The organism is Sodalis sp. RH15 (assembly GCF_047324255.1).
GTDB classification, from domain to species: Bacteria; Pseudomonadota; Gammaproteobacteria; order Enterobacterales; family Enterobacteriaceae; genus Acerihabitans; species Acerihabitans ligni.
On the sequence record NZ_CP178738.1, the window covers coordinates 2,874,969 to 2,989,925 of the forward strand.

At 57.4% G+C, this 114,957-nt stretch carries 99 protein-coding genes, 1 tRNA gene and 1 pseudogene; 57 read left to right on the forward strand and 44 right to left on the reverse strand.

What is annotated here, in order from left to right:
* The first annotated feature begins 174 nt into the window (after positions 1-174).
* Together ACL2XO_RS13240 and ACL2XO_RS13245 are read left to right on the forward strand one after the other, a co-directional pair.
* The gene (locus ACL2XO_RS13240) at positions 175-867 is read left to right on the forward strand and encodes an N-acetylmannosamine-6-phosphate 2-epimerase (protein ID WP_413724250.1); all 693 of its coding nucleotides are present in this window, start codon (positions 175-177) and stop codon (positions 865-867) included.
* On the forward strand, positions 864-1,739 hold the full coding sequence (locus tag ACL2XO_RS13245; RefSeq protein ID WP_413742912.1) for an ROK family protein: 876 nt from the start codon (positions 864-866) through the stop codon (positions 1,737-1,739). Before ACL2XO_RS13240 ends, ACL2XO_RS13245 begins: the two co-directional genes overlap by 4 nt.
* A 187-nt stretch (positions 1,740-1,926) precedes the next feature.
* On the opposite strand, the gene ACL2XO_RS13250 is transcribed toward ACL2XO_RS13245, so the two are convergent.
* The gene (locus ACL2XO_RS13250) at positions 1,927-2,697 is read right to left on the reverse strand and encodes a GntR family transcriptional regulator (RefSeq protein ID WP_413742913.1); all 771 of its coding nucleotides are present in this window, start codon (positions 2,695-2,697) and stop codon (positions 1,927-1,929) included.
* Positions 2,698-3,179: 482 nt separating this feature from the next.
* On the opposite strand from ACL2XO_RS13250, the gene ACL2XO_RS13255 reads away from it, so the two are divergent.
* From ACL2XO_RS13255 to ACL2XO_RS13265, 3 genes are all read left to right on the forward strand, one after another.
* Positions 3,180-3,689 (forward strand): PAAR domain-containing protein, encoded by a 510-nt coding sequence (locus tag ACL2XO_RS13255; protein WP_413742914.1) that lies wholly within the window; start codon positions 3,180-3,182, stop codon positions 3,687-3,689.
* An 84-nt stretch (positions 3,690-3,773) separates the two neighbouring features.
* Positions 3,774-4,901 carry a hypothetical protein gene (locus ACL2XO_RS13260; protein WP_413742915.1) on the forward strand — a complete coding sequence of 376 codons (1,128 nt, stop codon included), beginning with the start codon at positions 3,774-3,776 and terminating at the stop codon, positions 4,899-4,901.
* Positions 4,902-4,903: 2 nt separating this feature from the next.
* A complete protein-coding gene (locus ACL2XO_RS13265) occupies positions 4,904-5,317 on the forward strand; it encodes a hypothetical protein (RefSeq protein ID WP_413742916.1) in 414 nt (137 codons plus the stop codon).
* A 754-nt stretch (positions 5,318-6,071) separates the two neighbouring features.
* Here the strand turns inward: ACL2XO_RS13265 and ACL2XO_RS13270 are convergent.
* On the reverse strand, positions 6,072-6,407 hold the full coding sequence (locus tag ACL2XO_RS13270) for a DUF5375 family protein (RefSeq protein ID WP_413742917.1): 336 nt from the start codon (positions 6,405-6,407) through the stop codon (positions 6,072-6,074).
* On the reverse strand, positions 6,382-6,564 hold the full coding sequence (locus tag ACL2XO_RS13275) for an ash family protein (protein WP_413742918.1): 183 nt from the start codon (positions 6,562-6,564) through the stop codon (positions 6,382-6,384). Before ACL2XO_RS13275 ends, ACL2XO_RS13270 begins: the two co-directional genes overlap by 26 nt.
* A gap of 526 nt (positions 6,565-7,090) precedes the next feature.
* On the opposite strand from ACL2XO_RS13275, the gene ACL2XO_RS13280 reads away from it, so the two are divergent.
* Together ACL2XO_RS13280 and msrA are read left to right on the forward strand one after the other, a co-directional pair.
* Entirely contained in the window at positions 7,091-8,866 is a 1,776-nt protein-coding gene (locus ACL2XO_RS13280) for a cytochrome c biogenesis protein DipZ (protein WP_413742919.1), read from the forward strand.
* A gap of 17 nt (positions 8,867-8,883) precedes the next feature.
* Positions 8,884-9,636, forward strand: coding sequence for a peptide-methionine (S)-S-oxide reductase MsrA (gene msrA / locus ACL2XO_RS13285; RefSeq protein ID WP_413742920.1), 753 nt, complete (start codon positions 8,884-8,886; stop codon positions 9,634-9,636).
* A gap of 403 nt (positions 9,637-10,039) precedes the next feature.
* Here msrA and ACL2XO_RS13290 read toward each other — a convergent pair.
* Positions 10,040-11,226 (reverse strand): annotated as a pseudogene (locus ACL2XO_RS13290) (IS3 family transposase).
* Between the two features lie 373 nt (positions 11,227-11,599).
* Between ACL2XO_RS13290 and ACL2XO_RS13295 the strand changes: the two are divergent.
* From ACL2XO_RS13295 to ACL2XO_RS13305, 3 genes are read left to right on the forward strand one after another with little or no spacing between them, the layout of a single operon-like run.
* Positions 11,600-12,565, forward strand: coding sequence for a retron St85 family RNA-directed DNA polymerase (locus ACL2XO_RS13295; protein WP_413742921.1), 966 nt, complete (start codon positions 11,600-11,602; stop codon positions 12,563-12,565).
* A complete protein-coding gene (locus tag ACL2XO_RS13300) occupies positions 12,543-14,135 on the forward strand; it encodes an AAA family ATPase (RefSeq protein ID WP_413742922.1) in 1,593 nt (530 codons plus the stop codon). The genes ACL2XO_RS13295 and ACL2XO_RS13300 overlap by 23 nt, the downstream gene beginning before the upstream one ends.
* Entirely contained in the window at positions 14,120-14,761 is a 642-nt protein-coding gene (locus ACL2XO_RS13305; RefSeq protein WP_413742923.1) for a retron system putative HNH endonuclease, read from the forward strand. Before ACL2XO_RS13300 ends, ACL2XO_RS13305 begins: the two co-directional genes overlap by 16 nt.
* Positions 14,762-14,874: 113 nt before the next feature.
* Here the strand turns inward: ACL2XO_RS13305 and ACL2XO_RS13310 are convergent, their stop codons facing one another.
* Both ACL2XO_RS13310 and ACL2XO_RS13315 read right to left on the reverse strand, forming a co-directional pair.
* On the reverse strand, positions 14,875-16,479 hold the full coding sequence (locus ACL2XO_RS13310) for an aldehyde dehydrogenase (NADP(+)) (RefSeq protein ID WP_413742924.1): 1,605 nt from the start codon (positions 16,477-16,479) through the stop codon (positions 14,875-14,877).
* 184 nt (positions 16,480-16,663) lie between these two features.
* Positions 16,664-17,518, reverse strand: a complete 855-nt coding sequence (locus ACL2XO_RS13315) for an AraC family transcriptional regulator (RefSeq protein WP_413724258.1) — start codon at positions 17,516-17,518, stop codon at positions 16,664-16,666.
* A 281-nt stretch (positions 17,519-17,799) separates the two neighbouring features.
* Here ACL2XO_RS13315 and ACL2XO_RS13320 point away from each other — a divergent pair, with 281 nt between their 5' ends.
* From ACL2XO_RS13320 to ACL2XO_RS13375, 12 genes are all read left to right on the forward strand, one after another.
* Positions 17,800-18,750 carry a 4-hydroxyproline epimerase gene (locus ACL2XO_RS13320; protein WP_132921881.1) on the forward strand — a complete coding sequence of 317 codons (951 nt, stop codon included), beginning with the start codon at positions 17,800-17,802 and terminating at the stop codon, positions 18,748-18,750.
* Entirely contained in the window at positions 18,750-19,886 is a 1,137-nt protein-coding gene (locus ACL2XO_RS13325) for an NAD(P)/FAD-dependent oxidoreductase (RefSeq protein ID WP_413742925.1), read from the forward strand. Before ACL2XO_RS13320 ends, ACL2XO_RS13325 begins: the two co-directional genes overlap by 1 nt.
* The gene (locus tag ACL2XO_RS13330; RefSeq protein WP_413724260.1) at positions 19,883-20,128 is read left to right on the forward strand and encodes a 2Fe-2S iron-sulfur cluster-binding protein; all 246 of its coding nucleotides are present in this window, start codon (positions 19,883-19,885) and stop codon (positions 20,126-20,128) included. The genes ACL2XO_RS13325 and ACL2XO_RS13330 overlap by 4 nt, the downstream gene beginning before the upstream one ends.
* Before the next feature lie 45 nt (positions 20,129-20,173).
* Positions 20,174-21,445: an FAD-dependent oxidoreductase gene (locus ACL2XO_RS13335; protein WP_413742926.1), complete on the forward strand. Its 1,272-nt coding sequence runs from the start codon at positions 20,174-20,176 to the stop codon at positions 21,443-21,445.
* 162 nt (positions 21,446-21,607) lie between these two features.
* Entirely contained in the window at positions 21,608-22,294 is a 687-nt protein-coding gene (locus ACL2XO_RS13340) for a GntR family transcriptional regulator (protein WP_132927763.1), read from the forward strand.
* Between the two features lie 388 nt (positions 22,295-22,682).
* Positions 22,683-23,495, forward strand: coding sequence for a transporter substrate-binding domain-containing protein (locus ACL2XO_RS13345; RefSeq protein ID WP_132921877.1), 813 nt, complete (start codon positions 22,683-22,685; stop codon positions 23,493-23,495).
* 14 nt (positions 23,496-23,509) lie between these two features.
* A complete protein-coding gene (locus tag ACL2XO_RS13350; RefSeq protein ID WP_413742927.1) occupies positions 23,510-25,366 on the forward strand; it encodes an aconitase X in 1,857 nt (618 codons plus the stop codon).
* Positions 25,359-26,024 carry an amino acid ABC transporter permease gene (locus ACL2XO_RS13355; RefSeq protein ID WP_413724263.1) on the forward strand — a complete coding sequence of 222 codons (666 nt, stop codon included), beginning with the start codon at positions 25,359-25,361 and terminating at the stop codon, positions 26,022-26,024. The genes ACL2XO_RS13350 and ACL2XO_RS13355 overlap by 8 nt, the downstream gene beginning before the upstream one ends.
* 10 nt (positions 26,025-26,034) lie before the next feature.
* Positions 26,035-26,685, forward strand: coding sequence for an amino acid ABC transporter permease (locus ACL2XO_RS13360; protein ID WP_132921874.1), 651 nt, complete (start codon positions 26,035-26,037; stop codon positions 26,683-26,685).
* Positions 26,678-27,400: an amino acid ABC transporter ATP-binding protein gene (locus ACL2XO_RS13365; RefSeq protein ID WP_132921873.1), complete on the forward strand. Its 723-nt coding sequence runs from the start codon at positions 26,678-26,680 to the stop codon at positions 27,398-27,400. Before ACL2XO_RS13360 ends, ACL2XO_RS13365 begins: the two co-directional genes overlap by 8 nt.
* Before the next feature lie 8 nt (positions 27,401-27,408).
* Entirely contained in the window at positions 27,409-28,449 is a 1,041-nt protein-coding gene (locus ACL2XO_RS13370; RefSeq protein ID WP_413724264.1) for a trans-3-hydroxy-L-proline dehydratase, read from the forward strand.
* A 136-nt stretch (positions 28,450-28,585) separates the two neighbouring features.
* Positions 28,586-29,503 (forward strand): dihydrodipicolinate synthase family protein, encoded by a 918-nt coding sequence (locus ACL2XO_RS13375; RefSeq protein ID WP_132921871.1) that lies wholly within the window; start codon positions 28,586-28,588, stop codon positions 29,501-29,503.
* A gap of 166 nt (positions 29,504-29,669) precedes the next feature.
* Here ACL2XO_RS13375 and ACL2XO_RS13380 read toward each other — a convergent pair whose 3' ends face one another.
* Together ACL2XO_RS13380 and ACL2XO_RS13385 are read right to left on the reverse strand one after the other, a co-directional pair.
* A complete protein-coding gene (locus ACL2XO_RS13380; protein ID WP_413742928.1) occupies positions 29,670-30,671 on the reverse strand; it encodes an Ldh family oxidoreductase in 1,002 nt (333 codons plus the stop codon).
* Positions 30,672-31,072: 401 nt separating this feature from the next.
* Positions 31,073-32,023, reverse strand: a complete 951-nt coding sequence (locus tag ACL2XO_RS13385) for an ROK family protein (RefSeq protein WP_413742929.1) — start codon at positions 32,021-32,023, stop codon at positions 31,073-31,075.
* Between the two features lie 330 nt (positions 32,024-32,353).
* Here ACL2XO_RS13385 and ACL2XO_RS13390 point away from each other — a divergent pair, with 330 nt between their 5' ends.
* Positions 32,354-33,307, forward strand: coding sequence for an Rpn family recombination-promoting nuclease/putative transposase (locus ACL2XO_RS13390; RefSeq protein ID WP_413742930.1), 954 nt, complete (start codon positions 32,354-32,356; stop codon positions 33,305-33,307).
* A gap of 97 nt (positions 33,308-33,404) precedes the next feature.
* Here ACL2XO_RS13390 and hypA read toward each other — a convergent pair whose 3' ends face one another.
* From hypA to hybO, 7 genes are all read right to left on the reverse strand, one after another.
* A complete protein-coding gene (gene hypA / locus ACL2XO_RS13395) occupies positions 33,405-33,746 on the reverse strand; it encodes a hydrogenase maturation nickel metallochaperone HypA (RefSeq protein ID WP_413742931.1) in 342 nt (113 codons plus the stop codon).
* Positions 33,739-34,326, reverse strand: a complete 588-nt coding sequence (hybE, locus tag ACL2XO_RS13400; protein ID WP_413742932.1) for a [NiFe]-hydrogenase assembly chaperone HybE — start codon at positions 34,324-34,326, stop codon at positions 33,739-33,741. The genes hypA and hybE overlap by 8 nt, the downstream gene beginning before the upstream one ends.
* Positions 34,327-34,488: 162 nt before the next feature.
* Positions 34,489-35,022 carry a HyaD/HybD family hydrogenase maturation endopeptidase gene (locus ACL2XO_RS13405; protein WP_413742933.1) on the reverse strand — a complete coding sequence of 178 codons (534 nt, stop codon included), beginning with the start codon at positions 35,020-35,022 and terminating at the stop codon, positions 34,489-34,491.
* Positions 35,022-36,716: a hydrogenase 2 large subunit gene (gene hybC / locus ACL2XO_RS13410; protein WP_413724271.1), complete on the reverse strand. Its 1,695-nt coding sequence runs from the start codon at positions 36,714-36,716 to the stop codon at positions 35,022-35,024. Before hybC ends, ACL2XO_RS13405 begins: the two co-directional genes overlap by 1 nt.
* Positions 36,694-37,902, reverse strand: a complete 1,209-nt coding sequence (hybB, locus tag ACL2XO_RS13415; protein WP_132921863.1) for a Ni/Fe-hydrogenase cytochrome b subunit — start codon at positions 37,900-37,902, stop codon at positions 36,694-36,696. Before hybB ends, hybC begins: the two co-directional genes overlap by 23 nt.
* On the reverse strand, positions 37,880-38,887 hold the full coding sequence (gene hybA, locus ACL2XO_RS13420) for a hydrogenase 2 operon protein HybA (protein ID WP_413742934.1): 1,008 nt from the start codon (positions 38,885-38,887) through the stop codon (positions 37,880-37,882). Before hybA ends, hybB begins: the two co-directional genes overlap by 23 nt.
* 3 nt (positions 38,888-38,890) lie before the next feature.
* Positions 38,891-40,024, reverse strand: a complete 1,134-nt coding sequence (hybO, locus tag ACL2XO_RS13425; RefSeq protein ID WP_413724274.1) for a hydrogenase 2 small subunit — start codon at positions 40,022-40,024, stop codon at positions 38,891-38,893.
* A gap of 732 nt (positions 40,025-40,756) precedes the next feature.
* Between hybO and mltB the strand changes: the two genes are divergently transcribed.
* Complete coding sequence (gene mltB, locus ACL2XO_RS13430) at positions 40,757-41,848, forward strand: lytic murein transglycosylase B (RefSeq protein ID WP_413724275.1); 1,092 nt, start codon at positions 40,757-40,759, stop codon at positions 41,846-41,848.
* A gap of 370 nt (positions 41,849-42,218) precedes the next feature.
* On the opposite strand, the gene ACL2XO_RS13435 is transcribed toward mltB, so the two are convergent.
* Positions 42,219-42,350 carry a hypothetical protein gene (locus tag ACL2XO_RS13435; RefSeq protein ID WP_279433132.1) on the reverse strand — a complete coding sequence of 44 codons (132 nt, stop codon included), beginning with the start codon at positions 42,348-42,350 and terminating at the stop codon, positions 42,219-42,221.
* A gap of 422 nt (positions 42,351-42,772) precedes the next feature.
* Between ACL2XO_RS13435 and pqqU the strand changes: the two genes are divergently transcribed.
* Complete coding sequence (pqqU, locus tag ACL2XO_RS13440; protein WP_413742935.1) at positions 42,773-44,947, forward strand: TonB-dependent receptor PqqU; 2,175 nt, start codon at positions 42,773-42,775, stop codon at positions 44,945-44,947.
* Between the two features lie 167 nt (positions 44,948-45,114).
* A complete protein-coding gene (locus ACL2XO_RS13445) occupies positions 45,115-47,505 on the forward strand; it encodes a glucose/quinate/shikimate family membrane-bound PQQ-dependent dehydrogenase (RefSeq protein ID WP_413724277.1) in 2,391 nt (796 codons plus the stop codon).
* Positions 47,506-47,590: 85 nt separating this feature from the next.
* Here ACL2XO_RS13445 and ACL2XO_RS13450 read toward each other — a convergent pair.
* The 5 genes from ACL2XO_RS13450 to ACL2XO_RS13470 all read right to left on the reverse strand — a co-directional run bounded on the left by ACL2XO_RS13450 (position 47,591) and on the right by ACL2XO_RS13470 (position 51,598).
* Positions 47,591-47,665: transfer RNA gene (locus ACL2XO_RS13450), tRNA-Gln, on the reverse strand.
* 139 nt (positions 47,666-47,804) lie between these two features.
* A complete protein-coding gene (locus ACL2XO_RS13455; RefSeq protein ID WP_132921857.1) occupies positions 47,805-48,602 on the reverse strand; it encodes an SDR family NAD(P)-dependent oxidoreductase in 798 nt (265 codons plus the stop codon).
* Positions 48,603-48,719: 117 nt separating this feature from the next.
* Positions 48,720-49,679, reverse strand: a complete 960-nt coding sequence (locus tag ACL2XO_RS13460; RefSeq protein WP_203521659.1) for an ABC transporter substrate-binding protein — start codon at positions 49,677-49,679, stop codon at positions 48,720-48,722.
* Between the two features lie 30 nt (positions 49,680-49,709).
* Positions 49,710-50,768 carry an ABC transporter permease gene (locus ACL2XO_RS13465; RefSeq protein ID WP_413724278.1) on the reverse strand — a complete coding sequence of 353 codons (1,059 nt, stop codon included), beginning with the start codon at positions 50,766-50,768 and terminating at the stop codon, positions 49,710-49,712.
* Positions 50,765-51,598: an ATP-binding cassette domain-containing protein gene (locus tag ACL2XO_RS13470; protein ID WP_132921854.1), complete on the reverse strand. Its 834-nt coding sequence runs from the start codon at positions 51,596-51,598 to the stop codon at positions 50,765-50,767. The genes ACL2XO_RS13465 and ACL2XO_RS13470 overlap by 4 nt, the downstream gene beginning before the upstream one ends.
* Before the next feature lie 222 nt (positions 51,599-51,820).
* Between ACL2XO_RS13470 and ACL2XO_RS13475 the strand changes: the two genes are divergently transcribed.
* Positions 51,821-52,852, forward strand: a complete 1,032-nt coding sequence (locus ACL2XO_RS13475) for a LacI family DNA-binding transcriptional regulator (protein WP_413724279.1) — start codon at positions 51,821-51,823, stop codon at positions 52,850-52,852.
* Entirely contained in the window at positions 52,852-53,706 is an 855-nt protein-coding gene (locus ACL2XO_RS13480; RefSeq protein WP_413742936.1) for an amidohydrolase family protein, read from the forward strand. Before ACL2XO_RS13475 ends, ACL2XO_RS13480 begins: the two co-directional genes overlap by 1 nt.
* A gap of 85 nt (positions 53,707-53,791) precedes the next feature.
* Here the strand turns inward: ACL2XO_RS13480 and ACL2XO_RS13485 are convergent, their stop codons facing one another.
* Positions 53,792-54,250: an NADAR family protein gene (locus ACL2XO_RS13485; protein WP_413742937.1), complete on the reverse strand. Its 459-nt coding sequence runs from the start codon at positions 54,248-54,250 to the stop codon at positions 53,792-53,794.
* 173 nt (positions 54,251-54,423) lie between these two features.
* On the opposite strand from ACL2XO_RS13485, the gene ACL2XO_RS13490 reads away from it, so the two are divergent.
* On the forward strand, positions 54,424-55,362 hold the full coding sequence (locus ACL2XO_RS13490) for a threonine/serine dehydratase (protein ID WP_413724282.1): 939 nt from the start codon (positions 54,424-54,426) through the stop codon (positions 55,360-55,362).
* Here ACL2XO_RS13490 and ACL2XO_RS13495 read toward each other — a convergent pair.
* Positions 55,359-56,612 carry a pyridoxal phosphate-dependent aminotransferase gene (locus tag ACL2XO_RS13495; RefSeq protein WP_413742938.1) on the reverse strand — a complete coding sequence of 418 codons (1,254 nt, stop codon included), beginning with the start codon at positions 56,610-56,612 and terminating at the stop codon, positions 55,359-55,361. The two genes, ACL2XO_RS13490 and ACL2XO_RS13495, sit on opposite strands and share 4 nt — an antisense overlap.
* Before the next feature lie 214 nt (positions 56,613-56,826).
* Here ACL2XO_RS13495 and ACL2XO_RS13500 point away from each other — a divergent pair, with 214 nt between their 5' ends.
* From ACL2XO_RS13500 to ACL2XO_RS13510, 3 genes are read left to right on the forward strand one after another with little or no spacing between them, the layout of a single operon-like run.
* Entirely contained in the window at positions 56,827-57,849 is a 1,023-nt protein-coding gene (locus ACL2XO_RS13500; RefSeq protein WP_413742939.1) for a LacI family DNA-binding transcriptional regulator, read from the forward strand.
* A gap of 56 nt (positions 57,850-57,905) precedes the next feature.
* Positions 57,906-59,027 carry a mandelate racemase/muconate lactonizing enzyme family protein gene (locus tag ACL2XO_RS13505; RefSeq protein ID WP_413742940.1) on the forward strand — a complete coding sequence of 374 codons (1,122 nt, stop codon included), beginning with the start codon at positions 57,906-57,908 and terminating at the stop codon, positions 59,025-59,027.
* A gap of 55 nt (positions 59,028-59,082) precedes the next feature.
* Positions 59,083-60,291 carry an MFS transporter gene (locus tag ACL2XO_RS13510; RefSeq protein WP_413724286.1) on the forward strand — a complete coding sequence of 403 codons (1,209 nt, stop codon included), beginning with the start codon at positions 59,083-59,085 and terminating at the stop codon, positions 60,289-60,291.
* A gap of 128 nt (positions 60,292-60,419) precedes the next feature.
* On the opposite strand, the gene ACL2XO_RS13515 is transcribed toward ACL2XO_RS13510, so the two are convergent.
* Entirely contained in the window at positions 60,420-61,280 is an 861-nt protein-coding gene (locus ACL2XO_RS13515) for an MBL fold metallo-hydrolase (RefSeq protein WP_413742941.1), read from the reverse strand.
* 240 nt (positions 61,281-61,520) lie between these two features.
* Between ACL2XO_RS13515 and ACL2XO_RS13520 the strand changes: the two genes are divergently transcribed.
* The 3 genes from ACL2XO_RS13520 (at position 61,521) to ACL2XO_RS13530 (ending at position 64,067) form a co-directional block, all read left to right on the forward strand.
* The gene (locus ACL2XO_RS13520) at positions 61,521-62,324 is read left to right on the forward strand and encodes a DUF1460 domain-containing protein (protein ID WP_413742942.1); all 804 of its coding nucleotides are present in this window, start codon (positions 61,521-61,523) and stop codon (positions 62,322-62,324) included.
* Between the two features lie 202 nt (positions 62,325-62,526).
* Positions 62,527-63,105, forward strand: a complete 579-nt coding sequence (locus ACL2XO_RS13525; RefSeq protein WP_413742943.1) for a nucleotidyltransferase family protein — start codon at positions 62,527-62,529, stop codon at positions 63,103-63,105.
* Positions 63,105-64,067 carry an XdhC family protein gene (locus ACL2XO_RS13530; RefSeq protein ID WP_413742944.1) on the forward strand — a complete coding sequence of 321 codons (963 nt, stop codon included), beginning with the start codon at positions 63,105-63,107 and terminating at the stop codon, positions 64,065-64,067. The genes ACL2XO_RS13525 and ACL2XO_RS13530 overlap by 1 nt, the downstream gene beginning before the upstream one ends.
* Before the next feature lie 36 nt (positions 64,068-64,103).
* On the opposite strand, the gene ACL2XO_RS13535 is transcribed toward ACL2XO_RS13530, so the two are convergent.
* The 3 genes from ACL2XO_RS13535 to ACL2XO_RS13545 are packed head-to-tail and all read right to left on the reverse strand — an operon-like array spanning position 64,104 to position 67,989.
* Complete coding sequence (locus ACL2XO_RS13535; protein WP_413724290.1) at positions 64,104-66,500, reverse strand: xanthine dehydrogenase family protein molybdopterin-binding subunit; 2,397 nt, start codon at positions 66,498-66,500, stop codon at positions 64,104-64,106.
* Positions 66,497-67,504: an FAD binding domain-containing protein gene (locus ACL2XO_RS13540; protein WP_413724291.1), complete on the reverse strand. Its 1,008-nt coding sequence runs from the start codon at positions 67,502-67,504 to the stop codon at positions 66,497-66,499. Before ACL2XO_RS13540 ends, ACL2XO_RS13535 begins: the two co-directional genes overlap by 4 nt.
* Positions 67,501-67,989 carry a (2Fe-2S)-binding protein gene (locus ACL2XO_RS13545; protein ID WP_413742945.1) on the reverse strand — a complete coding sequence of 163 codons (489 nt, stop codon included), beginning with the start codon at positions 67,987-67,989 and terminating at the stop codon, positions 67,501-67,503. The genes ACL2XO_RS13540 and ACL2XO_RS13545 overlap by 4 nt, the downstream gene beginning before the upstream one ends.
* A 371-nt stretch (positions 67,990-68,360) precedes the next feature.
* Here ACL2XO_RS13545 and ACL2XO_RS13550 point away from each other — a divergent pair, with 371 nt between their 5' ends.
* A complete protein-coding gene (locus ACL2XO_RS13550; protein ID WP_413742946.1) occupies positions 68,361-69,281 on the forward strand; it encodes an AraC family transcriptional regulator in 921 nt (306 codons plus the stop codon).
* Between the two features lie 45 nt (positions 69,282-69,326).
* On the opposite strand, the gene ACL2XO_RS13555 is transcribed toward ACL2XO_RS13550, so the two are convergent.
* Positions 69,327-69,989: a DUF3313 domain-containing protein gene (locus tag ACL2XO_RS13555; RefSeq protein ID WP_132921837.1), complete on the reverse strand. Its 663-nt coding sequence runs from the start codon at positions 69,987-69,989 to the stop codon at positions 69,327-69,329.
* 140 nt (positions 69,990-70,129) lie between these two features.
* Here ACL2XO_RS13555 and ACL2XO_RS13560 point away from each other — a divergent pair, with 140 nt between their 5' ends.
* Positions 70,130-70,774 (forward strand): TetR/AcrR family transcriptional regulator, encoded by a 645-nt coding sequence (locus tag ACL2XO_RS13560; protein ID WP_413742947.1) that lies wholly within the window; start codon positions 70,130-70,132, stop codon positions 70,772-70,774.
* A 62-nt stretch (positions 70,775-70,836) separates the two neighbouring features.
* Here ACL2XO_RS13560 and ACL2XO_RS13565 read toward each other — a convergent pair whose 3' ends face one another.
* Positions 70,837-71,655, reverse strand: coding sequence for an AraC family transcriptional regulator (locus ACL2XO_RS13565; RefSeq protein ID WP_413742948.1), 819 nt, complete (start codon positions 71,653-71,655; stop codon positions 70,837-70,839).
* A gap of 369 nt (positions 71,656-72,024) precedes the next feature.
* Between ACL2XO_RS13565 and ACL2XO_RS13570 the strand changes: the two genes are divergently transcribed.
* The 4 genes from ACL2XO_RS13570 (at position 72,025) to ACL2XO_RS13585 (ending at position 78,987) form a co-directional block, all read left to right on the forward strand.
* The gene (locus tag ACL2XO_RS13570; protein ID WP_413742949.1) at positions 72,025-74,217 is read left to right on the forward strand and encodes a TonB-dependent siderophore receptor; all 2,193 of its coding nucleotides are present in this window, start codon (positions 72,025-72,027) and stop codon (positions 74,215-74,217) included.
* A 57-nt stretch (positions 74,218-74,274) separates the two neighbouring features.
* A complete protein-coding gene (locus ACL2XO_RS13575; protein ID WP_132921833.1) occupies positions 74,275-75,228 on the forward strand; it encodes an ABC transporter substrate-binding protein in 954 nt (317 codons plus the stop codon).
* Positions 75,225-77,240: a Fe(3+)-hydroxamate ABC transporter permease FhuB gene (gene fhuB, locus ACL2XO_RS13580; RefSeq protein WP_413742950.1), complete on the forward strand. Its 2,016-nt coding sequence runs from the start codon at positions 75,225-75,227 to the stop codon at positions 77,238-77,240. Before ACL2XO_RS13575 ends, fhuB begins: the two co-directional genes overlap by 4 nt.
* A gap of 103 nt (positions 77,241-77,343) precedes the next feature.
* Positions 77,344-78,987: a cyclic peptide export ABC transporter gene (locus tag ACL2XO_RS13585; RefSeq protein WP_413742951.1), complete on the forward strand. Its 1,644-nt coding sequence runs from the start codon at positions 77,344-77,346 to the stop codon at positions 78,985-78,987.
* Positions 78,988-79,173: 186 nt separating this feature from the next.
* On the opposite strand, the gene ACL2XO_RS13590 is transcribed toward ACL2XO_RS13585, so the two are convergent.
* The 8 genes from ACL2XO_RS13590 to ACL2XO_RS13625 all read right to left on the reverse strand — a co-directional run bounded on the left by ACL2XO_RS13590 (position 79,174) and on the right by ACL2XO_RS13625 (position 86,992).
* Positions 79,174-79,869: a 4-carboxy-4-hydroxy-2-oxoadipate aldolase/oxaloacetate decarboxylase gene (locus ACL2XO_RS13590; RefSeq protein ID WP_132921830.1), complete on the reverse strand. Its 696-nt coding sequence runs from the start codon at positions 79,867-79,869 to the stop codon at positions 79,174-79,176.
* A gap of 9 nt (positions 79,870-79,878) precedes the next feature.
* The gene (locus tag ACL2XO_RS13595; protein WP_132921829.1) at positions 79,879-80,904 is read right to left on the reverse strand and encodes an amidohydrolase family protein; all 1,026 of its coding nucleotides are present in this window, start codon (positions 80,902-80,904) and stop codon (positions 79,879-79,881) included.
* Positions 80,901-82,178, reverse strand: a complete 1,278-nt coding sequence (locus tag ACL2XO_RS13600) for an MFS transporter (protein WP_203521633.1) — start codon at positions 82,176-82,178, stop codon at positions 80,901-80,903. The genes ACL2XO_RS13595 and ACL2XO_RS13600 overlap by 4 nt, the downstream gene beginning before the upstream one ends.
* A gap of 151 nt (positions 82,179-82,329) precedes the next feature.
* Positions 82,330-83,088: an IclR family transcriptional regulator gene (locus tag ACL2XO_RS13605; RefSeq protein ID WP_413724301.1), complete on the reverse strand. Its 759-nt coding sequence runs from the start codon at positions 83,086-83,088 to the stop codon at positions 82,330-82,332.
* 170 nt (positions 83,089-83,258) lie between these two features.
* Complete coding sequence (locus ACL2XO_RS13610) at positions 83,259-84,173, reverse strand: heme ABC transporter ATP-binding protein (protein WP_413742952.1); 915 nt, start codon at positions 84,171-84,173, stop codon at positions 83,259-83,261.
* Positions 84,166-85,155 (reverse strand): FecCD family ABC transporter permease, encoded by a 990-nt coding sequence (locus tag ACL2XO_RS13615; RefSeq protein WP_132921827.1) that lies wholly within the window; start codon positions 85,153-85,155, stop codon positions 84,166-84,168. The genes ACL2XO_RS13610 and ACL2XO_RS13615 overlap by 8 nt, the downstream gene beginning before the upstream one ends.
* Positions 85,152-85,967, reverse strand: coding sequence for a heme/hemin ABC transporter substrate-binding protein (locus ACL2XO_RS13620; protein ID WP_413742953.1), 816 nt, complete (start codon positions 85,965-85,967; stop codon positions 85,152-85,154). The genes ACL2XO_RS13615 and ACL2XO_RS13620 overlap by 4 nt, the downstream gene beginning before the upstream one ends.
* Positions 85,964-86,992: a hemin-degrading factor gene (locus tag ACL2XO_RS13625; protein ID WP_413742954.1), complete on the reverse strand. Its 1,029-nt coding sequence runs from the start codon at positions 86,990-86,992 to the stop codon at positions 85,964-85,966. The genes ACL2XO_RS13620 and ACL2XO_RS13625 overlap by 4 nt, the downstream gene beginning before the upstream one ends.
* Positions 86,993-87,428: 436 nt before the next feature.
* Between ACL2XO_RS13625 and hutW the strand changes: the two genes are divergently transcribed.
* Positions 87,429-88,739 carry a heme anaerobic degradation radical SAM methyltransferase ChuW/HutW gene (gene hutW, locus ACL2XO_RS13630; RefSeq protein WP_413742955.1) on the forward strand — a complete coding sequence of 437 codons (1,311 nt, stop codon included), beginning with the start codon at positions 87,429-87,431 and terminating at the stop codon, positions 88,737-88,739.
* A gap of 387 nt (positions 88,740-89,126) precedes the next feature.
* On the forward strand, positions 89,127-91,538 hold the full coding sequence (locus ACL2XO_RS13635; protein ID WP_413742956.1) for a TonB-dependent receptor domain-containing protein: 2,412 nt from the start codon (positions 89,127-89,129) through the stop codon (positions 91,536-91,538).
* A gap of 147 nt (positions 91,539-91,685) precedes the next feature.
* Here the strand turns inward: ACL2XO_RS13635 and ACL2XO_RS13640 are convergent, their stop codons facing one another.
* From ACL2XO_RS13640 to ACL2XO_RS13650, 3 genes are read right to left on the reverse strand one after another with little or no spacing between them, the layout of a single operon-like run.
* Positions 91,686-92,402, reverse strand: coding sequence for a DUF554 domain-containing protein (locus ACL2XO_RS13640; protein ID WP_413742957.1), 717 nt, complete (start codon positions 92,400-92,402; stop codon positions 91,686-91,688).
* Between the two features lie 9 nt (positions 92,403-92,411).
* Positions 92,412-93,023, reverse strand: a complete 612-nt coding sequence (locus tag ACL2XO_RS13645; protein ID WP_413742958.1) for a UbiX family flavin prenyltransferase — start codon at positions 93,021-93,023, stop codon at positions 92,412-92,414.
* 8 nt (positions 93,024-93,031) lie between these two features.
* The gene (locus ACL2XO_RS13650) at positions 93,032-94,531 is read right to left on the reverse strand and encodes a UbiD family decarboxylase (protein WP_132921821.1); all 1,500 of its coding nucleotides are present in this window, start codon (positions 94,529-94,531) and stop codon (positions 93,032-93,034) included.
* A gap of 179 nt (positions 94,532-94,710) precedes the next feature.
* On the opposite strand from ACL2XO_RS13650, the gene ACL2XO_RS13655 reads away from it, so the two are divergent.
* The gene (locus ACL2XO_RS13655) at positions 94,711-95,616 is read left to right on the forward strand and encodes a LysR substrate-binding domain-containing protein (protein WP_413724308.1); all 906 of its coding nucleotides are present in this window, start codon (positions 94,711-94,713) and stop codon (positions 95,614-95,616) included.
* 59 nt (positions 95,617-95,675) lie between these two features.
* Here the strand turns inward: ACL2XO_RS13655 and ACL2XO_RS13660 are convergent, their stop codons facing one another.
* Together ACL2XO_RS13660 and ACL2XO_RS13665 are read right to left on the reverse strand one after the other, a co-directional pair.
* Positions 95,676-96,812 carry a mandelate racemase/muconate lactonizing enzyme family protein gene (locus tag ACL2XO_RS13660; RefSeq protein ID WP_413742959.1) on the reverse strand — a complete coding sequence of 379 codons (1,137 nt, stop codon included), beginning with the start codon at positions 96,810-96,812 and terminating at the stop codon, positions 95,676-95,678.
* Positions 96,793-97,509 carry a GntR family transcriptional regulator gene (locus ACL2XO_RS13665; RefSeq protein ID WP_413742960.1) on the reverse strand — a complete coding sequence of 239 codons (717 nt, stop codon included), beginning with the start codon at positions 97,507-97,509 and terminating at the stop codon, positions 96,793-96,795. The genes ACL2XO_RS13660 and ACL2XO_RS13665 overlap by 20 nt, the downstream gene beginning before the upstream one ends.
* 148 nt (positions 97,510-97,657) lie before the next feature.
* On the opposite strand from ACL2XO_RS13665, the gene ACL2XO_RS13670 reads away from it, so the two are divergent.
* The 6 genes from ACL2XO_RS13670 to ACL2XO_RS13695 all read left to right on the forward strand — a co-directional run bounded on the left by ACL2XO_RS13670 (position 97,658) and on the right by ACL2XO_RS13695 (position 103,984).
* Entirely contained in the window at positions 97,658-99,178 is a 1,521-nt protein-coding gene (locus tag ACL2XO_RS13670) for an ABC transporter substrate-binding protein (RefSeq protein ID WP_413742961.1), read from the forward strand.
* A gap of 26 nt (positions 99,179-99,204) precedes the next feature.
* Entirely contained in the window at positions 99,205-100,161 is a 957-nt protein-coding gene (locus ACL2XO_RS13675) for an ABC transporter permease (RefSeq protein WP_413724310.1), read from the forward strand.
* On the forward strand, positions 100,161-101,042 hold the full coding sequence (locus ACL2XO_RS13680) for an ABC transporter permease (protein WP_203521621.1): 882 nt from the start codon (positions 100,161-100,163) through the stop codon (positions 101,040-101,042). The genes ACL2XO_RS13675 and ACL2XO_RS13680 overlap by 1 nt, the downstream gene beginning before the upstream one ends.
* On the forward strand, positions 101,042-102,088 hold the full coding sequence (locus ACL2XO_RS13685) for an ABC transporter ATP-binding protein (protein ID WP_413742962.1): 1,047 nt from the start codon (positions 101,042-101,044) through the stop codon (positions 102,086-102,088). Before ACL2XO_RS13680 ends, ACL2XO_RS13685 begins: the two co-directional genes overlap by 1 nt.
* Positions 102,089-102,158: 70 nt before the next feature.
* Positions 102,159-103,025: an ABC transporter ATP-binding protein gene (locus ACL2XO_RS13690; RefSeq protein ID WP_413742963.1), complete on the forward strand. Its 867-nt coding sequence runs from the start codon at positions 102,159-102,161 to the stop codon at positions 103,023-103,025.
* Between the two features lie 275 nt (positions 103,026-103,300).
* The gene (locus ACL2XO_RS13695; protein ID WP_413724313.1) at positions 103,301-103,984 is read left to right on the forward strand and encodes a GntR family transcriptional regulator; all 684 of its coding nucleotides are present in this window, start codon (positions 103,301-103,303) and stop codon (positions 103,982-103,984) included.
* 62 nt (positions 103,985-104,046) lie between these two features.
* Here the strand turns inward: ACL2XO_RS13695 and ACL2XO_RS13700 are convergent, their stop codons facing one another.
* Complete coding sequence (locus ACL2XO_RS13700; RefSeq protein ID WP_413742964.1) at positions 104,047-105,522, reverse strand: amidase; 1,476 nt, start codon at positions 105,520-105,522, stop codon at positions 104,047-104,049.
* A 168-nt stretch (positions 105,523-105,690) separates the two neighbouring features.
* Between ACL2XO_RS13700 and ACL2XO_RS13705 the strand changes: the two genes are divergently transcribed.
* From ACL2XO_RS13705 to ACL2XO_RS13735, 7 genes are all read left to right on the forward strand, one after another.
* The gene (locus ACL2XO_RS13705) at positions 105,691-106,590 is read left to right on the forward strand and encodes an ABC transporter substrate-binding protein (RefSeq protein ID WP_203521617.1); all 900 of its coding nucleotides are present in this window, start codon (positions 105,691-105,693) and stop codon (positions 106,588-106,590) included.
* A 28-nt stretch (positions 106,591-106,618) separates the two neighbouring features.
* Positions 106,619-107,440, forward strand: coding sequence for an ABC transporter permease (locus tag ACL2XO_RS13710; RefSeq protein WP_243701414.1), 822 nt, complete (start codon positions 106,619-106,621; stop codon positions 107,438-107,440).
* Entirely contained in the window at positions 107,437-108,219 is a 783-nt protein-coding gene (locus ACL2XO_RS13715) for an ABC transporter ATP-binding protein (RefSeq protein WP_243701413.1), read from the forward strand. The genes ACL2XO_RS13710 and ACL2XO_RS13715 overlap by 4 nt, the downstream gene beginning before the upstream one ends.
* A gap of 59 nt (positions 108,220-108,278) precedes the next feature.
* A complete protein-coding gene (locus ACL2XO_RS13720) occupies positions 108,279-109,196 on the forward strand; it encodes an ABC transporter substrate-binding protein (protein ID WP_413742965.1) in 918 nt (305 codons plus the stop codon).
* On the forward strand, positions 109,183-110,349 hold the full coding sequence (locus tag ACL2XO_RS13725; RefSeq protein ID WP_132921806.1) for an LLM class flavin-dependent oxidoreductase: 1,167 nt from the start codon (positions 109,183-109,185) through the stop codon (positions 110,347-110,349). Before ACL2XO_RS13720 ends, ACL2XO_RS13725 begins: the two co-directional genes overlap by 14 nt.
* Positions 110,350-110,818: 469 nt before the next feature.
* Entirely contained in the window at positions 110,819-112,087 is a 1,269-nt protein-coding gene (locus tag ACL2XO_RS13730; protein WP_413742966.1) for a TonB-dependent receptor, read from the forward strand.
* 106 nt (positions 112,088-112,193) lie between these two features.
* Positions 112,194-113,786 (forward strand): UbiD family decarboxylase, encoded by a 1,593-nt coding sequence (locus tag ACL2XO_RS13735; RefSeq protein WP_132921804.1) that lies wholly within the window; start codon positions 112,194-112,196, stop codon positions 113,784-113,786.
* 175 nt (positions 113,787-113,961) lie between these two features.
* Here the strand turns inward: ACL2XO_RS13735 and ACL2XO_RS13740 are convergent, their stop codons facing one another.
* Positions 113,962-114,270 (reverse strand): SelT/SelW/SelH family protein, encoded by a 309-nt coding sequence (locus ACL2XO_RS13740; protein ID WP_132921803.1) that lies wholly within the window; start codon positions 114,268-114,270, stop codon positions 113,962-113,964.
* Between the last annotated feature and the right edge of the window lie 687 nt (positions 114,271-114,957).

Sequence of the window (114,957 nt, forward strand, 5' to 3'; positions counted from 1 at the left end):
CTGGTAATTAGAGCGATAATGGCAGATTTTTAAGCACTATTTCAGTGCGCATTGTCACAAAACATGCGCAATTGTGGTGCCTTTGTTTTATTTTAAAATACCAGTTTACATATCTGGTATTAATATGCTTATCTGATCATCCACGCTGAACTAGCAAGAAGGACTGGGTAGGTTATGAACCTGAGCGGGCTCGAACATCAACTGGTTGTCTCCTGCCAACCCGTTTCCCTGGGGCCGATGGACCACCCGGATATCGTGGTGGCGATGGCGAAAAGCGCCGAACTGGCCGGCGCCGGGGCGGTGCGCATTGAGGGCATTAACAACATACGGCAGGTGGCGAGGAATTTGCATATTCCCATTATCGGCATCGTTAAGCGGGATCTGACGGATTCACCGGTGCGCATTTCCCCTTTTCTGCAGGATATAACCGATCTGGCCGCCGCGGGGGCAAGTATCGTGGCTTTTGATGCCACCCATCGGGTTCGGCCGGTGCCGGTGGAGGAGCTGTACCGGCGGGCGAGGGCGCTGAAATTGACTATCATGGCGGACTGCGCCACCCTGGCGGAGGGCATTGCCGCAGCGCAGCTGGGCTGCGATCTTATCGGCACCACCCTGTCCGGCTATACCGAGGAAACCGCCGGGCAGCCCATGCACCGGCCGGATCTGGAATTGATAGCCGCCCTGGCGGCCCGCGGCTACCGGGTCATGGCGGAAGGCCGCATCCGTGAACCGGCGCAGGCGGCGGCGGCTCTTGAAGCCGGCGCTTTTGCCGTCACTGTCGGCTCGGCCATCACCCGGGTGGAACATATTACCGAATGGTATCTCAGCGCGCTGGCGGGCGCGGAAAAACGGAGCAAGGGCGTATGATTCTGGCCTTGGATATCGGCGGCAGCAAAATCTCCGCTGCACGCATAGAAGACGGCGGCATTGTCGAGCGGCATCAGGTGCCGATGCGTTATAACGAAGAGGCGTTTCTGGAAGCCGTCCGGGAAGTGGCCGATTTCGGCCGTCCGCCGGAGAGGGTGGCGGTGGCGGCCACCGGCTTTTTGCATGACGGCAAGGTATTTTCAGTGAATATCAATACCATTCCCTTTTGGAAAGGTTTTCCGCTGCAGGCCGTGCTGCGCCGCCAATTCGCTTGTCCGGTGGTGATGCTTAACGATGCACAGGCGGCCGCCTGGGGCGAATATCTGCCGCGACGGGACAGGGTAAACAATCTGCTGTTTATCACCCTATCTACCGGCGTCGGCGGCGGCTTGATCTGCGACGGACAGTTGAGCACCGGCCCTCACGGGCTGGCGGGACATATCGGCCATGCCTCCGTCAGCATCCCGCCGCTGGACGCGCCGGTCCCCCCGTGCGGCTGCGGCCGCACGGATTGCCTGGAGCACGTGGCCTCCGGCACCGCCCTGGCGCGCCAGGCCCAGGCATTGCTGGGAAAGCCCATGGACAGCCGTGAGCTGTTCAGCCGCATCCCGCAGAATGAACGCGCGGCGGCCATTGTGGATAATGCCGCCCGGGCGGTGGCCCAGGCCATCGCCAACTGCCTGATGCTGATGGATATCGAAGAAGCGGTGATCGGCGGCAGCGTCGGGCTGGCGGCGGACATGATCGAACGTATCCGGCGGGAACTCGATGGGCTGCCGGCGCTGTTCCGCCTGCCGGTAAGCCGCGCCATCGCCGGCGCCGATGCCGGTTTGCTGGGAGCGGCCGATTGGGCGCTGCGGGCGGCGGGCTGAAGGCGGAATTCTGGTTTACCCCCGCCTTTTCTCTCCCCAGCTGTAATGCCTGAGTGCCTAATATTGAGCATTTATTGCATATTGCTGAAGGCTGATTGCCTGATGGATCCCTCGTGTACAGACCTCCCTATCCCTTGGCGGGCGTCGGCACCTGCGGGTTTCCTCCGCGCCGGGCAGCGCTCATACTTTACGTATTTTTCGGCGGCGTTTCCCGCTGCAATTCCACCAAAAAATCATAGCTGTCGCCGCGATACCAGGTATGGGTGTATTCAATGGGCCGCCCGTCCTCCAGATAGCAGTGGCGCTCCACGTGCAGCGCCGGGCTGTGGGGCGGCAAATCCAGCAGTTGGCTATAGGCCTTTGACAGCGGCTCGGCCCGGATGCGCTGCAGCGCCCGGGTCGGCATGGTGCCTCCCTGTTGAAACACCCGATACAACGAATCCCCCATGGCCCCGAGGGACGGGATAAACGCCTGCGGCACCACGGCGATTTCCACCGCCATCGGCCTGTCGTCCACGGTGCGCAAACGTTTCAGCCGGTAAACCAGCGCGCCGGGGCTGAGATTCAGCGCGATGGTCTCCGACGGCGTGGCCTGGATCAACTCCTTCTCCAGCCAGCGGGTGCCGGGCTGGTAACCGCGGGACAGCATATCCTCGCTGAAGCTGGTAAGGGAGGAGAGGGGTTTTTCCACCCGGCCGGCCACGGTACTGCGCGCGCCGCGGCGCTGGACTATCACCTGCGCCTGCGCCAGCTCGCTCAGCGCCCGCCGCACGGTGACCCTTGACAGGCCAAGCCCTTCGGAGAGCTCCCGTTCGCTGGGAATGGCATAGCCGGCTTTAATCACGCCGCTGTCCACCATTTCCCGAAAACCCTGCTCAAGGCGCTGATACAAAGGCCCAGCGCCGGGATTGGCGGCATCGCAATGTTTTTTCAGCATATCCATCAATTTCAAGCTCATAGGTAGGCTACTGGGTTTGCCGGCCGGGGAAGATACCCTCATTTTAATAGATTATGCCGGCAAAAATCTGTATTTGTTGACAAAGATTTGCTGCGGGACATAAGCCGGCAGCAATTTAACCCCGGTCAGGTCAAGTTGAAGCTCGTGCTTATCGCAACCTCGCTGTTATTGATAGGTAACGTTACCAAGGAGAAACGCCGGCATTAAGAAATCAATGATTTTAGGTTGTCTAACAGCAATATTAATGAAGTGGTATTAAGTAAATTGTCATCAAACGGAATACGTTTCGTTTAACTTACCGATATGGTAATAACCTGTTTTTTTCCCGTAAGATATTAACATGACATTCTAAAAAACATGCACCTCTTAACAATAGCTCTCGATGGGGAACGTTACTGTATTCACGATGAACAAAGGTATGTGTTTGTCAGACTACGCGTGGATGTCGCGGGTTTGAATGACCATTAAATTCAAGGAGGATTATGGCAAGAGCACTGGTATGCCTGGGGGACAAAACCAGCTTTGGGAAAGTGGTGTCCGCAACCGCCACATGGCATGAAGGAAATAAGCCCATCGCGCAAAGCGGGGATAAGGCTTCGTGCAGCAAGTGCAACGGAAACTTTCAGATAATCGCCTCGGCGGTTGACTGGGGTGAGAAACAGCCCTATGCCGCTACCGGCGACCGGGTGGCCTGCGATTGCTCAGACCACTATGTGTTTGGATCCGCCACACAATACACCAGCACCGGTACGCATTCTGCGCTAACCCTTACTACGCAGGCATTGTCAGTACAGACTGAGACAAGCGACTCACGGCATCACGTTCGCTACCATTGTGCCGATCTCAATGGCCAAGCGCTGAGCTGCCGCCGGTATCTTCTTATCTTCCCTGACGGGGATGAAGAAGCAGGCATAACCGATAACCAGGGGCATACAGAGTGGCACTTCGCCGATACAACCGAGAATATCTGCCTGCGTATTTTAAAGGATTAAATTATGCCAGTGTATAGGGTTCACACCAAAATAAGCTCCAATGTCCCACCGAGCTATTTATTGTATGATTTATGTATTTACCGAATGGATTCGAAACGCAATAAACACTCAATCATTGAGGTGAAACAGCAGGCGCTACAAAGTAATTACGAGACGCAAAGACATCCCACCAAGGACATTAATGATGCGCTTTCCGTCCTCTATATCATGGAAGTCGTTCTATTCCGGAAAACCCTTCTGAAAACGATTCGTGATTCCGAGACGCCATTCAGCCGATTGTATACGCTACAGGAATTGACCACAGGAAAAGCATTCTCTGCTATTGATTCTGAAAACCCTTGCTATTTTGAAACCACCGGTCAAACCCGTCCGGTCAGTGAAGGAGAAAACACCAAGATTGTTAGAATCTTCGTTCCGGAAAGGCCGTTTATTGCGAAGGAATATCCTCTAGGCAGTCCGTTTGATCCATTCGAAAAGAAGAAAATTGAAGGGCAGATTTTTTCTCGATTTCATCACATGGATTATCCTGATCAGGGGGAAACCAGTTTATGCGGTCCCGCGGCATTTTTTTATTGCCTGCAAATGGACCGACCGGATATCTATGCGCAGGCGGCGCGGGAGCTATGGCGCTACGGCAGGACAAAAATAGGTGAATTGTATATAACACCCAGTGAAGGCTGCCGGCATCCTAAAGGTTCTTTTTACGATAGCAGGGGTTCTTCACGGGTTTCCGGGCTGGACTGGATGATGCTGGCTGGGCTAAGGGACTCGGGAAATGCCATGATGCGTTATGATAATGTCGATGATAAAGTGGCCGGCATTACCTTGTGGGGCAAGCTGACGGAATGGTTCGAAAAGGCCGGATATGAAAAAGTGTTTGGCAATGTGGGATTTTCGCACATCAATCAGCAGGGTGTGGAAATATTAAATGAATATGCCGGTAAAGGATATAGGGTCGTTACATTAATATCTGATGGAATGTTGGCAACATATCCTTCAATTTTGCCGATAAAAAACCATTGGGTTGTGTGGAGTGACCAAGTGAGGGTAACAGGTGGATTACCTGTGGTACGTAATACCGATAGCAATGACAAGGTTGATTTAAGAGTGTTTTCATGGGGAGATGCAGGTGTGAAGCTAAAAAATAATTATACCATTAGGGATTATTGTGAAAGGACTTTCGGAGGATTGGTTTTTAAACCGATATCATAAAGATGAAATACAGATTTGTTGCTATATCGATAATTTTTTTTGTGACGGCATGTACTTCTACCAAGGTGAGTTTCAAACCTGCAGAAGATTATTTGCCAAATGCGCAACTTAATCAATATTATTCCGGTGTAATATTAGCAAATTTTAATAGTAATGGTGAGCTATTGCCTTTTTCTAAGAGAAATTCGAGTGTAAAGATAACTCCAGTAGATTCCGGTCTATATTCTGAACCGGATTTTGAAAACTGCTCTAATGCTGATAAATCCAATAAATGTGGATATCATGATTATATTTTAATCAAAGGGATGCCACGCAAACGTGGAGAGGTACAAGTAGAGGTTACAGTACGTACACCACCAAATATGTATACAAAAGCTGGATATTTTAATAAATATTATTCCATAAAAATAGAATGATAAGACAAACATTCATTTTTATACGCTTCAATAAGTGATTTTTATGCATGGACAGGTGGGGTATATAACGCCTAGTGAGGGCTGTCGGCATCCTAAAGGTTCTTTTTACAATAATATCGGTTCGTGTTGACGGGGCCACGTCAGGAACTATGTACCCTGGGAAAATGTTTGATAAAACCTATTTTATTAAGGTAATAAATAATGAATGACTATGAGCGAGTCCGTTTATAAAAGGAAGTTATCGAATAATCCTGATGGTATTTTTATAAGAAACCTGTTCAGACTTCCAGAGAGTGCAATCTCAAGTCTTGCGAAAAAAAAAGCAACCCATGTGATCTGCTTGCCGGAGTGCATGGTTAAGTTAATAATTATGGATTTGATATGTAATATTCTTATAAATACAATGAATTCAACTTAGTGCCTCGTTTACCTATGAGAAATTTATCAGCGAACTTGCTAACAAGATAGACACAAGCAACCGTGGAAAAAATTGAAAATAGCCTTATCAGCCAGGTATCAAAATGAAAAATGCAAAACAGAGACAGCCAGAAAATCGCACTGCCCAAGAGCCCACCTAGTATATCCAGGACATTGCCTAATGCCTTTCTACCGATGAAATTCACTCGCTTTAGTATCAACTATTTTCAGGAGTCTGTTAACACCTGTCATCCCCTACCTTCACTTCACAGCTCAGGCATCAACGTAATTTATCAATAAAGCCGGCAGGCTTCATGACCTGCCGGTGAAACAAGGTTTAATGCAATATATTGCTTTCAGGAGTATCATCAATACAACTATGCACAATCAATTCCATGGCTTCGATTCTCCACTCCGTTAGCTGTGGCGGTTCAGTAAGGAAATCAGGGTCAACCATGTCACGTAAAAATTCGTAGGCATATTCAGGACCCTGTTCCAATCCGTATTCAATGATATGATCCGCTTCGACTTGCCAAGCAATTTTAATTTCGAGGGCATCCAATGCCAAGGTTTGATTAACACCATTGGACAAGCAGAAGTTTTGATAAGCCAGTGCGGCAACGCGGCGATAGAGGGCGATGCGAAGTTCAGTGGTAAGAATGGCGGTATTCATAGGACGATTTCCTTAGAGTAAAAATCTTACTGCCACCGGAGCTGCAAATCTCTTGGGTGGCAGCCCAGACAGGGTTTGCAGTACCGGCCTCTAAGGATACCGGCCAACCCGAAGGTCGCCTTACCTGGACTACCATTGTTGCCATGGACAATAACAAATTTGTATCAGCAATAACAGATAGACCAAAGCCTCGACATAAAAAATCACGCTGGGCGCGTGAAGTGTCGCCTTAAAGATTCTCGGGCTGCAAATCCCGGCTGACGATTTATCGGCAGCAAAAGAATTATATTAAATTACGGATAAAAAAAGAAGTTATCCAGAAGGAGAATTGATTTCGTTTAAAAAATGTTTATTGCATAAACAAATTACTCATTAAATTAATATTGCTCAAAGTATGTAAAATATTTTCTTATTGGACTAACTGTAATCATCCTGTTTGAACATGTTCTTAAGTCTATCCATCACTTTTAGGCGCTTCGGTTGAATAATCGGCTTGCCGGTCGAGAAAGTACTATAATTTAATAGATTACGCCGGAAAAAATTTGTTTTTTTGACAATAAGTTGCAGCAGTGCGCATGGAAAGTGTGAACACATCCGCCGGATGACAATTTTGTCATCCGGCGGTCATGGAGCGGGGCGGGTTGATTTGGCATGCTGATGCCATATCATGAAAAGGAGATCCTATGATTTTAATAATCCTGGCCTATCTGGGCGGCGTGTTGACCATCGCCAGCCCTTGTATATTACCGGTTCTGCCGTTTGTTTTCGCCCGGTCGGATCAATCCTTTGTGCGCTCCGGACTGCCGCTGCTGGCGGGCATGGCGCTCACCTTTAGCCTGGTGGCCACCCTGGCGGCGGTGGGGGGCGGATGGGTGGCGTCGGCCAATCAATATGGCCGCTGGCTGGCGCTGGCCCTGATGGCGCTGTTCAGCGTGACGCTGCTGATGCCGCGCCTGGCGGATCGGGTGATGCAGCCCCTGGTGTCGGCGGGCAACCGCATGAACGACCGTCTTTCTTCCGGCAATAAACAGGCGCCCATCGGCGTATCCTTGCTGCTGGGCGTGGCCACCGGTTTGCTGTGGGCGCCCTGCGCCGGCCCGATCCTCGGTCTGTTGCTTACCGGCGCCGCCCTGCAGGGGGCCAGCATCGGCACCACGCTGTTATTGCTGGCCTATGCCGCCGGCGCGGCCACCTCATTGACCCTGGCGCTGCTGATCGGCGGCAAGGTGTTCAGCATGATGAAGCGTTCGCTCGGGGCCGGCGAATGGATCCGGCGCGGCATCGGCGGCGCCATGCTGGTGGGAGTGGTGGCTATTGCCTTAGGCCTGGATACCGGCGTACTGGCGCAGATTTCAACCGCCTCCACCGGCGGTATCGAACAAAAGCTGCTGGACCGCTTCACGCCGAGCGACAATCATGGCGCTGCCCCGGCACTGGCACAAACGTCGGCGGCCGGCGCCACGCCGCAAACCGTGGCGGATATCTCGCCTATGCTTACCGATGACGGCCCCATGCCGTCCCTGGACGGCGCGGTGCAGTGGCTGAATTCTCCGCCGCTCACCGCCGCGCAGCTGCGTGGCAAAGTGGTGGTGGTGGATTTCTGGACCTACTCTTGCATCAATTGCCTGCGCGCTTTGCCTTATGTAAAAGCCTGGGCCGCCAAGTATCACGATCAGGGACTGGTGGTGATCGGCGTCCATGCGCCGGAATTTGCCTTCGAACGGGATATCAATAACGTGACGCGGCAGGCCAATAAGCTGGGAGTGACTTACCCTATCGCCATTGACAATAACTACCGCATTTGGCGCGCGTTCAATAACCAGTATTGGCCGGCCCATTATTTTATCGACGCCAAAGGCGAAATTCGCTATGAGCATTTCGGCGAAGGGGAATATGCGCAGTCGGAACAGGTGATTCAGCAGCTGTTGCGGGAGGCGGGGGCGCGTAACGTCACTACCGCCATCAGCCAGGTGCAGGGGCAGGGGGTGGAGCAGGCCGCCGGCGGTCTGCAGGACGTATCGCCCGAGACTTATCTGGGCTATATGCGGGCGGAGAATTTCGCCTCGGGACAGGCGGTCAACGATGCGCCGGCGGATTACAGCCTGCCCGGGACGCTGTCTTTGAACGATTGGGGGCTCGGTGGGCGCTGGACGGTGGGCCCGGAAAGCGTGACGCTGAACGGCGACGGCGGACATATCGTCTACCGCTTCCACGGCCGGGATCTGCATTTGGTGCTGGGCCCGACCAAAGACGGCAAACCGGTACGCTTTCACGTTACGCTGGACGGCAAGGCGCCGGCGGGCGCCCACGGTACCGATGTGTCCCCTGAGGGGGATGGCACGGTAACCGAGCAGCGCCTGTATCAATTAATTCGCCAGCAGAACAGCACGGGCGAGCATACCTTCGACATTGAGTTTCTGGATGCCGGTGTTTCAGCTTACGCCTTTACCTTTGGTTAACGGCCGTGGGGACTATCATGACTAAACGATTTTTCTTTCTCGCTTTCCGGGGCCGCCGCGGTGTTTTGGCGGCGGCAGTTGCCATTACCGCGCTGCTGTGGCAGTGCATGGCCTGGTCGTCGGGCGGCGCTGAAGACGCGGTAAAGATACCGCCCCCGGCCCGCGATGAGGCCGCCGTCACGGTGCATGCGGAGACCGCCGTGCTGGCGGGGGGCTGCTTTTGGGGCATGCAGGGGGTATTCCAGCATGTTAATGGCGTGACCGGCGTGGTGGCGGGCTATACCGGCGGATCGGCGCAAAATGCCAACTATAACGCCGTCAGCGGCGGCGACACTGGCCATGCGGAATCGGTGGAGGTGGTGTTCGATCCGACCAAGGTGTCCTACGGCACCCTGCTGCAGATCTATTTTTCCGTGGCCCACAACCCGACGGAGCTTAACCGGCAGGGGCCGGACAGCGGCACGCAGTACCGCTCGGCGATTTTTCCGCGCTCCGCCGCGCAGCAGCAGGTGGCGCAGGCGTATATCGCCCAGCTGAATGCCGCCCATGTGTTTGCCGCGCCGCTGGCGACCCGTCTCGAAAAAGGGGATTTTTACCCGGCCGAGGCCTATCACCAGAATTACCTGACCAATAATCCCGAGGCGCCGTATATCGTTATTAACGATTTGCCGAAGGTAGCGGCGCTCAAGCAGATTTTCCCGGCCCTGTATCGCGATCACCCGGTGCTGGTGAAGGTGCAGGAGTCGTCTTATCGGCTGCCGCCGATATAAGCAAGCATGTTGCCCGGACAAAGCGCGGTTTTCCTTTAGAAGACCGCGGACAGGGTGTTCGTGGTGATAGAGGAATTTTAGAATTTTTCATTAAAATAGACATCGTTATGCTAAATGACGATTTAGAACTCTAAATCTTCAAAATGTAACGGCTGATGTTAATTAAAAAAAGATAACAAAACATAAATTTTCAAAAATAGAGTCATCTAAATCACAGGAAATTATTTTATTTCTTTGATATTAAGTTCCTTAAACTATAACGTTGATCCTTGGATGAGCCGGATTTATGATTGATAAATCAGACGGAATGCGCCACCAATGTCCGGGGTAAAATTATTATTACTTTACGCCGTAATTATTGTTTGAGTATGTATTATCTATGCATAAAGTAAAGATATTTCCATTAGCACGCTTCCTGTTTATTGTTATCAATTACTCTTTTCTTTATTTCATATTGTTCCGGGCTTAACCCACCATTGGCACTGTGCCGAAGATAATGGTTATAGTCGATTTCAATATAGCTGAACACCGCATCTTTCATCATTTGTCTGGTGGTAAAATGTTCTCCGTGGATTAGTTCAACCTTCAGGCTATGGAAAAAACTTTCCGCACAAACATTATCATAACAACATCCTTTCGCACTCATACTTGGCTTTAACTTGTTTTTTTCAGTATATTGCTGTAATCTTGGGAGCAATATCGACTACCTCGATCAGTGCGCACAATAATATCACGAGGTTTTTTCCTTCTTTGTAACGCCATTTCCAAAACGTCGCAGGCCAGTTTTGCCGTCATCCGTTCAGACATGGACCAACCCACTATCGCTTGCGAATAAAGATCCATAATAACAGCAAGATATAACCAACCTTCTTCTGTCCACAAGTACGTAATGTCACCTACCCATTTCTGATTCGGGATGTCAGCGTTAAAGCATTGATTCAACAGGTTAGGTGCCACCGGCAGACTGTGATTACTATTCGTCGTGGCTTTAAACCGCCGTGCTGCACGCGCTTTCAACCCCTGGCGACGCAGACTATCCGCGACTGTTTTGCGATTCCAGCCAAAACCAGCTTCACGTAAGTCCAGGGTGAGTCTCGGCGCGCCATAACGCTGTTTGGCTTGATTAAATGCAGCAAGGATTTGGGTATCGCGGGTTTGCCTGGCCTGCTGGCGAGATGACGGTACTCTTTGACGAGGCAGCCAAGCATAGAAACCACTGCGAGAAGCATGCAACACACGCCTTGCTTTTTACCTTAAATATTACCTGATGATTTTTCATAAACACATACTTCATTTCAGGCGATTGGCGAAGTAGGTGGCCGCCTTTTGGAGAATGGCCAATTCCTCATCTTTCTCAGCGAGTTGGCGCTTAAGGCGGGCGATCTCGGCGAGTTGCTGTTGTTCCCGCTCACCGTTGTTGTTCTGCTGGCGTGTTTTAGAACGCCACGTATAAAGTTGTGATTCATAGAGATTGAGTTCTCGGGCAGCTTGGGCCACGCCAACAGTGTCGGCCAGTGCCAACGCTTGCTCGCGAAACTCGGGCGTGGATTGATTACGCGGCTTATTTTTAGCAGCTGTCGATTTTGTCATGGAACACCTCCGTAAATGAGTTTACCTCACTTAACAGTGTGTCCGTCAAATCTGGGTAGGATCAACAAGTATGGGTTGGCCATAGTGACTGGCACCGCTGGAGTTTCGCGAAACGTTGAAGCGCTCTATCCAATGAAGTACACTAAGTAAGTCCTTTAGCGTTCAGACGGTTACGTCTAGTCGGGCGATTAGCCAGACTCTAACTTATTGTTGGGTTTCGTGGTTGCGGTAGTCGTTCTCCGCAGCCGCTGATAAACCTTCGCGGCTGCGGAGAACGACTACCGCATCCTTTAGTAAAGGGCAGTGGCAAACCAACGTACCGGTTTGCCACATTTTTTTCTAAACATGTCTCTGCTTTGCCTGAGGATCTGGGATGCGCCTTCACCTTTATTCTAAAATGATTGAGATCCAGTCACTTAACCGCAGGCAAATTGACAGGTTCCTTTTCAATGCACCCAACCGATATAAGGTTTATAGCATTCCTAAACGAAATGGTGGAGAAAGAATAATTGCCCATCCATCGCGTGCGCTCAAGGCTTTTCAGTATCACCTTATTCATATTCTGGAATCCCATTTTCGGGTCCACTCGAGCGCTGTTGCTTATAAAAAAGGATCAGGGATCAAGCAAAACGCAATCTTGCATGCTGACAACCCTTACATTCTTAAAATGGATTTCTCGAATTTTTTCAATAGTATCACGCCTGAACTACTTTTTATGGCGTGTGCATGGAATGAGTTTGAGCTCTCATGCGCTGAAGAAAGATTATTAACAAAAGCACTATTCTGGAACAAAGCAAAAAATCAGTCGGGAAGACTATCTTTAAGCGTCGGTGCTCCCAGCTCACCACTCGTATCAAACATCATAATGTATCTCTTTGATGAAACGTTTACTAAACTGTGTGAACAATGTGGAATTATTTACTCCCGTTATGCTGATGATCTTACATTTTCTACGCATCACAAAAACATCTTATTCACTTTGCCAGATGCGGTTAGGACCTTTCTCAACAAGCAATACCACAACAGAATAACGTTGAACGATCGTAAAACCATCTTTACTTCCAAAGCCCATAACCGCCACATAACGGGCGTAACGCTGACGACGCAAGGTACATTGTCTATAGGTCGAGATCGAAAGCGATTTATCTCCTCTCTCATCCATAAATACACACTTGGTTTGCTTGAGCCTGAAATGACCTACTACCTGCAAGGGTTATTGTCATTTGCCTTCCATATTGAACCCGAATTCAAGACCAGCATGGTCAGAAAATACTCTGACCGTACCGTCATAGAACTGATAAAACTGAGGAAAGCGGATGGAACATATAGCGAAAAATAAATTCATTAAGCTTGCCTTAAAAGCCCGAAAGGGCGATATCAATGCGGCTTATCAGCTTTATACCTACTATCACAGTGGTCGGTTTGTAGAGGCGGATGTTGTTAAAGCGCGTGAATATCTTGAGCTTGCGTTAACACAATTTCGGCATCAGAAAATTGAACTCTCGTTACTGTCTCTCCTCAATATCAAAATTGTAGATCGTCTCAGTCTGGAATTTACAAACGGGCAGGTCCAGGTGCTGGTAGGCAATAATGGGGCAGGTAAAACGACTGTACTGGATGCTGTTTCCCAAAGCCTTAGTTGGCTTATACAGCGGATTGTCCATAAAGGCGGAAGAGCTAAAGACATTGATAAAGCAGATATCAGTCTGGGTAATAATGATGGCTACGGTTCCGTAATAGCAAAAGTAAAGCTTAACAAAAATTACAACGCGACGCTTGAATTGTGTGAAGTCGAGGAAGGTAGCATCGTAAATAAGAAAAGTTATTACTCTGACTTCACTAGGTTGGGACATCTGTATAAGTTAGCATGTGAGGCCGATGAGCGTTTTGAACTTCCAATTCTGGCATACTATGGCGTGATGCGCTCTACCGACATCAATGCAAGGGATGTGGTCGAATTCGATGAAACCTCTTCCAGTGAAATAGCCAGCCGTTTTGACGGATACAATAATGCACTTTCGGGTAAGGCAGATTTCAAAAGTTTTTTCCGCTGGTATAAGCGCCTCGATGACTTAGTCAGACACGAGTCAGGGAATACCCCAAAGATTGATCCCGATATTCTTGCTTCGCTGGAGGCGTTAGCTTTAACGGACACAAAATCTCGGCAGAAGCTTGATGAGCTTATAGCAAGTATCAAATCACGCCAGGGACCTGAAGAAAGCAGTAGCGCTAAAAAAACGCAATTAATAATTAATAGCGCCATTCCACTATTCATGGAAGGCTTCAGTAATTTGAACGTTGAACTGAAACCCACCCTTCATCTTTCAGTTGCAAAAGATAAGAAAAAAATTAATGTCCTTCAGCTTTCTCAAGGAGAGAAGTCATTACTCGCACTTGTCCTCGATGTCTGTAGAAGGATGATTTTGCTTAATCCGTTATCGGAAAATCCGCTGCTTTCTGCGGGGATCATACTAATTGATGAAATTGATTTACATCTTCACCCTGAGTGGCAACGCAACATTCTCAAAAATTTGAATACGGTTTTCCCTAATTGTCAGTTTATTGTCTCTACGCACTCTCCTCAAATTATTAGTGAAGTAAAGCACGATCGAATTTTTATGCTTGGTAAAGATGAGAACGGCAATTTCAACAGTTCTTCTCCTGAACAATCATATGGTTTGACATCCAATCAAGTACTCAATGAAATCATGAATACAGGCAGGCAAAAATTAGACCGCTCACCTGAAGTTCAGAAAAAAATTGATGACATTTTTAAGCTCATTTCCAATGGCGAACTTGAGGCAGCAAAACGTAAAATTGCCGAGACTGAACATGAACTGAACGGTGAAATCCCTGAGTTTGTTAGTGCTAAATTTGATATTGAGCTTCACGGATGGGACAAGGAATGAGGGAGATAAGCAAAGCGGCTGAACCACGTTTACTCCAAGAATATCGTTTAGGTGGGGGAGAATATGATGGACCTGATTTTACTCATGTAAAGGATACCATCAGAGCATCATTGCTGGCTGAACAAGGGCATCTGTGCGCCTATTGTATGGTTCGCATAACTGCGTCTAATATGAAGGTCGAGCACTGGGCGTGTCAGTCAGATTACCCGCTCCTTCAGCTCGATTATTCAAACTTGTTAGGCTGCTGTATGGGATACGAGGGTGAGCGGTTTGTCAGTCAGACGTGCGACAGCCGTAAAGGAAATCATGCGCTTAAATTCAATCCTAGTAGGCCGCAAGACCGAGTCAACGCACTGATAAAATATGACGGCCTAGGAAAGATCGACTCAACTGATGAAGAGTTCGCCGGACAAATAAATGGAGTCCTGAACCTGAATAAAGAACGACTTGTTCAAAACCGCTCTTATATACTAACGTCCTTGCGCGTAAGCCTTTCATGTAAAAATGGTAAACGTACCAAGGCCGAAATCCAGCGGCTGTTAGATGAGTATCGTATTCCAAATGCGCAAGGGAAGCTTAGAGAGTATTGCGGTCTAGTCGAAGCATATCTCTCAACCAAGCTGTAACTGAATCAAGCAACTGATATGTCTCACATCCTAAGAACAAATGTAAGCAAGTGGTGATCTTGCGTTGCTTGATAGAATTGCCGCATATATTGGTCGGTTTTCATCGAACAACGTTAGCCGACAGTAATGGCATCCCTGGTATATTCGCCGTTCACCAGCCGCAGCAGGTTCAGCGGGTTGGCATCCTGCAGCGGCGGCGGCAAGAGTTCCGCCGGCCAGTTTTGCAGGCATACCGGCCGCTGGAAACGGCTGATGGCCAGGGTGCCGACGGAGGTGCCGCGGGCGTCGGAGGTGGCGGGCCAGGGACCGCCGTGCACCATGGCGTCGCTCACTTCCACCCCTGTGGGGTAGCCGTTGAACAGCACTCGGCCGGCTTTATGCAGCAGGCGCCGGCACAGGGGGCTGGTCAGCGGTAAATCCGCCGGCTCCGCCAGGATCGTGGCGGTGAGCTGTCCCTGCAAATGGTCAAGGGCAACCAGCAGTTCCTCAAGATCGGCCACTGTTACCACTACCGCCAGCGGACCGAAGACTTCCTCCTGCAACACCGGGTCCATGGCGGACAGCAGCAGATCTTTATCTCCCTGATAGAGCCGGGATGCCGCCTGGTTATCGGCGGACTTGCCTTGCGCCAGCCGCCGCAGCGCCGGATGCCGGTCCCAGCGCGCCACGCCCTGCCGGTAATTTTCCAGGATGCCCGCATGCAGCATAAACTGCGGCGGGGCGGCATTGACCCACCGGGTCAATTGGCCGATAAACCGGTCAAAATCCTCTCCGGCCACGCCAATAATCAGACCCGGCTTGGTGCAGAACTGGCCCGCCCCCAGGGTAAAAGAGCCCACCAGGTCCTTGGCAATCTGTTCGCCCCGCGCCTTTACGGCGTTGGGCAGCAGCAGCAGCGGGTTGACGCTGGACATCTCGGCAAACACCGGGATGGGCTGCGGCCTCCGGGCCGCCAGATCAAACAGCGCCCGTCCGCCTTTCAGGGAGCCGGTAAAGCCCACCGCCTGAATTTCCGGCGCCTGCACCAGTTCGGCGCCGATAAAGTCGCCATAAATCATGTTAAACACCCCCGCCGGCAGGTTTTGCGCCAGCCGGGCCCGCTCAATGGCCAGGGCAATGCCTTCGGCGGTGGCCGGATGGCCGCTGTGGGCCTTGAACACTACCGTGCAGCCGGCCGCCAGGGCCGAGGCGGTATCGCCGCCGGCGGTGGAGAACGCCAGCGGGAAATTGCTGGCGCCGAATACCGCCGCCGGGCCGAGGGGCAGTTGATACTGGCGCAGATCCGGCCGGGGCAGCGGCTTGCGGCCCGGCAGCGCCGTATCGATACGAACATTTTCCGTATCCCCGCGGGCCAGCAATCGGGCAAACAGGCGCAGCTGACCGCTGGTGCGGGCTTTTTCTCCCTGCAGACGGGGCAGGGGCAGAGCGGTTTCCAGATGTGCCAGCTGCAGGAAGCTGTCATCCAGGGCATCGATTTCGTCGGCGATGGCATTTAAAAACCGTGCGCGCCGGGCGCTGTCGGTCTGGCTGTAGGCCGGGAAGGCGGCAGCCGCGGCCTGCGCTGATAAGCGGGCTTCCTCGGGGGTGGCCTGTGCATAGTCATGGCCGGTGGGTTCGCCGGTGGCGGCGCACAGGCTGTGAATGATATCCCGGCCCGCGGCCACCCGTTCACCGGCGATAAACTGTCCGCCGGCGGCGGCGGTGTGTGAAACAGACATGGTGCTCCTCCCGATGGCAGGCGCGCATGAGGATGCCTGCCCTGTTGACACATAGGGTTACCTTGACGGTTATTACCGGCGGCGGCTTGAGGATTTTCGACGTGCCTGCCGGCGAAATCGGCACAGCGGACGGCGTAGCACGGCATAATCGGCTTTCGCTAACGCGTGCGGCCGGATAAAGATTTTATACCCGCAGGCTGGCGCGAAAATCGCTGGGGGTGGTGCCGGTCATGGCCTTGAACTGGCGGCTGAAGGCGCTGTGATCGGTATAACCGCACTGCAGGGCGATATCGGTGATGGGCAGGGCGCCGCTTAACAGCTCGGTGGCCTTCTCCAGCCGGATTTTGTGGATTATCTGGCGCGGGGTGAGCTGAAAAATACGTTTGCAGTAGCGTTCGATTTGCGCCACGGACAGGCCGGTAATCCGGGTCAGCTCTTCCATGGCCACCGGGCGATGGAAATTAAGCCGGATATGGCTCTCCATGGCAAGCAGGCTCTGGTAAGACGGGTGATTGGCGCGGGTCTCCTGGAGATCGTGGGAGATGCCCGCCATGCCGATTAGCCTGCCCTGGCGATCGTAGAGAGCCAGTTTTTGCGTCAGGCACCAGCCGGTTTTGCGGCCGCTGTAGAAATGCAGCTCCAGTTGATCCTCGATAGGCACGCCGGTGCGCATCACCTGGAAATCCTGCTCGATATAACCCACGCCCAGCCTGGAGGGAAATACCTGTGCCGAGGTTTTCCCCAGCAGCGCGTCGACGTTCTTGAATCCGCAACGGGTCGCCAGGGTCTGGTTGGCCATCAGATAGCGCGCTTCGCCGTCCTTGATAAAAAATACCACGCCGGAAATGGCGTCCAGCAACGGCAGCAGCAGCGCGACGGCGTCCAGCAGGCTGTCCATGTCTTCGGGCCGACGCTGCGTCAGACCGGCACGGAGCGATGAAAACGTCCGGCGCGCGGACTGCGCATCGGCCGGGTTATCGCTGTCCTCGCCGCCGGCGGGTAGCCGTGAGGACGGAATATCAACTGGCGCTGACCACATAAGGACCGTCTCTTATCGCTGGATCAACAGGGAACTGGTGCAACAGGAATGAGGTAAGCATGCCTGTGCCGCCGGGTGGAGTAAAGCGTCCGGGCGATAGGATTTGATTATATAGGGTAAAATTCAAGTTGCCGGAAGGCTGCTACGTGAAGTATGGCGTGTATAAACCAGCGGCGGGGCTATGCCGTTTTCTCCATATGTGCTGTGGAAAGGCATCAAGCGCCGGCGGGGGCAATGGGTCCACTCTGCTTTAACACTCGCAAGAACCACCGGGGGCAGCTGTGACATTATCTTCTCGTTATACCGCGGTACGCGCCATCGATTCCCATACCGCCGGCGAACCGACCCGCCTTATCATCGAGGGATTTCCCGATCTAGGTCAGGGTAGCATGGCGGAACGCAAAGCGCGTCTGGCCGGGGAGTTCGACCCATGGCGAAAAGCCGTTATTCTCGAGCCGCGCGGCAACGATGTACTGGTGGGGGCGCTGCTGTGTACCCCCTGTTCGTCCCGGGCCGCCGCCGGCGTGATTTTTTTCAATAACAGCGGCTACCTGGGTATGTGCGGCCACGGCACTATCGGTCTGGTGGCTTCGCTGGCCTATCTGGGACGGATTTCCGTGGGCGAGCACCTGATTGAAACGCCGGTTGGGGATGTGCGGGCCACCCTGCACGACGACGGCAGCGTGACGGTGGAGAATGTGCCCGCCCGCCGCGCCGGGCGGCAGGTGGCGCTGGAAGTACCGGGTTATGGCCGGGTCTGCGGCGATATCGCCTGGGGCGGCAACTGGTTTTTCCTGATAAGCGGACACGGGCTGGCGGTGGATACCGGCAATCTGGAGGCGCTGACCGCTTACGGCTGGGCGGTGCGCCAGGCGCTGGAGCAGCATAATATTACTGGCGATGACGGCGGGCTTATCGATCATATCGAGCTTTTTTCCGACGATGCCCATGCGGACAGCCGCAGCTTCGTGCTCTGTCCGGGCAAGGCGTATGACCGTTCCCCTTGCGGCACCGGCACCAGCGCCAAGCTGGCCTGTCTGGCGGCGGACGGCAAATTGCAGCCCGGCGAGCAATGGCGGCAGGCCAGCGTTATCGGCAGTGAGTTTACCGCTTCGTACCGGCGTCTTGATGAGAATCAGATTATACCCTCCATTCGCGGCTCGGCGTTTGTCTGCGGCGACAACACCCTGCTGCTGGATAACCGGGACCCCTTTGTCTGGGGTATCGGCTGATGGGGCAAAGCCAGGGGGCCGATGCCATCGTCATCGGCGCGGGCATTATCGGCGCCGCCTGCGCCCGTCGCCTGGCGGCGGACGGCATGGACGTACTGCTGGTGGATAATCAGGGGAGCGGCGCCACCCAGGCGGGCATGGGGCATCTGGTGTGCATTGACGATAATCCGGCGGAACTGCGGCTTAGCAGCTACAGCCTTGGGCTGTGGCGGGAACTGGTGTCCGACTTGCCGGATGACTGTGCCTGGCGGGGATGCGGCACCCTGTGGCTGGCGGAAACCGACGAAGAAATGGACGTGGCGGCGGAAAAACAGCGGCGGCTGTCGCACTGCGGCGTTCACAGCGAAATGCTGACTCCGTCCCAGGTGGCGCAAATGGAACCCGCCCTGCGCTCCGGCCTGGCGGGGGGATTGCGGGTGGCGGGGGATGGCATTTTGTATGCCCCGGCCGCCGGCCGCTGGCTGGCATCACAGCCGGGCATCACCCGGTTGGCGGGGGAAGCGGCGGCCATTGAGGGAGACGTGGTGATATTGGCAAGCGGAGAGCGTCTAACGGCGCCGGCCATCGTCGTCGCCAACGGCCTGGGCGCCGATGCGCTGCTGGGCAGCCGTTTTCTGCGGGCTAAAAAAGGCCATTTGGCCATTACCGATCGCTATACCCCCATGGTGCGGCACCAACTGGTGGAACTGGGCTACGGCGCCAGCGCCCACGCCGCCAGCGGCACCTCGGTGGCGTTCAATCTGCAGCCCCGTCCCACCGGACAGCTGTTTATCGGTTCGTCGCGCCAGTTTGACTCTCTCGATCCGGCCGTGGACGGCGAGGTGCTGGCCGCCATGCTGGCGCGGGCGCGGTCATGGATGCCGGCGCTGGCGGAAATGAACATTATCCGCTGCTGGACCGGGTTTCGCGCCGCCGCCGCCGACGGCTTGCCGCTGCTGGGTCCTCACCCTGATTATCCCGGCCTGTGGCTGGCGCTGGGACATGAGGGGTTGGGGGTGACCACCGCCCTGGGCAGCGCCGCCATTATCGCCGCGCAAATCCGCCAACGGCGGCCGGAAATAGACGATACGCCCTATCTGCCCGCGCGGCTGCTTACCACGGATTCTACCTCCCATTCAGTAGAGGAGACGCCATGACGCTATTGATTTCCATCGTGGTGGACGGGCAGTTTTTTACCGTTCCGGCCGGAATAACCGTGGCGGCCGCCCTGGCCTATACCGATAAGCAGACCACCCGATGCTCGGTGTCCGGGCAGTGGCGAACGCCGTTTTGCGGCATGGGTATTTGCCAGGAGTGCCGGGTGACCGTTAACGGACTGCGACGCCCGGCGTGTCAAACGATTTGCCGGGAAAATATGCATATCGAGAGGATTCAATAGTCATGCTTGACCTGGACTTATGCCTATCGAGAGGATTCACCCGCCATGCTTGACCGGGATTTCAGCTGTGAGCTGCTTATCGTGGGGGCCGGCCCGGCCGGCATGGCGGCGGCCTGCGCCGCGGCGAAAAGCGGCATAAACATCATCATTCTGGATGACAATCCCTTTCCCGGCGGCCAGATCTGGCGCGATGGCCCGGCGGTAAGCCTGCCGGAAGGGGCCCGGCATTACCTGCGGCAGCTTGATCAACTGCCTAACGTCTCCTTGCTCTGCGGCGCCAAGCTTATCGCCCCGGTAGGGGACAAACGGTGGCTGTATGAGCAGGAGACCGCCAGCGGCATTATCCGCTATGAGCGGCTGATTCTTTGCAGCGGGGCGCGGGAACTGCTGTTGCCGTTTCCTGGCTGGACCCTGGCGGGGGTCAGCGGGGCGGGAGCGCTGCAGGCCTTTATCAAGAGCGGGTTGCCGGTGAAAGACCAGCGAATCGCCCTGGCCGGCAGCGGACCTTTGCTGCTGGCGGCGGCGCAGGCGGTCAAAAAAGCCGGCGGCAAGGTGGTTTTACTGGCGGAGCAGGCGCCCGCGCTGCGCCTGGGGCGGCTTTTCCTGGGCCTATGGCGCTGGCCGGACAAGCTGCGGCAGTCCTTTTCCCTGACCGATCCGCATTATCGGTTCAACAGCCATGTGCTGGCGGCGGAAGGCGAGGGCAAGGTAGAACGGGTGATTGTCCGCCAGGGACGGCGGCGCATAAGCGTGGCGTGCGACCGGCTGGCCTGCGGCTTCGGTCTGCTGGCCAATATTGAACCGGCTCTGGTGCTGGGCTGTGCCATTGAAGGACAGGCAATACGGGTGGATGAGTGGCAGCAAACCAGCCGGGCGGGTATCTACGCCGCCGGCGAATGCGCCGGGGTCGGCGGCAGCGAACTGGCGCTGGTTACCGGCAAAATCGCCGGCTATGCCGCCAGCGGCAACCGGGAAGAGGCCGCCAGGCTATGGCGGGAACGCCGTCACTGGCGGCGATTCGCACGGGGGATGGAACGCGCCTTCCGCCTGGACGGCAAGTTAAAGCAGTTGTCCCGGCCGGACACGCTGGTGTGCCGCTGCGAAGACGTCGCCCTGCAGCAGATTTCCGGCGCGGCGGACTGGCGGCAGGCTAAAATTTACAGCCGCTGCGGCATGGGCGCCTGCCAGGGCAAAGTCTGCGGTGGCGCGGCGCGTTTTTTGCTGGGCTGGCCGCTGGCGACGCCCCGCGTACCGCTGGCGCCCGCTAGGCTGTCTACCCTGGTCAAAATGGGGGAGGGGGCGGATAAAAACCCCTAGGGGGCAATCGGCGGATTTTCCCCGTCCCGGGACATCGACACGCGGCGGCTATAGATCATCCTGTCACGCGCGGTTTTATTTCCTTCGCTTGTTCCGGGCCTGGAAGCATGTCAGGATACCGTTTCGTATACCATATCGCTTATTCCGTTTACTGAGGTCATGATGTCCCTTTCCCTGCTGAATCCACCGAATCTGGGTGCTGCGCCCTCGGCGTCGGAGGTGATCACCAAACATTTGCGTGAGGCGATTATCGCCGGCCATTTCGCCGACGATGAGCCGATCCGGCAGGATGATATCGCCCGTCTGTTCAACGTCAGCAAGATCCCGGTGCGCGAAGCGCTGAAGAGGCTGGAAGCCGAAGGGCTGGTGCAATTCTTCCGCCACCGCGGCGCGATGGTGGTACGTATCTCCGAGCAGGAGCTGGCGCAAATCTTTGAAGTGCGCATCCTGCTGGAAGTCCAGGCCATACGGCTGGCGCTGCCTAATCTCACCGCCGATCATCTGGCCCGGGCGCAGGCCATCTGCGATCAGTTTATCGCTGACGACGACGTGGGCCGCTGGGCGGAGCTGAACTGGGCTTTTCACTGCTGCCTGTATGAAGCGGCGCAGCGCCCGTTTCTGGTGAACCTTATCCGTTCCATCCATGACAAGATTGAGCGTTTTTTGCGTATGCAGATGAGCCTGTCCCCGGACGGCAAGATGCGGGCCGACCGTGAACACCGGGCGATCCTCGCCGCCTGCGGGCAGGGAAACGAGGAACAGGTGACGCAGCTTATTGAACAGCACATCATCGGCGTGTGCCAGACGCTGCTCACCTATTTGCCCAAACCCCATGACCGCCGGTCCTAAAGCGCGTAAAACCTCAGCGCAGCCGCTCAAACGACGCGGCGCCATAAGCCGCTAAAGCCTGGTAGCGGCATGGACCTGCTGCGGAGCCGGCCAAACTCTTGTTGCCTTGACGGTCGCATATGCTCTTTCCCTTGTTCCCCAGGGCGCCGGGTTGCACCATTAAAGCGCGCCGGCATGGCGCATGTCGCCTTTCCCATCCTGTCCCATTGACTGCCGCAGTACCTCTCTAATCCGCCATAAATTTATCATTAACAATAGGTTAATAGATATCACCATTTTTTTTAACTGTGACCGTCATCGCGGCATGCTGATTGCATAAGAGATATCGTATACGAAATTATGGCAGTCGCGTTTTCACCCACTCCTTCCCAACCGTTAAGAGGTAGCCATGAAACGTCAGTCTCTCGCCGCAATCATTGCCAGCCTGCTCTGTGCCTTTACCATTGCCCAGGCCCAGGCCGATAAACTCGATGACATCATCAACTCCGGTAAGCTGCGCTGCGCCGTTACCCTGGATTTTCCGCCCATGGGATCCCGCGACGCCGGTAATAATCCGGTGGGCTTTGATGTGGATTACTGTAACGATTTGGCAAAAACCCTGGGCGTCACCGCCGAAGTGGTTGAAACGCCGTTCCCCGATCGTATCCCGGCGCTGATGTCCAACCGGGCCGACGTTATCGTCGCCTCCACATCCGATACGCTGGAGCGCGCCAAAACCATCGCCATGAGCATTCCCTATTTCGCCTTTCAGCAGGTGGTGCTGACCCGAGACGGTACCGGCATCAATACCTATAACGATATGAAAGGGCATCCGGTGGGCAATACCGCCGGTACCTTTGAAGGGCTGGCGCTGGAAGCGGATGTGAAAAAATGGGGCGGCGGCAGCTTTAGGGCCTACCAGACCGAGAACGACACCATTCTGGCGCTGAGCCAGGGGCATATCGACGGTACGGTGGTCACCTCCACCGTGGCCGCCGCGTCAATCAAAACCGGCAAATACAAAGGGCTGAAGGTGGTTGGCAATGCCCCCTATGTCATTGATTACGTCTCCCTGGGCGTGGCCCGCAATGAACTGGGCCTGCTGCATTACCTCAACCTGTTCGTTAACCATCAGGTGCGCTCCGGCCGCTACCAGGAGCTCTATGCCAAATGGGTGGGCGGCACGGCGCCTAATCTGACCGTTCCCGGCGTCTACTACTGATCCGCGAGGCAGGCATGATAACAACGATGACGGCACGGGGGCGCTTTCTGATTACCGGCAGCGCCCGGGGCGAAGTGTTATTCAGCCATACCGGCCTGAGCTTCTGGGGCGGCGTTGACGGCGCCAGCGGCGACATCATCGATCATCATCATCCGCTCCATGGCCGCTCCCTGGCGGGCAAAGCGCTGGCGATACCCAGCGGACGCGGGTCCTGCACCGGCAGCAGCGTGCTGCTGGAGCTTATCCTCAACGGCCACGGGCCGGCGGCGCTGCTGCTGTCGGAAGCGGATGATATCCTGGCGCTGGGGGTACTGGTGGCGCGCCAGCTGTTTGCCCGCGACCTGCCGGTTATCGCCCTTGATCAGGACACCTTCGGGAAACTAGCGGAGTGCCTGCGGGTGGACATCGGCGATGACCGGCTGCGGGCCTTCTGCCAGGACGGGCTGTGTTGCCTGGATGTTCCGCTGACCCGGCCCGAGACCGGACTGTTCGTCTTAAGCGGCGAAGATTGCGCCATGCTGGCGGGAGACCAGGGCGAATCGGTGCGGCAGGCTATGGAAATCGTGGTGTATATGGCGCGGCTGCAGCAGGCGGCGGGACTGATTTCCGTGAGCCAGGCGCATATCGACGGCTGTATCTATACCGGCAGCGCCAGCCTGGCCTTTGCCCGGCAATGGCTGGACTGGGGCGCCAGAGTGCGGGTGCCCACCACCCTTAACGCGGTGTCGGTGGATTGCCGCCGCTGGCGGGAGCTGGACATCGATCCTGCGGAAGGGGAGCCGGCAAGCCAACTGGCGCAAGCCTATCTGCAATTGGGGGCGACGGGCAGCTTTACCTGCGCCCCCTATCTGCTCTCCAGCGCGCCAAGGGCCGGCGAACATATCGCCTGGTCAGAGTCCAACGCCGTGGCCTTTGCCAACAGCGTGCTGGCGGCGCGAACCCAGAAATACCCTGATTTTCTCGATTTGTGCATCGCCCTTACAGGCCGGGCGCCTCTCTGCGGTCCGCATCTTGACGCGTCGCGCCGCGCCGAGGTGCAAATTGACGTTCCGCTGCCCGCGGAGGCGGACGATTCCCTCTATCCGCTGCTGGGGCATATGGCCGGGGAGCTGTCCCCCAACCATATCCCGGTGATCTGCGGCCTGGAACACAGCGGGATGAGCCGGGATGATTTGAAAGCCTTCAGCGCCGCCTTCGCCACCACCTCGGCGGCGCCGATGTTTCACATCGCCGGCGTTACGCCCGAAGCAACCGTTCCGGCGGACGCGCTGGGCGGCCGGCCCCCCCTGCGGCATTACCGCTTGACCCCGGCGGACCTGTTGTCGGCCTGGCAGGCGCTCAATACCGCCGTTGATAGCGGGGTACAGCTGGTGGCCTTGGGCAATCCCCATCTGTCCCTGACGGAATATGCCCGGCTGGCGCAGCTGTGCCGGGATGGGGAACGGCACCCGGATGTGGCGCTGGTGCTCACCAGCGGCCGGGAGGTGCATCGCCAGGCCGAACAGGCCGGCTATGTGGCGATCCTTGAGGCCTTCGGCGCCCGATGCATCAACGATACCTGCTGGTGCATGCTGCGCCGTCCGGTGGTGCCGGCGCATGCCGACACGTTAATGACCAACTCCGGCAAATATGCCCACTACGCCCCGGGGCTGGTGGATTGCCGCGTTCATTTTGCCTCGCTGGCGGACTGTATCGCGGCGGCCCGCCAAGGCTACGCCGACATTTCGCCGCCCCGCTGGCTGATGCCGCCCGCCGACGCTTTGGGCGGCACAGCCGACGACATGGTCCACGGCGCAGCCAATGGTACGGCCAAGGCTTCAACCGATGGCGCGATCACGGGTACAACGGGAGGCTCGCAAACGGATGTTTAGCTACAGTTTTCACTGGAACGCCGCGTTCCGCGCCTTGCCGGAGATGCTGGCGGGCAGTTGGATCACCTTTTACACCGCCGTGCTGTCCATGGTGCTGGGGGTGATCATCGCCCTGCTGCTGACCATGATGCGCGTCGGTCCCTGGCGTATTCTGCGGATGTTCGCCGAGACCTGGGTGTCGCTGGCCCGCAATACCCCCGCGCTGTTCCAGGTTTACATTCTGTACTTCGGCCTCGGCGCCTTTGGTTTTTATGTGAGTTCCTGGATTGCGCTGCTGCTGGGTATTACGTTCAACAACGCCGGTTATCTGGCGGAAAACTTTCGCGGCGGCCTGCGGGCGGTACCGGAAACCCAGATGCGGGCCGCGCGTTCCCTCGGCATGACGTCTTTCCAGGCCTGGCGGCTGATTGTGATGCCGCAGTTATTGCGGGTGGTGTTCTACCCGATGACCAACCAGATGGTGTGGGCGGTGCTGATGACTTCCCTGGGGGTAGTGGTGGGGCTGGACAACGATCTCACCGGCGTAACCCAGGCCTGGAACGTCAAGACCTACCGGACGTTTGAGTTTTTCGCCATTGCCGCCGCGCTCTACTACCTGATTGCCAAAGCCGTGATGCTGGTGGGCCGGCTGATGGCCTGGAGACTGTTCCGTTACTGAGGGCAACATTATGTTTAGCACCAGCCTTACCGGTACCGATTTGCTCTACCTGCTGCAAGGGGCGGGGGTAACCCTGGAACTGACGCTGTGCGCCATGCTGGCGGGCACCGTGGTCGGCGTGGTTATCGGCATTCTCTATACCCTGCTGCCCCGGCTCTCCATCCCGTTGGCCTGGTTTATGGATATTTTCCGCAGCGTGCCGCTACTGATCCAGTTCGTGCTGTTCAACGCCTTCAAAAGCATTATCGGCCTTAACTGGAGCGCCTTTGCCGTCGCCTGCGTGGTGCTGGGCATCTATACCGCCTCCTTTTGCGGGGAAATCGTCCGCGGCAGCGTGTTATCGGTACCGGATAATCTGCAACGGGCCGGGCGCTCCCTGGGCATGAGCCGGGGCCAGTCCCTGCGCCATATCGTGCTGCCGCTGGCGCTGCGGGTGGCTTTTCCCAGCTGGCTGAGCCTGTCGTTATCCGTGATGAAGGACACTGCGCTGGTGATGTGGATCGGCATCATCGAATTGCTGCGGGCCTCGCAAAACATTATTACCCGCATTCAGGAACCGCTGCTGGTGCTGTGCATCGCCGGGGCCATCTATTACCTGATGAGCCTGGTTATCGCGCGTATCGGCGTCCGGCTGGAAAAGAGGTGGCAGGAAAATGATTGAAATAAAAGAATTGCACAAGTCCTACGGCAACCTTGAAGTGGTGAAGGGTGTTGACCTGACGGTGAACAAAGGCGAAGTGCTGTCGATTATCGGCGGTTCCGGCTCGGGAAAATCTACCCTGCTGATGTGCATTAACGGTCTCGAACCCATTCAAAAAGGCCGGATACTGGTGGACGGCGTTGAGGTTCACGACCGCCGCACCGATTTGAACAAGCTCCGCTGCAAGATAGGTATCGTATTTCAGCAGTGGAACGCCTTTCCCCACTTGACGGTGCTGGAGAACGTTATGCTGGCGCCGCGAAAGGTGCTGGGAAAAAGCAAACAGGAAGCGGAAGAGATGGCGGTGCGCCAGCTGACGCACGTCGGCCTGGCGAACAAGCTGTCGGTTTATCCCAGCCGCCTTTCCGGCGGACAGCAGCAGCGCATGGCTATTGCCCGGGCGCTGGCGATGTCGCCGGATTATATGCTGTTCGACGAGGCCACATCCGCTCTCGATCCCCAACTGGTGGGGGAAGTCCTGGATACCATGCGGCTTCTGGCGGAAGAAGGCATGACCATGATCCTGGTAACCCATGAAATTCGCTTCGCCCGCGACGTCTCCGACCGGGTGGCGTTTTTCCATTACGGCCGGGTCCATGAAATCGGCACGCCGGATCAGGTTATAGGCCAGCCTCAGCGTCCTGAAACGGCGGAATTTCTAAAATCGGTGAGATAGGGGAGTCTATGCGTTCAGCCAAAATCATTCATGTCGTCAGCTGTCATGCGGAAGGGGAAGTGGGGGATGTGATCGTCGGCGGCGTGGCGCCGCCGCCGGGGGAGACCCTTTGGCAGCAGTCCCGCTGGATAGCCCGTGACGAAACCCTGCGCAATTTCGTCCTGAACGAGCCGCGCGGCGGGGTCTTCCGCCATGTCAACCTGCTGGTGCCGCCGAAAGATCCCAGGGCGCAGATGGCCTGGATTATTATGGAACCGGCGGATACGCCGCCCATGTCCGGATCGAATTCCCTGTGTGTCGCCACCGTATTGCTCGACAGCGGCATCCTGGAGATGCATGAACCGGAAACCCGGCTGGTGCTGGAAGCTCCCGGCGGTTTAATCGAGGTGCTGGCACACTGCCGCAACGGCAAGACCGAATCGGTAGAGGTGCGCAACGTGCCTTCGTTTGCGGACAAACTGGATGCCGCGCTGGAGGTTCCCGGCATCGGCACCTTGCAGGTGGATACCGCTTACGGCGGCGACAGCTTTGTGATTGTCGACGCCCAAAAGCTGGGATTCGCCCTGACCGCCGATGAAGCCGCCGATCTGGTGGCCACCGGCATAAAGATTACCCGTGCCGCTAATGAACAGCTGGGGTTTGTCCATCCGCTTAATCCGGACTGGGATCATATCTCCTTTTGCCAGTTAGCCTCGGCGGTTAAGCGCGATCAACAGGGGCTGAGCGCCACCAACGCGGTGGTGATTCGTCCGGGTAAAATCGACCGCTCCCCCTGTGGCACCGGCTGCTCGGCGCGCATGGCGGTCCTGCACGCCAAGGGCATGCTGCAGGTGAATGAGCCGTTTGTCAGCCATTCCATTATCGGTTCCACGTTTCACTGCCGCATTGACGGCCTGACCGACGTGGCCGGCAGAGCGGCCATTCTGCCACGCATTGCCGGCCGGGCGTGGATTACCGGCACCCACCAACTGCTGTTGGATCCGGCTGACCCCTGGCCGCAGGGCTATCGCCTGTCAGACACCTGGCCGGTGGGAATCACGAATTCTTAAAGGACACAGCGGGTGCTATCCGTTGAGTGTTTAACATTTATACCCGATAGATTTCGAGTCGCGGCCAACACCGCTGCGGCTCGAAATATAAAGGGTATAGTATACGAAATACCATTTGATCGAGAGGTGATATAGCATGGCGCAACAGGTTAGCTGGAGTGGGGTATTCCCTGCCGTTACCACCCAATTCAACGAAGATTTTTCCGTGAATCTGGAGGCCACCCATCAGGTGATCAATGGGCTTATCCGAGACGGGGTGTCCGGCCTGGTGATTTGCGGCACGGTGGGTGAGAACACGTCGCTGAGCATGGCGGAGAAGGTCAGCATCGTGGAAATGGCTAAAGACGCCGCCAAGGGACGGGTACCGGTGATTTCCGGCATCGCCGAGTTTACCAGCGCCAACGCCCTGACGATGGCCAAAGAGGTGCAGCGTATCGGCGCGGACGGCATTATGCTGATGCCGGCGCTGGTTTACTCGTCCAAGCCCTTTGAAACCGCGGCCCATTACCGCACCGTGGCCAGCGGTATTGATTTGCCGGTGATGGTGTATAACAATCCGCCGGTGTATAAAAACGACGTGACGCCGGATATTCTGATTTCCCTGGCGGATTGCGACAACATCGTTTGTTTTAAAGATTCCTCCGGCGATACACGCCGTTTTATCGACGTGCGCAATGAGGTGGGGGATCGGTTTATCCTGTTCGCCGGGCTGGACGATGTCGTGCTGGAGAGCATCGCCGTCGGGGCGGTGGGCTGGGTATCGGGGATGTCCAATGCGTTCCCGAAAGAGGGTGAAACCCTGTTCCGGCTGGCGAAAGCCGGGCGCTTTGCCGAAGCGATACCGTTATATGAGTGGTTTATGCCGCTGCTGCATTTGGATGCCCGGCCTGATTTGGTGCAGTGCATCAAGCTGTGCGAAGCCATCATGCAGCGGGGTTCGGCCCTGACCCGCCCGCCGCGGTTGGCGTTGCAGGATGAGGAGCAGCGATATATCGAAAAAATCATGCAGCACGCTCTGGCCCATCGCCCGCAGTTGCCGGATGTCGGTTTATAAGCAAACCGTCCGGTCCGGGTCTGTGCAACTCTGTCCGGGCCCTTTAAAACGCGCCGCGGCGTGATACTCTGCTCGGGCCTACCGGGTCTCTCTGTCGTGATTGGCTGCGGATTCACATGACCCCGGCGCCACTGTTGCAGTTGCGGGATAACGCCGGGGCCTTCTTTTAGTCCAGCAGCGCCAGCAAATCCCGATAAAGCGCATCCGGCAGGGTGATTCCTTGTGCCAGACTGCGCTGCCGGGCTTCATAGCGCCGCTGAGAAGGCAGGCGGCCGTTTTGCGCCATGGCGGCGAACAGCGGTTCGGCGCGGGCCAGGTGTTCCTCTGCCTGGGCGCCGAGAAAACGCCTGGGGTCGAGGATGATAATCAGCTCGCCGTGATAGGGCAGCGCGCCGGCGCCATTGTCCCAGGCACGGGATTCGGCGCTGGTGAAATCGCCGATCAGGGGGCCGGCAATCAGTTCGATCATGGCGGACAGCGCCGATCCTTTATGGCCGCCGAAGGTTAGCATGGCGCCGGCCAGGATGGCGGCGGCATCGGTGGTGGGTTGGCCCTTATCGTCAATGCCCCAGCCGGGGGGAACCGGTTTTCCTTCCCGACGGTGCAGCTCGATTTCACCCCGGGCGATGGCGCTGGTGGCGAAATCGAACACGAACGGCAACTGTCCGGTTCGGGGCCAGCCGAAAGCGAAAGGGTTGGTGCCGAACAGGGGTTTGCTGCCGCCCGCCGGCGCCACCCAGGCGTGGCTGGGGGTGCAGGCCAGCGCCACCATGCCGGCAGCGGTGATTTCCTCGATTTCCACCCAGAGGGCGGAAAAATGTACGCAGTGATTGATGGCAAAGGCCGCTAAGCCGTTTTGCCGGGCTTTTTCCAGCGCCGGAGACAGGCCGCGGCGAAAAGCCAGCGGGGAGAAGCCGCCTTTGGCATCCACCTTCAGCAGCGCGGGGGCGATGTCGTGGGTTTCCGGCTGTGCGTCCGCCACCGCTTTGCCGGCCTTGAGCGTGGCGATGCAGCCCAGCAGGCGGTATAAGCCATGGGAAGCGCATTCGTCCCGTTGGCCGGCCGCCATGGTGTCGGCGATGGCGTCCGCGTGGTCTTCACTGAAGCCATGATGGCGCAAGATAGTGTGCGCCAGGGCGCGTGTGTCGTCTAATGAGAGCTGTGCCATGAAAGTCCTCGATTTCCGGTCTGTTGAACGACTTTCCCATGATTGACCCCGCCATGCTTGTGAGTATTCATCATCAAGATTGTCGATTCCGGCATAATCGACGCTGATTACCAGCGGCGCGGTTTCCCTTTAACACGCTCGCTGCACGTCCGGTGATCGCGGGCCTACCGTGCCATGAGGTGCTCCGGCGGGCGGGAAAACCACGCCCGCTTCGAGCTCATTGGCGCGGTCTCCCTTTAACACGCTCGCTGCGCGATCGGCGATCGCGGGCCTACCGCGCTGTGGGGCGCTCCGGCGGGCGGGAAAACCACGCCCGCTTCGACCTCATTGGCGCGGTCTCCCTTTAACACGAACAGTTGCACGCTTCAGTGGTTGCGGGTCTCCCGCGCCCGCGTGTGGGCCTACACCATCCTGGCCAGCACCGATGCGCCAACCAGTCCGCCCTGGGTGAGGAATTTGCCGGGCGTCACCAGGGGCTGGTCGTAACGATGCAGTACCCCGGCGCGTGCCTGTTTATCCAGTGCGGCAATCAGCGGTGCGGAGGAGGCCAGGCCGCCGCCGGCGACGATTTTCGATGGTCCGAGAATATTCACCAGCAGCGCCAGCGGTTCGGCCACCAGCTGAAGCCAGGCGTTCACCGTCAGCGTGCTGTCCGGCTGTTGATTAAGCCAGCCATCGACGATCTCCATGCTGGAGCGGTCCCGCTGGTGGAAATGGCGGTGCAGCCGCTCCATGCCGCGGGCGCCGCCGAGGGTATCGAGACAGCCGATTTGTCCGCAGGGGCAAGGCAGACGGGGAATGAGATAGGTTTTGCCGTTAAGCGCCAGCTCAGTGCGGGTAATGGCGCCGTGGCCCCATTCACCGGTGACGCCGCCGTGGCCGCGCACCAGTTGGCCGTTGATCACCAGTCCACCGCCGACGCCGGTGCCGAGGATTATCCCCGCCACTACCGTACAACCTTGTGCTTCACCGGCATGGGCTTCGGCCAGGACAAAACAGTCCGCATCGTTGGCGGCGCTGACCGGACGGTTTAAGGCCGCGCTGAGTGCCGCCGCCAGTGGCCGGCCGGTAAATGCCGGGATGTTTACCGACAGCAGTTCGCCGGTTTGCGATGAAATCAATCCGGCGGTGGACAGCGCCAGCGGGGTGTGCGGCGGTAAACCCGCGCCATAGTGTGTTATCAGGGATTGCATGGTCGTGACCACATCGGCCCATGATGCGGTGGGGGTGGGTACTTTTGTGGTTTCCTCGACGTCGCCGACGCGGCGGGAGACGCCGAATTTGATAAAGGAACCGCCGATATCGGCGCAAAAAACCGCTGAATCCTCGGCGATGATGGCAGATGAGCTCATAAGCCTGTTTCCGGTAAGTCCTGGACCGTTTCTAAATAATCCGCCATCGGCCAAAAGAAGCGTTGTTGCCGTGGGAGGGATCGGAGAAAAGCAACCGTATGCTGACCTGATTAGCTGCCACGCATTATGTCACACCATTGATATTGCCTACTACCCTCATTAATCCAGAAGCATTTATCTTATCTACTTAGATCCAATGTCGCTGATAATTAGATAAAAGAGCAGCCGCGTTGCATTAGATTGCGAAACTCCCCGAAATTTTTTTACGTGCCCGCCATGGTACGAACGGTATTTATATTCGGTATATAGGGGCGACGCTACATTGCGTTGATGAACACGTTCCCCACACCTCATGATTCTTTATTCAGAAAATTTTTCAGCGATGCCAGCGTCGTCGAGGATTTTCTGCAAATACATTTGCCGTCGGCGCTGCGGGAAATGTGCGACCTCGGCACGCTGGCGGTCACCTCCGGCTCCTTTGTCGAGGATGACATGCGCGCCCAGTACTCGGATATGCTTTACATGTTGCAGACCTCGGAAGGAGTAGGGTATGTCTACTGCCTCATCGAGCATCAGTCCAGCGCGGACGAGATGATGGCATTTCGCCTGCTGCGCTACAGCATAGCGGCCATGCACCGCCATCTTGAGCAGGGCCACAAAAAACTGCCGCTGGTCATACCCTTGCTGTTTTATCACGGACGCCAAAGCCCCTATCCGCACAGCCTTCGCTGGCTGGACTGTTTCCACAATCCGGCATTGGCGCAGGCGCTGTACGTTGAGGCGTTTCCCCTGGTGGATGTTACTGTGATTCCTGACGATGAAATCAAAACCCATCGGAAGGTTGCCTTGCTGGAGTATGTGCAAAAGCATATCCGGGCGAGGGATATCAATACCCGATATGTGGATATCGTCTTTTTGATCAAGCTGGCGCAGCCCAGTAAAGATCAGGTTAAATCGCTGCTTAACTATCTGGCGAAAGAGGCAGATCCCCTTGACTTGAAAGCCTTTATACGTATTCTTATCGAAAATACACCACGGTACAGGGAAGAAATGATGACTGTTGCGGAACAACTAAAACAGATTGGACGCGAGATTGGACTGCAACAAGGGCTACGATTAGGACATAATGAAGGTCGCATTGAAGGTCGTAACGAACAGGCAAGAAAAATTGCTCTTAACATGCTGGCTTTAGGTATGGATCGCGTTACGATTGAGCGCGTTACTGGTTTTAGCAGGCAAGATCTTGCTGACCTGGCGGATTTTGATTTACCTGCCGGTCACTGAGCCGGGGTCTTGGTTAAGACGGTCAACATGTTCAACGTGGGGGCGATTGAGATGCGCCCGGTTTATGCGTTAACTCAGGTACGATCGGCATTGGGTGTTAGTCTATTTCGATTTGTTTAACCTGCAGTTGGTCGCCGCTTTCCACCCGCAGGGCATGGCTGCCGCACCGGGGGCAACCGCTGTCATAACCTTGGACGGATACCCGCGTGCCGCACTGCCAACACCAGGCTTGTGCCGGGGCATAGCTCACGTGCAGCCGGCAACCTTCCGCCGGGGTATGGCGGCAGGCGGAGTCAAAGCAAAAACGCAATGCCTCTTCTTCAATACAGGAAAGGGCGCCGATTTCCAGCCATACGCCGGTTATCCGGTTGCCGCCATGACGCCGTGCTTGATCTTCAATCAGCTCCAGCGCGCTCAGGCAAAGAGATATCTCATGCATCGCGCTGTCCCAAAACGTGGGTGAATAAGCCGCGCAGGCGCGCATCGGCCGGGACGTCGGCATTTTTTACCGGCAGCGCCAGCACCATGCGCACGCACTGCTGTGCCAGCATGACGGCCGGTTCGGCGGCCAGAGCCGCCGGCAGCGGAGACATCAGCGAACAGCTGAGATACTGACCGCCACCGTCGCTTTCGCCCAGCGAATCACCGTCGCTTTCGCCCAGCGAATCACCGTCGCTTTCGCCCAGCGAACTACCGTCGATGTCGCCCAGCGGTTGACCGTCGATTTCTCCCAGGGTAAAGGTGATATTGCCGCAGGGCAGGGCCAATGCCAGACGCGAGCCCTCCGGACGGCGGGGCCATAGCTGTCCTGGCCCGGGGAGCACCAGGAGGCTCAGCATCCAGGGTGTCAGCAGGGCGCCGATCCATTGCTGTTCATACCGTTGAAACCCGCAGGCGCGGACAGGGATTTGCGGGCGATAAAACGGCAGGGTGCGCATTTCACCCGCGGCAATGCGGCTGAACAGGCGCTCCAGCAGCGGCTGCGGATTTTGCTCAAACCCAGGAATATATTCAAGCATGCCGGTTGTTCCTCGATCTCGCGTTATATTCGGACATACCGGTTCTCCTTCAATTATCATGGGGCCAAGCACGCCGGTTTACTCTCGTTATCATCACTCATTCCGTTGTCCCGGCTCCGCTTTATGACAGCTGTAATGGGGTAATAATATCCGCCGGTCGTTTCACCGCCATGGCGGCATATTATCGCCGGCCGGTCCGTTGGCGGTTTGCTGTCCGGCGTCGCGGGGTACCGCGTTCACCCCCGCCTGGGCCAGCAGCGCCAGGACATGGTTCAGCGCCGGTTCAATGGCGGCGCTTACCGTCGGCGTCAGGCCGATGCCCGGCGCCAGCGACTCGGGTTCTATGCCTACCAGCGTAAGCCGGCGCGGGAACTCATCCGTCAGGCGCAAAGCCATCAAGACATCTGACAACCCCAGTTGATGGGGAGAAATTTTGCGGCTGAACAGCGCAGGCACTTCCGCGTCCCGTAGTACCGTCACGCTGCCCGGCGGGGCGCCGGTCAGTACCGCGTCGGCGACAATCAGACTATCGCGGCCGGACATGATCTCCATCAGCGCCATGCCGGAGGTGCCGCCGTCCAGTATCTCCACCGGCGGCGACAGGATAAAACGCCGCTCCAGCGCCTCCACTACCCGTACGCCGACGCCTTCGTCCCCCAGCAGCAGATTGCCGATACCCAGAATCAGGATATTCATCACGCCGTCCGCACGGCGGTGACTTCCGCTCCGGTCGCATCCACGATATGCACCGCGCAGGCCATGCAGGGATCGAAAGAGTGTATGGTGCGCACCACTTCCAGCGGTTTGGCCGGGTCCGCCACCGGGGTTCCAATCAGCGAGCGCTCGTAAGGGCCGGGCTCGTCCTGGTTGCTGCGCGGGCTGGCGTTCCAGGTAGAAGGGACCACCGCCTGGTAGTTGGCGATTTTACCCTCCTTGATCACCACCCAGTGGGAAAGCATGCCGCGCGGCGCTTCCACAAAACCCACCCCGCGAATCTCGCCGCTTTGGGGAATATCATGCTGGATAAAGGTCTCATGGTCGCCGTTGCCGATATTGGTCACCAGCGCCTGCCATTGCTGCGCCAGGGTTTCCCTCAGCACGCAGCAGTGCACGGCGCGGCCGACGATGCGGCCGGCTGTGGACGGTAATTGATCGGGACCCAGCTCCAGGCCGCTGAGCCGCCGCAAGTCGGCGCCGATAAACGCCAGGTGCCTCTCGGTGGGTTCATGGCCGGCCGCCAGGCTGCACATCAGCCATGCCAGGGGACCCATTTCCACGGTTTTGCCATAAAAAGTGGGTGCCTTGACCCAGGAGTATTTGCCGTCGTCCTGCCAGCCGGTATAGTGGGGCCGGGTTAACCCCTCCCACGGCGCCAGCGGCTGGTCGTCCTGATACCAGGCATGCCGGGCGCTCTCCTCAATGCCTTTCATCAAATAAGGATCCCGGTGGCTGGCGATCGGGCGGAACGCGCCGTTCTCCAGGTAGCCCCCCGGCAGCAGGAATGTCTCCCCGCCGCCGTCAACCGGCAGTTCCGGGGCGCACAGGTAGTTGTCGGCGCCCTTGCCCAGGCTCAGCCACTGCGGATAATGGGCCAGGATCACCGCCGTATCCACCCGGTACACCTGCTCGATAAAGTCCCCCAGCCGGTCGATAAAGGTCTTGAGGTACATCAGGCGTTCCATGTTCAGCACGTTCGGCGCATCCAGGTTGATGGGATTGGCCACGCCGCCCACTGCCAGGTTCTGGATATGCGGCGTTTTACCTCCCAGCATCGCGACGATGCGGGTGGCGTCGCGCTGGCACTCCAATGCCTGCAGATAGTGCGCCACCGCGATGAGGTTCACCTCCGGCGGCAGCGCCATGGCCGGGTGGCCGCCGTAGCCGTTGGCGAAAATGCCCAGTTGGCCGCTGGCCGCCAAATCACGGATTTTCCCCTGTACGCGGGCGAACTCCGCCGCGCTGTTCAGCGGCCAGTCCGACAGCCCCCGCAACAGGTCTTCTGCTTTTTGCGGGTCGGCCTTCAAGGCTGAAACGATATCCACCCAGTCCAGGGCCGACAGTTGATAAAAATGCACGATATGGTCGTGCAGGGTATGGGCCGCCAGAATGATATTGCGGATGTATTGCGCATTCACCGGCACCGCCATGCCGAGGGCGTTTTCCACCGCCCGTACCGAGGCGATGGCATGTATGGTGGTGCAGACGCCGCAGATGCGCTGCACGATTATCCAGGCATCGCGGGGGTCCTTGCCCTGCAGGATTTGCTCCATGCCGCGCCACATGGTGCCGGAAGACCAGGCCTTAACCACCTTGCCTTGTTCGATTTCGCAGTCGATGCGCAAATGCCCTTCGATGCGGGTGACGGGATCAATGGTGATGCGCTGACTCATGATCAACCTCTGTCTGGTGATGATTATGTACCACAATATGGGCCGGCAGCACCGGCAATAGCCGAATCAATAAAATGTAGGCACACACCTCCATGGCCAGGAATCCGACGCTTATCAGGATTTCGCTGGCGGTGGGGAAATAGTGGTAACCGTTGCCGGGATCGAATGCCAGCAGCGAGTAGTCCATGCGCCATAGCACCGCGCCGAGGATCATGCACAGCGCGCCGGTGAACAGCAGCCGTGCGTCGTGGCGGCTGACTTTCAGGTTAAAAATGATAAGAGGCAGCAACATCAACAGGATCTCGCACCAAAAGGAGAGGGCGTAGCGATCCAGATGCCAGAGATAGGCGGTTTTATGCCGGAACAGCAGTTCGCCGAACCTCAGCGCAATGAACAGGATAAGGAAAATATTGATAATCCGCGTCAGCCGGTAAAACAGCGAGGTCTCGCTGCCGCCGGCGCCCCGCAGGCCGGCCTGCACCAGGGAGCCTTCGAACACCACCATGGAAAAGCCCATGATAAAGGCGGTAAGCAGGGAGAACAGCGGCAACATTTCATAGCTTTGCCACAGCGGATGCACCTTGTTGCCGGCGACGATCATCAGCGACCCCATGGAGGATTGGTGCATCATGGGCAGCAGCGCTCCCAGGCCGATGATAAAAAACATGATGCTGTTCAGCCGCTTGAGAGACACATGCCAGCCCAGGCGTTCCAGCGTCGCCGGCGCGAATTCCAGCGTCATGACGCCGATATAGACAGTCATGCAGACGGCGGTTTCAAACAGCACCGAGGAGGTGTTGAACTGCCCCGGCAACAGGATATAGGGCAGGTTCCAGTATCGGCCGAGATCGATGGTGATGGACAGCCCCCCCAAGGCGTAACCGAACAGGCTGGCCAGCAGCGCGGGCCGTACCAGGGGATGATACTCGCCGCGGTTAAAGACATAGACCGTCCAGGCCAGCGCCCAACCGCCGCAGGCCAGGCCGGTACCCACCAGCAGATCGAAGGCAATCCACAGGCCCCAGGGATAACCGCCGTTCAAATCGCTCACCGCACCGATTCCCATGAAAAGGCGTTTGACGATCATCAGGCCGCACAGCGCTACAAAGGGCGCCAGCAGCAGCACCGGCCAGGTCAGTAGCCGGCCTCCCAGCGGTTTTGCCTCATGCGTCGTTTTGATGGTCATTCTCCTTGTCCGGCGGGTCTTTTTTCATGTTGCGGTGTACCAGGGTGGTGATCCCCGCCAGCAGCGCCAGCGGGATCACCATGCCCTGATACAGGGTATGCTGCAGATGCTCGGAGCGTTCGCCGGTGGACAGGGGCGCCAGGGGCGGCAGATCCAGTCCGGCGAAGGGCACGCCCGCCAGCACCAGCACCTGGGTTCCGCCGCCCTCTGTCTCGCCGTAAATATGTGGGTTATAGCGGGCCGCCTGACGTTCATAGGTATCATTGTCCGATAGCCGCTGCCGGGGATAGCGGTAGGTATCGCCGGCTTTCATTCCCAGGCGCCGTTTCGCTTCCGCCAGTAAATCCTGCCGCGTGCCGAAAATTACCGCGCCGGTGGGGCACACCTCCACGCAGCCGGGCAATTCGCCGCGATCCAGCCGCCCCAGGCCAGGCTGGTTGCACAGCTCACATTTATGGATCTTGCCCACCGGACTGTCGTAATCATATTTGGGTACGTCGAACGGACAGGCCACCATGCAATAACGGCAGCCGATGCACACCGACGGGTCATAATGCACCACGCCGGTGACCGGATGTTTTTTCAGCGCGGTGACCGGACACACGGAAACACAGTTCGGATCAACGCAATGCATACACTGTTTTTTGATGTAGGCGTAGCCGTTTTCCGTCTGGTCTTTGTGTTGGCCGCTGCCGCTGCTCCACACCTGAATAATGTTGTTGGTGTAGGGACTGAGCTTATCGTTATTCGACCAGTTGGCCTCGCCGCCGGCATAGGGTCCGCCGTGGGGACGCCCATCGCTGTGATTTACCTGCTGGCACTTGCTGACGCAGGCCTGGCACCCGATACACAGAGTTGAATCGTACAGCATGCCCAAGGCACCTGGGATCGGCGCTTTGTTTTGCGCCGCTCCCCGGCCGGTTGCCGGGATGGCGGCCATCAGGACTCCCCCTGAGGCCAGTTTGAAGAAGTGACGTCTGTTCACGGCTTATTTCCCCCGCGGCGTACGGTCGTCATCTTCGCGATGCTGTTTCTGCTGTCGCCCCAGCTCCCGCACCGTCATCAGGCTGACTCCCGCCACCACTCCCACCACGCCGCCAATCAGTCCCATGGCGGTGAGGGAAATCTTTCCGCCTTCGGTTTTGTGTACCGCGGGCTTATCCACCCGCGGGGTGGGATTGGCGACATCGGCCAATTGGGAAATGCCCTTGGTGAAGCCTACCCCCTTCTCGTTGCAGCCGTAGCAGGGATGGCCGATGCCCACCGGCCAAATCCCTCCCCCCACATCGCAAAATTGCAGGGTGGAACAGTTGCCGTAGGTTTCCGGGCCTTTGCAGCCGAGGTGGTAGAGACACCAGCCCTGCCGGTGGCCGTCGTCGCCGAACCGCCGGGCAAAGCGGCCGGCGTCGAAATGAGGGCGGCGCTCGCAGTTTTCATGGATCAGCCGGCTGTAGGCAAAGGCGGGGCGATTAAGATTATCCAGTGCCGGCGGACGCTGCCAAGTAATGATATGGGCTACCGTAGCCAGGAAATTGTGGGGATTGGGCGGACAACCCGGAATATTGATCACCGTTTTTCCGGGCAGAGCCTCCTGCAGGCTGGCGGCGCCGGTGGGATTGTCGCCGGAGGATGGCACGCCGCCCCAGGCGGAGCAAGAGCCGATGGCAATAATCGCCGCCGCGTTTGCCGCCGCGGCGCGGATGTGTTCCACCACCGGTTTACCGGCCACCATGCAGTAAATCCCGCCGTCCTTGAGGGGGATGGAACCATCCACCACCAGGATATATTTTCCCCGGTATTGCTCCATCACCTGGTTTTTGTTCTGCTCGGCCTGTTCGCCGAAGGCGGAAGACAGTACCTCGTGATAATCCATCGAGATAACGTTCAGCAAGAGATTTTCCAGGGTCGGGTGCGTTGCGGCCAGCAGCGCCTCCGTACAGCCGGTACACTCCTGGGCGCCGATCCAGATAACCGGCGGCCGGCGGGGGGAGCTTACCGAGAGGGCCATTTCGGCGGCGGCCTTGGTGCTGAGCCCCATGGTGGCGGCCAGAGCCCCACAGAGTTTCATAAAATCACGGCGGTTGATACTCTTTTGGGAAAGCAGCTGATTTTCCCCGGCCATGTTTATCATCCTTATTGTTCTAGTTTTTCCGCGCCTGTGGCGATGGCTTTATGAGCGAGCTGCCAATTTAATACCCGGGAATCCTTCACACGTTAATCTGCATCAAATAAAATGAGGTTTTCCTATATTAATTTCATTTAATCTAGCGGGTGACAAAGGAAATGATTTTTGTTGAGTGATAAAAGCAATTTTAAAATATTTTCTGAGTGCTAAATCGTGCCAGCTAATTTTTAATGCCATTTATTTAAGAGAACCTAGACTGAGGTCATAGCTGCGTCGGAAAAGCCGCTTAAGAGGCTTATTAACTTAAAAAACAACAAGATACTATTAATATGAGAGTTTTGTCATCTGCAACTCAAATTATTTAGGATAAAGCGCCTGGGAATAGCCTATCGCGCTCCATTAATGCATGGCCTTTGAATGAACAAAAGATCGGGAAATGGCATTTTATCGCTCATTATTCAGCGGAAAGGATGGGTGGATTTCTTAATTGAATAAGTCCGGACGATGGGCAGACCCTCAATTAACGCTATTCGATCTCTATGATACGGAATAATTTACTTTAGTGATAATTTGCCTGCGGACGGCTACACCCGAGTCGTTTATGACCGTTTTCGGCAAAATGTTACAACATGTTCCTGCCAGGGGCTCAATAATATATTTCGGTTTTTTAGTCCATGACAATGGCTTACCATAACAGCCACTTCAACTTGCCTGGTCTATGGATACCCGATGCGTTACCTGGCTGCATTAGTGCCTTTGTTCGCTTTACTCTCCGCCTGTAGCAGTAAACCGGTGCCCCCCGCCGAAGCGCCGTTGGGCGCCGTTTCGCCGGGCGGTTTTCTGCTCCAGCCCGATCACAGCGGCCTGCTTGCAAACGGCGATTTCGCAGCCGACCCGGCGGTGGACCGCTTTGTGGATAAAATGGTGGCCGAACACGGCTTCGAAAGGCAACAGCTCCATGACGTTTTGGCTCAGACCAAACGATTGGACTGGGTGCTTCGGCTGATGGATCAACAGGCGCCGTCAGGGCCGCCGTCAACGGTTCCCAATGGCGCCTGGCTCCGTTATCGCGGTAAGTTCATTACTCCCGACAATGTGCAAAACGGCGTGGCTTTCTGGAATCAGTATGAAGATGCCCTGCAGCGGGCCTACCAGATTTACGGCGTACCGCCGGAGATCATTGTCGGCATTATCGGGGTGGAAACCCGCTGGGGCAGGGTGATGGGCAAAACACGCACCATCGATGCCCTGGCCACGCTGGCTTTCGCCTATCCGCGGCGCGCCGATTATTTTGCCGGTGAACTTGAAACTTTCCTCCTGATGGCGCGCAGCGAAGGGGATGACCCGCTCTCGCTGCGCGGCTCCTATGCCGGCGCCATGGGCTATGGTCAGTTTATGCCGTCCTCCTTTAAGAGTTATGCAGTGGATTTCAACGGCGACGGACATGTCAACCTGTGGGATCCGGTGGATGCCATCGGCAGCGTGGCCAATTACTTCCAGGCCCATGGCTGGGCGCGCGGCGGCGCGGTAGCGATACCGGCCATTGGCCAGGCCCCGGGATATGGTCAGGGTTACGATACCCGCTACTCTGTCTCCACCCTTGCGGCGGCGGGGCTGAGTCCGCAGGGTTCGCTGCAGGGCTATCAGGAAGCCAGCCTGCTGCGCCTTGATCTGGGCAACCGCTACCAATATTGGTACGGACTGCCGAATTTCTATGCCATTACCCGTTATAACCACAGCACCCATTATGCCATGGCGGTATGGCAACTGGGCGAGGCGGTAAACCAGGCGCGCCAGGGCAATATGCTGGCGTCGAACTGATCGCCTTAGCGGAAAAACCGGGGCGGATTGCCCTGGTTTTTTTATCGCTTAGGACAGGGTGATGTAGAGCAGTTTTACAAGGACGCGCCGGGGGAAAAGCTGAAAGTGATATTAAAGGATATATGCTGGAAGGATATTATTGTTAATGCAGCGACTCTCCGTTTAAATTAAAATTCACAGAGAAGCTTGAAATTACAGCTTAATAGGTAAAGTATGCAGCGAGCAGCCGGTTATTTAGGATATATCCTAAATCCTCTTATTTTATTATTTATAAATAAAGGGCAAAAAAAAAGACCCTGCCTTTTAAAGCATAAGCCCCATCACCAGCTGAACAGGGCTACGGCCTTGCGGCCTTAGCCCCACTATTCAATTATTTCTTTCTTTTATCAGAGGCTTGAGTTGCTTCTGCTGCTGCTTTTTCGTTAGCGGCCGGTTTTTGATTCTTCTGCTGATCGTTACCCTTAGCAGAACCTGATTTAGCATTTTTGTCATTCTTGGACATTCTATATACCTTGCATAGTAAGGTCGTTCCGACATTGGAACTTTCCTCTGGGCATATCATGTGCCTTTGAAAAATTATTTCAAGCGCTATGAGAGGGAGAAATGAAATTATTTTTATTGTGGAAAAATTCGGCGGCCGCTATTAAATTGCCGGTTTTGCCAATAAGACGGTAATGTTATAAAACCTGTGGAATTTTTAATGATGGTAATAATTTTTAAGCTAACCGTTAATTGGACGGATCCCTGAAAACAATCGAAGTCAACCGTATTATTGTGCTTAAAACACAGCAAGTTGCAAAACTCTTTCTATACTTTAGCCGTATTGATGCGTTTTCAACGCCGTAGAGACACGGCGTCTGGGTGGCTTTCCTCGGTCCTGGCGACATTGAGAAGCGTAAATGAAGTTTTAACTCTCATCATTGAATGACTCCATTGAAGACAAAGACGGCTTTTTTATTAACCCCGATGTTTCTGTTACAGCCCGTAACCCTCTGTATAGCGCAATCCGCCCCGCTTGCCGCCGGGCCCGGCGCCAAAGCATCGCAATCCACTACCATCATGGTTATCCAGCGGCCCGGCGGACTGTCGGAACTCTACACACCAGCGTCGGTCAGCGTGGTGAACGGCGAGGACCTGCGCGGCGACCGGCCAAGGGTGAACCTGTCGGAAGGCTTGGGCAGCGTGCCGGGCCTGCAAATTCAAAACCGGCAAAATTACGCGCAGGATCTCCAGCTGTCGGTGCGCGGTTTCGGCAGCCGATCCACGTACGGCGTGAGCGGCGTGCGCATCTATGTTGACGGCATCCCGGCCACCATGCCTGACGGGCAGGGCCAGACGTCGAATATTGATCTCAATTCGGTGGATAAAATCGAGGTGCTGCGCGGGCCCTATTCGGCGTTGTACGGCAATGCCTCCGGCGGCGTGGTAAACGTGGAGAGCCAGACCGGGTCGCAGCCCGATACCCTTGAGGCCGGCACCTATTACGGCAGTTACGGCACCTGGCGCAATAGCGTCAAGGCCAGCGGCGCCACCGGCGACGGCACCCGTGCCGGTGACGTGAATTACTCGGTATCCGCCTCGCGTTTTACCACCCAGGGTTACCGCGACCACAGCGGAGCGCAGAAAAACCTGGGTAACGCCAAGCTCGGGGTCCGTTTGGATGACGCCAGCACGCTGACGCTGATGTTCAATAGCCTGTCCGTGGATGCCAACGATCCGGGCGGGCTGACGGAGGACGAGTGGCATGACAATCCCCGGCAGTCGCCGCGGGGGGAGCAGTACGATACCCGCAAATCCATCGATCAGACCCAGGCCGGCCTGCGTTATCAGCGCCAGATGAGCGATAATGATGAACTCTCGGTAATGGCTTATCACGGTGAGCGGCATACCACCCAGTATCAATCCATCCCCATGGCGACGCAGCTCAGTCCCACCCAGTCCGGCGGCGTGATCGTGCTTGAACGGAAATACCAGGGCATCGATACCCGCTGGAAACATGAAGGCAGCATGGGGCCGGTACCGGTGACCTTCACCGGCGGACTGGATTATGAAACCATGACCGAACGGCGCCAGGGCTTTGAAAATTTTATTGAACAGGACGGCGCCCCGGATTACGGCGAGAAGGGCGACCAGCGGCGGAACGAGAAAAACCGCATGTGGAACCTGGACCCCTATCTGCAGACCACCTGGAAACTCGCCCCGCGCTGGACGCTGGATGCCGGGCTGCGCTACAGCACGGTGAATTTTGATTCCCATGATTACTACATCACCGCGGGCAACGGCAATGACAGCGGCAGCGCCCGTTATCACAAGCTTTTGCCCATGGGCTCGCTGAATTATGCCCTCAGTCCCGGTTGGAATCTTTACTTCTCCGCCGGCCGCGGCTTTGAAACGCCTTCTATCGACGAACTCTCCTATCGGCCCGACAGCCTGCCGGGACTCAATACCGGCCTGAAGCCCACCACCAGCGACACCTTCGAACTGGGCACTAAAAAACGCATCGGCAACGGGCTGGTGACCGCCGCCCTGTTTCAGACCAACACCGACAATGAACTGGTGGTGGCACAGAGCCTCGGCGGGCGTACCAGCTATACCAACGCCGGAAAAACCCGCCGTCGCGGCGTCGAGCTGTCGCTGGATCAGCAGTTCGCGCTCAACTGGCAGCTTAAAATGGCCTGGACCCTGCTGGATGCCACCTACCGTAACGACACCTGCGGTTCGGGCCAGTGCAGCGCGGATGAGGTGGTTCCCGCCGGCAACCGCCTGCCGGGGATCGCCCGCAACATGGGCTACGCCTCGCTGCAGTGGCTACCGGAACAGGGCTGGCATGCCGGCGCCGAGATTCGCTATATGAGCGATATCCAGGCCAACGATGCCAATACCGCGCAGGCGCCGGCCTATACCGTAACCAGTCTGGATACCGGTTATCGTTTTATCTGGGACCGGTGGTCGCTAGACCTGTTCAGCCGGGTGGATAACCTGTTCGACCGGCGTTATGTGGGCTCGGTCATCGTCAATGAAGGCAACGGCCGCTATTTTGAACCGTCGCCCGGCCGCAACTGGGGCGGCGGACTGAATCTGGCCTACCGTTTTGAGTAACGCAGGACCCGGCGGACCAGGAAAAAGTCTGAAAACCGCCCTGTTATTCACGGCGGCCGGGGCCAATCGGCAGTGCCCAAAGGAATAATTAGCTATCAAATGAGTTTTTTTGGCAATTTGTCTTACGCTTAACATCGATGAAGTTAAATCTTAGTAAGGTTACTATTATGGAAGAGAAGGGATGGGGTTCACGGCTGCTGATTATCATAACGGTATTGTTTGCCGCGCTCAGCGGCCTGTATCTGTTGATTGGCGGCATTTGGCTGCTCACACTGCACGGCTCTGGGTATTATATTATCGCCGGCCTGGTGATGCTGCTCACCGCCTGGCTTTTGTACCGGCGCCGGACTTCGGCGCTGCTGCTCTATGCGGTTTTCCTGCTCGGCACCACCATTTGGGGCCTGTGGGAAGTCGGTTCTGATTTCTGGGCGCTGACGCCGCGTCTGGATGTGGTGTTTTTCTTCGGCCTATGGTTAACGCTACCCTTTATATATCATGCGCTGATGGTGGGAAGCGGCGGGGCGCGGGTCGCCCTGCTGGCCTCGCTGCTGGTTACCGTGGTGGTGCTGGTGTATTCGGTTTTCAACGATCCCCAGGAGATCAACGGTACCCTGAGCGCCGATCAGACCGCCGCCGTCGCGAAAGCGGCTTCGGCTATTCCTGACGGCGACTGGCCGGCGTACGGCCGTACCCAGGAAGGGACGCGCTACTCCCCGCTGACGCAAATCAATGACAAAAACGTCGGCCAGCTAAAGGAAGCCTGGACATTCCGCACCGGTGATTTGAAAACCACCAGCGATCCGCTGGAGTTCACCAGCGAGGTTACGCCGATCAAGATCCGCGATACGCTCTATCTGTGTACGTCGCACCAGAAGCTGTTCGCACTGGACGCGGCCACCGGCAAGGAAAAATGGACTTTCGATCCCAAACTCAAAAGCGATCCTTCCTTCCAGCATGTGACCTGCCGCGGCGTGTCTTATCATGAAACCCCGGCAGCGGCGCAGTCTAACGCCCAGGCCGCGGCTCCGGCCCTGTGTTCCCGGCGTATCCTGCTGCCGGTGAACGACGGCAATCTGTATGCCCTGGATGCACAGACCGGCGCGCTTTGCCCCGGTTTCGGCGATAACGGCAAATTGAACCTGCAAAATAATATGCCGAACGCCAAGGCCGGCGCCTATGAACCTACCTCGCCGCCCGTGGTGACTGATAAAGTCATCGTGGTGGCCGGCGCGGTCACGGATAACTACTCCACCCGCGAGCCCTCCGGCGTCATCCGCGGTTTTGACGTGGACAGCGGCAAGCTGCTGTGGGCATTCGACCCCGGCAGCAAGGACCCCAATCTGCTGCCGGAAGGGCCGCAGCTGTATACGGCGAATTCTCCCAACTCCTGGGCTCCGGCCGCCTATGACGCGCAGCTGGATTTGGTCTATTTGCCCATCGGCGTGGAAACCCCCGACATCTGGGGCGGTAACCGCACCCCGGATATGGAACGGTACGCCAGCGGCATGCTGGCGCTGAACGCCACCACCGGCAAACTGGCCTGGTTCTATCAGACGGTCCACCACGATTTGTGGGACATGGACGTGCCGGCGCAGCCGACCCTGGCGGACATTAACGATGAGAACGGCAACAAAGTCCCGGTGATTTATGTGCCGGCGAAAACCGGCAATATTTTCGTCCTCGATCGCCGCAACGGCCAACTGGTGGTTCCCGCGCCGGAAACGGCGGTACCGCAAGGGGCGGCTAAAGGCGATCACGTCGCAGCCACCCAGCCGTACTCAGATCTGACTTTCCGGCCCAAACAGAACATGACCGACAAGGATATGTGGGGCGCCACCATGTACGATCAGCTGGTGTGCCGCGTGATATTCCACCGTCTGCGTTACGAGGGACCGTTTACGCCGCCCTCCGAGCAGGGCACGCTGGTCTTCCCGGGCAATCTGGGCATGTTCGAATGGGGTGGTATTTCGGTTGATACCGACCGGCAGGTGGCGGTGATGAATCCCATGGCGCTGCCGTTTGTCTCCAAGCTTATCCCGCGCGGGCCGGGCAATCCCATTGAACCCGACGCCAATGCCAAGGGCAGCGGCACCGAAACCGGCGTGCAGCCGCAATACGGTATTCCTTACGGCGTGACGCTGAACCCGTTCCTGTCGCCCCTGGGATTACCCTGCAAGCAGCCGGCCTGGGGTTATATGGCGGCTCTTGACCTGAAGACCAACGAGGTTGTGTGGAAAAAACGCATCGGTACGGTACGGGACAGCTCGCCGCTGCCGCTGCCGTTCAAGATGGGTATGCCGATGCTGGGGGGACCGATTTCCACCGCCGGCAACGTGGCCTTTATCGCGGCCACCGCCGATAATTATCTGCGCGCCTACAATGTCGCCAATGGGGATATGCTGTGGCAGCAACGCCTGCCGGCGGGCGGCCAGGCGACGCCCATGACCTATGAGGCAAACGGTAAGCAATATGTGGTGATTTCAGCCGGCGGCCATGGCTCCTTCGGCACCAAGCTGGGGGATTATATTATCGCCTACGCCCTGCCGGACGCCAAATAACCGCTGCCGCGGCGACGCCCGAGAACCGTTAATGCGAAAAAAGGCCCTCCGTTTGAGATACGGGGGGCCTTTTACGTTGGAAAAATGGACGGGATGGAAGGATTCGAACCCCCGTTCGTGGAATCAAGATCCACTGCCTTAACCCCTCGGCTACATCCCGTCGCTTCGGCATCACGATGTCTGGCCGGCAATGATTTTCCACAGGAACGTCGTTTCCGGCATTTCCCTAAAGCATGCCAAACGGCAAAACCGATAGTAATAGGATAACTCTTGTCTTCGGCTTTTGCCGAGGATTCGCGTTAGGGTTTTTCCGTGAAAAATTGCGTCCGGTCATTAAAATCTTTGCTTTCCGGCAGGATCTGTCCTCCGTCAACCACAATCGTGGTGCCTGTGATATAAGACGCCCCGGAAGAAGCCAGGAAGACCGCGGCGGCGGCCACGTCTTCCGGACTGCCTAAACGTCCCAGGGGAATGGATTCTTCCATATTGCTGATAAAACTTTGGCTACGGCCCGCGGTTAACCCTTCGGTGATGATATTGCCCGGTTCGATACCGTTCACCGTAATGCCGTAGGGGGCGAATTCCAGCGCGGCGGAGCGAATCAGGCCATTGATGCCCGCCTTGCTCGCCCCATAGGCCCCCACGCCCGGATTGGCCACCCGCGGCCCGGTGATGGACGAGGTGAAAATCATGCGGCCGCCTCCCTGCGCCCGCATAACCGGCAGGCAGGCCTGCATGGCCAGGAAGGTCCCGGTCAGGTTTACCGTCAAGACATGCTGCCACTGCTCGAGGGATAGCTCTTCCAGCAGACAGGAGGGATAAATGCCGGCGTTTTGCAGCAGAATATCCACCTTGCCAAAGCGGCGGACCGCCAAGGCCGCCAACTGGTCCATATCGTTTTTGCTGGCGACGTCGGCATACTGGAATACCGCTTTGTCTTCGCCCAGTTCACGGGCCAACTGCCGGCCGCGCTCGATGTCGATATCCCCCAACACAACACAACAGCCCTCGCGGGAAAAAACACGGGCCATCGCCAGGCCAATTCCCTTGGCCGCTCCCACAATAATGGCTACGCGATCTGCTAAATCACTTTCCATTAAGAATCCACCTTAATAACAAATTTACGCTGCCCATTTTAATCGCTCGATATTGATAAATTCATCGATTAAAACCTGCGGCTGGTTTAACAAACTCGCTGTAACTGACGTGAGGCATCAAGACTTGCAACTGGTCTGGTAAAAATATTGACGCACCGCCGGATCATTGATGTTTTTCTGCGTGGCAATCACAAAAGGCAGCAGGTTATCATGGGGCACCTGCGCTTTATTGATTTGCTTACGGGCAAGTTCCGCGGCTAATTTCACGGACTGATATCCCATCTGGTAGGGCTGTTGAATAATCAGCGCATCGTAAATGCCGTCTTTCAAATCACGGATCTCCTGCGGATCCCCATCAAAGGAAATGAGTTTAACCGTACCGCGTTTACCCGCTTCCATAATAGCCGAGGAGGCGCCGGTGGCGGCGGCGGAATGGGTCACATAGACCCCTTTGAGATCGGGATTGGCCTGCAGAGCCGCCGCCACTTGCTGCGCCGCTTTGGTGGAACTGGTTTCGGGATAGATAACCGGCAGGAGTTTTGCCTGCGGATACTCTTTCTTGAAGGTATCGGTAAAACCCTTCACCCGCGCATCGATATCCGGTAATCCGGGACGCATCCCCACCGCCAAAAATGTTCCGCTGACGCCCGCCACTTCCGCCATGGCCTTGGCCGCGGCGACCCCGCCCAGATAGTGATTGGACTGGATGCTTTGGGTCTCCACCGGCTTATTCAGCGGCGCATCCACCGTAATGACCGGCGTGCCTTGCTTTTCCAGCTCCGCAACCTGGGTAATCAGGGCGTTGCCGTCGGTGGGGGCCAGGACAACCGCCGCCGGGTGCAGCTGTAACGCCGCATCGATAAAGGGCTGTTGCAGCGCAATATCCCAATCCGGCGGGCCGTTCCAGCTCAGCGCCACGTTAAATTCCTTGGCGGCCTTTTGCGCGCCGCACTGCATGGTTGAATAAAAAGGTATCCCCACCTGACCGGGCAGGAAGGCAATATTCACCGGTTTTTCCGCCAGCGCGGACCCTGAAGCCAATAAGGCGGCAATACATATTCCCAGGCGTAAATTCATGGCACTTTCCTTTACATGTTGAGAGGGGGTTTAAACGCTGCGTTGACGGTTACGCTGATCGATATACACGGCCACAATCACAATCAGTCCAACAACGATGAGTTGGTAAAAGGAATCCAGTCCCATAATGACCAGTCCGGTACTGAGTACTACCGGTATCAGGGTACCGATAACGGTGCCTGACATTGAGGCGATGCCGCCGAACAGGCTGGTGCCGCCGATGACCGCCGCCGCCACCGCCTGCAGATTATCGGTTTGATGGCCGCCGATATTGGTGGTGGCGAAGCGGGAGATATCCAGTACGGCGGCAACGCCGCATAACAATCCCATCAGGCTAAAGAGATACAGAGAATGGGAATTGATATCTATCCCCGCGCGCCTGGCAGCGTTAGGGGAAGAACCCAGCGCCAGCGTATGGGTGCCGAACCGGGTTTTGGATAATATGTACCAGAGCAGGCAAACGATAATCAGCGACACCGCCACCGGCAGGGGAATCACGCCGAAAATCTTGTTGGTGGCAAATGAAATCTGCAATAGGCGCGGGATGTCGGGAACATTGGCGCCGTGCGTGATAACCAGGGCGATACCCAGACCCACGGTGGTGGTGGCGAGCGTCACCAGAAACGAGCTGATTTTCAGCCGCGTCACCACCAGACCGTTAATCAGCCCGAACAGGGTTCCGGTCAGCAGCGCAACGGCCACGCCGGCGATAATGGCCACCGTCAAATTGGGATAATCCCCCATGGCGACTTGATCGGGGCTACCGGCAAGTCCGGTAATGGTTTTGGCCGCCAGGATCGAAGACAGCACCACGTTGGCTCCCACCGACAGGTCAAATTCCCGGGAACCCAGCAAGAAGGTCATACCGGCGGCAAGCAGCACCAACTGGGAGGCATTGAGGGCAATGGTAAAAAAATTGCTGACGCTGAAAAAAGCATGATTGGGGGAAATCAGCGAAAAGACAAATACCAGGCCCAGCAATATCAACAGCATCCAGAACGCGGTATGTTCACATAATCTGGAGAACCAGGTGGAACGGTCGGTACTGGCCAATGGGGACAGATTTTCTTCATGGGACGGTGCGCTCATTGTGTTACCTCTTTTGCGCCAAGCATGACATCCACCACATCGCGCACGGTGACGTCGCAGGGGAGCAGATTCGCAATGGCCCTGCCTTGGCGCATGACGATAATGCGATCGGCGATTTCCAGCACCTGCGGCAAGTCATGGGAAATCAACAGCACTGCCAGATTGCGCTTGGCCGCCGCACGAATGGCCCGATAAACCATTTCCCGCTGCAGTGTGCCCAGCGCCGCCGTGGGTTCATCAAGCATGATGGCGTGACGCGCCCACTTGATGGCCCTGGCAATGGCCACCCCTTGACGCTGGCCGCCGGAAAGACTTTTGGTGGTGGTACGGTAGGTTTTCAACGTCACCCCCAGCTCGCGCAGGGTTTCCGCGGTACTGGCCTGCATGGCGGCCCGGTCCAGCATGCCGAGCGTGCCGCGCCAGCCGGCTGCCGGCAGCTCGCGGCCCAGATAGACGTTCTCCGCCACCGATAAATCAGGGGCGAGGGCCAAATCCTGATAGACCGTTTCGATACCATATCGTTGGGCGTCCTGGGTCGAACGCAGCCGTACTTCCTTGCCGTTAACGCAGAGCTGGCCGCCGTCAGGAATATGCTCCCCGCATAGCACTTTCATAAAAGTGGATTTCCCCGCCCCGTTATCCCCGACGATGGCGGTAATTTCACCGCGGAACAGCGAAACCGATACTCCACGCAAGACATTGAGAGAACCGAAATTCTTCACAATATCGATGGCCTGCAGCGCCGCCTCGTGATGAAGAAGCGTTGGCGGAGGTGAGGCTCCCGCAGTACCGGACTGCGTCGGTAACGACCCTGATTGTGAAAACGTCATATTCAAGTTCCTACTCAGAAAGTCAGCAGTGAGTAAAAAAATCCCTGTTTAGGGTGTTGAGTAATCGATTACGTTAATCGATTACGTTATAATTAGGGGCGGGTAATAAAAGTGTCAAGAATTATTTGAAAATGCCCGGCTATTTACTTTTCGCATCGCTTGTGCGATGCAGTAGGGATCGAGGAAAAGGGGGATGGTGTGAAAGGGCGGAAGAAACCAACAATGCAGGATGTCGCTTTCGAAGCGGGCGTTTCATCGGCGACGGTCTCACGGGTGTTGGCCGGCTTGAAAGCCGGTACCTCGGAGGCCACCGCGCTACATGTGCTGCAGACCGCCAGACAACTGGGTTATGTCGTCAATTCAGTGGCCGCCAGTTTGCGCAAGGAAAAAACCTATTCCGTCGGCCTGATTTTGGCGGATATCGCCAACCCCTTTTTTGCCGGACTGGCCCGTGGAGTGGAAGACATTCTGCGGCCGGAGGGATTTAGCATATTGCTGGCCAATACCGACAACAAGGTAGAGGAAGAGACGAGGCTGCTCAGGCTGATGATGGAAAAACAGGTGGACGCCGTGATCATGTCCAGTTCAGCCAGTACCAACGATCATATTTTAAGCGCCATGGCACATGGTCTGAAAGTTATCCTGGTTGACAGCGAGATTAAAGACACGGCGGTGGATACCATTGTGGTGGATAACCGGCAAGGGGCGCAAAACGCCATCGATTATCTTATCCGGCAGGGGCATGAAAATATCGCTATCGTCACGGGCTCCCTGCAGGCCTCGTTTGACCAGGAACGGCTGGCGGGTTATTACGACGCGTTCAGCGCCCAGGGTCTTACCGTGCCGGAGCATCTGATTTTTTCCAGTGATTCCACCTATGAGGGCGGGCGCCGGGCGGTGAAATCCCTATTGCAAAATAACCGGGATATCAGCGCGTTTTTTATTACCAATAATCTGATGACCATGGGCACCATCACCGAGCTGGTTGAACAGGGATTTATCATTCCCGATGATTTTTCCCTGGTGGGTTTCGATGATATGGAATGGTATTCGATTTTCAAACCGGCGATTACCGCCATCAGGCAGCCCATTTACCAATTAGGCCGAATAGCGGCGGAGCGTTTATTGAAAACCTTGTCCGCCGATATTCCGCCTTCCCCTGAACGGATTGTGCTTAATACGGAATTATTACTGCGCAATAGCGTTGCGTCCCGGCCTGTTCATCCCGATACCTCACCGCAGGAGAAAAAGTAATGCCTGGTTTCCCCTTGATAGACGCCCACGTGCATTTTTACGACCAGCGGCAGTTGGACTATCCTTGGCTGAACGATGTGCCGCAGATTCAGGGACGGTACATGCCGGATGATTATTCCCTGGCCTGCGGCGGCGTCGAGGTGGAAAAAATGATTTTCATCGAGGTGGATGTCGCCCAGCATCAAAAGCTGGATGAAGTCCGGTTCGTGGAGCAACTGAGGGGGGAGGATCCCCGCATCGCCGCCATTGTCGCTTGCGCCGCGCTGGAAAAAGGGGCCGCGGTGGAAGAGGAGCTTGAGCGGCTGGCTGAAATCGGCGCGGTGCGCGGCATCCGCCGGCTGCTCCAGTATCATGAGGAACCGGACTACTGCCTGCGGCCCAATTTTATCGAAGGGGTACAGCGGCTGGCGAAGTTCGATTTCAGCTTTGATATCTGCATCCGCCATCACCAGTTGGCCAGCGCCACCGAACTGGTGCGCCGCTGCCCGAACGTCAGGTTCGTGCTCGATCATATCGCCAAACCGGATATCGCCGCCGGGCTCTATACGCCCTGGGATAAACAAATAGCGGCCATCGCCGAATTGCCCAACGTGGTGTGCAAAATTACCGGCGTCACCACCGAAGCCGATCGCAGGAACTGGACCCTGGCGCAAATCCGGCCCTATATCGAGCACGTTGTCGAACAATTCGGTTTTTCGCGGATACTGTTCGCCAGCGATTGGCCGGTGCTTAATCTTGGCGCCGACTATCCCCGCTGGGTGGCGGTGATGGATGAGATTTTGACCGGATGTTCAGACCAGGAACGGCGGCGGTTTTATCGTGAAAATGCCGTATCCGCCTATAAGCTGAGTTGAAAAAGGCTTAATTCAATAAAGCATGGATTGAATCAAAAGAGTGGACGAAGCGTCGCTTTTTTAAAATAACCTTCGCCGGTGCGGCTTATTTTTCGCTGCGATAAGCCGCACGCAGCGCCATTAAAATTTTGCCCAGCCGGTTTTCTCCCTGGCCCTGATATTCTCCCCAAAAGCGGGCTACCTCGCCGTCAATGGGGGAACACTCCGCTAATTTACGATCCCCTGTGGCTAATAAACACTGCTTTAAATCCTCCGCGCCGTCGAATTTAGCCCTAACGATGGAGGACATCACCTCGACACAAATGTTTGCCCAGTCCGGCACCGTTTCTTCTTCGGTCAGGGCATCGCCGGCCACCGCCGCCAGCTCAGGCGTCGGCGCCTGTTTTAGCCAGTTTTTGATCCGAGGGAACAGGGCTTTTTCGACCTGGAAAGCATGTTCCGGTGTGTCATATTCCGTGCCGGCAAACACCAGCGGGCGAGGGTGCAGGTTGCTGAGAAAGCAAAATTCTCCCCGCCGCGGATCGTAAAAATAAATGGTGTCCATATATTTCGTTTACCTGAAAAAAGGGTTTTTGGGCGTCTCAGTTATAAAAACAATATCTTCATTCGTCAAGCCCGGCCCAGGTTAAAATAAAATGGCAAAAACCTTGAAATACGTTCAGCATACGTGTTAATAATTTAACGTAATCGATTACTCAACTTTTCATCGGTGGTTAAATGTTTGCACTTTCTGATATCCAAGCCGCGGCGGAACGCATTGCGCCTTTCATTCGCCGCACGCCGCTGATTAAAGCCGAGGCCCTGTTTGAAAATATCACCGAAGCCGAGCTTTGGCTTAAATTGGAATGCCTGCAGCCAACGGGATCATTCAAGGTGCGCGGCGCCACCAACCGGCTGTTGGTCACGCCGGAATCGCAGTTAACCCATGGAATCGTGACCGCGTCGGGGGGCAATCATGGATTGGCGGTGGCGCGGGCGGCGGCGATGGCGAAGGTGCCGGCCAATATCTTCGTTCCCGCCACCACCAGCCGGGAAAAGCTGGACAAACTGGCGGCCTGGGGCGCGATTGTGCATGTCGTGGGCAACGTCTGGGACGAGGCCAATGTCAATGCGCTGGCCTACGCCAAGGAGCATCAGTGCGCCTATTTTCATCCTTTCGCCGATCCGGCGGTGATTGCCGGTCAGGGTACCCTGGGCCTTGAAATTCTGGAACAGCTGCCGGAGTTGGATGTGATTTTGGTGGCGATAGGCGGCGGCGGGTTGATATCCGGCATCTCGGCGGCGTTGAAAAGCCTGAAACCCTCGGTGCGTATTATCGGTATTGAACCGGAGGGTTCGCCCACCCTCTATGCCAGCCTGCAGGCGGGTGATGTCGTCAGCTTACCGGCGGTGACCACAAAAGTGGCCACCATGGCCTGCGGCCGTACCGATGCGCGGGTGTTTGAACAGGTCCGCCAAGCGGTAGATGAGGTAGTGCTGGTCTCCGATGAGGAGATGCTGGCGGCTGCGCGCTGGTTATGGTTTGAGTTCGGCCTGGCGGCGGATCTCAGCGGCGCTGCTGCGGCGGCGGCGCTGCGTTCAGGCAGGGTTCGTCTCGCCGCCGGCGCCAAGGCCTGCGCCCTGGTGTGCGGCGCAGGCAAAGACGCGCTGGTTTAGCCGGTAACGGCCCGGTTATGGCTCCGGCCGCCGGCGGCCAAAAAGGTCCGGAAACGCTCCACTCCCAGCTCGAGCCTATCCAGCGAGCTGGCAAAGCACCAGCGGATACAGCCTTCGCCGGCGGGACCGAAAGCGCTGCCCGGCGCCAGCCCCAAACCGGCCTCGGCCACCAGCGCCTTACACAGCGCGAGGCTGTCCTTGAGTCCTTCCACCCGGAAAAACAGGTACATGGCGCCTTCCGGCAGGGGCGTTTCGATCCCCGGCAGTTCCCGCAGTTTACCATACAGAAAATCCCGTGACGCCTGGAAGCGCGCCACTGTATCACGCAGTGCGCTTTCCCCCTGGTTGACCGCCGCTACCCCCGCCTTCTGAATAAATCCCGGTGCGCAACTGCTGTTATATTCAATCAATTTCCCCAGTTCATGAATCAGCGCGTCCGGGGCCACTATCCATCCCAGCCGCCAGCCGGTCATCATCCAGCTTTTGGAGAAGCTGTTAATGACCACCAGCCGGTCTTCGGCATCGGCGATGTCCAGAAAAGAGGGCGCGCACCGGTCCGGCAAACCGTTAAACAGAATGCGGCCGTATACCTCGTCGGACACTATCCAAATGCCGTATTTCCGGCAGTGCGCAAGCACGATTTTTTGCTGGGAGGCGGGCATCACCCAGCCGCTGGGATTATTCGGCGAGTTGATCACCAGCGCTCGACAGTCCGGCGTCAGGGCCGTCAGCAGGATATCGGTATCAAGGCGCCAGCGGGAGATGCCGTCCGCGTCATGGCATAGCGCCAGCGGCACTTCTTCCACCCGCGCGCCGAGAATTTTCGGGATCTCCACCAGGTTCGGCCATACCGGCGTCACCACCACTACCCGATCACCGGGATTATACAGCGACTGTGCCGCCAGCATCAGCGCTGAAACGCCGGAAGAGGTGACGGCTATTCGGCTGTCGGCCACCGGCCGGTGCCAGGCGGAAAGGTAGCGCGACAGCGCATCCCGCAGCGCCGGCTCACCCAGATTCGGGGTATAGAAGGTATCTCCCGCCGCCAGGGACGCCTGTGCGGCGGCGCAGATAAAGTCCGGCGTCGGGCGGTCCGGCTCGCCGAACCAGAACGGCAGAATATCGCTTCTGCCGATACCGGCATTGGCCACCTCGCGAATGGAGGAGAAGCGCAAATCCCGTACGCTGTCCCTGGCCTGCGGAGCGCTGCGGGCATCACGGGACGGCAGAATGTCTTTTTGCCTGGACATAAATTTGCCTTGTACATGGGAAAACAGCGGAGAGTGATCGGCGTCACGGGTTAAAGAAGATTACCAATGATTAGCTTAAAAATCACTATGACAGTCATCTTCAGCGCCCCTTTTGAACTCGATGATCTGTACATCAATTATGAGCAGTAGATCACAGATTTACCGTTGGAAGGCAAGATAGCATTAGGGTAATCGATTACCAAAGCTCATCATCATGAAAAAACCTACGGCAATACGCGACGTGGCCCTGGCGGCGGGGGTCTCTACCGCCACCATATCCCGTTATATGAACGGCAAATTCCATAAGATGGGCGCCGATACCCGGCTGAGAATTGAAAAGACCATTAAATCAATGGGCTATATGCCGAACGATGTGGCGCGCAGCCTGAGAAGCACCAAAAGCAATACTATCGCGGTCATCCTGTCGGATATCCTCAATCCGTATTCCATTGCGATTTTGCAGGGGATTGAAGAAACCTGCGCCGAGTTTGGCTATACCATTTTTGTCTGTAATTCCAAGGAGTCGTCCGCGAAAGAAAAGGAATTTATAGAAATGATGATGGCGAAACGGGTTGATGGATTCGTCATCAATACCAGCGGCGGCAATGATGAACTGATTGCCGGTCTCGCGCACGAAATGCCGGTTGTTCTGGTGGGACGAAAGATAAGCACAGGAACGATAAATTCCGTTGCGGTGAATAATGTCCAAGGGGTTTCCCTGGCCGTCGGGCATTTATTGGCGCGGGGCTGTTCTTCCCTGGCGCTGCTGAGCCCGCGGATTGACCATGTCAGTCCCAGAATTGAACGCGTGGAGGCTTTTCGCGCCCTGGCATCGCAGGAAGAGATGCGGGGTATAGCCAGCGGGATTCATATTATCGATAAGATCGCCGTTGACCCCGTTACCGAGATGCTTGGCAACCTTATTCGCCAAAACCGGTCCCCGGCAAGAATGGGCATTATTGCCGCCAACGGCATGCTGTCCCTGGCGGTACTGAAGGCCGCAAAATCCCTGGATTATGACATTCCGCGGGATTTTCTCTTTATAGGTTTCGATGATACCGAATGGGCTTCGGTGGCTAATCCCAGCCTGACGGTCATCGCGCAGCCGACCTATGAAATCGGCGCCACCGCGGCGAAGCGGCTGCTGGCCGGTTTAGGGCAAGACGCGGAGCATTCCCAAGGGGAATCCCTCGAGCTTCCCGTTAAATTGATAATGCGAAATTCGACGTTGATTTAATCCCTTTTTTTTCTATGTTTTGGTAATCGATTACCCGCAATGCAGGAGAAATCTATATGCGTATCAAAGAGATTAAAACGCACGTTATCGTGCAGAAATTGGAAACCCAGTTCGGCATGTCTCAATGGCTATGGGATACGCGCGGCAGTTGCCTGGTGGAAATCATCACCGACGACGGTGTGATCGGCTGGGGGGAGTGTTTCGGTCCGGCGAAGGCCAATGCCGCATTGATCCATGAGCTGTACGCGCCGCTGGTAATCGGTCAGGATCCGTTGCTGCGGGCCTCTATTTGGGAAGATTTATATAATCACACCCGGGAATTCGGCCGCAAAGGCATTGCGATTTCCGCCATATCCGGCATCGATATCGCCTTATGGGATATCTTCGGCAAGGTAATGGGGCAGCCTATCGCGAGATTGCTGGGGGGGAATACCGCGGTCCCCATCAAGGCCTACGCATCTTCTTTTTATTATGCCGCCGGCGATCGCGACACGTTGGAAAAAGACGCCGAGGCCTCTGTGGCCCAGGGCTTTGAGGCGTTCAAAATGAAGGTAGGGGGCATGACCCTACAACAGGATGCGGCGAGAGTCGCCAAAGTGCGCAGCCTTATCGGCCCCGGCGCTGGTCTGGCGGTGGACGCCAACCGCGCCTACACCGTCCGTGAGGCCATCCGATTCGGCAAAATGATTGAAGAATACGATATTTCATGGTTCGAAGAGCCGGTGCTGCCGGACGATTTCCAGGGCTATCGGGAAGTCAGGACCGCGCTGGACATGCGCATTGCCGGCGGCGAGTCGGAATTTACCCGCTTTGGCTTCCGGCCCTTTTTGCAGCAGGGCTGCGTGGATATTGTCCAACCGGATGTCGCTGCCTGCGGCGGTCTGGGGGAGGCGCTGAATATCGCCATGATGGCGACGGCCTTCGGCGTCGACTGTTTTCCCCATCTCTGGGGGTCGGCGATTTCTCTGGCGGCGACGCTGCACCTGATTTCCGCCATCCCGGTGGCGGTACCTTCCCTGGTGAGGGAACGTCCGCTGCTTGAGCTCGATCGGGCGCCGAATATCATTCGTGAACAATTATCCGATTTGGTGATTGGCCCGTCGTTCCCGGTGCCGGATAAACCCGGGCTGGGAATTGATATCGATACGGATCTCATCAGGCATTTAGAAATGAAATAAGGCTGATGCCGCTTACCCTACTGCGCTACAAACCCTACAAAGAATGGAATATGACATGAGTAATTCAAAATGGTACCGTATCGGCGTGACGCTGATGATAGGTTTATTTATAGCCTATCTTGATCGATCGAATCTCTCCATCGGACTGCCGGGCATGGAGCGGGATCTGGGCTTTTCCGGCGCGGGCACCAAAAGCCTGGCATTGACCGGCTTTCTTATCGGTTATGCCCTATCCAATTTTTTCGGCGGATTCCTTACCTATAAGCTCAATCCCAAAACAACGATTATCAGCATGGTATTAATCTGGTCTCTGGCCCAGGTATTCACCGCCTGGGTCACCACGCCGACCCTGCTGATTATCTACCGGATTATTTTGGGCATAGCTGAAGGTATTTATTGGCCGCAGCAGTTTCGTTTTGCCCGGGCCTGGTTTACCAAAGATGAAATTACCCGAGGCACCAATCTCATTCAATTCTATGGCCAATTTCTGGCACTGGCCATCGGCTTTCTGGTCCTCACGCCCATTTACGATCTCTTGGGCTGGCAATGGCTATTTTATATCACCGGCGGCCTGGGTATTTTTATCGTGGTGCCTTTATTTTTGATTTTTCTTAAAACGTCTCCGGACGGCGCCGGCAATACCGCCACGGAGGAAGTGCGGCCCGCGGAAAAGCTCACCTTTGATGCTTTGGGCGGTTATCCTTTCCTGTTGCTGGTATTTAGCTATTTTGCCAACGGCATGCTTTTTTGGGGTATTACGCTGTTTATCCCCATGCTGGTGACGTCGCTGGGATTCACCGGATTATGGCAGGGATTCGCCAGTTCTTTGCCTTATATGCTGGCGATTATATTGGCTATCCCGATGTCCTATATCAGCGATCGCAGCCAGAAGCGGGGCCTCATAGCGGCATCGGGCCTGGTGGTGGCCGGGGTGTTGCTGGTGCTGCTGCCGATCATCGCTAATCCGGTGATGAAAATGGCGTTAATCACCTTGGCCATCGGCTATTTTACCAGCAGCTATACCACCAACATCTGGTCTATCATCACCTCCAGCGTCAAGCCGGCGGCGGTGGGACCGGCGGCCGGCGTGGTGAACGGTATCGGCGCGGGGGGCGGCGGCACGGTAGCAGGTTTCGTCGTGGCCTATCTGTTTAAAAGCACCGGCTCATATCTGCCGGGATTCAGCATCATCGGCGCCATGGCGATATTGGGCGGGGTGGCGGTCTATGCTTACAGCCGAATCATCGCACGCCAAAGCCGCTGACAAGCGGCAATAAGCCCGGTTACCTCCGGGCCGCATTTAGACACGCAGTGCCGGTCATGATTGGCCGGCCGAAAGGCCAGCTATCATGGCGTAATATATCGGATAGACGGCGTTAAAACCCGATTCACCTAGCAGCCTTTCATATAAATAACCCGTTCTCCGGGCATGGTGAGATGGAATTTACTGCCGGGATAGCGTTGCAGCATATAATCGACAAAATGAGCGGGATTATCCGTATTAATGGGAAACATATCGTAATGTATCGGCAATAAATAGTCGCTGCCGACACTGTTATATAAATCCGCCGCCTCTCGAGAAGTCATATTGGGTACGATGCCTCGTTTGAGCCTTGAATAATCACCGCCGTTTATCGGCAAGGCCATCACGTCCGGTTTAAGCTGAATCAGCTCTTCTTCCAGCTCGGCGGTCACCAAGGTATCGCCGCTGTGATAAAACGAGAGGCCGTCGGTTTCGATAAAATAGCCGATGAAACGATGGTGGCCTTGAGCGTTTTTTTCATATTCGCTGTGGGCGGAGGCAAGAGGCGTTATGGAGAAATCGCCGATATGCAGCGTTTCATGGGTGACCGCCGGGGAAATAGCCTGCCGTAAAGAGGCGTATTTTGCTGCCACATCCCCCGCGTCGACGGAAGGGATATAAATCGGTAGGCCAGGCCGATTATTTGCCGCCCGGCATAAGGTTTCCATGTCCATGTGATCGTCATGGAAATGCGTGACCAATAGGGCGTCCGCCTCCTGGATATCTTCCGGCTCAAGCACCGGGGGGAACTGTCGAATAAATTCCGTGCCGGGATGGTTTTTTTCAATGGCGCTGCTGAGATAGGGATCAATGACTATCACATCGCCATGATGATTTTTAATGACCATGCCTGACTGGCCAAGGCTCCACAAGGCAAGGGTATTTTCAGGGAGATGAGTCCGTTCTATTTCTTGTTTGATTATTAAGCGGTCTCTTATGTTAAATGCCATGATAACCTCTGTCTTATTGGCTACGGGCCGCCATTGCCATTTCCGCGCCGTTTTCCTGGCGCACGGATAAACCAGCGGATGATTTATGGCGGCGCCTCAATTTAACATTGTAGTACAATGAAAATCACACTTTAGACAAATTATCTCCCCTGATGCTTTCTCATAAACTGCAACACACTTATCCGTCGCGCCGCTGCCTGACAAGCGTATGCTATGCCCCCATCGGAGGATAGCGGCAACATGAGCAAGAAAATCTTTTTACCGCTGGCGGTAGCGCTGGCGCTGGCGGGATGCGCGGGGCATCAGCGGGAAGCGGACAATGGGGTCAATGCCGACAGCACTACCCGGTATCGGATTGAACGGCTTATGGCCCGTCAAGGGACAAACGCCGCCGCAATGGATGAAGGGGAGGCGATCAAGGCCATTTCCGCCGAGTTCCTGGGCACGCCCTATACCGCCGGCACGCTTATCGGGTCGGATACCGTGCCGGAGCGGCTGGTCATCAATTTTAACGGCGTGGATTGTTTTACCTATCTCGATTATGTCTATGCCCTCAGCAAATCCTCCGACGCGGCGCAGTTTAGCGAGCATCTGCGACAGACCCGCTATGTCGACGGCGACGTCAGCTACGGGCACCGGAAACAGTTTTTCACCGATTGGGCCCATTTGCCGCCCCTGAACGCCACGGATGTCACCCGCGAGGTCAGTCCCGATGCGGTGACCGTCACCAAACATCTCAATCAAGCCGCCGGCGGGGGCAAATATTTCCCGTCCCTTGACGTGACGACGCGGGATATTGCCTATATACCGGCCAGGGCAGTAAATGCCGCCGTCATCCGTCGCCTGAAAAACGGGGATTTTATCGGCATCTATACGCCTAAAGCCGGCATGGACGTCACCCATACCGGAATTTTTGTCATGACCGAGGGCGGTCCTATGCTGCGCAACGCCTCTTCGCGCGCGGCCAACAGAAAAGTGGTGGATTCGCCTTTCCTGGCCTACGTCAAAAGAACGCCGGGTATTGTGGTGCTCAGGGGAATTTAGGCTAACAGACCGTGTCCGGCGCGGTACCCCGGGGCCGGGCATTCATCAGCCTGAGGTTGATAAAATCAGGCAAACATCCCGCAATAAGATGCATTCCATAATCCGCGGCTTCCTCCTATACCTTAATAACTTGCCCTGCCAATAGCGGAATAGAGGGTTTCGCGGGGTATCAGCGGCATGGGTGCGCTTGGGAGGCAATAACGTGACATCGCCGGGAATCCTCATTGCCGCCGCGGGCTTGGGAAGCCGATATCTCGCCGCCGGCGGGCAGGGCCTTAAACTCGATCAGCCGGTAAGCGACGGCATTTCCGTCTTTCAGCAGACGCTGAAAAATGCCTGTGATTCAGGGTTGCCGGTGCATGTCGTGACCCGCTCTTCCTCTGGGTCCATCCAGGCCCATTGCCGCTTTTCAGGCGTCCCCTATATCTGCCGGGATACCCGCTGCCTCGGCGAGACCATCGCGGAAGGCGTCAGGCATAACGCCGGCTGGGACGGCTGGCTCATCCAGTTGGCCGATATGCCCTTCGTGCCGGTGGGAATATACCGGCTGGTGGCGGATGCGCTGGAACAGCATGTTTCCGCCCGGCCTTTTTACCAGCGGCTGCCGGGACATCCGGTGGGGTTTGCCCGACAGGCGAAAGCGGACCTGCTGCGGTTGCGTTATGCCGAAGGCGCTTCATCTGTGCTGATGCGCTATCCGCCTTATAAAATCCCCGTGATGGACCGGGGAGTGATTCAAGACATCGATTTGCCGTTGCCACCTATCCGGAATAATGACTAATGCAGAATCTGGACCAACAGGTTATCGCCCAATCCCTGGACTGGGTGGCCGGGGAGCCGGTTTGGCTGTGCACCGTACTCTCCACCTACGGTTCATCGCCGCGGGCGCCGGGGGCGATGATGGTGATCAATGCCGCCGGTTTGTACTGCGGTTCGCTGTCCGGCGGCTGTGTGGAAGAGGATTTTATCAGCCGTATCCGGGCCGGGGAATTCAGGCAAGGCAGCCAAATCGTGCGTTACGGCGACGGTGGCCTCCCCCCCAATCGGACGCTGCCCTGCGGCGGCAAACTGGATATTCTTATCGAGATGCTGCCGGCCGGGCCGGGGAGCGCCGGTTATCTTTCCCGCCTGGGACAGGCGCTCTCAGGCTATCTCTCCCTGCGCAAAGAGGTCATTTTGCCCCACGCCTGCCGTTATCTGGAGGCGTGCGCCTACAGCGGCGCCACCCTGGCCGGCCATGAGGGGAATCGGGTCAGTTTGACCATTGCCGCCGCTCCCCGGCTGATTATTGCCGGTTTATCCACGGTAGCCCAGTACTGCGCCGAATTTTCCATTGCCCTGGGCTTCGAGACCATCGTCTGTGACAACCGGCCCGACGCCCTGCAAAATTTTGCCCCGCAGCTGCATAAGGACGTTATCGTCAAAGAGACGTTCCCGGCCCGGTATCTTGAACAAGCGGGGTGTCACGGCAATACCGCCGTCGTGGCGCTGACCCACGATCCCCGCGTTGACGATTTAACCATGATGGAGGCGGTGAATACCGACTCTTTTTACCTGGGGGTGATGGGTTCCGTGCGCAACAGCCGGCAGCGTTTGCAGCGCCTGGAAACTATCGGCGGTCTTAGCACCGCTCAATTGGCGCGTATCCATGCGCCGGTGGGCATGGATCTTGGCAGCAAAACGCCGGCTGAAATCGCGCTGGCGGTCATGGCGGATATCGTACGCCACAAAAACCGGCATTAACGGGGGCATCCGGGCCCCGGTGGCATCGGCCTGCCGTTAAATCAGTTTATCCATGGTGATGGGCAAATCCCGGACCCGTTTGCCGGTGGCATGATAGACGGCATTGCCAATGGCCGCCGCCACGCCGACGATACCCAATTCGCCCACCGCCTTGCCCCCCAGCGCCGTGGCCCGGTAATCGGGCTCTCCCACGTCAATGGTAATGATGTCCGGCACGTCGGCGTTAATCGCCACCAGGTAATCCGCCAGGTTGTTATTGATGACCCGGCCATGGCGCGGATCGATAACGCCTTCCTCAAGCAGGGCCTGCCCCAATCCCATTACCATGCCGCCGATCCACTGGCTGCGCGCCAGCTTCGGGTTGTAGAGCCGGCCGCTGTCCATCGCCGCCACCATGCGTTTGACCCGGACGGTGCCGAAATCCTCATCCACCCGCACCTCCACAAACTGCGCGCTCCAGCTGTGGGCGGAGACGCCGGGGACGACGGAATGCGTCGATTGTCCCAGCGAGCTGACGATAGCCTCGCGCTCTTGCGCCGACGTTCCCTCTTTAAAGGTATCCGCCATCACCTCCAGGCTGTCCATATGGGCCGACCGCAGTAATTCCCCCAGGGCAATCCCCCGTCCTGGTCGCATGGCCGGACGGACCTCGCCGTCCGCCACCGTCAGGTGGTTTTTGTCCATTTGATGCAGCGGCGAGGCCGGCTGCTCCACCGCCAGGGTAATTAACCGTTCACGCATCATATTGGCGGCTTTGCTTACCGCGCCCATCAGATTGCCCGCCAGCTGTGAGCCGCCCGCCACTCCCGCCAGGGGTAGCTGCGTATCCCCAAGCTGTACGATGATGGTCTCGGACGGCATCTGCAGCACCTCCGCCGCCGCCTGGGCCAGTATGGTATAGGTGCCGGTACCGATATCCGCGCCGGCGCTTTGCACAATCAGCTGCCCGTCCTGGCGCAGGATAAGCTTCGCCTCCGCCGGTATACGGTTCACCGGATAGGTGCCGGACGCCATCCCCCAGCCGATAAGCTCATGTCCGTCACGCATGGATCGCGGGGCAGGGGTGCGTTTTTCCCAGCCGAAGGCTTTTGCTCCCGCTAGCCAGGCGTCGCGCAGATGATGGGTGCTCCAGGGAAGATTCGACTTGAAGTCGTGATCGGGCCAGTTGCGCAACCGCAGTTCCAGCGGATCGATACCCAGGGCATAGGCCATTTCGTCCATCGCCGTCTCCAGGCCGAAGGCGCTGGGATTCTCCCCCGGCGCGCGCATCCAGCCTGGCGTCACGGTATTCAGTGGCACGACCCGGTGGCGGGAATGGACATTGGGTATGGCGTACATCAGCGCGGTGACCCTGTTGCAGGCCTCGATGTGCACATCGTGCAGCGAGGTTTCATTGAAGCTGTCGTGGATGACAGACAGGATTTTACCGTCCCGGGTCGCGCCCATCTCCAGGTTTTGCGACGTGGCCGGCCGTCCGCCCAGACCGGTAAATACCTGCGGTCGGGTGAGGGAGACCTTGATGGGTCGCTTAAGCTCGCGGGCCGCCGCGCAGGCGAGGGCAACGTGGGTATAGGGCACCGGTTTGGAGCCGAAACCGCCCCCCACATAGGGCGAAACGATATGGACATCGGCCTTGTCCATACCCATCCACTGGGCGATTTCGGTTTTCGCCCCGGCCACCCACTGGCTGGGCTCCCATACGGTGAGGCGCTCTCCCTGCCACTGTACCACGCAGGCATGGGGCTCCATGGGCATATTGTATTCACGGGGAGTGGTATAGGTGCCGCGGATGCGTACCGCCGCGCTGTCCATGGCCTGCCGGGCATTGCCCACATCGATATTCAGCGGGTCGAGATTCTTCGGCGCGGCGCGGGCATCGTCGGCAAACACAATGGCCGGGGTCTCCTCATAGTCGATTTCCACCAGCGACGCCGCATAGGTGGCCTGCTCAAAGGTCTGCGCCACCACGATGCCGATATTTTGTCCGTTGTGGATGATGATATCATCCTGAATGGGCGTGTAGGTGGATTGGGCCGCGCCGCCTTTGGCAATGGGCGTCGGCTTGTTGATTTTCAATCCGCTTTGGTGGGTGTAAACCGCCAGCACACCCGTGGACCGCCGCGCATTATCCGCATTCATGCGGGTAATACGCCCGCTGGCGATAGTGGACTGAATCACCACCCCGTACACGACGTCCTCGGGCTGGTGCTCAACGGCATAGGTGGCCTCGCCGCATATCTTAAGCCGGCCGTCGCCCCGGGAACGGGCAACGCCAACGCCTTGGTACTTTTGTTCGGCTGCGCTGTCGGTTGCCGAAGCCTGCTCCGCCCCCTGTGCGCTGCCAAGCCGCAGGCCGATGCCGCCGGCGGCGGATATTACCGCGGTGGCCTTCAGCAGATGACGGCGCATGGGGTTTGTGGGTTGTTGGCTCATGACTTTTCTCCCGGGCTGGGCTGGCCTGCGGTTAACAGGGCGCGGGTAATGACGCGCGGGGCCAGGACGATTTTAAAACGGTTATGTTCCAGCGGCCGGGCATCGGCGGTAATCAGCGCCGCCGCCCGTCTTATTTCATCTTCATTGAAAGGTTTGCCCCGTAATGCCGCCTCCACGGCGTGCGCGCGCCAGGGTTTGGTGGCGACGCCTCCCATGGCGATATGGATATCGCGAATCACCGTTCCGTCCAGATCCAGACCCACCGCCGCGCTGGCGGCGGCAAATTCGTAGGAGGTGCGATCGCGCACTTTCAGATAATGGGAGCGCCGCAGCGCCGGCACGATGGGCACTTCAACGGCGATAATCATCTCGTCGGCGGCCATATCGTGCTCTTTATCCGGCGTATTGCCCGGCAGCAGATAAAAACTGTCGATGGGAATGCGCCGTTCCTGCCCCGCGGCATTGCGCAAAATCACCCGTGCGTCAAACGCCGTCAGCGCCACGGCAAGATCGCCGGGGTAGAGCGCGACACAGCTCTCGCTCACCCCCAGGACGGCATAATTGCGGTTGATGCCGTGCAGCGCCGAACAGCCGGATCCGGGGCGGCGTTTATTACAGGCGCTGAAGGCGCCGGGGTCACGGAAATAGACGCAGCGGGTGCGTTGGCGCAAATTGCCGCCGATGGTAGCCATGTTGCGTATCTGTGGTGAGGCCGCCTGCCACAGGCTCTCATAAATCACCGGCGCCTGGCTTCGGCAGCGGGCATCGGCCGCCACCTCGCTCATATGCGCCAGTGCGCCGATGCGTAGGGTATCGGCGCTGAAGGTAATGTCATTCAGGCCGGAAAGATGTTTGATATCAATGAGATTTTCCGGGGTTTCCACGCCGCACTTCATCAGATCGAGCTGCGTGGTGCCGCCGGCGATGAATCGGCTGTTGACGCCGCCCGCCTGTGCGATGGCATCATCAATATTCAGCGCCCGATGATAATTGAATTCATTCATACCGACTCCCCCTTGATGTCCTCTGCCGCCTCTTTAACGGCATCGACGATATGGGGATATGCCCCGCAGCGGCAAATATTGCCGCTCATGTATTCGCGGATTTCCCCATCGGAACCGGTGTGGCCCTCTTTGATGCAGGCAATGGCCGACATGATTTGTCCGGGGGTGCAGTATCCGCACTGGAAGGCATCGTGTTTTAAAAAGCTGGCCTGGACCGGATGCAGCGTGCCGTCGCTCTTGGCCACGCCTTCGATGGTAGTGACTTGCCGGTTATGCGCCTGCGCCGCCAGGGTAAGGCAGCTTAATACCCGCTCCCCGTCAAGATGCACCGTACAGGCTCCGCATTGCCCCTGATCGCAGCCTTTCTTGGTGCCCGTCAGCGCCAGATGCTCTCTCAGTACGTCAAGCAGCGTCACGCGGGGATCCAGCGTGACGTCAAAATCTCTATCATTTACATTGAGATGCAACGGGATGTTTTTAGCCATGATGGTCTTCCAGTCAGGATAAAGTTGAATGATTGCCGCAATGCTTAAAACGAAGGGAAACAACGGATGGTGACAAGTAACGCCGTGCTGAGATCCTAAGTGTATATGCAGTTTTCACCGGCCGGGTTGCCTGTTATTGCAATTGTCTTGCCTGATTTTTGTTTTTTTTGCTTCCCCGGCGCGGCAGGCCTCGCCCCACGCCGGGCCCACGGCCTGTCCGCGCCGCGGGTGTGAAATGCGCTTCGTATAAACTATAATGACTTATCAAAAGGGAAAATTATATTAAGGAAATATGAATGAAAATAATGATGTGTTAGCTCGGTATAACCGGATGACGGGTATATTCATTTAATCTGAAAGTGAGTGCAGACATGTCGGAATTAATGAGCGTCATTGATAAACGAAATAAAAAAATGATAGGCATTATTAATCGGCTGATTTCCGGGGACGGCGTATTCACCACCCGAATGCCCGAAATTAATTTTATACGCTCCTCAAAGCATATTCCGCGCAGCGCGGTAATGTATGAGCCATCCATTGTTATCATTTTGCAGGGAAAAAAGATCGACACCATGGGTGAACGGCTTTTTATTTATGACAAAAATGAATATCTTACCCTGACCATTCCAATGCCGTTTGAATGCGAGACGATAGGCTCGCCGGACGAGCCGCTGATTGGCATCCTTATCAAGGTGACCCCTACGCTCATTACGGAAATATTATTACAGATGGATAATCCTTCCTTAAGCGGCGAGGATATCGAATTCATTTCAACCCAATCCCTAACCATGCATCAGTCAGGCATACTGGTAAGATTGGTGGAAAGCCTTGAGCATAATGAACCGGCCAGAATACTGTCGCAAAATATCCTGCGGGAGTTTCTGTATAACATTCTAATGGAAAAAAGCGGCGATAATCTCAAATTTTTGGCCCTGAATAAAGGAAGGCATGGCCAGATAGCCAAGGTATTAAGCCAGATGCACGCCCATTACGCGAATAATTTCGATATGGCCGACCTGGCTAAAGAGAGCGGAATGAGCGTGTCGGCTTTTCATTCCCATTTCAAGGCCATTACCCATTCCACGCCGCTGCAATATCTTAAGGAGATCCGCCTGCATAAAGCGCGCCTGATGATGCTGCATGATAATATGACCGCCTCCCGGGCCGCCAGCATCGTTGGTTACAGCAGCAATTCCCAGTTCAGCCGGGAATTCAAACGGCTGTTTGGCGATGCGCCCACCATCGATTCCGCCAAAACGAAAAGAATCTGGCTCAAGGAGAAAAGCGGATGAATGCAGGCCGACCGGAACAGGGTGGCACCGGGTTAACATCCGGTTTTATTTGAGCATGTCCGCCAGTTCATCCGCGCCCTTGTCAATGCCCACCTTGGCGGCGCTCAGCGAACCGACGCTGGCGCCGACGTTGAGGGCATTGGGATACTGTTTGGCGACATAGGCGTTAAGCAGGCGGCGAGTTGAAGCATCCGAAATTTCCACGGCGTAGTTCACTGAGCCGTTCATCAACCCCTCCTTGCCGCGAATGGACTGAACGATGTTATAGGGGCCGCCGGCCAAATCGAACTTGGTAAAGGTACCGATCACCGGCGTGGTGGTCTTGGCGCCGGTGAGCGTCAGTTTTACCCGCAGGGTATCCAAAGAGGGGATGGTGACTTCCCTGAAACGGGCCCGCAGTTTTTCACTGAACTGATTTTGCATGTAGTGGACCAGCGCTTGCCGGTCTGACGGGTCCATATCGCCAAACTGGTTGTCCGGACCCTGATAGAGGGCAACGGGTTCAATAATGATGCTGGTGTATTTTTTCCAGTCCACCGGCTCCGCGTAACGGTAGGGAATGCGATCCGATGCCTCATCGGTGTTGGGTCTTAACCGGGAAGATGAGTCAAGATTTTGATAGCGGGCGGGGGGCGTTGATGAACACGCCGCCAAGGCGATGCACAGAATAAGAAGCGCGGGTCGAGATTTCCTGAAGGTTGTTTGCATTTGAACGGCCCTATTATGAAAGAAGACAATGATGGCTATTTTTTATTAATGAACCAAACTGTACGGTTTAGTTTTGCATTGATATGATTTGTTTGTCAAGAAAATGTACACTTGGGTTTATTTATGTCGCAGGAGAAACCATGAAGGTTCGAACGCAGGCCCGCCGCGAGGCCATTGTTGAGGCTGCCGCCCGGCTCTTTCAGGAAATGGGCTATGAACGCGCGTCGATGAATGAATTGTCCAAACGCCTGGGCGGCTCCAAAGCCACCCTGTACAGCTATTTTTCGTCCAAAGAGGAGCTGTTCACCGCCGTTATCCATGCCTATGCCACTCAGCACCTGACCGAGGCGGCGGAAGAGCTGACGGCTTACAACGATAAGACGGAAACGCTGGAAGACAAACTGATGCGTTTCGGAAAGCGGATGTTGAAGGTATTGGTAAACGACAACAGTGCGTTATCCGTTTATCGCATGGTAGTGGGAGAGGCCGGGCATTCCGATATCGGGACGCTGTTTTATGAGTCCGGTCCCAGGGCAAGCATTGAAAAATTATCGGCATTGCTGGCCGGCGCCATGGATCGTGAGGAGCTGCGGGTGGGCGATCCCTACATCCGGGCATTGCAGTTTCTGGCGCTGTTGACCGCCGAGACCGAAGTCCGCATCTATCAGCGTCAGTCCCAGCCGGTCAGCCTTGCCAGAATCCATGAGATGACCCGCTGCGCGGTGAATCTGTTTCTGTATGGCGCAGCACCGCCGGCGCGCCCGGCGCCGGCAAACCTGAAATAACCCGGAGCGATAATCAGCCGCTGGCGTGTTAAGGAGAATAACCGGCATCATGGCGATGCCGGTTATTCCTCAAAGGTGTTGAAATACCTTTGCGGCGTTTCCCCCAGGGTTCGCCTGAACATGGCGATAAAGGCGCTGCCGTTGAAATAGCCCAGCCGCTGGGCTATCTCCTCGATGGTGCGGCCCTGCGCCATCAAACTGATGGACTCCATGATTTTGAGCTGTTGCCTCCATTGGGAAAACGTCAGGCCGGTATCATGGCGAAACAGCCGGGACAGCGTGCGCGGCGTGGCGCCGACCCCGGCGCTTAGCTGGTCCAGCGTATCCTCGTTACCCAGGTCCGCCGTTAATATCCGGGTAACGGCGCACAAACGGCGTTCGCGGGGAAAGGGGAGGAAACCCGCCGTGGCCGGCGCGGCGGCGCTGAGTTCATGAAACAGCAGCGGCAGCATCAGCCGGTGGCGCTGATAATTGATTTCCTCCGGTTCGTCGGGGGGCGTCAGCGCCTCAATGAGATAGTGCACCATCTTCGAGATGAGAATGACGCAATAATCCTCCACCTGCTTGTGGCCGGGATTTTCCGGTAAATAGAGATTGTGGGTTACGGCATCGCCCAGCGCATGGATCTGGTGCGGCAATTCCGAGGGGATCCACAGCCCCCGATAGGGCGGCAGCGTCCATATGCCGGTGGCGGTGTGAATTTTGATCGAGCCCCGGCTGGCGTAGGTGAGCTGGGCCGTTTTATGGGAATGCCATACTTCGGATTGCAAATGCGCGTAGCGATAGGATATAAACGAAACGCACTCCCCGGCGGAGGCCGCGGGGACGGACGGGCGAACAGCGGGTAACCCCGCCTCTGCAAGGCTCGCGTTGTTCTTCATGATCGGGGATATTTATCCTTAACGGTATTGTGCTGCTGATTCATCACATCCTCTTTGGTACCGGCCGGCGGCGGGGTTGTTTCACACCGCCGCCCCGGCGCCGGAAAGCCCCTTCAAGAGCGCTCCTGGAATAATCCGCTGAATAATGCCTGAAATTTTTGTCCGGCGGCGCAGGTTTTAGGACAACTTTCGTCCTGAAAAAAGGGTGGCGCCGGAACACACCTTACAACGGACAACCTTCACCTTTCAATAAGAAGAAAAATCATTATCATTCGCCTTCAAGTCTAGGCTGTGACAACGGGCCGCAGAGTCTGTACGCCAGTGAGCATTCTTTTCTTAAACAGGCAGGAATCAGGCAGGGTTGAAGGCATGAGTAAGTTAACATCAAGGCAATCCGGGGGGTTCCGGCCCCGGCGGCAATGGACGGTAGGATTTAAATTAAGCGCACTGGCCCTGGCGCTGGCCGGCGCACCGGCATTCGGCGCCGAGCAGACCGGCGGCGAGGGCAATACAGCCAGCGTGATGGTCGTGACCGGTAAACCTGACGGTACGTCAATACCGGTGGCGAAATCGGCGACGGGCGCCACCAAGACCGATACTCCCCTCCTTGAAATCCCGCAATCCGTCTCGGTGGTGAACAAGGAACAGATGACGGCGCAAAACGCCCAGACCGTCGCCCAGGCGCTGCGTTATACCGCGGGGGTGCGATCCGAAATCCGCGGGGATTCCACCGCCGGCGCGCCTTACCTGTTTAGCCGGGGCTTTTATCTGGAACAATTCCTCGACGGTTCGAGAATGCCCAGCGACACCAGTTTCGGCTATGCCATTGCCAATTTTGATCCCTACGGGCTGGAACGTATCGAAATCCTGCACGGACCGGCTTCCGTTCTTTACGGACAGGTGAATCCCGGCGGCGTGGCGAATCTGGTGAGCAAGCGTCCCACCGCGACGCCGGTACATGAGGTTTTTACCACCATCGGCAGCCACAATCGCTACCAGGCCGGTTTTGATCTGGGGGGAAAACTCACCGATGACGGCAGGCTGCTTTATCGGCTTACCGGCACGGGACTGGACAGCGATACCCAGGTGAAGGATACCCGGCAGAAACGGCTGTATATCGCCCCCGCCGTGACCTGGCGGCCCAATGACGATACGTCTCTGACGATACTGGCCAAATACCAGCGCGATCCCGACGTCGGCTATTATAATTTCGTCCCGGCGGCGGGCAGTCTGTTCAACGCCGCCGACGGCAAGATATCACCCCATACCAATATGGGCGCGCCGGGCTTCGATAATCACTCCAGAACGCAATATTCGGTAGGCTACGAATTTGAACACCGCCTGAATAATGTTTTCACCCTGCGGCAGAATACCCACTACAGCTATGTCAAAGATGATTTGGATAACGTATTCAGCAACGGCTTTGCGGCGGGATCCAACGATACGGTGAATCGCTATGCGTTTTTCAATGATGAGCATGCCAAGGTTTTCACCATCGACAATCAGGTATTGGCGGATTTCGATACCGGGCCGGTATCTCATACCCTGCTTACCGGCGTGGATTTCCAGCGCATTTTATACCGGGAAACCGTAGGGCTGGGGGCCGCGCCGACGCTGAATGTATTCTCGCCGGATTATGGCGATATCGCCGCCCCGGCCACGTCATCGGACGATTTTATCCGGCAAAAACAGCTCGGGGCCTATAGCCAGGATCAGATGAGCTTCGGCAACTGGCGCTACCTGTTGGGCGTGCGTGAAGATTGGGCGGACGCCGACGATGTCAATCCCGTCACCGCTTCCTCCACCGCGCAGTCTTCCCGTGCCTTCACCTGGCGCACCGGGCTGGTTTACCTGTTTGACAACGGTATTGCGCCTTATGCCAGTTTCGCCAAGTCCTTTACTCCTCAGGTGGGCGAGCTTTATGGCGGCGGTATGGCGAAACCCACCACCGCCAATCAGTATGAAGTGGGGGTCAAATACCAGCCGGCGGGCTCCGAGAGTTTTACCACGGCTTCGCTTTTTGATCTTACCGAGGAAAATGTCTTGACCGCCGACGCCGAACATACGGGTTTTTCCACCCAGGCCGGCAAGGTGAGATCCAAAGGACTGGAGCTGGAGGAACATGCCAGACTCACCGACAACCTGCAGCTGATAGCGTCTTACACCTATCTTCATGCCGTGACGGTCGACTCCAACGATTCTGCCACCACCCTCGACGGCGATAGCACGCCGCTGGCCGGGAAACGAATATGGGGCATGCCGCGCAATACGGTATCCACCTGGCTGGATTACAGCTTCCATAACGGTATTCTGCAGGGCTTCGGCACCAGCGCCGGGGTGCGCTACCTCAGCGCGAGCTATGACACCTCGAACACCATCCGCGTGCCCTCGGTGACCCTGTTCGACGCAGGCGTGCACTATGACACGGGACAACACTGGCTGTTATCGCTGAACGCCATGAATCTGTTCGACCGCCATTACGTCGCCTCCTGCTATAGCGCCAATACCTGTACCTACGGCGACGGCGCGGAAGTGCTGGCCACGGCCCGCTACCGGTGGTAAGGACGATGCTCCCCCGCGGCGGCGCGCGCCGCCTTCAGCCGTCGGCGGGCTGAGACCATGCTGCGGCGCGGATTCATCAAGACGCTGGCCCTGTGGCTGCTGACGCTGCCGGCCATTCCACGGCGGGCCTGGAGCGGGATGCAGGCGGCGGGCGACGTCACGTCGCCGGCGCCCCGGCTGGCGGTATTGGACTGGGGCCTGGCGGAAACGGTGCTGGCGCTGGGCATAACGCCGGTGGGCGTGGCTGAGATCGATGGCTACCGCGATAACGTGGTAATCCCCGCCATACCCGCAGGAGTAGCGGATGTGGGGCTGCGCCTCGCGCCCTCCCTCGAGTGGCTGCAACAGCTCGCGCCGGACTTCATCCTGATCAATTCAAGCCAGGAGGCGCAGCGGGCCATGCTGGAGCGCATCTGCCCGGTGCGCGCCTTTGCGGTTTATACCGACCAGGGCGCGCCATTGTCCCATGCGCAGCGGATTACCCTTGAACTGGGACGGTTATGCCGGCGGGAAGCGGCGGCCGGCGAACTGATTGCCCAGACCCGCCAAACCCTTGCCCGCGCCGGCGCCGAGCTGGATTCGTCTCGACGGCGCCTGGCGTCGGAGCCCATTTATCTGATTCGATTTTTCGATGCTCTGCATATCGGCATTTACGGCGAGCGCAGCCTTTTTCAGGACGTCATGGATGCGCTGGGCGTCAAGAACGCCTGGCGCGGCCCGACGGACTATTGGGGCATCGGCGTCGCCGGACTGGAGGCCTTGGCGGCGCGGCAGGAAGCGGCCATTGTCTATTTCACCCCGTTGCCGGCGCCGGTGGCGGCGGGTTTGCAAGGCAACCGGCTTTGGCAGGCGCTGCCGGCGGTAAAACAGCGTCGGGTTTATGGGCTGGCGCCGTTTTGGGGATTCGGCATGCTGCCTTCCGCCGGCCGTTTCGCCCGTGAGTTGGCGGCGGCGCTAAAAGCGCAGGGGAATGATAACAGCCCGGGCGCCGTGGGAGAAACCGCGAAATGAGCGGCGTTTTCCGTGCCGGTACCCTCCGGATATCCAGGCCGTGGCCGCTGTTGCTGATAGTTTTGGCCTTCGCCGCCGGCGCGGTTCTCAGCCTGGAAAACCTGTCGTTGATTCTACCTGTTTCGCGCTGGTGGCAGACCTTTCTTTCAACGCCGGGGCAGGATATCAGACATATCATGGTTTTTGACGGCTGGCTGCCGCGGCTGGCTATCAGCGTCTTGTGCGGCGCGGTGCTGGGATTGGCGGGCACGCTTTTCCAGCAGGTGCTGAAAAACCCGCTGGCGGAACCCATGACCCTTGGGGTGAGCGCAGGGGCGCAGCTGGCGCTCACCCTGTTTACCCTGTGGGCGCCGGCGGTCATGCTCCATCATCCGCAATGGGCGGCCCTCGGCGGCGCCCTGGCGGCGGCTTTTATCGTTCTGGCGCTATCCCGGCCACGGCAGTATGAGCCCTCGGCGGTATCGGTGGCGGGACTGGTGGTCACCCTGTTTTGCGGCTCCGTCATCATGGCCCTGCAACTGCTGTATACGCCCTACCTACACAGCCTGTTTATCTGGGGCGGCGGATCGCTGCTGCAGCAGGATTGGCGCAATGTCGCCGTGCTGGGCCTGCAGTTTCTGGCCGGAATGTGCTTCGCCTTTCTGCTGTTGCGGCCGTTGACGGTATTGGCGCTGGGGGACGGCCACTCCGGCAGCCTGGGACTGGGATCGGGAACCATAAGGATCGCCGGCTTTACCCTGGCGGTGGCGCTCAGCGCCGGCGTGGTGAGCGCGGTGGGCGTTATCGGCTTTGTCGGGCTGTCCGCGCCGGCCCTTGCCCGGCTGGCGGGCGCGCGGCGGCTCAGGCAGCGCCTGATTGCCGCGCCGCTGTGCGGAGCGCTGGTGCTCTGGCTGACCGACCAGACGGTGCAGCGGTTTTCAGCCATGACGGGAGATATTCCCACCGGCGCCGCCACCGCCTTGTTCGGCGCCCCGCTTATGCTGCTGTTGCTGGCGCGTTTTCAGCCGGCGGCGTCCGGCGTGGAACCCCCTTATGCCGGCGCCTCTCTTCAGCGGCCTGGGGATCCGGGTATTTATCGCCGCTTTGCGGCGCTGGTGTTATTGCTGGCGCTGGCGATGGCGCTCTCCCTTGATTTTGGCCGCACGCCGGGCGGATGGCATTTCACCGCCTTGCACGCGCTGCCGCAGGTGTCCCTCTGGCGCGTACCGCGCGCGGTGGCCGCCATGGCCTCAGGCACGATGCTGGCCGTGGCGGGGGTCTTAATCCAGCGGCTGACGGGCAACGCGCTGGCCAGTCCGGAATTGCTGGGGGTCAGCGCGGGAGCGGCCCTCGGACTGGTGGCCCTGTTGCTGTATCAAGGGGACGCATTGCCTATCCTGCGCCTGTCGGTCTCCACCCTGGGCGCCCTGGCGGCGCTGCTGGCCATTCTCTCTTTCGCGCGACGAACGCGGTTCTCACCCCAGCGCATCCTGCTGGCGGGCATTGCCGTCAGCGCGTTGCTGCAGGCCGTTGTCGCGGTGGTGGTGGCGGGGGGAGGAGATCGCGCCGCCGCGCTTATCGCCTGGCTTGCCGGTTCCACCTATTCCATCGGCCCCGCCGAGGCGCGGAATGCGCTGCTGCTCTGCCTGCTGCTGTGCCTGGCGACGCCGTGCTGCCATCGCTGGCTGACCATTTTACCCCTTGGCGAAATGACATCCACCGCGCTGGGCGTGGCGACGCCCCAGGCCAGATTGGCGGTGTTGGGATTGATTGCCCTGCTGACGGCGGCGGCGACGCTGGTTGTCGGTCCCGTGTCGTTTATCGGCCTCACCGCGCCGCATTTTGCCCGGCTGATGGGCGCGCGGCGGCCGACGCACCAACTGCTGCTGGCGCCGCCGCTGGGGGCTCTGATGCTGGTGGCGGCCGACTGGCTGGGACGCACCCTGCTGATGCCCAGGGAACTGCCGGCGGGCCTGGTGGCGACGCTGCTGGGCGCGCCCTATTTGATGTGGCTATTGATGCGGCGGCGCTGACGGGGAACGGGCTCACCCGGCTGCAGCTTGGCATGGGGGGCGTCATTAAGAGATTGCCTTGGTTGAAATCGTCACATTACCGAGAATCTATCAGGAGCTGAAAATGAAGGAAGCCGATACCGGCGCTCCGGCATCAACTATGATGGCGGAAGTATTACGATTGCTTAAACCCTTCTGGCCGGTGGTGGCCACGGCGACCCTGCTGGGCATTGTGGGCGGGCTGACCGCCACCGGCCTGTTGGGACGCATTAACCAGACGCTGCAGCGGGGCGAACTGACGCCGGGCTTCTGGCTGGACTTCGCCGGACTGCTGTCCGTCAGCGTGGCGGGCACCTCCGTCGCCGGCGTCCTGAACAGCCTGATCGGCCAGAAAATCATTGCCTCGCTGCGCAAGGACATTTCGTCGCGCATCCTGCGCGCGCCGCTGGATGCCATCGAGCGTTACCGCTCCCACCGGCTGTTGGCCACGCTGAATAATGACATCGATACCGTCAGCGCCTTCACCTTTAATTTCTCGACCTATGCCATTGCGCTGGCGATGGCGCTGGGAGGACTGGTCTATCTGTTATGGCTGTCCCGGACGCTGTTTGTTTTCTCCGTGGCCTTTCTTGTCGCCGGGATGCTGTTGACCGCGTTTTCGCGCCACGGATGGATGAAGGATTATGAAGGGGTGCGGGATGCCCAGGATGATTTGCAAAAGCAGTACCGCGCCATCATTGAAGGCGCAAAAGAGCTGCGCATCAACCAGGACCGCCGGGCGCGGGTTTTCGGCATCCAGCTTGGCGGCGCCGTGGACGCCATCGCCCGGCTGAAAAGCCATGCCATGGGCCGGTACTGGCTGATGAGCGGCGCCAGTACCGCCTTGCTGTTTATCTTTATCGGCATCATGCTGACCGCGCGCCGGCAATTGGGAATTGATTCCGCCGATGTCAGCGCCGCGGTCATCGTCCTGTTGTTTATCAAAGGCCCGATGGAGCAGTTGGCCGGCGCCCTGCCGGTCATGGGGCAGGCCTTCGTCTCGATGAAAAAACTGGCGGCGCTGTCCGCGGCATTCAGTAATCCCGAGCCGGATATCTCGCTGGCGCCGCCGGCGGTGGGGGAGCCTGTGTTATCGATGAACAGCCTTGCTCTCGAACAGGTGGGGTATACCTTCTTGCCGGACGGCGGGACGGGTTTCTCCCTCGGACCGGTGAGCCTGGATATCCGCGCCGGCGAGATTCTGTTTATCGTCGGTAAAAACGGCTCCGGCAAGACCACCCTCATTAAGCTTCTGCTGGGGCTGTACGCCCCGGACCGGGGTCGGATCCTGTATAACGGGCAGCCGGTAACCGCGGCCGGCCGGGATGCGTATCGCCAGCTGTTTACCACCGTGTTCGCCGATTATTATCTTTTTGACGAAATCCTGGTGGACCCGGTTCGGGCGCAGGAGAGCCAGCGTTATCTGGAACGATTGGATCTTGCCCGCAAGGTCCGGATTCAAAACGGGCGTTTTTCCACCACGGACCTCTCCACCGGCCAGCGCAAGCGGCTGGCCCTGCTGCAGGCCTATCTCGAGGAGCGCCCGGTTATCGTGTTCGATGAATGGGCGGCGGACCAGGATCCGGTGTTTCGGCAGGTGTTTTACACTGAACTGCTGCCCGATCTCAAACGGAGGGGAAAAACGCTTATCGTCATTTCTCATGACGACCGGTATTTCTCTGCCGCTGACCGGATTATTTATATGGCAGACGGCAGAATAGCAAAATAACCCCAGCGCAATCTACGGTGGAACGTGCCACCGGCTTAAGTCATACCGAACTCTGCCTACTGACAAATCTCGACGCATAAAAATGAGTCAACTGTGGCGCTGCCCTTGGCTGACATGAATATCTTTTAAGCCGACTGACCCGGGGATAGCGGGCTTAGCCGGCTTTGATGCGCGCGGGTAATGGTCTTAATCGACGTATTTAAGCCCGGCCTGTTGCAGCATGTCCCGCATCTGATACATATCCAGGCCTAGCTCCCCTTTGGCGAAGCGCTCCCGTTTTCCCTGTTCGTTATCTTCGCGTTTTTGCGCCGCATCGGCGGTCTGGGCGGCGATTTCCCTCGGCACCACCACCACGCCGTCGTCGTCGGCAACTACCACGTCTCCGGGGTTTACCAGCGCGCCGGCGCAGATAACCGGCACGTTAACCGATCCCAGGGTCGCCCTGGCGGTGCCCTTGGCGCTGATGGCGCGGGAAAATACCGGAAAGCCCATTTCACGCAATGCGGCCACATCGCGGACACCGGCTTCGCTCACCAGTCCGCCGGCGCCATGGGCGCGGTAAGAGGTGGCCAGCAGCTCGCCGAACATGCCGTCTCCATTCTCCACCGTACAGGCCACCACCACAATATCCCCTTGCCGGATCTGTTCCGCCGCCACGTGCAGCATCAGATTATCGCCGGGCTGGGCCAGCACCGTCACCGCGTTGCCGCATAAGCGGGCACCGGCGTAAGCGGGGCGGATATGGGATCGCATCAGCCCGGTCCGCCCCATGGCCTCGTGCAGGGTGGCCACGCCAAAGTGACTTAGCCGCTCGACTACCGCAGGATCCGTACGTTCAATAGTGCGTTTAACGATGCCCAAGGCATTCACACGGGTTTGCATAGTCTTTCCTTATCGGCCCTGGGCCGACAGTAATGAGTCCAGCCGGGGATAGACCCGGCGCGCATTGCTTTCGAAGATGAGTTTTTTTTCAGTGGCGGTGAGCGCCGCCGAGTCGATATAGCGCCGGGTGTCGTCAAAGGCAAAACCGGTAAGGGGATCGATACCCCGCACCGCGCCGATCATTTCCGAGGCGAACAGTACATTTTCCACCGGGATCACCCGGGTCAGCAGATCGATGCCAGGCTGATGATAGACGCAGGTATCGAAGAAAATATTCTTCAGCAGCTTGCTGTGGATATCATCGATGTGCATGGCCTGCGCCAGCCCGCGAAAGCGGCCCCAGTGGTAGGGCACCGCGCCGCCGCCATGGGGAATGATAAAGCGCAGCGTCGGAAAATCCGTGAACAGATCCGAGGTCAGGCACTGCATGAACGCCGTGGTATCGGCGTTAAGATAATGCGCGCCGGTGGTGTGAAACGCCGGGTTGCAGCTGGTGCTGACGTGGATCATGGCCGGCACGTCATATTCCACCATTTTTTCATAAATCGGATACCAGTAGCGATCGGACAAGGGCGGCGCCGTCCAATGGCCGCCGGAGGGATCCGGACTGAGATTCACCGCCACGAAACCGTAATCCCTGATGCAGCGCTCCATTTCCTCAAGGCAGGTGCGGGTATCGGCGCCGGGGGACTGCGGCAGCATGGCGGCGCCGGCGAAATGCGCCGGATAAAGCTGCGTGACACGGTAACATAATTCGTTACAGACCGAGGCCCAGGCGGCGCTGGTGGCGGCATTGCCGATATGATGGGCCATAAAGCTGGCCCGAGGCGAAAAAATGGTCAAATCAATACCCCGTTCACGCATTTTGAGCAGTTGGTTGCTCTCGAGGGTATTGATGATTTCGTCGTCGGAAATCCGTACATCCGCGGTATCGATGGTGATGGCCGGGTCGGTGAGGGCGGCGATTTGCCGTTTGCGCCATGTCTCCAGTCCCTCCGGCGCGGTGGTATAGTGTCCGTGGATATCGATAATCATTGAATACGTTCCATAGCAGTAGGTTTATCACTCTCCATCACGATATTGCTCAGGTCGCGTCCGCGGGTTTCCGGCAGCAGCATGGCGGCGATCACGACAATCACATAAGATGCGCAGGCGCAGATACCCATGGCCGGCCCAAGATCCATCTTGATGCTCAGCAGCCCCACCAGGGTAGGCATGACCGCACCCAGCGCGCGGCCGGCGTTGCCACATAAACCCTGGGCCGAACCGCGGACGCGGGTGGGGAAAAGCTCGGCGATGAACGCGCCGGTGCCGGCCGCGGTACCCGATTGCAGGGTCCCCAGCACGAATCCCAGCAGCAGGGTGATGGTGAGATTGATGGGCGCCATGGTATACACGCCCACCGCGATGGCCTGCAGACAGGCGATGATAATAAAGGTTTTGCGCCGCCCAAGGGCGTCGGCCATCCAGCCGTTCAGGAAGGCGCCGGCGAATGACCCGAGAATATTGATGGCCAGATAACCGCCGACGTTGTTGATGGACAGATGTAAAACCAGCTTCAAATAGGCCGGCAGCCAGGTGATCATGACGTAATTACCGCCATAGATCCCGAAGGTCAAAAGGATGGCTTTGAAGGTCGTTCCGCGGAAAGAGGGGGCGAATACCTCCCAGATATTCCGGGATTGGCCTTTTTCGGCGGCCTGCTCTTTTTTGTAAATCGGCGCTTCTTCGATATTGCGCCGAATCCACAGTACCAGCAGCGCGGGAAGAATGCCCAGAGCAAACAGGATTCGCCACACGATAGCCGCGGGAAAGTAGTCAAACAGCAGCGTGGCGAGGATCACGGTGATACCGTAGCCGAGGGCCCATCCCGCCTGCAACGCCCCCACCACCCGGCCCCGTACCTGCGGGTTGATGGTTTCGCTTATCAACACCGCCCCCACCGCCCATTCGCCGCCGAACCCCAGTCCTTGCAGGCTGCGCGTCAGCAGCAACTGCCAGAACGAGTCGGTAAAGGCCGAAAGGAAGGTGAACAGTGAAAACCAGGCGATGGTTACCTGCAGTATTCTGACCCGGCCGTAGCGATCGGACAGAATGCCGGCAACCCACCCCCCCAGCGCGGCCATGATCAACACGGTGGTGCCCAGTATGCCGGCCTGGCCTTTGGTCATGCCCCATAAGGCAATGAGCGTCGGGATGGACAGGGCATACATCTGCGTGTCCATGGCATCAAGCCCCCAGCCGCTGAAGCAGGCCCAGAAGGTACGTTTTTCCACTTTATTAAGGGATGTGAACCATTGAAACATCATTATTCCCGCCTTACTTGCCTCAAGAGCCGTGCCAGAGTCAGGCATCGCTTCACCGCTATCGAGGGCAATTTTCCAAGGTTATGTCGTTTTACTTAACAACGGCGTGGATACCGCTTCGCTCTGTATCGAACTCCCACCGCCTAAGCACGTTTCAACAAGGGATATTTATCGCGGCCAGCATGGGCGAGCCGTCGCCCCCTAGCCGTTCGGTGGCACGGGCCGCGATATCAAGCAGCGCCGGGCGATATTGCGTCATCAGCGCCATATCCAAACGGCTCACCGGCGCGACAATGCCTACCGCGCCGATGAGCTTTTGATCCGAACCGAACACCGGAGCCGATATGCCGGAGGTCTCTTCATCCCTTTCCCCCACCGAGGCATAGGTATAGACGTGGCGAACACGGTCGTAGAGTTCGCCGGGTTCGCCGGAAAACGCCAGCAGCACGCGCCCGCCGGCTCCGCGATCCAATGCCTGTATGTCGCCTTGCTGGACATTGACCCGCACGGAAAACTGCGAATTGATGCGGAACAGGCACAGGCGATGATCTCCTTCGCGGATGTGAAAAGAGACGGTTTCACCGAGCTGTTCATTTAATTCGCGCATCAGGGGCAGCAGGACATCGCTGAGATTGAGGTTGGCGAGGTAGTGGGTGCCCAGGGAGAAGGTGGCCGATCCCAGGCTGAAGCGGCCGTCTTCGAGGCGGATCATCAAGCGATGATGGCAGAGTGCGGCGGTGAGCCTGAGGACCGTACTTTTGTACAGGCCGGTGCGTTTGGAGAGTTCGGTGAGGGTTAACGAGCTGTCCTGCTTTTTAAAGGCAAAAAGCAGCGCTACGGCCCGATCGATTACGTCTACGCCGCTGGGGGTTACGCCTATGGGCTGCGGGGTATTTTCCGCTTTTTCGGCCATTGTGAGACTCCATTTGTTCTGTCTGATAGAACTCAATATCATCTGATAGAACAATTATAGTGGAGCTCACGGAACATTCTGTGGTTCGCATCACAAGAAGAGGTATTGGCACGGTCTCCCTTTAACAGGTTCGTTGCACGATGGGAGATAGCGGGCCGGCCTGTCGAGGCTCAGCGCTGTAAGAAGATCTGCGGTCTTTGGTTTTCCTGATTGAGCTGTACGCTGACATCGGCTTGATACCAGCGGCGTAGCTGCGGTTCCGTCAACACGTCTTGGGGAGTGCCGGCGGCAACCAGGCGGCCTTCGTGCAGCAGCAGGATCCGGTCGGACCATAGCGAGGCCAGATTCAAGTCGTGCAGTACGCAGCACACCGCCAGCCTGCCGTCCTCGGTCAGACGCTTGAGCAAACGCAGTACATGCTGCTGGTGATAGAGATCCAGCGCGGAGGTGGGTTCATCCAGAAACAGCCAGCCGCGCGGGCCGTCTTGTTGCCAAAGCTGCGCCAAAGCCCGCGCCAGCCGGACTCGTTGCTGCTCGCCGCCGGAGAGTTGGCGAAATTCCCTTTGCGCCAGCGGCCGGCAGCCGGTGAGAGCCATTACGTCGTCAACAATGTCGGCATCGGCGGCGGCGGACCAGGGCGCACGCCCCATGGACACCACCTCGGCGACGGTGAAAGGGAAGGTGAGGGCGCCTTGCTGGCGCATAACCGCCCGCTGGCGGGCCAGCTGCGCCGAAGGCCACTGGTGGAGCGGGGTGTTATTGAGCAGGCAGGTGCCTTCGCTGGGGGGAGTATAACCGGTCAAGACCCGCAGCAGGGTGGATTTTCCCGCGCCGTTGGGGCCAATCAGCGCGACGAATTCGCCGGAGGCCAGCGTCAGCGACACCTGGCTTAACAGCGTGCGCCGGGCGATATGATAGCCGACGCCCTCGGCCTTGAGCAGAGGACGGTCTGTGTCGCAACCGCCGGATATGTCAATGGCTGGGAGGCTATCGGCGCGGCCAAGGTCTGACATGTCCGTGGAGGATGGGCTATCGGCGCGGCCAAGGGCTGGCCTGTCCGTGGAAAGGGTCGGCGACTTAGGCATGGCGAAGGGGTTTTTCCTTGAGGATCAGCCAAAAAAACCAGGGGCTGCCGAGCAGGCTGGTGAGCAAACCCACCGGCATTTCCGCCGGCAGTACCAGCGTGCGCGCGGCGGTGTCCGCCGCCAGCAAGAGCAGGGCGCCGGCCAGCGCCGACCCCGGCAATAGCCAGCGATGATCGGCGCCAAGCCACATCCTGACGAGATGGGGAACCACCAGTCCGACAAAACCGATAATGCCGCTCACCGCCACGGCGGCGCCCACCAGCAGCGCGCTGGACAGCAGCAGCAGGCGCTGGGTGCGCCGCACGTCGACGCCGAGATAATGGGCTTCTTCTTCTCCCAGTTGCAAAAGATTCAGGCGGCGGGCCTGTTTTTGGATAACCAGCATGGCGGGCGCCAGCAGCGTGGCCAGGACAGCCAGTGAGGTCCATTGTCCCTGGCCGAGGCTTCCCATGCCCCATAGGGATAACTGCCGCAGTTGCCGATCGCTGCTGAGCCAGGAGAGGACGCCGGTGGCCGAGCCGCACAGCGCATTGATGGCGATACCCGCCAGCAGTAAACGTGACAGCGTCCCACCGCCGGCGCGGCTGAGGGAAAATATCACCAGCGTGACGAGCAGGCTGCCGCAGAAGGCGGCGAGGGTTGAAGAATACAAGGCCACCAGCGGCGGCAGGGAGAGGGGCAATACCACTGAGCAGGCCACCGCCAGCGCCGCGCCGCTGCTGATGCCCAATAAACCGGGATCCGCCAGGGGATTGCGGAACAATCCCTGCATCACGCCGCCGGCCATCGCCAGCGCCGCCCCGATCAGCACCGCCAGCAGTACGCGCGGTAAACGGATATTCAGCCAGATGTGCCATGTGGCATCGTTAAACGAAGTGCGCCACAATAACGGCAGGGAGATGGGTACCGCCCCCAGATTTGCCGCCGCCGCCATCAGCAAAATCAGCATAAACAGCAGCAGCAACAGACGGCGGAGCGTCATCGTATGGCTTCCGCGCTGCGGCGAAGCCGGGCGATGGCGGCCGGCGTTGACGGGCCGAAGCCCAGCAGCGCCATGTCATCCACCGCCAGCAGCCGATGCTGTTTACCGGCGGGGGTCATCGCCAGTCCGGGCAATCGCCAGAGCTGCGCCTCGCCGCCGAGGGCGTCGATGCCGTCGCGGCTTATGACCACCAGATCCGGCGCGCTGGCGATAACCCCTTCCTGGGACAGGGTTTGATAATGAACAAATCCCTGCATGGCGTTTTGCAGACCGGCGGCGTGAATGGCCGCATCGGCCGCGGTCTGTTGGCCGGCCGCCATGGCCGTCATCCCGCTGTGGCTGAGAATAAACAGCACTTTCACCGGCAGCGGCGACGCAGGAATGGCGGCCAGTTGCCCCTGCACCTGTTGTTGCAGCGCCTTGCCCTGCCCAGGACGGTTCAACGCATCGGCCACCACCGCAATCTTGTGGGCAATGGCCGAGGCAAAAGCGTCTCCCGGCACTGTGACCACTTTCACGCCGTTGTCCGCCAATTGTTCCAGCACCAGGGAGGGCTTGGCCTGCTCGCTCACCAGCACCAGCGTCGGCCGCATGGCCAGGATCCCTTCCGCGTTCAGCTGCCGCAAATAGCCGATATCGGGTAAAGTCTTCACCTTTTCCGGCTGCAGACTGGTGCTGTCCCGCGCCACGACTTCGTCGCCGGCGCCGAGATCAAACACGATTTCGGTGACATCGCCGCCGATGGTGACGATACGCGGCGCCGCCAGCAGGGAGCAGGGCAACGCCAGTAGGACCAGCAGCCAGCCTTTCATGCCGCCGCTCCCCGGGCGGTCAATAACCCGATTTGCGACCGCCACCGCGTTTGCTCCGGCTGTCCTTCGCTGCGCTGGCCGAAAAGCTGTGCTATCTGCGTGCCGTCGGCGGCAAACAGTTCCAGGCTGGTGACCACGCCGCCGCCGGTGGGTTTGCGGGTGACCCAGCTTTCCGCGATCCGGTCTTCCATCAGGTGCAGGGTAAACTCGGTGTTAAAGACGTTGATCCAGTTCTGCCAGGGGGTCACTTTCTCTATCACGCCGGTAAAGATCTGCACGCAGCCCCGGTTGCCGACAAAAATCATGATTTCGTTGCCGTCCTGCCGCGCCGCCTCAAGAATTTCCCTCAGCGCCTGGTTGTCCACCCGGCAGGCCAGATCTTCGGATACGGCGCGGAACGCCTGCTGACGCGTCAGGTTATGCCGCTTGAGCAGGTTGAAAAACTGATGGACATCGGTCATCTCCCGCCACTCCCGCTCCAGCTGCGGCGGGGCCTTGGCCTGTTCATTGGCGGCGGGCGGGGGAGCGAGGACCAGCGGCGGATTGTCCGCCGAGGAGAACCGGCCGATGCATCGATCCCAGTCCGCCATGCGGGTCTGCGCGGTGGCATAGACTTTCAGCACCGCGTCGCCGTGACCATCGTAAAACTGAATGCTTTGACGCTCACCCCGCGCCGTTTGCTCGTTGACAAAAAATGCGCTGGCCCACTGCGCGGGAAACAGTCGCAGATCCAACCCCCGCGGATTGAGCACCAGCCCGCCGTGCTCACCTATCCGCCAGTGCTGATAACGGCCAATCTGTTCATGTACCGCGTACTCATTACGGGTAATGGACTTGGTCTCATCCACGGCCTCCAGGGCCGCCAGCATCGCGGGCACATCAAGGCGAAGCCGTCTGGCTTCGGCGCCGACGCGGGCATGGGTCAGCTCTGCCTCGCTGATATTCATCAGCCGCGCCACATCGCGGGCGTATTTATGCGGATGCAGCGCTTTGAGTTGCAGATAGGTCTGATAGCGATGGTTCATGACAACGTCCTTTATTCATAGGGACCGTCGCAACGGACGGTAAATGGCTCAATGAATATCATTAACCGGCAGCCTCTGAGGGCAACGCCGGCAGTAAAAAAAGGCAAATGTTATGGGAATGTTTCAAGATAATAATTTTAATGATAATGATTACAATTATCATTGTCAATCTCGGCCATCGTAAGAAATCAGTGGGGATATCGACAGGAGAGTGTAGTGATAACGCTAAAAAACCGTAACATGCGCTTTAGCTAAGCTCTTAGATTATCAGTCTATTCTTGTCATGGAGCGCGCAAGGCTCCGTCGCGGCGTGAAAAGTATCTCAGATCAATAAAGGGCTTTTTAACGCCCGGTTAAAGGAGAATCCTCTTGCAATCAGGGACATTAATAATAATGATTATCATTCAATTTCCATAAAATATGATTGGATAACAAGATGTCGATGGATTTAACCCCTTTCTTTGCCCGAGAAGGCCAACAGCCGTTCGATAACCGGGTGATGGCGATGCCCTGGCGCAATCAACGCCCGCTGGACGGCGACAGTATCAGCCAGGGATGGCGGCAATTACGGCAACGCACGCTGCCGGCGCGTAAGCGTCTGCTTTATATCCATATTCCGTTCTGTGCCACTCATTGCTCGTTTTGCGGGTTTTATCAAAACCCGTTGAAATCGGACAGTACCGCCGTCTATACCGAGTGTTTATTGAGTGAACTGCAGCTGGAAGCGGACAGCCCGTTGCACCAGTCCGCACCCATCCACGGGGTCTATCTGGGGGGCGGTACGCCCACCGCGCTCACCGCCGCCGAGTTGAACAGGGTGATTCGCCGCATTCGCCACAGTCTGCCCCTGGCGCCGGATTGCGAAATTACCGTCGAAGGCCGTGTCCTCAATGTTGATGATGAACGCCTGGATGCCTGTCTGGATGCGGGCGTCAACCGATTCTCCATCGGCATCCAGACATTCGACACCCGCATCCGCCGCCGGATGGGGCGCATCTCCGATGGCGAGACGGCCATCGCGTTCCTTGAACGGCTATGCCGGCGCGATCGGGCGGCGGTGGTGTGCGATCTTCTGTTCGGGCTGCCGGGGCAAACATTGTCAAGCTGGCGGGATGACCTGAAGATTATCAGTGAATTACCCTTGGATGGCGTGGATTTGTATGCCCTGAATGTATTGGCCGGCACGCCGCTGTATAAAGCGGTGGAAAATGGACGGACCACCCTGCCGGATGTGACGGAGCGATTGGCCTTTTACCGTGCCGGCGCCGATGTGCTGGCCGGGCAGGGGTGGCATCAGCTAAGCAACAGCCACTGGGCGAAGACCAGTCGTGAACGTAATTTGTACAACCTGCTGATCAAGCAGGGCGCGGATTACCTGGCGTTGGGCAGCGGCGCCGGCGGCAGCCTGGACGGACAGGCCTATATGCTGGAACGTAATCTGGAACGCTACTATCAGCGGGTCCGGCTAGGAGAAAAACCCATCGCCATGATGACGGCTCCCCATGCGCCTGAACCCTGGCAGCACCAGCTTCAGGGCGGCATCGAAACCGGCCGGGTGGCGCTATCCGCCTTGACCGACCACAGCGATGCCTTGCGCCCGCTGCTGAGCCAGTGGCAGCGGGCGGGGCTTATCGTGGACGACTCTTCCTGTATGCGCCTGACGGTGGACGGCCGTTTTTGGGCCAATAATCTATTACAGGCATTGCGGCTGCTGATACCGCGGCTGGCAGACGAAGCGGATCGGTAGGCCTCTGCCAGCGAGAGGGCACCAGCGCCGGATACATCACAAATGATGTCTGAATGTAACCATTGTTGTTTTATCGATAAGTAACGGCAAGAAAACGGTAAGCGTAAAAAAATCGTCTTTGAGATTGATATTGAAAATCATTATCATTACTATCTTTCATCTCAGACACGTCATTTAGAAAATAGATCTTGCCGGCCATCACCGGACGTAGAGAAATATTGCCATTATCCTTTTAATAATTGTGGCAATAACAAAATAACCTTTATCTTGATAAGAGATTTTAATTTTTTTGGGAATGGTAATTTTAATACTGATAGCAATGGCTGAGCACCCTATAATCACTATAGATTGTGAGAGAATTATATGCTTCCGCCAAGTAAAAAAAGGATGCGCGTCAATTTCAATAAATTCTTTCTGACGAGCGTATTAACCGGTGCCATTGTAAGTGTATTATCAACGGAAAGTTATGCCGACAATAATGACGCCCTTATTCTTAATACACAGGACGCTACGGCCAAAGAGAACAATAAACCGGCCGCGCCGGAACAATCGGCTATTAAACAGCAAAATCATGAAACGCTTACCGTCACCGCGCCGCGTATCAAAAATAAGGCCGGGTCCCAGACAACCCTGAGCGCCGCCGAGCTGCAAAAAAACGGCGGTACTGATTTCGGCACTATCATGCGCTATCAGCCGCTTATCAGCGCCACGGGTGCCAGCGGCGGATCCGGCGCCGGAAAAAGCGGCTTCGATCGCGGCGGTTACACCGGCTATAATATCCGCGGGCTTGAGAGCAACCGTGTCGGCATCGATGTGGACGGTATTCCGCAGCCGGATGCCACCAGCCGCGGTTACGTCGGCCGCGCAGGATTAAATACGTTCGGTATCGGCCGCGATTATATCGACCCCTATATGTATGGCAACGTGGATATTCAGTCCGGCGCGACCTCCATTGATAACCCCAATATTTATATTGGCGGGGCCGTCTCTTTTAACCCAAAGTCTGCTGATTATTATCTTTCCCCCACCCGGCAAACCTATTTTGGCTACCAGAGCGATTATGATTCTTCCAATCGCAGCTGGCATAACGGCATTACCGCCGCCGGCGGCGACGAAACGTTACGCGGGATCTTTGTTTACAGCCGCCGGGATGGTCAGCAGACCCGCAATAACAGCGGTACCGTGGATGCCTATCCGGCCAACTGGCATTCCGATGCCTTTATGACGTCCGGTATCTGGCAGCCCAACGATCAGCATAAACTGACCGGGACTTTCGATTATTATAATAAGACCAACCACACCCATTATGATGGCTGGAATTCAGCGGGAAGCGCCATTATCGGCACCACGGATCAGACCAGCCAGACCCGCCGCTACGGCGTCAGCCTGAAAGACGACTGGACGCCGTTTAACGACATTATCGACAGCATGTCTTCGAAGCTCTATTACCAGCATACTGAGGCCCATGACTGGACTTATATGCCTGAAAGCACCACCAGCATGGAAACGGTCTTATCCAATTACGATACGGATACCGTAGGTTTTAATAATGCGCTGGCCAAAACCCTGGGGCGCCATGACCTGAGCGCCGGGGTGAACGCCAGCCTGACAACCACGAAACGGCCCTTCACCCAGGTGCCCGCCCAGAGCGTCTATAACATCATTATGCAACCCCAGGCGGACAGCAAAACCACTGCGCTGGGGGCCTTTGCCCAAGATCAAATCAACTTTGATCTTGGCGGTAAGCATTTTGCCATTATTCCCGGCGTACGGGTGGCTCATCAGTCCACCAAACCGCAGAATCTTTCCAGCCTGGCCAGCGGCAGCACGGCCTTGGACGAGTCTGAACTGGCGTCGCTGTATGGCAAGAGTAATTCTGACACTCAGGTATTGCCGTCACTGGTTTTTCAATATGATCTTACGCCGCGCCTGATGACCTATTTGCAGTATAAACGAGGCGCACAGTTCCCGAATCCCAGCCAGCTGTACAGTTCCTGGAATCTGGGGTCGAGTTATGCCGGCACGTCACAATATGCCCTGATCGGGAATCCCGACCTGAAAACCGAAACCAGCAACAACCTGGAGTGGGGAGTAAAAGGAGAGGTGGCTGACGGGGTGACGATGCATACCTCCGTTTTCTACAATACCTATAAAAATTTCATCGCCTATAACCGCTACACCCGTTCCGGCAATCCGGAAGCCTTTACCAACGTTCCGTCGAATATCTACATCACCTATGAGGCTGAAAACCGTGATAGGGCATACATCTACGGTGGGGAAACCAGCGTCAAGGTCAATTTCGGCACCTGGTTCGAAGAGGTTAATGGTTTGAGCGCAACCCTGGCCTTTGGCTATAACGAAGGTAAATCCAAATCCAGCTATCTCGGCGATAAATATGTGGATATCGACAGCGTAGCGCCGATGAAGGCTATCGTCGGGGTAGCCTGGGATGATCCGGCGAAACGCTACGGTACCGCGCTGACCGCGACCTTTGTGCACGGTAAACGCGCTACCGATACCAACCGGGAAACCTACAGCAACAGCGGTACGGCCATCACCGATGCCACCACTGAATATATGAACGTGCCGGGCTATGGCCTGCTGGACTGGACCGGGTATTGGCAAGTGGCGAAGAACGTGAAGCTGAGCGGCGGCGTATACAATATTACCGACCGCAAATACTGGGATTACCTCAGCAGCAGGGATCTTACCGAAAGCAGCAATCAGGATGCCTATGATAAAGCGCTGGCGGTGATGCCGGGCCGGAGTTTCCAGGTGGGGATGAATATCGATTTCTGATTTGCCCCGGTCTCCCATTGACAGGCCCGCTGTACGTCGGAGGTAGCGGGCCTACCGTGGCATGGGGCGCTTCGCGGCCGACTATGGCCGCTCCGGCCCCATTGCCGCGGTCTCCCTTTAACACGCGTTACGCCGGAACTGGGTTTTTCAGGCGATATAGGTTGCCCACAAAAAGGAGAACGGCATGATAAGAAACAGCCCTGGCAGCATATTGGCCACCGGGAACAGCTTGATACCGCATATCCGCAGGCCGGTGGCCAGCATGATAAGGCCGCCGGCGGCGGAAAAGTCCAACATCATATCAGGGGTGGTCATGGGCAGGATAAATGCGGCCAGCGTAGCCAGCGCGAGCTGGATAGCCAACTGCGGGATGGCGATGACCACTACCGCATAGCCCAATATCGTCGCGAAAATGGCCGAGGTGAACAGATCCAGTACGGTCTTGATGTACAGGATAGAGGGATCGCCGGTCATGCCTTCATGCATGGCGCCGAAGATACCGGTTCCGCTGGCGCAGAACAGCACCACGATGGCCACGAATTTATCCATGAATTCCTGATGGGTCAAACCCTGGGCCGGCGGCAGGAATTTATCCACAATGCCACGTGTATAACCCGCCGCTTTGCCGATGCCTCTTTCCACGAAGAACAGCTCTCCCAGCATGGCGCCGATAACCATGGCCAGCACCACCGCGGGCATATATTTCACTTTGACGATCAGCATGATGCCCAGGCCCATGGAGCACAGGCCGAAGGTCAGCGGCAAGGCCGAACGGATGCGCTCAGGCAAACGCGTGCCGAGAAAAGCGCCCACCAGGCCGCCGATCACCACCGCCGTCCCGTTAACATAGGGTCCAATTAACATTTATATTCCTTAAAATGAATCATCCGCCGGTTCGCCGCGGGGTGTTTTTATGGTGTCGCCATCGCCCCAGCGAGGCAGATTCTTGATTTCGATCCCCAGCAAATCGAGGGCGCGTCCGACGCTGTGGGTAATGATATCGTCCGGGGTTTGCGGCCGGTGATAAAGCGCCGGTACGGGAGGGAATATAATCCCGCCCATTTCCGTGACTTGCTGCATATTCCGCAAATGCCCCAGATTCAGCGGGGTTTCCCGCGCCATCAACACCAGACGGCGTCGCTCCTTCAACACAACGTCGGCGGCGCGGGTCAGCAGATTGTCCGTCAGGCAGTGGGCTATGGCGGCCAGAGTGCGCATGGAACAGGGCGCCACCAGCATACCGAGGGTGTGAAAGGAGCCGCTGGCGATAGAGGCGCCGAGATCCTCGATGGGGTGAACCTTATCCGCCAGTGAAATAACCTCGTCCATCCGATAATCGGTTTCCAGTCGGCAGGTCTTCTCCGCCCCCCTGGAGACCACCAGATGGACCTCCAGATCCAGACCCTTCAGCAGTTCCAGGGCTTTGACGCCATACTGGAAACCGGAAGCGCCGCTGATGCCGATGATAATGCGCCGTGAAATCATGCTATCCCTTACTCAAAATCCGGCAGGAAGCGTTTAACATCCACTTCTTTAAAGCGTGAACGTTCAAACTGCGACTTCATGCTGAAGGGAACCGTGCAGTCAAAAATGGTCTTGCAGGACATGCCTTCCTGCAAAATGCTGGGGCTGTAGGCCGGGACCTGCGACGGATCGAGGGGGTGGCAGCGTACGCCGGGAATAAAGACCGTGTCCACATCGCCTTGATAGCGGGTCTGCATGGCCCACATCACGTCGTCGCTGTCAAAAATGTCCACATCTTCATCCACCAGGATCACATGCTTCAATTCCGGGAAGGCGGCAAAGGCCAGCAGGCCGGCCTGGCGCTGGCGCCCTTCGTCCACCGCGGCGGATTTTTTGAACTGCATGACGGCCAGCAATTTGCCGCCGCCCGCGGAGTGCGCGAAGACGTTAAGCAATTTGCCCGGCATGGCGCGGTTAACCAAATCGAGGATACTGGCTTCCGTGGGGATACCCGCCATATTCACGTGTTCTTCCCCAGGGCCGATGGTGGTGCGCCAGATGGGGTGCAGGCGATGGGTGACCGCTTTCACCTTGATAACCGGCAGGGCCGCTTTCGCGCCGCCGGTATAGCCGGGAAATTCAGGCATCGCTTTGCCGGTATCGGTGTTTTGGTCTTCACGCAGCCGCACGTTCGGCAATAATTCGCCTTCAATAACAATCTCGGCATGGGCGATGCAGCGTTCGTTGATGGTTTTGCACTGGACCATTTCCACCGCGCGGCCGCGGAGCGAGCCCGCGATGCTCAGTTCATTGAAACCCAGCGGCGTTGTCGGCGGCTCGAAGCAGGCGGCGATTTCAATAGCGGGGTCCACGCCGATACTGATGGAAATCGCCAGCGGTTTCCCCGCGGCTTCCGCTTTTTGCCGGAAGGCATCGATATGGCGGCCGGGCGTCAGCCACATGGAAAGTTCGTCGCGGCTTTGCACGCAAAGACGGTGGATGGTGATATCCGATTCGCCGGTGTCGGGGTCGGAGGCGTAACACAGGCCCATGGTGACATAGGGACCGGCATCCTCTTCCGTATTGGTGGGCGCCGGCAGCAGCGTGCGCAAATCGAAACCGGCGTCCGTGGCTAAATGCACCACTTCCTGGCACGGGGCGCCCTTGGCATCGATAGTGACGGGCGCAATAGGCGTATGGACCGAATCGCGCAATAAAAAGCCAAGCTTATCGGGCGCGCAGCCTAAAAATTGCCCCACGCGCTTGCGGGAGCCCACCAGGCCGATGGCGACGCTGATATCGTCAAAGCCCTTGATCTTGTTGAATACCATGGCCGGCCCGTTTTTGCGGGTCGGACGCATGCAGGTGCCGCCGGCGCCCACATAACGATAGACCCCCGACAGCTCGGCGTTGGGATCGACTTCCACATCGGTGGTGACCAGTTCATTGGGCAGGGTTTTTAAAAGCGCAAGGGCGGAACGCAGATCGTGCACCGGATTAACATCGGCATGATTTTTTTGAGTAGACATATATGTTCCCTACAGAGTATATGGAATTTTGTAAGGAAAATACGCCTATTATAAAAAATCGACGAATACCATTTTGATACTATATCTCATACCAAAACGGTTTTTTTTCTTTGACTAAAAAATGATATGCGTCACTATTCTGAGGCAGGCTTAATTTTAACCTGAACAAGGAGGGTTTTATGGATCTTAAAAGGTTGAAATATTTTTGCGTTGTCTTTGAGCAGGGGACCATCAGTCAGGCGGCCCGTATTTTGAATATGGCGCAACCGCCGCTGAGTAAACGTATACAGGAATTGGAAGAAGAACTCAATGTTCCGTTATTTTTGCGTAACGGCAGAAGGCTTGAGCCTACCGAGTCAGGCTATCATCTTTATAAAAATGCCTGCGCCATTTTACGCGATGTGGAGGATACCAAACGGGAAATCATCCTGATCAAGAACCGGGAGAGCCGGCTGCTGCGCATTGGTCTTACCCACTTATTCCAGTCCTATTTCAAGCCATTGATCCTGAAATTGCACCGGCTTAATCCAAATGTAGAAATCAGCGTTTCTGTTTCCGATTCCAGTAATCTGGAATCATTGCTGCAAAATGGCCTGGTTGATATTGCCCTGATTCAGAAGCCTTCTCACAGCGAGGGATATGATTGCATTTCTTTTGCCCCCATAAACCTGGTGGCGGTAATCAATAAAAAGCTCTCTGCGGAAATTCCCGCCAATCCCATACCGTTTTTATCCCTGGGGAAATTCCCGCTGGTGTTATTGCGCCGATCCAGGGATGCGGGAACCTACGAATTAATTACCGATCATTTTCGCAAGGGGGGCGTTAATCCAAAAATCATTATGAATATTTCCCAGCCCGGCGTCATCCTTGACTGGCTGCAATCCGGCCTTGAAGCCGCGGCGTTGCTCCCGGCCTCTGAAGTGGATCCCGCAAAGCTCGATAATTGCCATGTTGTTGATATTCTCTCGGCGCCACAGATTTTTTTCCCGGCGGTGGTAAAAATGTCGGTGGCATCCTATATGAAGGAGCTGATGGATATCGTGCAGACAGGCTATCCTTTTCCGGATGTCGATACGGGAAATTAGGCAATTGGTTTAAAACGGAGCCAATCTTTACCGGAAACCCTTGGCAACGTAGTTGCCTGTCATAAAAGTGTATCAGACAGCCGCCGCAGCGCTGTTCCCAATCCCCAGGCGGAAGGCAACAGGCTCTCGCCATTGCTGGGCCGAGGGAAATCATCCGCGATCATCCGCCAAAAGGCCGGCGTTTCATCAAACTGGTGCTCCAACAGCGCGATGGTCTGCCCGGCGGCGCAGGCCGCAAGGCTGGCGGCATGGCAAATCGGCCCGCTGGGATTGTGCGGCGCGCAGCCGATGCCGTATGAGGCGGCCAGGGCCGCCACCTCCAGCACGCCGCTGATGCCCCGCGCATATTTGACGTCCGGCATCACCACGTCATAGGCGCCGGCAGCCAGCCAGGGCCTGAACAGCGCCGGGCCGGTAAGCTCCTCCAGGCCGGCAAGCCGCATGCCCAGCACGTTGGCCTGGCCGCGCAGCCTTTTCAGGGCGGGAATGTTTTCCGGCGTTTCCGGCAACGGGCACTCAAACCAGCTCACCCCCAGGGCCGATAGCTCTTTCATCACCGCCGCGGCGGAGCGCTCATCGAATCGCCAGTGGCAGTCAACATATAAATCAGCGGCGGCGCCGATGCCCGATCGGGCGGCGGCCACCCGTGCCAGTCCCTGATCCAGTAATGCCTTCCCCAGGGGGGAGGAGCCGTTTTCCGGCGTCAGGCTGTCAAACGGCGCGATTTTTATGCGGTTAAAACCGGCGGCGGTGGCCTTTTGCCCAGCAAGCCTAAATCCCGTATCTGAACGATCGGTAATGCTGCGGTTAACGTTGGCGTAAAGGGGAATGCGCCCGCGATGCGCTGCGCCCGCCAGCGCCCAGGAGGGACAGCCGCGCCGTTTGCCGCGAATATCCCACATCGCCTGGTCAAGAGCGCTGTGGATTGCTGCCTGCGGCAGCGTGCCGGCGTCTGCGGACAGGTACTTTTTCAACCCGTTCCAATCCTGTCCCAGCAGCCGCTCCCCTGCGAGGGCGTGAAAGGCGTCGAGGGCCGCCGGATTGCGCACCCAGCTGGCTTCCCCCCATCCCGTCACCCCGTCGGACATATGCAGTTTGATAAACGACCAGGTGGTTTTTTCCGTCACCGGACAGTGCAGCAGTTCCAGCGCCTCAATGCGGTCATTATTGCGGCCATTATCGTGAAACATCGTCATGCTGCTCCCCGGCAGGTTGTGGGTGGGAGGAAAGGGCGGCTTTACGCATTCTGTTAAGCAACACCAGCTTAGCCCGCGCGGTATGGGCGGCGGTCACCGCCGCCGCCGATTCGCCGTCGCCGGCGGTGAAGGCCGCCAGCAACAGGCGGTGGTCCGCCACCACGCCGGCAAAACGATCGGATTCATAGCCGTAGCGGCGCCACAGCGCGCTTATCAGCCGCCAGTGCCGCTCCAGAATAAGATTGGCATCGCGGTTATCGGCGATGTGATGGATGGCGGCATGAAATTCCCGGTTTGCCAGTAAAGCCAGGGCGGCATCTCCCTGGGCCACCGCGTCCTCATGCCGCGCCCGCAGGGTTTCCAGATGGGATAAATCCAGCGCCGTCATGCGTTCGGCGGCGCGGCGGGCCAGATAGCTTTCAATGACAATGCGGATATCCAGCATTTGGCCGACAAAAATCTCATCCACCGCCACCACCCGGGCGCCCTTGTTCGGCTGGGCGACAATCAGTCCTTCGCTCTCCAGCCGGTGCAGCGCCGCGCGTATGGGCATATGGGAAACGCCGAAACGCGTCGCCAGGGCATCGATACGCAGCGGCGCGCCGGCATCGAATTCCTGACGATTGATAATGGCGTCCCGGAGCCGGTCGGTGATCTCGGTTTCGCCGGCTTTACTTTCTATATCTAATTTCCGCATAACCATATTTGATCAAAATATATGACTTGTGGGCTTATTTTCTTTTATATATCGCCACTATTCAATAGTATTCGAACTAACAGATAGAATATTTGATCAAATATCGTTATTGACGTTCATAATACCATAAAGCGCCATGAGGGAATGTATGAGAGTGAAGCCGTTCAGCCGCTGGGTCCTAGCCGTTGTGTTTATCCTGCCGTTGCTGATAAGTCTGGGGCCGGGGAGTCTGAAGGTCTGCGCCGCCCAGCGCGATACGCTGGTCATCGGGCAAAGCGCCGATATCACGTCGTTTGATCCCACCGAACTGCGTATGGGCACCTTTGTCCTGAACCGCCTGCTCTATAATACGCTCATCGCGCTGGATGCCGACGGTAAGCCCCACGCCGAACTGGCCCAATCCTGGACGCGTTCGGACGACGGCAAGACCATGACCTTCACGCTTCGCAAAGGCGTCACCTTCCATAACGGCAAGCCGCTGACCGCCCAGGATGTGGCCTTCAGCCTGAACTATGCCAAAGATCCCGCCAACGGCGCCAATATCCTGCCTCTGGCGAAGATGATTAAAAGCATCGACACCCCGGCTGAGGATACGGTTATCCTGCATTTTGACGGCGCATCTGATGCGGTATTCGATTTGCTGGATTTGGCCTTTATCATCGACGGCAGCCAGCCTAAAAAGGTCAAAACCGGCGGCAACGGTACCGGCCCGTTCAAGCTCGCCGGCTACGAGCCGGGGCAGGACGCGGTTTTCGTCCGCAACGATGGGTATTGGGGCGGTAAGCCGGCGCTTAAAAAGGTCATCATCAAAATCATCCCTGACCAGCAGTCCGGCGTGATGCAAATGAGCGCTGGCGCGGTGGATTTTCTCCCCTCCATCGATCGCGAGGCCGCGGGCCAGCTCGCCGGGGCGGGCTTTGCCACCGGCGCCGCCACCGCCGAAGGGCGGGTGCTGGATCTCACCTTTAATACCAAGGTCCCGCCCCTGGATAAACCCGACGTGCGGCAGGCCATTGGCCTGGCGCTGGATCGCGTGCGTATCGCCCATGATATCGCCGGTCCCTCCTCGCTGGTGAAATGCCTGCCTTGGCCGCGGTACAGCCAGCGGGAAGCCGCCGGCCATGAGAAGGATTGCGCCTACGATCCGGCCCGGGCCAAAGCCCTGATTGCCCGGGCGGGCGCCGCCGGCGCCGAGATTACCATTATGTCCCGCAGCCAGTCGGAGCCGCAAATCGGCGCCATGGCGCAGGTGGTGCAAGGGGCGCTGCAGGATATCGGCCTGAAGGCCACTATCGTTGAGATGTCCGAGGCCGCCTATATTTCCCGCTTCCGTAAAGGCGATTTCCAACTGGCGGCCCATGTCTATGGCCGTGCCGGTCGCGGCCCGTCCACCATCCTGCTGTCGGCGGTAATCTTCCGCACCAGTGATAACCCGGCGCAAATTTCCTCGCAACAGTACAGCGACGACATCGCCCTGGTCACCAGCCGGCCGTCCGGGCCGGATACCGACCAGGCATGGCAGCGCATCGACAGCTTTATGCTCAAGGAGAACTGGGTGCTGCCGGTGGCGACGCTGCCGGTGTTATGGGCCTCCGCCAAGGGTCTCGCCGGCCTGCGATTCAACCTTGACGGCATGCCCATCCTGACGGAAGCGAAACTGGATAAATAACGTCCCTTAACCCGGAGGGCGCTTTGATGGCAGCCTATCTGATCAACCGAATCCTCCAGTGGATTCCGGTATTGCTGATTTCAAGCATTATCGTGTTTGCGGTAGTCCGCGCCATGCCGGGCGACCCGGCGGATATCATAGCCGGACCGGACGCCACCCAGGCGGACGTGCAGCGCATCCGGGCGGAATACGGCCTGGACCGTTCACTGCCGGTACAGTATATGGCCTGGCTCAGGCATATGGGACGGGGCGATTTCGGCGTGTCCTACATTTATCACCGGGATAACAGCGAGCTGATCTTCAGCCGCCTGCCGTTTTCGCTGCTGATCGCCGCCACGTCGCTGTTGACCGCCCTGATCGTCGGCGTGCCTTTCGGTCTGGCCGCCGGGCTTGGCGAGGGTAAAATCATCGATTGGGGAGCGTCGCTCTTTTCCTCTCTGGCGGTGGCGACCCCCGGCTTCTGGCTCGGCATGCTGGGAATCATGCTGTTCGCGGTAAAGCTCGGCTGGCTGCCGCCCGGCGGGCTGACCAGCACCGATGAGTCGGTCTTTGGTTTTTTGTGCTCGCTGGTGCTGCCCACCTTGACTCTGGGGCTGCACGGCGCGGCAGTGCTGATGCGCTCCACGCGCAATGCGGTCATAGAGACCTTGGGGGAGAGCTACATCCGTACCGCCCGCGCCAAGGGACTGCGTCACCGGACCCTTGTCTACCACCATGTTTTGCGTAATTCCATGCTGCCTATCGTGACCATGACCGGCGTACTGCTTGGCCGGATGCTCGGCGGCGCCGTGGTGATAGAATCGGTATTCGCCTGGCCGGGCATCGGCCGGCTGCTGGTGCAGTCCATTATCAACCGCGATTACGGCATGGTGCAGGGAATATTGATTATCCTGGTGCTGTTTTTCCTGGCGCTGAACCTGGTGGTGGATCTGCTGTACGGCGCCATCGATCCGCGCATCCGCCTGACAGGGAGCCATCGCTGATGAGTGTGGCATCCCTGGAGCGCGACGACATCCGTGCGCCGCGCCGGCGCTTCAGGCTGATAAAGGCCGTGATGGCAAGGCCGTCCGGCCTGTTCGGTTTCACCGTGGTGGCGCTGATTACCCTGGCGGCGGTGCTGGCGCCCTGGCTGGCCCCCTGCGATCCCGCTACCCAGTTCGCCGGGCTGCGGCTGGCGGCGGCCGGTACGGCCGGCCATCCCCTGGGTACTGACGAACTGTCTCGTGACCTGCTTAGCCGCGTGCTGTTCGGCGCGCGCATTTCACTGCTGGTGGGGTTTGTCAGCGTCGCCGCCGGCGCCGGCCTCGGCATTATCGTCGGACTGATTTCCGGCATGGGGGGACGGTTTGTGGATACCCTGCTGATGCGCGCCTGCGATATTCTGCTCGCCTATCCCGGCATCCTGCTGGGGGTGATTGCCGTGGCCATCCTGGGTCCCGGGCTGATACAGATATGCATCGCGGTAGCTTTTGTCAATCTTCCCCTGTTTGCCCGCCTGATGCGCGCCTCGGTCTTGCGGGAACGGGAACTCGACTATGTCAAGGCGGCCGTGGCGCAGGGTACCGGCCTGTGGCGCATCATGCTGCGCCACGTCATGCCCAACGGTATCGGCGTGGTGATTTCGCAGCTGGCCTCGGCGGCAGGCCACGGGGTGTTGCTGGAGGCGTCCCTCTCTTTTATCGGCCTGGGCATCAGGCCGCCGTCCGCCTCCTGGGGCACCATGCTCAGCGGCAGCCGGGATTATCTCACCGTTGCGCCGCTCTATGCCGTGGTGCCGGGTTTGCTGTTAATGCTACTGGTGCTGGGCCTGAACCTGCTTGGGGACGCCATGCAAAAATCGCTGGATTCGGCGGGAGATGAATAATGATGCCTGATCATGATATTTCACCGCCGCTGCTGGAGGTGAAAGGGCTCAACGTGATGATCGCCGTCAAAGGCGGCGGCCGGCGGGCCGTCACCGATGTGTCTTTCACCGTGGCGCGCGGGGAAACACTGTGTATCGTGGGCGAATCGGGATCCGGCAAGACCCTGACGGCGCTGTCGCTGATGTCGCTGCTGCCGCCCCGGATTTCCGTGGCCGGCGGCGGGATAATGTACAATGGCCGCGACCTGCTGACCCTGGACGCCGAGAGCCGCGAGCGGCTTAACGGCGACGAAATCGCCATGGTTTTCCAGGATCCCATGTCATCCCTCAATCCGGTGCTGACCGTCGGCCGGCAGATTGCCGAAAGCATTTCCCGTCACCAGCCGTCTTTGACCCGCGCCCAGCGTGAGAACCGGGCGGAACAGGCGCTGGCGCTGGCGGGCATCAGCCGGGGCGCGGACATTATGCGACGCCATCCCCACCAGCTGTCGGGAGGCCTGTGCCAGCGGGTATTGATAGCCATCGCCCTGGCGAATCATCCTCGGCTTATCATTGCCGACGAACCCACCACCGCACTGGATGTCACCGTGCAGGCCCAGGTGATGAGCAGCATGCGCGACGCCTGCGAGCAAACCGGCGCGGCGCTGCTGCTCATTACCCATGATATGAAGCTGGTGGCGCGATATGCCCATCGGGTGGCGGTCATGTATGCCGGACGCATTGTGGAGCAGGGCGACGTTCAGGACGTCTTCCGCTCGCCGCGGCATCCTTATACCCGCGCCTTGCTCGGCAGTATTCCCGGTCTGGATACCGACGTCCACCGGGAGCTTGAGGCCATTGCCGGCGAACCGCCGGATTTTGCCAGGCTGCCCTCGGGGTGCGCCTTCCGCCCGCGCTGCACGCTGTGCCGTAACCGTACCCCCTGCGCCACCGAGGTGCCGCTACCGCGGGCGGATCGGCAGGCGTCAGGGCACGTGAGCGCCTGCCATTTCGCCGATGAGCTCTCCTTGCCGGCCGGCGCGGGGAGGATATCCGTATGCCAATGATCGCCGGTCCGATGCGGCGCGGGCATCAGCATGCCGCCCATCACCAGGGCGACGCGGGGGAGGAATCAGCATGACGGTAAACGCGGAACCCGCCAAGGAGATAAGCGCCTTAACGCCGCTGTTGCGGGTGGAGGGACTCGGGAAACGCTACCCCGGCGCCGCCGGCTGGTTAGGCCGCTCCGGCGGCGGCGTCAATGCGGTGGATGGGGTGAGCTTTACGCTGGGCGCCGGCGAAACATTAGGGCTGGTGGGGGAGTCGGGCTGCGGAAAATCCACCCTCAGCCTGATGCTGATGGGGCTCGCGTCGCCTTCCGCCGGGCGGATATGGTTCGATGGCGAGGATATTACCGCCCTGAAGCGTCGCCGCCATCCCCGGCTGTGCCGCGATTTGCAGATCGTGTTCCAAAACCCCATGGCCTCCCTTAACCGGCGCATGACGGTATTTGATATTATCGCCGAGCCGCTGATTGTGCATCGGGTCCATAACGGGGCCGGGCGGCAAGAGCGCATTCATGAGCTGATGGGCCTGGTGGGGCTTAATCCGGGCCTGGCTCACCGTTATCCGTCGGAGCTGTCCGGCGGCCAGCGCCAGCGCGTCGGCATTGCGCGTGCGCTGGCCCTTAACCCGCGTCTGCTTATCCTGGACGAGCCTGTATCGGCCCTGGACGTGTCGATACAGGCGCAGATCCTCAATTTATTGCGCAGGCTGCAGCGGGAATACGGGCTGGCTTATCTGTTTATTTCCCATGATTTGCGCGTCGTGCGTTATATGGCGCCGCGCATTGCCGTGATGTACCGGGGGCGCCTGGTGGAAACCGGCAGCCGGGAGCAGATTTTTACCGCCCCGGCGCATCCCTACACGCAAACGCTGCTCGCGGCCCTGCCCGAAAGGGATAGCGGCGCAGCGGCGGGGGAGGCATCTAAAACCCCGCGTTGATAGTCATGTACGGCAATATCATCCCGGCGGCAGTGGCCGATAGCCACCCCATTGCCGGCTTTAACAAATCACCGCCGGCCCCGATGTTTTCTATTCCCGCTTACGCCACGTTATCCGGCGGCCCGTCGCCCGCACGGGCCGATCGGCCTTCGCCAGTCTATTTCTGCGAGAGACTAGCCTGGAAGTACCCCATGTCGTAAGATGCTCACAGTGAGATGCTCATTATAAATTAAAGACCTGGCAATTTTTTATTATAAAGGCTAACGAGAACCAATATGATTGAGCGTGTCCATACGTTCTTGACCAAAAGTGAACTGGCATACCAAACGCTGCTGAGTGCCATTCAATCAGGTGAACTGAAGCCAGGACAGAAAGTCACCTTGAATGAGCTTGCGGCTCGCCTGGGAATGAGTTTGACGCCGGTACGGGATGCCTTCACCCTGCTTGCGGAGCAGGGGCTTATCGAACGCACGCCCCACCATGCGGCGGTGATCGCCAAAAAAAAGCCCAGCCGCTCTGAAGAGGTTTCGCTGCTGCGGGCCATCCTCGAGCCGGAAGCCGTCAGGCTGGCCGCCATGTATGCGAACCCGGCCCAGATCGATGAAATCGCCGAGGCCTACCAAGCGTCCCTCGACGCGGCAAAAAATCAGAATACCCGGGAATTAAGCAAATATAACGAACTCTTCCATCTGAAAATCGCCGAAGCCAGCGGTTCATCCTTTCTCATTGAGTTCATTTCGTCGTTATGGAAAGCCCTGCCCGCGCAGGGGATGAAACTCTATGACAACGCGCCCGCCATTCTTAAATCCCATGCGGATATCCTGACGGCGATCCGGGACGGCAAGCCCGATGAAGCCTCCGCGCTGATGGCGGGGCATGTAGGGCACGCCGCCGATCGGGCGCGGGAATATTTCGACCGCCTGCGCCAAAGCGATTCTGAACCGGAAAAAGATGCCTGACCAGACTGCTGACAAACGTGCTGTCCCACCGGGCACGTTGTCAACCAACGCCGATGGGGTTTTTATTCCGCCGTTTGAGTGAACATCGGCGGCGTGGCAAACCGGTGGTGGACCCGCTCCACTATATCCGCCAGGGCGATACAGGCCCTGTCAGCGCCGAATCGGCCGATAATCTGCGCGCTGATGGGTAGCCCGGACGAGGAAAGGGCAATGGGGAGGGTGGTGGCGGGAAGATAGGCCGCCGATGAGAGGCCCAGCCAGAAATAATCATTGGCCGAAGGCTGCCGCCGTCCGTTGACCTCCAGGTAGCGCGCCTCTTTGGGAACGTTGTCGAACAGGGTAAATGCCGTCGTGGAGGCCGCCGGACAAAGCAGAAAATCAAAACGCGCGAAATAGGCGCGCCACGCCTCGATAAGACCATAACGCCGCTGCTGATACCCCAGCCAATCCCGGTGCGTAAGCACATTGCCGCGCAGGGACAACGCCCGATAGCTTTTATCATCGGCGGCCAGCTGCGCCGCCGCGGCCCGGTTGGCGGCAAACTCTTTGTCGTTTTGCCGTGCGCTGGTGGCGCCGCGTAATAAATGAACATAGACCTCGTAGCATTCACCGCTGGTAAAATCGGGGCGGGCCAAGGGCTCCACCTCGACGCCGGCGCGTCGCAGCGACTCTGCCGCCTCCAGTATCGCGGCGCTGATTTCATTGTCCACCGGAAAGCGGCTGTCATTCGCCCACACGCCGACGCGGAAATGTTTCCCCATCCGGGGAGCCGGGCTGTCCAACTCTACCCGCCAGGCCGGCCAGGCTTGCGTATCGGGTTGCGCCAGCAGGCCCAATGCCAGATCCAGATCGGCGGCGCTGCGGCTTAACGGTCCGTAGACGGTGATATCCGCCGGCGCGGATTTGCCGGGCTGTCCGTGACCGCGCCCGGGCACCAGACCATAGCTGGGCTTATGGCCGTAGACGCCGCAATAATGCGCCGGCATACGTATTGACCCGCCGATATCGCTGCCGATCTCCAGGGCGGAAAACCCGGACGCCAGCGCGGCCGCCGAACCGCCTGACGAACCGCCGGGTGTGCGCGCCACATCCCAGGGATTGCGGGTGGTGCCATAGTCCGGATGGATGGTTTGCCAATCCCCCAAATGCGGCGGAACGTTGGTTTTCCCCACCAGAATCGCGCCGGCCGCTTTCAGGCGGCTGACCGCAAGCGCATCTTCCCCGGCAATATTGTCCCGCAGCGATACCAGCCCGAAAGTGGAGGGCAACCCTTTGACATCCCATGATTCCTTAACGGTTAACGGCACGCCGTGCAGAGGGCCCCATACTTCGCCGCCGGCCAGGGCCTTATCCGCGGAATGCGCACGGGCCAATGCCTGTTCCGCCAGCAGGATGACCACGGCGTTCACCACCCCGTTATGTTTTTCTATCTGCTCCAGACAGGCCGTGACCAGTTCAAGGGAGGTGATTTCTCCCTCCCTGATGCGTTTTGCCAGCAGGGTGGCGGGGGCAAAGATGTCAACGGGTTTCTTAAGCATGAAATTAACTTTCCTTATAAGAAATTTGTATGTTGATGCGGCCTATTCAGAGTTGTTTAACTATGCACTTTCTGAGCAAAATACAAAATATATTTTATAAAACTTTCGAGGCGGTTTGGGATGGGTGTTTTGACGAAATGCAGAGGCCACATTGTAACGTTTTTCCTGATGTTTTCACTATCATTCGCCGTATCCGCCCAAACGGCGGTCAGGCTGGCCGCCGCCCAGAACTCCCTGGGTTCGCTGCCGCTGGTCATTGCCCAGCAGAAGGGCTTCTTTGCCGATGAAAACATCGCCATCGAAACCATTTCCTTTAAAGGGGGCGCCCCGGCGGTCCAGGCCCTGGCCGGCGGCAGCGTGGAAGCCTGTATTTGCGCCGCCGATCATGCGGTGCGGCTGTCCAGCCGTCATCTGGGCGGGCGTGTATTAGTGGCGCTAACGGAACATCACGGTTATGGTTTGGTGGCCCTTGCCTCATCGCCGGTCAACACGCTAGACGATCTCCGCGGCAAATACGTGGGCATCACCTCGCCAGGCAGCCTGACGGATAATACCCTGCGCTACTTCATTGCTGAAAAGGGCCTGAACGCCGATCAGGACTATAAACTGGTGGGCATCGGCACCGGCGGAGCCATGCGCGCGGCCCTGGAAACCGGCTCTGTGGCCGCCGGCATGTTAACCACCCCCGATGTGCAGGCGGCCCTGGCGGATAACCAGCGTTTTAAACTGGTGCAGGATTTTCGCAATCTGCAATACCCGGCCCTTGACCTGGTGGTCATCGACCGCTGGCTGAACAAAAATCCCGATATCGCCCATAAGCTTATCAAGGCCGTGGTCAGGGCTGAACGGCTCATCCAGACCGATCCCGCGGCGGTGCAGGCGGGTATTGATCAAATGTACCCCAATCTCAGCCCCGATCTGCGCAAGGTCCTGGTGGCCGAGGCACCCAAGCTGCTGTCTACCGACGGCACGATGTCTGCGGCCGGTTATGGATTGATGGTGAAAATGCTCAAGGTAACCGACCCGACGCTGGTTGCCCCTGATTACAACAGTATCGTTGTGCACTAATTCATTAATGACCATGGCGAAAAATAACGTGACGAATCTTATTTTGCAGACCGCCAAGAGAAAGAAACGGCAGGCTTCCCATCTGGCCGGTCCGCTTTCCCGCGCGTCCTCGCGGGTCTTTATCCAGCAGTTTGCCTTTATCTGCGTACTGCTGCTGTTATGGGAAGCGGCGGGGACCTGGCTTATCGATCCCTTCTGGAGCAGCCGGCCCAGCGATATCTGCCGCCGTCTTTGGCAGATGGCGGGCAACGGCGATTTACTGCGCCATGTGGACGCCACGGTGTCCGAAGCCGGCCTGGGGCTGATACTCGGCGCGGTGGTGGGCATTTCGCTCGGGCTGGCGATGTCGCGTTTTACCCGCACCGCACGGGTGGTGGAACCGCTGTTTATGGGACTCTACAGCCTGCCGCGCGTGGCGCTGGCGCCGCTGTTCGTGCTCTGGTTCGGCATCGGCCTGTCGGCCAAGGTCATGATGGCGTTTTCCATGGTGCTGTTCGTGTTTATGCTGAATGTCCTGGAGGGGATTCGTTCGCTGGAGAGCGATCATATCGACCTGCTGAGAACCATGCGCGCCAGCCGCGCCTATATCCTGCGCAGGGTACTACTGCCCGCCATCGTTCCGTGGATTGCGGCGGCGATGCGTATCGCCGTCGGTCTGGCCATGGTGGGCGCCGTGGTGGGGGAACTTATCGGATCCAACCGCGGCGTGGGATGGTATATCGAAAACGCGGCGGGACAGCTGGATTCCACCGGGGTGTTCACCGGCATCATCATTTTATTGATATTGGCCATGGTGGCGAATCTGATCGTGACGCGGATTTTCCATCGTTTAACGGAATGGCGGCAATGAGCGAATCAACCGAGTCAAAGATAACCATTAACCATCTGTCGGTGCGGTTTGCCGGCGCGGCCGGGCAAATTACCGCCGTTGACGATGTATCGCTGAATATCGCCGCCGGCGAGTTTGTCGCCATCGTCGGTCCGTCCGGCTGTGGAAAATCCACTCTGCTGCGCGTTATCGCCGGATTGATGAAGGCGGCACAAGGCAGCGTCGCCATTGATGGCCGGACGGTGACGGAACCCCCTCCAGGACTCGGCTTTATGTTCCAGCGGGACACCCTGCTGCCCTGGGCGACGGTGGCGGAAAATATCGCGGTGGGCTGCGAGCTGTCCGGACTTGACCGCAAACTGCACGGGCAGCGCATCGCCGAACTTATCGATCTTATCAAGCTCAATGGATTCGCGTCCCATTACCCGAAAGCCCTTTCCGGCGGCATGCGGCAGCGCGTCTCCCTGGCGCGGTTAATGGCCTATGAACCCGACGTGTATCTCATGGATGAACCGTTCGGCGCCCTGGATTACCAAACCAAAATTTCCATGGGCCGCGAACTGTTGCGCATATGGGAAACCCGGCGCCGCAGCATCGTGTTTGTAACCCATGATATTGAAGAAGCGGTGTCGCTGGCTGACCGGGTGATTGTGATGAGCCCCCGGCCTGGGCGGATTACCGCTGAATATCCGGTAGATCTGCCGCGCCCCAGAGATCCCCGGCTGCTGCGCGGCGATGCGCACTTCGCCGCCCTGTGCGGCGCTATCTGGGCCGATCTCGAAGAGACGGAAGGCACCTGATAGCGCCGTCAGGCACCGGTCTGTAACGGTTATCGGCTTTACGAATAAGGATTTGAAGCATGAAAATCAGTATCGGCGCCCATCCTTCCAATTTGACGTTGACCGCGCTGACGCATTATCAACCGTTACAGCAGCCACTCAGGGATGCCGGGCTGTCGCCAGAATTTTATTGGTATCCCGAAGGGCGCATGATGCATGCGCTGGCGGTGGCGGGGAAAGTGAACGTCATCGGCACCGGCACCACCCGCGCCATCACCGCGCAGGCGGATGGTGTCATCCTGGCCTATATCGGCGCCTCCAAACCCCGGCTGAGCTGGTCCTCCATCGTAGTGCCGGCGCGGTCGGACATAGTGGCCGCCGGGGACCTCGCCGGCAAGCGCATCGGGTTTATCGAGGGCTCCTTCCAGACCTATTTTCTGCTGGCGGCCCTGGATCGGGTGGGTCTGAATTATACTTCCATTCACGGGATGAATTTGAAGCCCGGTGAATCATTAGCGGCATTGCGGGCCGGGCGAATCGATGCCTGGGTGGCGATGGATCCTTATCTGAGCGATGCCCTGGAAGGAGGCGAAATCCGAAAAATCCAGGATTGCGGCGATCTGATTGCCAACCGTTCGGTGTTCTGGGTCCTGTCCGAGGTGGTCGCCGCGGGACCAAAGGTGATCCAAACGCTGTTTAACACCCTGGTGGCGACGGATGCCTGGATTGGCGGCCACCTTGGGCAGGCGGGGGAACTGTTCTCCAGGGTTATCGCCAATGGCTTATCCGCCGCCAGCTGGACGCAGGGTTTGAAAAGCCGGGATTGGGGCATATTGCCTCCCGACCGGCAGTTTTTTACCGAGCAGCAGGTCGAGGCCGATTTATTGTTTAAACACGGCCTGTTAAAACAGCCTGTGGATATTTCGCAATCAATGCTTCCGTTTCAACTGGATGGGTTGGCGACGCATACCAGGGGATACCGTAATGGGCGAACGTAAAACCGCAGAGTTTTTTTGGCGAATTCCCACCCAGGGCGACGGTCGGTCGGTCTCTTCCTCGTCCTGGAATCGCGGGGATTGGCAGCCGGCCGCGCCTGGTGTGATAGCGCCGGGAGCGCCTGACGGCCGGCCGGATGGCTACGGTTATATTGATTATATGGCCCAGGTGGCCAAAGCCTGTGAACTGGCGGGATTTGACGGCGTGCTGGTGCCTACCGCCTTTGTCAGCGAAGAACCCCTGATGATCGCCGCCGCGCTGGCGCGGGAAACCCGCACGCTGCGATTTATAACGGCCTTTCAGCCGGCATTCATCACTCCGGCCTACGCGGCCAAAATGGGCGCCACCCTCCAGCGCATCAGCCACGATCGGCTGGAATGGAACATTATTACCGGCGGCAGCGCCCCTGCCCAGCGTGCTTACGGCGATAGCTTACCCCATGATGACCGATACGCCCGCACCCTGGAATGGCTGGACGTGGCGGCGGGTTACTGGCGGGGCGCCCCTTTTAACCATAAGGGGGCGCTATATGATATCCACGACGGCGGTTTGGCGGCGCCTTTGGTCTATACCCGCAAGCCCGGTATCTATTTTTCCGGCTCGTCCGACGCGGCGTTGAGCGTGGCCGCCAAACATGCGGATCATTACCTGATGTGGCTTGAGCCCCTGGCGGACATGCAGGCCGTCATGCTCAGGCTGAACCGGATGGCTGAATGCCATGGCCGCCGGCCGGGCTATGGACTGCGCGTGGATATATTCGCCCGTGAAACCGAAGCGCAGGCGTGGGATGAAGCCCGCCGTTTATGGGAGACGGTTGAGGTGAATCAGTCCCGGCAGGCAAAATCCATGACCAGCTCCGGCGGTGAAGACTCCGTCGGCGCGCGGCGGCAGGCGGCGATACGCGAGAATGCATCCGGTCGTTTTGAAGACCATTGCATCGGACCGAATCTATGGTCGGGGCTGGGCCTTTTCCGCCCCGGCCCCACCATCGGTATTTTCGGCAGCTATGATCAGGTAGCGGATCGCCTGCTGGAGTATATCGAAGCGGGGTTCGGCACATTTATCCTGGCCGCCAATCCCCATCTGGAGGAGGCGCTGCGTTTTGGCGAGCACGTTCTGCCCCGGGTGCGAGGCCGGCTGTCGGCGTTGGCATAGCCCTTGAAATAACAGATTGTCCGTCGGCATACGATCGACACGGACCATGCTCTATTAACTTTTGCCAGGTGGAGAAAATATTATGCGATAGCTAACGCTTTTCCGGTTAATTCAATAATGAAATACCCTAAATAATTCGAGTTGCGGGAAAGCCAACGTATCTGCAATTTGAAGTATGACGGGTATAGATGAATATTGTTCTCTTAAGAACAATAGGAAAGCTTTGGTTTATTGAACCCCGGAGATTAACCGAATTACAAAATACATTTTATGCAGAATAAGATGGGCATTGTATCGTTCATCGGCCTCACCGTACCTGCTTATTATGGCAATGCTCAAATCATTCCATAACGGCAAATTTATTATCAGAGGTTCCAGTGAGCATCCCAGACTAATACATTTATTTCGTCCTGGATATGGCTTTCACTGGTAATGATTGTTTTTTTTTGAAAATTTTGCAGAGGGAACAATGAAAAAATTGGCACCTTTCGCTGCGGTCGTGATCACAGCGATGCCCCTGGTGAGTCATGCCGCCGTCAGTAATATAAAGTCATCCTGTTCGTATGGCGACGGCGGAGTGGATAATGTCGCGGATTTTTTACAATGCGGCACGGTGAGCGGCAGCTTACGCACCCTGTATTACTCTTCGCACAATACCTTATTCGTCACGGGAAAAAGTCAGGATACGGTAAGTTATGGCGGCAACGTAAAATATGAAACCGCGCCCTTGTATGGCTTTCGCGCCGCCCTGGGCGGGGTTTTCCTGCGGGGTATCGACCATCCGGACCCGTCGCGCACCGTCGGCGCCCTTGCCAACAATCAAACCAATTTCGGCGAAGCGTATCTCAGCTGGCAGCATGAGAATTTCAAGATCACCGCCGGCGACCAGAGAATCAATCTTCCTTTTGCCTCTGATTATGATTTCCGCGTGACGCCTATTCTGTTCCGCGGAATCGATACCGATTATGGTGATAAAATCAATTTCCTGCACGCAACCAAAGTCTGGCGCTACAAACCCTGGGCCACGGATCAGTTTATCGCCACCAGCGCTTATACCAACGTGACTGAACCCACCAACGGCATGTGGGCGGTGGGGGCGGGACGTGGCGTGGAGCTCGGAGCGGAGAAACTCCAGGGCCAGGTTTGGTATGAAAGCTATGATGATTATACCAACATTTTCTACAGCGAGGGCCATTTACGATTCCCCGCCATGCCCCATGCGCCGGAAATCGGGGCGCAGTTTATCCGGGGGACCAGCGAGGGCCGGGCCCTTGCCGGCAAAGTCGACAATACTTCCTATGGTTTGCAATTCGGCCTGGCGATAATTCCCAGACTGGAGTGGAAACTTAATTACGATCACATCGCCGCCAGCCCTAACTCCTGGAAGAATGGCGCACTGGTGGCGCCTTATGCCCATTCCGCTTCCTCGGGGTCCTATTTTGCCCAGCCCTTTTTTACCAGCACCGAAGATTTAGGCAGCGGTAACGCCTATTCCACCAACCTCAGCTATAGAGCCAGCGAAGAGCTGCTGGTGGGGACGCGTTATTCCTTTATGGATCTCAAACCCTCGGCCAAGGCCGCCAGCATCAATCAGTCAGAATATTTGGTGTATTTCACCTGGAAATTAACACGGCTTTTAAAAGGCCTCAGTCTGACCGATTCCGCCGGCGTTCAGACATCCTCCAGCTATGATAAGAATTTTTGGCAGAACCGGCTGGCGGTGCAATACGATTTTTAATGCATTTAACCAAGAGAATTACTTATGGCATATGCTCGGCGCCGGTGTATTGGCAAGAAGAAGATGCCGGGACGTTTAAATAAATGACCTATTCAGGAGTGGATTTATGAGTGAATTATTCCGGAATTTTTTGGATGAATTAAGGGCCGCGGATGAATTGGTGGATATCAGGCAGCCGGTGGACATCCGCCATATCAGCACCCTGGTGGATCAAAGCGACAAGGCTTTGCTGTTTCACGATGTTATCGGCTATGACATGCCGCTGCTGTCCGGCATTATCCGTACCCGGCAGCGGACTATCATGGGCATGGGCTGTACCGAGTATTCGCAAATCGAGAAAAAGCTGCAGCGGGGAATAGACAACCCCATCCCGCCGAAATATGTAGAGACGTCCCCCACCAAAGAAGTCATCTTGACCGGTGAGGATATCGATCTGTTTCGCATACCCATTCCCCTGTCGTCTATTTATGACGGAGGGCCGATGATTACCGCCGGCATCGTAATGGCCAAAGATCCGGAATACGGCATTAATTCCGGCATATACCGATTCATGGTGAAAGAAAAGGGCCTGACCGGCATCGATTTGGTGACGCCGAATAATATGCGCTTATTTGCCCAGCGGGCCCTGGAGCGGGGAGAACCTTTGCCCATTTCCATTTCCATCGGCAATCATCCCATCGAAATCATGGGGGCCGGTTATCGCGCCCCCATCGGCGTCGACGAAATGGCCATTGCCGGCGGAATCCTGGGCGCGCCGGTGGAGTTGGCCATGTGCGAAACGGTGGACCTGCCGTATCTTGCCGATTCCGAACTGGTGATCGAAGCGGAAATCCTGCCGGTGGGCTGGACCGAACCCGAAGGCCGCTTTGGCGAGTTTACCGCGCTCATGGGCGGCCTGCATTGGAATCCCAACGTGCGAATCAAGGCCATCATGCACCGGCGCGACGCCATGTACTACGCGCTGCACATGCCCTGGGAGAATACCTGGCTTGCGGCCCCCACCCGCTACCAGGCCATTCGCCGCGCCTTGCTTACCGCCGGCGTGCAGGTCAAGGATATCAATATGACACTGGGGGGGCGGGCCTTCTGGCATGCGGTGGTCTCCATCAAAAAACAGGCGGGAGAGGGCAAGAATGCGCTGCTTGCGGCGCTTTCGGTCATGGATATCAAACATGTGGTGGTGGTGGACGATGACATCGACGTCTTCAACGGTGAAGAAGTGGAATGGGCCATTGCCACCCGGGTGCAGGGCGACAGGGATGTGATGATAATTCCCGGCGCGCGCGCCAAACCCCTCGATCCCAGCCTGCAAATTACCGCGCCGGGGCAAGTGCCCACCGGGGCGAAGGTCGGTATCGACGCCACCATTCCGGAAGGGATCCCCCATGAACGCTACCAACGCATCTCTTATGCTTATGCCGACACGGCAAAGATAGACGATTACCTGGCGGGCAAACAGGACCCCGCGGTGGCGACGGATCCGGCCAAGGTGAAAGAAGCCGCGGCGGCCATACATGCCCTTATTGAAAAAACCCCCTTGTATTACCAGGAGGTGGCGGGCCGGTTCTCTCAGTACAGCTTTGTCACCATTGCCCGCGCCCTGGGGGTCATGCACGAATCCAAACAGCTGTGGAAAACCGGCGAAGGCAAGTTATGCATTCGCGGATCCAAATTTGATGCGGTACAGCGGACGCGTTGACGCGGAAGATCACCCCTCGTTAGGGGCTATGGGTATGGGGCATGTTTACGCCGCCGCCCCATGCTCGGGCACCTCTGTACGCTGCCGGACCGCAATGCCGCTTTGCCGGGGCCGGCGCTTGGCGCAATTTTACCGGGCCGGGCGCCGGCATGCGCCCGGAGAGTTCGCCGATTGCTCAATTCTTGCGGGAGTGGTTTCCACCGGCATTTTTATCCGCATGTCCTAATGCGCGTTCAGGGAAACAGCGGTCACGTAAACGCTGTTTCAACTGCGCCGCGTCGGGAAAACCGCCGTCGGTTTTCCTGTCCCACAGCACTTCCCCCTCCACCGTGATTTCATAGATGCCCCCTGAGCCTGGAACGAGCGTGACGGAGGCAAGATCGGTATTGAAGGTTTGCAATAATTCCTGCGCCATCCATGCGGCGCGCAACAGCCAATTGCATTGTGAACAGTAGCGAATGGTGACGGCCGGAAGCGTGGTCATAGGCGGACTCGAGCAGGGAGATGGATGTTTATGGTCTGGTAAAGGGTGAATCTTGTCAAGAATCGGAACGGGCAGTCCTGTCTAAAAAAGTAGCAAAAAAGGATTGTTTCGTCGTAAGAATGGTACATAGGAATTTTCCTAGCTCATTATTATACTCACGCATAAAGGAAATATTATTTTCAGCTGAATGGCTGAAAATCGTTATTTTATTATTACTGGAAATAAATTAATAACATTATTTTTACAAACCATCGGTTAATGGGAGGTTATGATGAAGTAATATCTCGGTGTCTTTTAATGACAATTCCAATTCGAATGTTCATATAAATAATATGCGCTAAAGGGGTGGCACTATGTGAAAACAGGCCGGCCATAAAGCGCGGTGTAAAAAATATCAGGTAGCGTGGTCTTTATAAAATGAATTTAATTATTTCGTATCTATTTCTTAACATGTTGATGGTTTATAGTTTTTATCGGCATATAAAATTTATAAATAGCCGGACATTGCCTAAAACCGTTCATTCACATAGAAAAACGCACTATCGCCATGGCAAGTTATTCACATCGGTTATGCCGCCGCATTCGGTTGGGAATAACGCCGGCAATCCTGTTTCATCCATTCATCAAGGAGGAAGGATCAGCAAAGCGGCCTGATGGAATTATCGTATATCAAAGAGAAAACAGTAC

What these genes read in the sequence shown, in the direction of transcription:
- ACL2XO_RS13265 (WP_413742916.1), top strand. Translation starts at nt 4,904, where the DNA reads ATGAAATACAGATTTGTTGCTATATCGATAATTTTTTTTGTGACGGCA.
- ACL2XO_RS13545 (WP_413742945.1), bottom strand. Translation starts at nt 67,989, where the DNA reads ATGGCTAAAAACATCCCGTTGCATCTCAATGTAAATGATAGAGATTTT.
- ACL2XO_RS13510 (WP_413724286.1), top strand. Translation starts at nt 59,083, where the DNA reads ATGAGTAATTCAAAATGGTACCGTATCGGCGTGACGCTGATGATAGGT.
- ACL2XO_RS13720 (WP_413742965.1), top strand. Translation starts at nt 108,279, where the DNA reads ATGAAAATCAGTATCGGCGCCCATCCTTCCAATTTGACGTTGACCGCG.
- ACL2XO_RS13690 (WP_413742963.1), top strand. Translation starts at nt 102,159, where the DNA reads ATGACGGTAAACGCGGAACCCGCCAAGGAGATAAGCGCCTTAACGCCG.
- ACL2XO_RS13595 (WP_132921829.1), bottom strand. Translation starts at nt 80,904, where the DNA reads ATGATTATCGATATCCACGGACACTATACCACCGCGCCGGAGGGACTG.
- ACL2XO_RS13495 (WP_413742938.1), bottom strand. Translation starts at nt 56,612, where the DNA reads ATGTCCAGGCAAAAAGACATTCTGCCGTCCCGTGATGCCCGCAGCGCT.
- ACL2XO_RS13515 (WP_413742941.1), bottom strand. Translation starts at nt 61,280, where the DNA reads ATGGCATTTAACATAAGAGACCGCTTAATAATCAAACAAGAAATAGAA.
- ACL2XO_RS13475 (WP_413724279.1), top strand. Translation starts at nt 51,821, where the DNA reads ATGCAGGATGTCGCTTTCGAAGCGGGCGTTTCATCGGCGACGGTCTCA.
- ACL2XO_RS13555 (WP_132921837.1), bottom strand. Translation starts at nt 69,989, where the DNA reads ATGCAAACAACCTTCAGGAAATCTCGACCCGCGCTTCTTATTCTGTGC.
- ACL2XO_RS13520 (WP_413742942.1), top strand. Translation starts at nt 61,521, where the DNA reads ATGAGCAAGAAAATCTTTTTACCGCTGGCGGTAGCGCTGGCGCTGGCG.
- ACL2XO_RS13655 (WP_413724308.1), top strand. Translation starts at nt 94,711, where the DNA reads ATGGATCTTAAAAGGTTGAAATATTTTTGCGTTGTCTTTGAGCAGGGG.
- ACL2XO_RS13505 (WP_413742940.1), top strand. Translation starts at nt 57,906, where the DNA reads ATGCGTATCAAAGAGATTAAAACGCACGTTATCGTGCAGAAATTGGAA.
- ACL2XO_RS13335 (WP_413742926.1), top strand. Translation starts at nt 20,174, where the DNA reads ATGCTTGACCGGGATTTCAGCTGTGAGCTGCTTATCGTGGGGGCCGGC.
- ACL2XO_RS13740 (WP_132921803.1), bottom strand. Translation starts at nt 114,270, where the DNA reads ATGACCACGCTTCCGGCCGTCACCATTCGCTACTGTTCACAATGCAAT.
- ACL2XO_RS13300 (WP_413742922.1), top strand. Translation starts at nt 12,543, where the DNA reads ATGGAACATATAGCGAAAAATAAATTCATTAAGCTTGCCTTAAAAGCC.
- ACL2XO_RS13270 (WP_413742917.1), bottom strand. Translation starts at nt 6,407, where the DNA reads ATGAATACCGCCATTCTTACCACTGAACTTCGCATCGCCCTCTATCGC.
- ACL2XO_RS13375 (WP_132921871.1), top strand. Translation starts at nt 28,586, where the DNA reads ATGGCGCAACAGGTTAGCTGGAGTGGGGTATTCCCTGCCGTTACCACC.
- hybO (WP_413724274.1), bottom strand. Translation starts at nt 40,024, where the DNA reads ATGGCCGGGGAAAATCAGCTGCTTTCCCAAAAGAGTATCAACCGCCGT.
- ACL2XO_RS13675 (WP_413724310.1), top strand. Translation starts at nt 99,205, where the DNA reads ATGGCAGCCTATCTGATCAACCGAATCCTCCAGTGGATTCCGGTATTG.
- ACL2XO_RS13730 (WP_413742966.1), top strand. Translation starts at nt 110,819, where the DNA reads ATGAAAAAATTGGCACCTTTCGCTGCGGTCGTGATCACAGCGATGCCC.
- ACL2XO_RS13605 (WP_413724301.1), bottom strand. Translation starts at nt 83,088, where the DNA reads ATGGCCGAAAAAGCGGAAAATACCCCGCAGCCCATAGGCGTAACCCCC.
- ACL2XO_RS13685 (WP_413742962.1), top strand. Translation starts at nt 101,042, where the DNA reads ATGATGCCTGATCATGATATTTCACCGCCGCTGCTGGAGGTGAAAGGG.
- ACL2XO_RS13585 (WP_413742951.1), top strand. Translation starts at nt 77,344, where the DNA reads ATGAAGGAAGCCGATACCGGCGCTCCGGCATCAACTATGATGGCGGAA.
- ACL2XO_RS13725 (WP_132921806.1), top strand. Translation starts at nt 109,183, where the DNA reads ATGGGCGAACGTAAAACCGCAGAGTTTTTTTGGCGAATTCCCACCCAG.
- ACL2XO_RS13460 (WP_203521659.1), bottom strand. Translation starts at nt 49,679, where the DNA reads ATGAATTTACGCCTGGGAATATGTATTGCCGCCTTATTGGCTTCAGGG.
- ACL2XO_RS13640 (WP_413742957.1), bottom strand. Translation starts at nt 92,402, where the DNA reads ATGTTAATTGGACCCTATGTTAACGGGACGGCGGTGGTGATCGGCGGC.
- ACL2XO_RS13250 (WP_413742913.1), bottom strand. Translation starts at nt 2,697, where the DNA reads ATGAGCTTGAAATTGATGGATATGCTGAAAAAACATTGCGATGCCGCC.
- ACL2XO_RS13590 (WP_132921830.1), bottom strand. Translation starts at nt 79,869, where the DNA reads ATGCAAACCCGTGTGAATGCCTTGGGCATCGTTAAACGCACTATTGAA.
- ACL2XO_RS13280 (WP_413742919.1), top strand. Translation starts at nt 7,091, where the DNA reads ATGATTTTAATAATCCTGGCCTATCTGGGCGGCGTGTTGACCATCGCC.
- hybC (WP_413724271.1), bottom strand. Translation starts at nt 36,716, where the DNA reads ATGAGTCAGCGCATCACCATTGATCCCGTCACCCGCATCGAAGGGCAT.
- mltB (WP_413724275.1), top strand. Translation starts at nt 40,757, where the DNA reads ATGCGTTACCTGGCTGCATTAGTGCCTTTGTTCGCTTTACTCTCCGCC.
- ACL2XO_RS13350 (WP_413742927.1), top strand. Translation starts at nt 23,510, where the DNA reads ATGATAACAACGATGACGGCACGGGGGCGCTTTCTGATTACCGGCAGC.
- ACL2XO_RS13670 (WP_413742961.1), top strand. Translation starts at nt 97,658, where the DNA reads ATGAGAGTGAAGCCGTTCAGCCGCTGGGTCCTAGCCGTTGTGTTTATC.
- ACL2XO_RS13530 (WP_413742944.1), top strand. Translation starts at nt 63,105, where the DNA reads ATGCAGAATCTGGACCAACAGGTTATCGCCCAATCCCTGGACTGGGTG.
- ACL2XO_RS13480 (WP_413742936.1), top strand. Translation starts at nt 52,852, where the DNA reads ATGCCTGGTTTCCCCTTGATAGACGCCCACGTGCATTTTTACGACCAG.
- ACL2XO_RS13405 (WP_413742933.1), bottom strand. Translation starts at nt 35,022, where the DNA reads ATGAATATCCTGATTCTGGGTATCGGCAATCTGCTGCTGGGGGACGAA.
- ACL2XO_RS13575 (WP_132921833.1), top strand. Translation starts at nt 74,275, where the DNA reads ATGCTGCGGCGCGGATTCATCAAGACGCTGGCCCTGTGGCTGCTGACG.
- pqqU (WP_413742935.1), top strand. Translation starts at nt 42,773, where the DNA reads ATGACTCCATTGAAGACAAAGACGGCTTTTTTATTAACCCCGATGTTT.
- ACL2XO_RS13370 (WP_413724264.1), top strand. Translation starts at nt 27,409, where the DNA reads ATGCGTTCAGCCAAAATCATTCATGTCGTCAGCTGTCATGCGGAAGGG.
- ACL2XO_RS13485 (WP_413742937.1), bottom strand. Translation starts at nt 54,250, where the DNA reads ATGGACACCATTTATTTTTACGATCCGCGGCGGGGAGAATTTTGCTTT.
- ACL2XO_RS13665 (WP_413742960.1), bottom strand. Translation starts at nt 97,509, where the DNA reads ATGCGGAAATTAGATATAGAAAGTAAAGCCGGCGAAACCGAGATCACC.
- ACL2XO_RS13255 (WP_413742914.1), top strand. Translation starts at nt 3,180, where the DNA reads ATGGCAAGAGCACTGGTATGCCTGGGGGACAAAACCAGCTTTGGGAAA.
- ACL2XO_RS13435 (WP_279433132.1), bottom strand. Translation starts at nt 42,350, where the DNA reads ATGTCCAAGAATGACAAAAATGCTAAATCAGGTTCTGCTAAGGGTAAC.
- hybE (WP_413742932.1), bottom strand. Translation starts at nt 34,326, where the DNA reads ATGCTTGAATATATTCCTGGGTTTGAGCAAAATCCGCAGCCGCTGCTG.
- ACL2XO_RS13625 (WP_413742954.1), bottom strand. Translation starts at nt 86,992, where the DNA reads ATGAACCATCGCTATCAGACCTATCTGCAACTCAAAGCGCTGCATCCG.
- hypA (WP_413742931.1), bottom strand. Translation starts at nt 33,746, where the DNA reads ATGCATGAGATATCTCTTTGCCTGAGCGCGCTGGAGCTGATTGAAGAT.
- ACL2XO_RS13385 (WP_413742929.1), bottom strand. Translation starts at nt 32,023, where the DNA reads ATGAGCTCATCTGCCATCATCGCCGAGGATTCAGCGGTTTTTTGCGCC.
- ACL2XO_RS13695 (WP_413724313.1), top strand. Translation starts at nt 103,301, where the DNA reads ATGATTGAGCGTGTCCATACGTTCTTGACCAAAAGTGAACTGGCATAC.
- ACL2XO_RS13550 (WP_413742946.1), top strand. Translation starts at nt 68,361, where the DNA reads ATGTCGGAATTAATGAGCGTCATTGATAAACGAAATAAAAAAATGATA.
- ACL2XO_RS13445 (WP_413724277.1), top strand. Translation starts at nt 45,115, where the DNA reads ATGGAAGAGAAGGGATGGGGTTCACGGCTGCTGATTATCATAACGGTA.
- ACL2XO_RS13365 (WP_132921873.1), top strand. Translation starts at nt 26,678, where the DNA reads ATGATTGAAATAAAAGAATTGCACAAGTCCTACGGCAACCTTGAAGTG.
- fhuB (WP_413742950.1), top strand. Translation starts at nt 75,225, where the DNA reads ATGAGCGGCGTTTTCCGTGCCGGTACCCTCCGGATATCCAGGCCGTGG.
- ACL2XO_RS13540 (WP_413724291.1), bottom strand. Translation starts at nt 67,504, where the DNA reads ATGAATGAATTCAATTATCATCGGGCGCTGAATATTGATGATGCCATC.
- ACL2XO_RS13560 (WP_413742947.1), top strand. Translation starts at nt 70,130, where the DNA reads ATGAAGGTTCGAACGCAGGCCCGCCGCGAGGCCATTGTTGAGGCTGCC.
- ACL2XO_RS13645 (WP_413742958.1), bottom strand. Translation starts at nt 93,023, where the DNA reads ATGATTTCACGGCGCATTATCATCGGCATCAGCGGCGCTTCCGGTTTC.
- ACL2XO_RS13680 (WP_203521621.1), top strand. Translation starts at nt 100,161, where the DNA reads ATGAGTGTGGCATCCCTGGAGCGCGACGACATCCGTGCGCCGCGCCGG.
- ACL2XO_RS13735 (WP_132921804.1), top strand. Translation starts at nt 112,194, where the DNA reads ATGAGTGAATTATTCCGGAATTTTTTGGATGAATTAAGGGCCGCGGAT.
- ACL2XO_RS13260 (WP_413742915.1), top strand. Translation starts at nt 3,774, where the DNA reads ATGGATTCGAAACGCAATAAACACTCAATCATTGAGGTGAAACAGCAG.
- ACL2XO_RS13715 (WP_243701413.1), top strand. Translation starts at nt 107,437, where the DNA reads ATGAGCGAATCAACCGAGTCAAAGATAACCATTAACCATCTGTCGGTG.
- ACL2XO_RS13705 (WP_203521617.1), top strand. Translation starts at nt 105,691, where the DNA reads ATGTTTTCACTATCATTCGCCGTATCCGCCCAAACGGCGGTCAGGCTG.
- ACL2XO_RS13615 (WP_132921827.1), bottom strand. Translation starts at nt 85,155, where the DNA reads ATGACGCTCCGCCGTCTGTTGCTGCTGCTGTTTATGCTGATTTTGCTG.
- ACL2XO_RS13345 (WP_132921877.1), top strand. Translation starts at nt 22,683, where the DNA reads ATGAAACGTCAGTCTCTCGCCGCAATCATTGCCAGCCTGCTCTGTGCC.
- hybB (WP_132921863.1), bottom strand. Translation starts at nt 37,902, where the DNA reads ATGACCATCAAAACGACGCATGAGGCAAAACCGCTGGGAGGCCGGCTA.
- ACL2XO_RS13390 (WP_413742930.1), top strand. Translation starts at nt 32,354, where the DNA reads ATGAACACGTTCCCCACACCTCATGATTCTTTATTCAGAAAATTTTTC.
- ACL2XO_RS13500 (WP_413742939.1), top strand. Translation starts at nt 56,827, where the DNA reads ATGAAAAAACCTACGGCAATACGCGACGTGGCCCTGGCGGCGGGGGTC.
- ACL2XO_RS13700 (WP_413742964.1), bottom strand. Translation starts at nt 105,522, where the DNA reads ATGCTTAAGAAACCCGTTGACATCTTTGCCCCCGCCACCCTGCTGGCA.
- ACL2XO_RS13600 (WP_203521633.1), bottom strand. Translation starts at nt 82,178, where the DNA reads ATGATGTTTCAATGGTTCACATCCCTTAATAAAGTGGAAAAACGTACC.
- ACL2XO_RS13240 (WP_413724250.1), top strand. Translation starts at nt 175, where the DNA reads ATGAACCTGAGCGGGCTCGAACATCAACTGGTTGTCTCCTGCCAACCC.
- ACL2XO_RS13305 (WP_413742923.1), top strand. Translation starts at nt 14,120, where the DNA reads ATGGGACAAGGAATGAGGGAGATAAGCAAAGCGGCTGAACCACGTTTA.
- ACL2XO_RS13660 (WP_413742959.1), bottom strand. Translation starts at nt 96,812, where the DNA reads ATGACGATGTTTCACGATAATGGCCGCAATAATGACCGCATTGAGGCG.
- ACL2XO_RS13325 (WP_413742925.1), top strand. Translation starts at nt 18,750, where the DNA reads ATGGGGCAAAGCCAGGGGGCCGATGCCATCGTCATCGGCGCGGGCATT.
- ACL2XO_RS13620 (WP_413742953.1), bottom strand. Translation starts at nt 85,967, where the DNA reads ATGAAAGGCTGGCTGCTGGTCCTACTGGCGTTGCCCTGCTCCCTGCTG.
- ACL2XO_RS13535 (WP_413724290.1), bottom strand. Translation starts at nt 66,500, where the DNA reads ATGAGCCAACAACCCACAAACCCCATGCGCCGTCATCTGCTGAAGGCC.
- ACL2XO_RS13455 (WP_132921857.1), bottom strand. Translation starts at nt 48,602, where the DNA reads ATGGAAAGTGATTTAGCAGATCGCGTAGCCATTATTGTGGGAGCGGCC.
- ACL2XO_RS13610 (WP_413742952.1), bottom strand. Translation starts at nt 84,173, where the DNA reads ATGCCTAAGTCGCCGACCCTTTCCACGGACAGGCCAGCCCTTGGCCGC.
- ACL2XO_RS13380 (WP_413742928.1), bottom strand. Translation starts at nt 30,671, where the DNA reads ATGGCACAGCTCTCATTAGACGACACACGCGCCCTGGCGCACACTATC.
- msrA (WP_413742920.1), top strand. Translation starts at nt 8,884, where the DNA reads ATGACTAAACGATTTTTCTTTCTCGCTTTCCGGGGCCGCCGCGGTGTT.
- ACL2XO_RS13470 (WP_132921854.1), bottom strand. Translation starts at nt 51,598, where the DNA reads ATGACGTTTTCACAATCAGGGTCGTTACCGACGCAGTCCGGTACTGCG.
- ACL2XO_RS13360 (WP_132921874.1), top strand. Translation starts at nt 26,035, where the DNA reads ATGTTTAGCACCAGCCTTACCGGTACCGATTTGCTCTACCTGCTGCAA.
- ACL2XO_RS13245 (WP_413742912.1), top strand. Translation starts at nt 864, where the DNA reads ATGATTCTGGCCTTGGATATCGGCGGCAGCAAAATCTCCGCTGCACGC.
- ACL2XO_RS13635 (WP_413742956.1), top strand. Translation starts at nt 89,127, where the DNA reads ATGCGCGTCAATTTCAATAAATTCTTTCTGACGAGCGTATTAACCGGT.
- ACL2XO_RS13570 (WP_413742949.1), top strand. Translation starts at nt 72,025, where the DNA reads ATGAGTAAGTTAACATCAAGGCAATCCGGGGGGTTCCGGCCCCGGCGG.
- ACL2XO_RS13340 (WP_132927763.1), top strand. Translation starts at nt 21,608, where the DNA reads ATGTCCCTTTCCCTGCTGAATCCACCGAATCTGGGTGCTGCGCCCTCG.
- ACL2XO_RS13490 (WP_413724282.1), top strand. Translation starts at nt 54,424, where the DNA reads ATGTTTGCACTTTCTGATATCCAAGCCGCGGCGGAACGCATTGCGCCT.
- ACL2XO_RS13310 (WP_413742924.1), bottom strand. Translation starts at nt 16,479, where the DNA reads ATGTCTGTTTCACACACCGCCGCCGCCGGCGGACAGTTTATCGCCGGT.
- ACL2XO_RS13355 (WP_413724263.1), top strand. Translation starts at nt 25,359, where the DNA reads ATGTTTAGCTACAGTTTTCACTGGAACGCCGCGTTCCGCGCCTTGCCG.
- ACL2XO_RS13465 (WP_413724278.1), bottom strand. Translation starts at nt 50,768, where the DNA reads ATGAGCGCACCGTCCCATGAAGAAAATCTGTCCCCATTGGCCAGTACC.
- hutW (WP_413742955.1), top strand. Translation starts at nt 87,429, where the DNA reads ATGTCGATGGATTTAACCCCTTTCTTTGCCCGAGAAGGCCAACAGCCG.
- ACL2XO_RS13650 (WP_132921821.1), bottom strand. Translation starts at nt 94,531, where the DNA reads ATGTCTACTCAAAAAAATCATGCCGATGTTAATCCGGTGCACGATCTG.
- ACL2XO_RS13330 (WP_413724260.1), top strand. Translation starts at nt 19,883, where the DNA reads ATGACGCTATTGATTTCCATCGTGGTGGACGGGCAGTTTTTTACCGTT.
- ACL2XO_RS13565 (WP_413742948.1), bottom strand. Translation starts at nt 71,655, where the DNA reads ATGAAGAACAACGCGAGCCTTGCAGAGGCGGGGTTACCCGCTGTTCGC.
- ACL2XO_RS13295 (WP_413742921.1), top strand. Translation starts at nt 11,600, where the DNA reads ATGCGCCTTCACCTTTATTCTAAAATGATTGAGATCCAGTCACTTAAC.
- ACL2XO_RS13315 (WP_413724258.1), bottom strand. Translation starts at nt 17,518, where the DNA reads ATGTGGTCAGCGCCAGTTGATATTCCGTCCTCACGGCTACCCGCCGGC.